103 protein-coding genes, 1 tRNA gene and 1 pseudogene (2 of these 105 only partly in view) are annotated in these 111,468 nt (G+C 72.0%); 52 read left to right on the forward strand and 53 right to left on the reverse strand.

Features of this window, described 5'->3' with window-relative positions; all coding sequences use genetic code 11:
* The 3 genes in view from ACT01A_RS23265 to ACT01A_RS23275 are tightly spaced (at most 9 nt apart) and all read left to right on the forward strand, a layout consistent with a single transcriptional unit that may run on beyond the window.
* Window positions 1-56, forward strand: partial view of a limonene-1,2-epoxide hydrolase family protein gene (locus ACT01A_RS23265; RefSeq protein WP_445149491.1) — the 3' portion only. The gene continues 370 nt to the left of window position 1, outside the view; the window shows 56 of its 426 coding nt (coding positions 371-426); its start codon lies beyond the left edge, outside the window; the stop codon is at window positions 54-56.
* Window positions 57-65: 9 nt separating this feature from the next.
* A complete protein-coding gene (locus ACT01A_RS23270; RefSeq protein ID WP_445149492.1) occupies window positions 66-1,028 on the forward strand; it encodes an NAD-dependent epimerase/dehydratase family protein in 963 nt (320 codons plus the stop codon).
* 4 nt (window positions 1,029-1,032) lie between these two features.
* Window positions 1,033-1,644 (forward strand): class I SAM-dependent methyltransferase, encoded by a 612-nt coding sequence (locus ACT01A_RS23275; RefSeq protein ID WP_445149493.1) that lies wholly within the window; start codon window positions 1,033-1,035, stop codon window positions 1,642-1,644.
* Between the two features lie 53 nt (window positions 1,645-1,697).
* Here the strand turns inward: ACT01A_RS23275 and ACT01A_RS23280 are convergent, their stop codons facing one another.
* The gene (locus tag ACT01A_RS23280) at window positions 1,698-2,117 is read right to left on the reverse strand and encodes a hypothetical protein (protein WP_445149494.1); all 420 of its coding nucleotides are present in this window, start codon (window positions 2,115-2,117) and stop codon (window positions 1,698-1,700) included.
* Window positions 2,118-2,179: 62 nt separating this feature from the next.
* On the opposite strand from ACT01A_RS23280, the gene ACT01A_RS23285 reads away from it, so the two are divergent.
* From ACT01A_RS23285 to ACT01A_RS23295, 3 genes are all read left to right on the forward strand, one after another.
* The gene (locus tag ACT01A_RS23285; protein WP_445149495.1) at window positions 2,180-2,335 is read left to right on the forward strand and encodes a hypothetical protein; all 156 of its coding nucleotides are present in this window, start codon (window positions 2,180-2,182) and stop codon (window positions 2,333-2,335) included.
* A 5-nt stretch (window positions 2,336-2,340) separates the two neighbouring features.
* On the forward strand, window positions 2,341-3,003 hold the full coding sequence (locus ACT01A_RS23290; RefSeq protein WP_445149496.1) for a class I SAM-dependent methyltransferase: 663 nt from the start codon (window positions 2,341-2,343) through the stop codon (window positions 3,001-3,003).
* A 90-nt stretch (window positions 3,004-3,093) separates the two neighbouring features.
* Complete coding sequence (locus ACT01A_RS23295; protein WP_445149497.1) at window positions 3,094-4,569, forward strand: DHA2 family efflux MFS transporter permease subunit; 1,476 nt, start codon at window positions 3,094-3,096, stop codon at window positions 4,567-4,569.
* Here the strand turns inward: ACT01A_RS23295 and ACT01A_RS23300 are convergent.
* Window positions 4,566-4,895, reverse strand: coding sequence for a hypothetical protein (locus tag ACT01A_RS23300; protein WP_445149498.1), 330 nt, complete (start codon window positions 4,893-4,895; stop codon window positions 4,566-4,568). The two genes, ACT01A_RS23295 and ACT01A_RS23300, sit on opposite strands and share 4 nt — an antisense overlap.
* Window positions 4,896-5,025: 130 nt before the next feature.
* Here ACT01A_RS23300 and ACT01A_RS23305 point away from each other — a divergent pair, with 130 nt between their 5' ends.
* From ACT01A_RS23305 to ACT01A_RS23315, 3 genes are read left to right on the forward strand one after another with little or no spacing between them, the layout of a single operon-like run.
* Window positions 5,026-6,156: an FAD-dependent oxidoreductase gene (locus ACT01A_RS23305; RefSeq protein WP_445149499.1), complete on the forward strand. Its 1,131-nt coding sequence runs from the start codon at window positions 5,026-5,028 to the stop codon at window positions 6,154-6,156.
* Between the two features lie 40 nt (window positions 6,157-6,196).
* The gene (locus tag ACT01A_RS23310) at window positions 6,197-7,348 is read left to right on the forward strand and encodes a hypothetical protein (protein ID WP_445149500.1); all 1,152 of its coding nucleotides are present in this window, start codon (window positions 6,197-6,199) and stop codon (window positions 7,346-7,348) included.
* Window positions 7,345-8,874, forward strand: coding sequence for a phytoene desaturase family protein (locus ACT01A_RS23315; protein WP_445149501.1), 1,530 nt, complete (start codon window positions 7,345-7,347; stop codon window positions 8,872-8,874). The genes ACT01A_RS23310 and ACT01A_RS23315 overlap by 4 nt, the downstream gene beginning before the upstream one ends.
* A gap of 81 nt (window positions 8,875-8,955) precedes the next feature.
* Here the strand turns inward: ACT01A_RS23315 and ACT01A_RS23320 are convergent, their stop codons facing one another.
* Window positions 8,956-9,489 carry an HNH endonuclease gene (locus tag ACT01A_RS23320; RefSeq protein WP_445149502.1) on the reverse strand — a complete coding sequence of 178 codons (534 nt, stop codon included), beginning with the start codon at window positions 9,487-9,489 and terminating at the stop codon, window positions 8,956-8,958.
* Window positions 9,490-9,698: 209 nt separating this feature from the next.
* Between ACT01A_RS23320 and ACT01A_RS23325 the strand changes: the two genes are divergently transcribed.
* Both ACT01A_RS23325 and ACT01A_RS23330 read left to right on the forward strand, forming a co-directional pair.
* Window positions 9,699-10,640 carry a hypothetical protein gene (locus ACT01A_RS23325; protein ID WP_445149503.1) on the forward strand — a complete coding sequence of 314 codons (942 nt, stop codon included), beginning with the start codon at window positions 9,699-9,701 and terminating at the stop codon, window positions 10,638-10,640.
* Window positions 10,641-10,647: 7 nt separating this feature from the next.
* A complete protein-coding gene (locus ACT01A_RS23330; RefSeq protein WP_445149504.1) occupies window positions 10,648-11,295 on the forward strand; it encodes an HAD hydrolase-like protein in 648 nt (215 codons plus the stop codon).
* A 9-nt stretch (window positions 11,296-11,304) separates the two neighbouring features.
* Here ACT01A_RS23330 and ACT01A_RS23335 read toward each other — a convergent pair whose 3' ends face one another.
* Window positions 11,305-12,222: a DUF892 family protein gene (locus ACT01A_RS23335; RefSeq protein WP_445149505.1), complete on the reverse strand. Its 918-nt coding sequence runs from the start codon at window positions 12,220-12,222 to the stop codon at window positions 11,305-11,307.
* A gap of 80 nt (window positions 12,223-12,302) precedes the next feature.
* On the opposite strand from ACT01A_RS23335, the gene ACT01A_RS23340 reads away from it, so the two are divergent.
* A tRNA-His gene (locus tag ACT01A_RS23340) sits at window positions 12,303-12,375 on the forward strand.
* 719 nt (window positions 12,376-13,094) lie between these two features.
* On the opposite strand, the gene ACT01A_RS23345 is transcribed toward ACT01A_RS23340, so the two are convergent.
* From ACT01A_RS23345 to ACT01A_RS23355, 3 genes are all read right to left on the reverse strand, one after another.
* Entirely contained in the window at window positions 13,095-13,733 is a 639-nt protein-coding gene (locus tag ACT01A_RS23345; RefSeq protein ID WP_445149506.1) for a hypothetical protein, read from the reverse strand.
* A 1,589-nt stretch (window positions 13,734-15,322) separates the two neighbouring features.
* Window positions 15,323-15,508, reverse strand: coding sequence for a hypothetical protein (locus ACT01A_RS23350; RefSeq protein ID WP_445149507.1), 186 nt, complete (start codon window positions 15,506-15,508; stop codon window positions 15,323-15,325).
* Between the two features lie 50 nt (window positions 15,509-15,558).
* Complete coding sequence (locus tag ACT01A_RS23355) at window positions 15,559-16,269, reverse strand: hypothetical protein (protein ID WP_445149508.1); 711 nt, start codon at window positions 16,267-16,269, stop codon at window positions 15,559-15,561.
* A gap of 645 nt (window positions 16,270-16,914) precedes the next feature.
* Between ACT01A_RS23355 and ACT01A_RS23360 the strand changes: the two genes are divergently transcribed.
* From ACT01A_RS23360 to ACT01A_RS23375, 4 genes are all read left to right on the forward strand, one after another.
* The gene (locus ACT01A_RS23360; protein WP_445149509.1) at window positions 16,915-17,916 is read left to right on the forward strand and encodes a DNA-methyltransferase; all 1,002 of its coding nucleotides are present in this window, start codon (window positions 16,915-16,917) and stop codon (window positions 17,914-17,916) included.
* Between the two features lie 246 nt (window positions 17,917-18,162).
* Entirely contained in the window at window positions 18,163-20,607 is a 2,445-nt protein-coding gene (locus ACT01A_RS23365; protein WP_445149510.1) for a hypothetical protein, read from the forward strand.
* Entirely contained in the window at window positions 20,604-21,551 is a 948-nt protein-coding gene (locus tag ACT01A_RS23370; protein WP_445149511.1) for a hypothetical protein, read from the forward strand. The genes ACT01A_RS23365 and ACT01A_RS23370 overlap by 4 nt, the downstream gene beginning before the upstream one ends.
* Window positions 21,548-23,143 (forward strand): SIR2 family protein, encoded by a 1,596-nt coding sequence (locus ACT01A_RS23375; RefSeq protein ID WP_445149512.1) that lies wholly within the window; start codon window positions 21,548-21,550, stop codon window positions 23,141-23,143. The genes ACT01A_RS23370 and ACT01A_RS23375 overlap by 4 nt, the downstream gene beginning before the upstream one ends.
* On the opposite strand, the gene ACT01A_RS23380 is transcribed toward ACT01A_RS23375, so the two are convergent.
* Window positions 23,130-23,345, reverse strand: coding sequence for a hypothetical protein (locus ACT01A_RS23380; protein ID WP_445149513.1), 216 nt, complete (start codon window positions 23,343-23,345; stop codon window positions 23,130-23,132). The two genes, ACT01A_RS23375 and ACT01A_RS23380, sit on opposite strands and share 14 nt — an antisense overlap.
* Window positions 23,346-23,785: 440 nt before the next feature.
* Here ACT01A_RS23380 and ACT01A_RS23385 point away from each other — a divergent pair, with 440 nt between their 5' ends.
* The 4 genes from ACT01A_RS23385 (at window position 23,786) to ACT01A_RS23400 (ending at window position 25,975) form a co-directional block, all read left to right on the forward strand.
* The gene (locus ACT01A_RS23385) at window positions 23,786-24,139 is read left to right on the forward strand and encodes a hypothetical protein (protein ID WP_445149514.1); all 354 of its coding nucleotides are present in this window, start codon (window positions 23,786-23,788) and stop codon (window positions 24,137-24,139) included.
* 17 nt (window positions 24,140-24,156) lie between these two features.
* A complete protein-coding gene (locus ACT01A_RS23390; RefSeq protein ID WP_445149515.1) occupies window positions 24,157-24,510 on the forward strand; it encodes a winged helix-turn-helix domain-containing protein in 354 nt (117 codons plus the stop codon).
* Window positions 24,510-25,028, forward strand: a complete 519-nt coding sequence (locus ACT01A_RS23395; protein ID WP_445149516.1) for a hypothetical protein — start codon at window positions 24,510-24,512, stop codon at window positions 25,026-25,028. Before ACT01A_RS23390 ends, ACT01A_RS23395 begins: the two co-directional genes overlap by 1 nt.
* Before the next feature lie 296 nt (window positions 25,029-25,324).
* Complete coding sequence (locus tag ACT01A_RS23400; protein WP_445149517.1) at window positions 25,325-25,975, forward strand: PHP domain-containing protein; 651 nt, start codon at window positions 25,325-25,327, stop codon at window positions 25,973-25,975.
* Between the two features lie 66 nt (window positions 25,976-26,041).
* On the opposite strand, the gene ACT01A_RS23405 is transcribed toward ACT01A_RS23400, so the two are convergent.
* From ACT01A_RS23405 to ACT01A_RS23445, 9 genes are all read right to left on the reverse strand, one after another.
* On the reverse strand, window positions 26,042-26,644 hold the full coding sequence (locus ACT01A_RS23405) for a hypothetical protein (RefSeq protein ID WP_445149518.1): 603 nt from the start codon (window positions 26,642-26,644) through the stop codon (window positions 26,042-26,044).
* A 578-nt stretch (window positions 26,645-27,222) separates the two neighbouring features.
* Window positions 27,223-27,783 carry a hypothetical protein gene (locus ACT01A_RS23410; protein WP_445149519.1) on the reverse strand — a complete coding sequence of 187 codons (561 nt, stop codon included), beginning with the start codon at window positions 27,781-27,783 and terminating at the stop codon, window positions 27,223-27,225.
* The gene (locus ACT01A_RS23415; protein WP_445149520.1) at window positions 27,780-29,621 is read right to left on the reverse strand and encodes a PASTA domain-containing protein; all 1,842 of its coding nucleotides are present in this window, start codon (window positions 29,619-29,621) and stop codon (window positions 27,780-27,782) included. Before ACT01A_RS23415 ends, ACT01A_RS23410 begins: the two co-directional genes overlap by 4 nt.
* A gap of 127 nt (window positions 29,622-29,748) precedes the next feature.
* Window positions 29,749-29,883, reverse strand: coding sequence for a hypothetical protein (locus ACT01A_RS23420; protein ID WP_445149521.1), 135 nt, complete (start codon window positions 29,881-29,883; stop codon window positions 29,749-29,751).
* Between the two features lie 257 nt (window positions 29,884-30,140).
* A complete protein-coding gene (locus ACT01A_RS23425) occupies window positions 30,141-30,506 on the reverse strand; it encodes an STAS domain-containing protein (protein WP_445149522.1) in 366 nt (121 codons plus the stop codon).
* Window positions 30,507-31,958, reverse strand: a complete 1,452-nt coding sequence (gene kaiC / locus ACT01A_RS23430) for a circadian clock protein KaiC (protein ID WP_445149523.1) — start codon at window positions 31,956-31,958, stop codon at window positions 30,507-30,509.
* Window positions 31,959-31,960: 2 nt separating this feature from the next.
* A complete protein-coding gene (locus ACT01A_RS23435) occupies window positions 31,961-32,233 on the reverse strand; it encodes a circadian clock KaiB family protein (protein ID WP_445149524.1) in 273 nt (90 codons plus the stop codon).
* Window positions 32,234-32,485: 252 nt separating this feature from the next.
* A complete protein-coding gene (locus tag ACT01A_RS23440; RefSeq protein WP_445149525.1) occupies window positions 32,486-33,349 on the reverse strand; it encodes an N-acyl homoserine lactonase family protein in 864 nt (287 codons plus the stop codon).
* Window positions 33,346-34,008 (reverse strand): TetR/AcrR family transcriptional regulator, encoded by a 663-nt coding sequence (locus tag ACT01A_RS23445; RefSeq protein WP_445149526.1) that lies wholly within the window; start codon window positions 34,006-34,008, stop codon window positions 33,346-33,348. Before ACT01A_RS23445 ends, ACT01A_RS23440 begins: the two co-directional genes overlap by 4 nt.
* A gap of 107 nt (window positions 34,009-34,115) precedes the next feature.
* Between ACT01A_RS23445 and ACT01A_RS23450 the strand changes: the two genes are divergently transcribed.
* Entirely contained in the window at window positions 34,116-36,314 is a 2,199-nt protein-coding gene (locus tag ACT01A_RS23450; protein ID WP_445149527.1) for a diguanylate cyclase domain-containing protein, read from the forward strand.
* Here the strand turns inward: ACT01A_RS23450 and uvrA are convergent.
* From uvrA to ACT01A_RS23465, 3 genes are all read right to left on the reverse strand, one after another.
* A complete protein-coding gene (gene uvrA / locus ACT01A_RS23455; protein ID WP_445149528.1) occupies window positions 36,275-38,800 on the reverse strand; it encodes an excinuclease ABC subunit UvrA in 2,526 nt (841 codons plus the stop codon). The two genes, ACT01A_RS23450 and uvrA, sit on opposite strands and share 40 nt — an antisense overlap.
* Window positions 38,801-38,830: 30 nt before the next feature.
* On the reverse strand, window positions 38,831-39,142 hold the full coding sequence (locus tag ACT01A_RS23460; protein WP_445149529.1) for a putative quinol monooxygenase: 312 nt from the start codon (window positions 39,140-39,142) through the stop codon (window positions 38,831-38,833).
* A gap of 87 nt (window positions 39,143-39,229) precedes the next feature.
* On the reverse strand, window positions 39,230-40,669 hold the full coding sequence (locus tag ACT01A_RS23465) for an MFS transporter (RefSeq protein WP_445149530.1): 1,440 nt from the start codon (window positions 40,667-40,669) through the stop codon (window positions 39,230-39,232).
* An 81-nt stretch (window positions 40,670-40,750) separates the two neighbouring features.
* On the opposite strand from ACT01A_RS23465, the gene ACT01A_RS23470 reads away from it, so the two are divergent.
* Window positions 40,751-41,446, forward strand: a complete 696-nt coding sequence (locus ACT01A_RS23470) for a TetR/AcrR family transcriptional regulator (protein WP_445149531.1) — start codon at window positions 40,751-40,753, stop codon at window positions 41,444-41,446.
* Between the two features lie 93 nt (window positions 41,447-41,539).
* Here the strand turns inward: ACT01A_RS23470 and ACT01A_RS23475 are convergent, their stop codons facing one another.
* Together ACT01A_RS23475 and ACT01A_RS23480 are read right to left on the reverse strand one after the other, a co-directional pair.
* The gene (locus tag ACT01A_RS23475) at window positions 41,540-42,706 is read right to left on the reverse strand and encodes a glutathione-independent formaldehyde dehydrogenase (RefSeq protein WP_445149532.1); all 1,167 of its coding nucleotides are present in this window, start codon (window positions 42,704-42,706) and stop codon (window positions 41,540-41,542) included.
* A complete protein-coding gene (locus ACT01A_RS23480; RefSeq protein WP_445149533.1) occupies window positions 42,703-43,284 on the reverse strand; it encodes a type 1 glutamine amidotransferase domain-containing protein in 582 nt (193 codons plus the stop codon). The genes ACT01A_RS23475 and ACT01A_RS23480 overlap by 4 nt, the downstream gene beginning before the upstream one ends.
* 162 nt (window positions 43,285-43,446) lie before the next feature.
* Here ACT01A_RS23480 and ACT01A_RS23485 point away from each other — a divergent pair, with 162 nt between their 5' ends.
* Entirely contained in the window at window positions 43,447-44,529 is a 1,083-nt protein-coding gene (locus ACT01A_RS23485; protein ID WP_445149534.1) for a hypothetical protein, read from the forward strand.
* A 14-nt stretch (window positions 44,530-44,543) separates the two neighbouring features.
* Here ACT01A_RS23485 and ACT01A_RS23490 read toward each other — a convergent pair whose 3' ends face one another.
* The gene (locus ACT01A_RS23490; RefSeq protein ID WP_445149535.1) at window positions 44,544-45,071 is read right to left on the reverse strand and encodes a hypothetical protein; all 528 of its coding nucleotides are present in this window, start codon (window positions 45,069-45,071) and stop codon (window positions 44,544-44,546) included.
* Between the two features lie 75 nt (window positions 45,072-45,146).
* On the opposite strand from ACT01A_RS23490, the gene ACT01A_RS23495 reads away from it, so the two are divergent.
* Complete coding sequence (locus ACT01A_RS23495; RefSeq protein ID WP_445149536.1) at window positions 45,147-46,565, forward strand: NAD-dependent succinate-semialdehyde dehydrogenase; 1,419 nt, start codon at window positions 45,147-45,149, stop codon at window positions 46,563-46,565.
* On the opposite strand, the gene ACT01A_RS23500 is transcribed toward ACT01A_RS23495, so the two are convergent.
* From ACT01A_RS23500 to ACT01A_RS23520, 5 genes are all read right to left on the reverse strand, one after another.
* Window positions 46,566-47,414: an aldo/keto reductase gene (locus ACT01A_RS23500; RefSeq protein ID WP_445149537.1), complete on the reverse strand. Its 849-nt coding sequence runs from the start codon at window positions 47,412-47,414 to the stop codon at window positions 46,566-46,568.
* Window positions 47,415-47,416: 2 nt separating this feature from the next.
* Window positions 47,417-48,046, reverse strand: coding sequence for an HdeD family acid-resistance protein (locus tag ACT01A_RS23505; protein WP_445149538.1), 630 nt, complete (start codon window positions 48,044-48,046; stop codon window positions 47,417-47,419).
* Window positions 48,043-48,612 (reverse strand): YceI family protein, encoded by a 570-nt coding sequence (locus ACT01A_RS23510; RefSeq protein WP_445149539.1) that lies wholly within the window; start codon window positions 48,610-48,612, stop codon window positions 48,043-48,045. Before ACT01A_RS23510 ends, ACT01A_RS23505 begins: the two co-directional genes overlap by 4 nt.
* Window positions 48,613-48,687: 75 nt before the next feature.
* Window positions 48,688-49,572 carry a mechanosensitive ion channel domain-containing protein gene (locus tag ACT01A_RS23515; protein WP_445149540.1) on the reverse strand — a complete coding sequence of 295 codons (885 nt, stop codon included), beginning with the start codon at window positions 49,570-49,572 and terminating at the stop codon, window positions 48,688-48,690.
* 10 nt (window positions 49,573-49,582) lie between these two features.
* On the reverse strand, window positions 49,583-50,284 hold the full coding sequence (locus ACT01A_RS23520) for a metallophosphoesterase (protein ID WP_445149541.1): 702 nt from the start codon (window positions 50,282-50,284) through the stop codon (window positions 49,583-49,585).
* Window positions 50,285-50,361: 77 nt separating this feature from the next.
* Here ACT01A_RS23520 and ACT01A_RS23525 point away from each other — a divergent pair, with 77 nt between their 5' ends.
* Window positions 50,362-51,135 carry a DUF2267 domain-containing protein gene (locus tag ACT01A_RS23525; RefSeq protein ID WP_445149542.1) on the forward strand — a complete coding sequence of 258 codons (774 nt, stop codon included), beginning with the start codon at window positions 50,362-50,364 and terminating at the stop codon, window positions 51,133-51,135.
* An 18-nt stretch (window positions 51,136-51,153) separates the two neighbouring features.
* Here ACT01A_RS23525 and zwf read toward each other — a convergent pair whose 3' ends face one another.
* On the reverse strand, window positions 51,154-52,629 hold the full coding sequence (gene zwf / locus ACT01A_RS23530; protein ID WP_445149543.1) for a glucose-6-phosphate dehydrogenase: 1,476 nt from the start codon (window positions 52,627-52,629) through the stop codon (window positions 51,154-51,156).
* Between the two features lie 42 nt (window positions 52,630-52,671).
* Here zwf and ACT01A_RS23535 point away from each other — a divergent pair, with 42 nt between their 5' ends.
* Window positions 52,672-53,478 (forward strand): hypothetical protein, encoded by an 807-nt coding sequence (locus ACT01A_RS23535; RefSeq protein WP_445149544.1) that lies wholly within the window; start codon window positions 52,672-52,674, stop codon window positions 53,476-53,478.
* Here ACT01A_RS23535 and clpB read toward each other — a convergent pair whose 3' ends face one another.
* Genes clpB through dnaK form a run of 5 tightly spaced genes read right to left on the reverse strand, consistent with a single transcriptional unit; the run spans window position 53,479 to window position 59,820 of the window.
* The gene (gene clpB / locus ACT01A_RS23540) at window positions 53,479-56,148 is read right to left on the reverse strand and encodes an ATP-dependent chaperone ClpB (protein ID WP_445149545.1); all 2,670 of its coding nucleotides are present in this window, start codon (window positions 56,146-56,148) and stop codon (window positions 53,479-53,481) included. It lies immediately after the preceding gene.
* 4 nt (window positions 56,149-56,152) lie between these two features.
* Window positions 56,153-56,437, reverse strand: a complete 285-nt coding sequence (locus ACT01A_RS23545; RefSeq protein ID WP_445149546.1) for a chaperone modulator CbpM — start codon at window positions 56,435-56,437, stop codon at window positions 56,153-56,155.
* The gene (locus ACT01A_RS23550; protein ID WP_445149547.1) at window positions 56,434-57,432 is read right to left on the reverse strand and encodes a DnaJ C-terminal domain-containing protein; all 999 of its coding nucleotides are present in this window, start codon (window positions 57,430-57,432) and stop codon (window positions 56,434-56,436) included. Before ACT01A_RS23550 ends, ACT01A_RS23545 begins: the two co-directional genes overlap by 4 nt.
* Window positions 57,432-57,914: a nucleotide exchange factor GrpE gene (locus ACT01A_RS23555; protein ID WP_445149548.1), complete on the reverse strand. Its 483-nt coding sequence runs from the start codon at window positions 57,912-57,914 to the stop codon at window positions 57,432-57,434. The genes ACT01A_RS23550 and ACT01A_RS23555 overlap by 1 nt, the downstream gene beginning before the upstream one ends.
* Window positions 57,907-59,820 (reverse strand): molecular chaperone DnaK, encoded by a 1,914-nt coding sequence (gene dnaK, locus ACT01A_RS23560; RefSeq protein ID WP_445149549.1) that lies wholly within the window; start codon window positions 59,818-59,820, stop codon window positions 57,907-57,909. The genes ACT01A_RS23555 and dnaK overlap by 8 nt, the downstream gene beginning before the upstream one ends.
* Window positions 59,821-59,949: 129 nt before the next feature.
* Between dnaK and ACT01A_RS23565 the strand changes: the two genes are divergently transcribed.
* From ACT01A_RS23565 to ACT01A_RS23585, 5 genes are read left to right on the forward strand one after another with little or no spacing between them, the layout of a single operon-like run.
* A complete protein-coding gene (locus ACT01A_RS23565) occupies window positions 59,950-60,489 on the forward strand; it encodes an Hsp20/alpha crystallin family protein (protein ID WP_445149550.1) in 540 nt (179 codons plus the stop codon).
* Window positions 60,490-60,498: 9 nt separating this feature from the next.
* Window positions 60,499-60,957 carry a thioredoxin gene (gene trxA / locus ACT01A_RS23570; RefSeq protein WP_445149551.1) on the forward strand — a complete coding sequence of 153 codons (459 nt, stop codon included), beginning with the start codon at window positions 60,499-60,501 and terminating at the stop codon, window positions 60,955-60,957.
* Window positions 60,900-61,901 carry an ornithine carbamoyltransferase gene (locus tag ACT01A_RS23575; RefSeq protein WP_445149552.1) on the forward strand — a complete coding sequence of 334 codons (1,002 nt, stop codon included), beginning with the start codon at window positions 60,900-60,902 and terminating at the stop codon, window positions 61,899-61,901. The genes trxA and ACT01A_RS23575 overlap by 58 nt, the downstream gene beginning before the upstream one ends.
* Entirely contained in the window at window positions 61,901-62,674 is a 774-nt protein-coding gene (locus ACT01A_RS23580; protein WP_445149553.1) for a sigma 54 modulation/S30EA ribosomal C-terminal domain-containing protein, read from the forward strand. Before ACT01A_RS23575 ends, ACT01A_RS23580 begins: the two co-directional genes overlap by 1 nt.
* Before the next feature lie 7 nt (window positions 62,675-62,681).
* Window positions 62,682-63,884 (forward strand): cation:proton antiporter, encoded by a 1,203-nt coding sequence (locus ACT01A_RS23585; protein WP_445149554.1) that lies wholly within the window; start codon window positions 62,682-62,684, stop codon window positions 63,882-63,884.
* Here ACT01A_RS23585 and ACT01A_RS23590 read toward each other — a convergent pair.
* On the reverse strand, window positions 63,854-64,465 hold the full coding sequence (locus ACT01A_RS23590) for a hypothetical protein (RefSeq protein WP_445149555.1): 612 nt from the start codon (window positions 64,463-64,465) through the stop codon (window positions 63,854-63,856). The two genes, ACT01A_RS23585 and ACT01A_RS23590, sit on opposite strands and share 31 nt — an antisense overlap.
* 40 nt (window positions 64,466-64,505) lie before the next feature.
* On the opposite strand from ACT01A_RS23590, the gene ACT01A_RS23595 reads away from it, so the two are divergent.
* A complete protein-coding gene (locus ACT01A_RS23595) occupies window positions 64,506-64,766 on the forward strand; it encodes a UBP-type zinc finger domain-containing protein (protein ID WP_445149556.1) in 261 nt (86 codons plus the stop codon).
* Between the two features lie 16 nt (window positions 64,767-64,782).
* On the opposite strand, the gene ACT01A_RS23600 is transcribed toward ACT01A_RS23595, so the two are convergent.
* The 4 genes from ACT01A_RS23600 to ACT01A_RS23615 all read right to left on the reverse strand — a co-directional run bounded on the left by ACT01A_RS23600 (window position 64,783) and on the right by ACT01A_RS23615 (window position 69,888).
* On the reverse strand, window positions 64,783-66,438 hold the full coding sequence (locus ACT01A_RS23600) for an FAD-dependent oxidoreductase (protein WP_445149557.1): 1,656 nt from the start codon (window positions 66,436-66,438) through the stop codon (window positions 64,783-64,785).
* Between the two features lie 73 nt (window positions 66,439-66,511).
* Window positions 66,512-67,306, reverse strand: a complete 795-nt coding sequence (locus ACT01A_RS23605; RefSeq protein WP_445149558.1) for a sigma-70 family RNA polymerase sigma factor — start codon at window positions 67,304-67,306, stop codon at window positions 66,512-66,514.
* A gap of 169 nt (window positions 67,307-67,475) precedes the next feature.
* Window positions 67,476-68,843 carry a hydantoinase/oxoprolinase N-terminal domain-containing protein gene (locus ACT01A_RS23610; RefSeq protein WP_445149559.1) on the reverse strand — a complete coding sequence of 456 codons (1,368 nt, stop codon included), beginning with the start codon at window positions 68,841-68,843 and terminating at the stop codon, window positions 67,476-67,478.
* Window positions 68,830-69,888: a DUF917 domain-containing protein gene (locus tag ACT01A_RS23615; RefSeq protein ID WP_445149560.1), complete on the reverse strand. Its 1,059-nt coding sequence runs from the start codon at window positions 69,886-69,888 to the stop codon at window positions 68,830-68,832. The genes ACT01A_RS23610 and ACT01A_RS23615 overlap by 14 nt, the downstream gene beginning before the upstream one ends.
* A gap of 6 nt (window positions 69,889-69,894) precedes the next feature.
* Between ACT01A_RS23615 and ACT01A_RS23620 the strand changes: the two genes are divergently transcribed.
* From ACT01A_RS23620 to ACT01A_RS23630, 3 genes are read left to right on the forward strand one after another with little or no spacing between them, the layout of a single operon-like run.
* Window positions 69,895-71,397: a PucR family transcriptional regulator gene (locus tag ACT01A_RS23620; RefSeq protein WP_445149561.1), complete on the forward strand. Its 1,503-nt coding sequence runs from the start codon at window positions 69,895-69,897 to the stop codon at window positions 71,395-71,397.
* A 57-nt stretch (window positions 71,398-71,454) separates the two neighbouring features.
* Window positions 71,455-71,805, forward strand: a complete 351-nt coding sequence (locus ACT01A_RS23625) for a PRC-barrel domain-containing protein (protein ID WP_445149562.1) — start codon at window positions 71,455-71,457, stop codon at window positions 71,803-71,805.
* A 7-nt stretch (window positions 71,806-71,812) separates the two neighbouring features.
* The gene (locus ACT01A_RS23630) at window positions 71,813-72,241 is read left to right on the forward strand and encodes a hypothetical protein (RefSeq protein ID WP_445149563.1); all 429 of its coding nucleotides are present in this window, start codon (window positions 71,813-71,815) and stop codon (window positions 72,239-72,241) included.
* Here the strand turns inward: ACT01A_RS23630 and ACT01A_RS23635 are convergent.
* From ACT01A_RS23635 to ACT01A_RS23675, 9 genes are all read right to left on the reverse strand, one after another.
* Window positions 72,184-74,427, reverse strand: a complete 2,244-nt coding sequence (locus tag ACT01A_RS23635) for an EAL domain-containing protein (RefSeq protein WP_445149564.1) — start codon at window positions 74,425-74,427, stop codon at window positions 72,184-72,186. The two genes, ACT01A_RS23630 and ACT01A_RS23635, sit on opposite strands and share 58 nt — an antisense overlap.
* Before the next feature lie 60 nt (window positions 74,428-74,487).
* Window positions 74,488-75,591 (reverse strand): LuxR C-terminal-related transcriptional regulator, encoded by a 1,104-nt coding sequence (locus ACT01A_RS23640; RefSeq protein WP_445149565.1) that lies wholly within the window; start codon window positions 75,589-75,591, stop codon window positions 74,488-74,490.
* 111 nt (window positions 75,592-75,702) lie between these two features.
* Window positions 75,703-76,095, reverse strand: a complete 393-nt coding sequence (locus ACT01A_RS23645; protein WP_445149566.1) for an arsenate reductase ArsC — start codon at window positions 76,093-76,095, stop codon at window positions 75,703-75,705.
* On the reverse strand, window positions 76,095-76,772 hold the full coding sequence (locus tag ACT01A_RS23650; RefSeq protein ID WP_445152859.1) for an aquaporin: 678 nt from the start codon (window positions 76,770-76,772) through the stop codon (window positions 76,095-76,097). Before ACT01A_RS23650 ends, ACT01A_RS23645 begins: the two co-directional genes overlap by 1 nt.
* Window positions 76,773-76,813: 41 nt before the next feature.
* Entirely contained in the window at window positions 76,814-77,584 is a 771-nt protein-coding gene (gene arsM, locus ACT01A_RS23655) for an arsenite methyltransferase (protein ID WP_445149567.1), read from the reverse strand.
* Window positions 77,566-77,823 carry an ArsR/SmtB family transcription factor gene (locus ACT01A_RS23660; protein WP_445152860.1) on the reverse strand — a complete coding sequence of 86 codons (258 nt, stop codon included), beginning with the start codon at window positions 77,821-77,823 and terminating at the stop codon, window positions 77,566-77,568. Before ACT01A_RS23660 ends, arsM begins: the two co-directional genes overlap by 19 nt.
* Before the next feature lie 216 nt (window positions 77,824-78,039).
* Entirely contained in the window at window positions 78,040-78,243 is a 204-nt protein-coding gene (locus ACT01A_RS23665) for a hypothetical protein (RefSeq protein WP_445152877.1), read from the reverse strand.
* 49 nt (window positions 78,244-78,292) lie between these two features.
* Window positions 78,293-79,489 (reverse strand): fatty acid desaturase family protein, encoded by a 1,197-nt coding sequence (locus ACT01A_RS23670; protein WP_445149568.1) that lies wholly within the window; start codon window positions 79,487-79,489, stop codon window positions 78,293-78,295.
* A gap of 11 nt (window positions 79,490-79,500) precedes the next feature.
* On the reverse strand, window positions 79,501-80,604 hold the full coding sequence (locus ACT01A_RS23675; protein WP_445149569.1) for a ferredoxin reductase: 1,104 nt from the start codon (window positions 80,602-80,604) through the stop codon (window positions 79,501-79,503).
* 83 nt (window positions 80,605-80,687) lie between these two features.
* Between ACT01A_RS23675 and ACT01A_RS23680 the strand changes: the two genes are divergently transcribed.
* Window positions 80,688-81,905, forward strand: coding sequence for a PucR family transcriptional regulator (locus ACT01A_RS23680; RefSeq protein ID WP_445149570.1), 1,218 nt, complete (start codon window positions 80,688-80,690; stop codon window positions 81,903-81,905).
* A gap of 20 nt (window positions 81,906-81,925) precedes the next feature.
* Window positions 81,926-82,531: a hypothetical protein gene (locus tag ACT01A_RS23685; protein ID WP_445149571.1), complete on the forward strand. Its 606-nt coding sequence runs from the start codon at window positions 81,926-81,928 to the stop codon at window positions 82,529-82,531.
* 11 nt (window positions 82,532-82,542) lie between these two features.
* On the opposite strand, the gene ACT01A_RS23690 is transcribed toward ACT01A_RS23685, so the two are convergent.
* Window positions 82,543-82,917 carry a VOC family protein gene (locus tag ACT01A_RS23690; protein ID WP_445149572.1) on the reverse strand — a complete coding sequence of 125 codons (375 nt, stop codon included), beginning with the start codon at window positions 82,915-82,917 and terminating at the stop codon, window positions 82,543-82,545.
* 125 nt (window positions 82,918-83,042) lie between these two features.
* Between ACT01A_RS23690 and ACT01A_RS23695 the strand changes: the two genes are divergently transcribed.
* The 5 genes and pseudogenes from ACT01A_RS23695 to ACT01A_RS23715 all read left to right on the forward strand — a co-directional run bounded on the left by ACT01A_RS23695 (window position 83,043) and on the right by ACT01A_RS23715 (window position 97,616).
* Window positions 83,043-90,389 carry an Ig-like domain-containing protein gene (locus tag ACT01A_RS23695; protein ID WP_445149573.1) on the forward strand — a complete coding sequence of 2,449 codons (7,347 nt, stop codon included), beginning with the start codon at window positions 83,043-83,045 and terminating at the stop codon, window positions 90,387-90,389.
* Between the two features lie 47 nt (window positions 90,390-90,436).
* On the forward strand, window positions 90,437-91,951 hold the full coding sequence (locus tag ACT01A_RS23700; RefSeq protein ID WP_445149574.1) for a calcium-binding protein: 1,515 nt from the start codon (window positions 90,437-90,439) through the stop codon (window positions 91,949-91,951).
* 34 nt (window positions 91,952-91,985) lie between these two features.
* Window positions 91,986-94,727, forward strand: a complete 2,742-nt coding sequence (locus tag ACT01A_RS23705) for an AAA family ATPase (RefSeq protein ID WP_445149575.1) — start codon at window positions 91,986-91,988, stop codon at window positions 94,725-94,727.
* A 60-nt stretch (window positions 94,728-94,787) separates the two neighbouring features.
* Window positions 94,788-96,143, forward strand: a complete 1,356-nt coding sequence (locus ACT01A_RS23710; RefSeq protein WP_445149576.1) for a hypothetical protein — start codon at window positions 94,788-94,790, stop codon at window positions 96,141-96,143.
* A gap of 83 nt (window positions 96,144-96,226) precedes the next feature.
* Window positions 96,227-97,616 (forward strand): annotated as a pseudogene (locus ACT01A_RS23715) (glutamate decarboxylase).
* Between the two features lie 13 nt (window positions 97,617-97,629).
* Here the strand turns inward: ACT01A_RS23715 and ACT01A_RS23720 are convergent.
* The gene (locus ACT01A_RS23720; protein ID WP_445149577.1) at window positions 97,630-97,785 is read right to left on the reverse strand and encodes a hypothetical protein; all 156 of its coding nucleotides are present in this window, start codon (window positions 97,783-97,785) and stop codon (window positions 97,630-97,632) included.
* A 208-nt stretch (window positions 97,786-97,993) separates the two neighbouring features.
* On the opposite strand from ACT01A_RS23720, the gene ACT01A_RS23725 reads away from it, so the two are divergent.
* The 3 genes from ACT01A_RS23725 to ACT01A_RS23735 all read left to right on the forward strand — a co-directional run bounded on the left by ACT01A_RS23725 (window position 97,994) and on the right by ACT01A_RS23735 (window position 100,299).
* The gene (locus ACT01A_RS23725; RefSeq protein WP_445149578.1) at window positions 97,994-99,505 is read left to right on the forward strand and encodes a sigma-70 family RNA polymerase sigma factor; all 1,512 of its coding nucleotides are present in this window, start codon (window positions 97,994-97,996) and stop codon (window positions 99,503-99,505) included.
* 174 nt (window positions 99,506-99,679) lie between these two features.
* Window positions 99,680-99,898 carry a DUF6458 family protein gene (locus tag ACT01A_RS23730; RefSeq protein WP_445149579.1) on the forward strand — a complete coding sequence of 73 codons (219 nt, stop codon included), beginning with the start codon at window positions 99,680-99,682 and terminating at the stop codon, window positions 99,896-99,898.
* Window positions 99,895-100,299: a response regulator transcription factor gene (locus ACT01A_RS23735; RefSeq protein ID WP_445149580.1), complete on the forward strand. Its 405-nt coding sequence runs from the start codon at window positions 99,895-99,897 to the stop codon at window positions 100,297-100,299. Before ACT01A_RS23730 ends, ACT01A_RS23735 begins: the two co-directional genes overlap by 4 nt.
* An 18-nt stretch (window positions 100,300-100,317) precedes the next feature.
* Here ACT01A_RS23735 and ACT01A_RS23740 read toward each other — a convergent pair whose 3' ends face one another.
* Complete coding sequence (locus ACT01A_RS23740) at window positions 100,318-101,058, reverse strand: hypothetical protein (protein WP_445149581.1); 741 nt, start codon at window positions 101,056-101,058, stop codon at window positions 100,318-100,320.
* A gap of 103 nt (window positions 101,059-101,161) precedes the next feature.
* Between ACT01A_RS23740 and ACT01A_RS23745 the strand changes: the two genes are divergently transcribed.
* The gene (locus ACT01A_RS23745; protein ID WP_445149582.1) at window positions 101,162-101,815 is read left to right on the forward strand and encodes a class I SAM-dependent methyltransferase; all 654 of its coding nucleotides are present in this window, start codon (window positions 101,162-101,164) and stop codon (window positions 101,813-101,815) included.
* On the opposite strand, the gene ACT01A_RS23750 is transcribed toward ACT01A_RS23745, so the two are convergent.
* Window positions 101,794-102,486: a helix-turn-helix domain-containing protein gene (locus ACT01A_RS23750; RefSeq protein WP_445149583.1), complete on the reverse strand. Its 693-nt coding sequence runs from the start codon at window positions 102,484-102,486 to the stop codon at window positions 101,794-101,796. The genes ACT01A_RS23745 and ACT01A_RS23750 overlap by 22 nt on opposite strands.
* A 121-nt stretch (window positions 102,487-102,607) precedes the next feature.
* Between ACT01A_RS23750 and ACT01A_RS23755 the strand changes: the two genes are divergently transcribed.
* Together ACT01A_RS23755 and ACT01A_RS23760 are read left to right on the forward strand one after the other, a co-directional pair.
* On the forward strand, window positions 102,608-104,113 hold the full coding sequence (locus ACT01A_RS23755) for a hypothetical protein (protein ID WP_445149584.1): 1,506 nt from the start codon (window positions 102,608-102,610) through the stop codon (window positions 104,111-104,113).
* Window positions 104,110-104,454 (forward strand): hypothetical protein, encoded by a 345-nt coding sequence (locus tag ACT01A_RS23760; protein WP_445149585.1) that lies wholly within the window; start codon window positions 104,110-104,112, stop codon window positions 104,452-104,454. The genes ACT01A_RS23755 and ACT01A_RS23760 overlap by 4 nt, the downstream gene beginning before the upstream one ends.
* A 12-nt stretch (window positions 104,455-104,466) precedes the next feature.
* On the opposite strand, the gene ACT01A_RS23765 is transcribed toward ACT01A_RS23760, so the two are convergent.
* Window positions 104,467-105,621, reverse strand: a complete 1,155-nt coding sequence (locus ACT01A_RS23765; protein ID WP_445149586.1) for a BTAD domain-containing putative transcriptional regulator — start codon at window positions 105,619-105,621, stop codon at window positions 104,467-104,469.
* Between the two features lie 398 nt (window positions 105,622-106,019).
* On the opposite strand from ACT01A_RS23765, the gene ACT01A_RS23770 reads away from it, so the two are divergent.
* The 4 genes in view from ACT01A_RS23770 to ACT01A_RS23785 are tightly spaced (each overlapping or abutting the next) and all read left to right on the forward strand, a layout consistent with a single transcriptional unit that may run on beyond the window.
* Window positions 106,020-106,520: a sigma-70 family RNA polymerase sigma factor gene (locus tag ACT01A_RS23770; RefSeq protein ID WP_445149587.1), complete on the forward strand. Its 501-nt coding sequence runs from the start codon at window positions 106,020-106,022 to the stop codon at window positions 106,518-106,520.
* Window positions 106,517-109,711 (forward strand): Agd3-related carbohydrate-binding protein, encoded by a 3,195-nt coding sequence (locus ACT01A_RS23775; RefSeq protein ID WP_445149588.1) that lies wholly within the window; start codon window positions 106,517-106,519, stop codon window positions 109,709-109,711. The genes ACT01A_RS23770 and ACT01A_RS23775 overlap by 4 nt, the downstream gene beginning before the upstream one ends.
* Window positions 109,708-110,112, forward strand: a complete 405-nt coding sequence (locus ACT01A_RS23780) for a hypothetical protein (protein ID WP_445149589.1) — start codon at window positions 109,708-109,710, stop codon at window positions 110,110-110,112. The genes ACT01A_RS23775 and ACT01A_RS23780 overlap by 4 nt, the downstream gene beginning before the upstream one ends.
* On the forward strand, window positions 110,112-111,468 hold the 5' portion of the coding sequence (locus ACT01A_RS23785; protein ID WP_445149590.1) for a DUF3492 domain-containing protein. 224 nt of this gene lie beyond the right edge of the window; 1,357 of the gene's 1,581 nt are visible here — the first part of the coding sequence; the start codon lies at window positions 110,112-110,114; its stop codon lies off the right edge, out of view. The genes ACT01A_RS23780 and ACT01A_RS23785 overlap by 1 nt, the downstream gene beginning before the upstream one ends.

Here is a 111,468-nt window from a genome sequence, read left to right on the forward strand (position 1 = left end):
GCGCGGCCGCGATCGCGCTGCCGTCGCTCAACCGCGCCTGGCCACCGCGGCGGTAGCCTCGCGCCATGCGGATCCTCGTCACCGGGAGTTCGGGCCACCTCGGCGAGGCGCTGATGCGGACGTTGCCGGACGCGGTCGGGCTCGACGTGTTGGAGGGCGAGTTCACGACCATCGTCGGCGACGTCGCCGATCGTGAGGTCGTGCGGGCGGCGATGAAGGGGGTGGACGCGGTAGTGCACGCGGCGACGCTGCACAAGCCACACGTCGGGTCGCACACGCGGCAGGACTTCGTCGACACCAACGTCACAGGCACGCTGAACCTGCTCGAGGAGGCCGTGGCGGCCGGCGTGTCGCGGTTTGTGTTCACGTCGACGACGAGCGCGTTCGGACGGGCGTTGACGCCGGGGGATCGTCAGCCGGCGGCGTGGATCACCGAGGACGTCGTGCCGATCCCGCGCAACGTGTACGGGGTGACCAAGACCTCGGCGGAAGGGCTCTGCGAGCTGGTCGCGCGCGACCACGGGCTGCCGGTGCTGATCCTGCGGACGTCGCGCTTCTTCCCAGAGGCCGACGACCGCGACGAGGTTCGCAATGCCTATGACGACACCAACCTGAAGGTCAACGAGCTGCTCTACCGGCGGGTGGATCTCCAGGACGCGGTCGATGCGCATCTGCTTGCTCTTGACCGTGCGCCCGAGCTCGGCTTCGACCGCTTCATCATCTCGGCGACGACGCCGTTCGCACGCGCGGACGCCGACGAGCTGCAGCGCGACGCGCCCGCGGTGGTCGCGCGGTACGTGCCGGAGCATGTCGAGGTGTATGAGAACCGCGGCTGGCGGATGCTGCCGAAGATCGAGCGCGTGTACGACAACGCCCGCGCGCGGGAGCGGCTCGGCTGGGCGCCGCGCTGGGACTTCGCCTACGCGGTCGAGCAGGTGGCCAACGGCGCTGAGCCCCGCAGCGATCTGCACCGCGCGGTCGGCGCGAAGGGCTACCACGCGCAGCCGACCGGGATCTACACGCGATGACGCCGTGAGCGCGACCTGCGAGCACCCGCTCTTCGCCCGCGCCTGGACGTCGGTCCTGGGTCGCAACGCGATGGGGTGGAGCGACCGCGCCGACCTGGTCGACGGCCTCCACGGGCGCGTGCTGGAGGTCGGCGCGGGCGACGGCCTGAACTTCGAGCACTACGGCGACGGTGTGACCGAGGTCGTCGCCGTCGAGCCCGAGCCGCACCTGCGCGCGGCGGCCGTCGCGCGCGACATCCAGCGGATCACGGTCGTCGAGGGCGTCGCCGAGACGCTGCCGCTCGAAGATGCCAGCGTCGACGCCGTCGTCGCCTGCCTCGTGCTCTGCACGGTCGGCTCGCAGGCCGCCGCGCTGGCCGAGATCGCCCGCGTCCTGCGCCCCGGCGGCGAGCTGCGCTTCTACGAGCACGTCGCGGCGACCGGCACGCTCGGCCGCGCCACCCAGCGCGCGCTCGACGGCTCCGGCCTCTGGCCGCGCTTGGCCGGCGGCTGCCACCTGACGCGCGACACCGAGTCCGCGATCCGCGCCGCGGGCTTCACGCTGCCCGACGGCGACCTGCGCCACTTCCGCGTGAGCCTCGTCCCGCACGTCGCGGGCCGGGCGCTCAGGGCGTGAGCGCGAGATCCGGGTCGCCTAATGGTTGTATGCCAACCATTAGGCGACCCGGATCACCGGTGGTCGAGCGTTGTCGGGTCGAAGAGGCGCAGGACCTCGTAGGCCGGGGCGGACGGAGGCGCGGGCGCCGCGCGCCGCGGCCGGCGCATCCGCGGGCGGCGCGGCGTGTGGAAGAGCGCGATGCGGTCGGGGTCGTCGAGCCACTCCAGGTGCTCGATCTCGGTCGGCGCGAAGCTGCGCGTCGGCAGGTCGCGGCGCCAGGCGACGGCGTCGTCCAGCCGCTCCGCGCGAGCCGTGAACGCCGCGGTCGCCTCCGCGTCCAGGACGCGGTCCTCGCGGTACCAGCGCATCGGCGCGCGCCAGCCGTGCGGGTTGGGGGAGAGCGCGTCGGGGGCGCCGAGCAGGGTGACGATCAGCGTGTCGGTCCACGCCCGCTGGCGCTTGAGATCTGAGGCGCGGATCAACCGGTCCACGCCGACAGAGGCTAGGCCGTGCCGCGTGCGTTCCGTGATCGCACGGCGATACGGTGCCGACCATGACGACGTCCGAGCACCCGCTCTGCCCGACCTGCGGCCTACCGACCAACGAGGGCCTGGCCGACGGCGCCACGGTGTACGAGTGCGCCAATGAGGCGTGCCCGGAGTTCGGACAGGTTGTCGCGCGCGCAGACGACCTGAACAAGGACGACTAGACGCCATGGCCGAGCGCGACGAGGCCGCCTTCGAGCGCCTTTCCGCCGACCGCCTCGCCGCCGACGCGCTGGCCGCGGGCGACCCGACCGGCTGGTTCGAGCCGCTCTACGCCAACGCGGACGCGGCAGGTGCCGCACCGCCGTGGCACATCGACGAGGCGCGGCCGCTGCTCGTGGACTGGGCGACCGAGCAGGACCTCCGCGGTGACGGCAAGACCGCCGCGGTCGTCGGCGCCGGCCTCGGCTCCGATGCGGAGTACCTGGCCGACCTCGGCTTCGACACGCTCGGCTTCGACGTCTCGCCGACCGCGGTGCGCCTGGCCAACGAGCGCTCCACGCACGCCAACGCGCGCTATGAGGTCGGCGACCTCTTCGCTCTGCCGCCGCAGTGGCGGGGCGCCTTCGACCTCGTCGTCGAGATCTGGACGGTCCAAGCGCTCCCGCTCGACGTCCGCGCCGCGTCCATCGAAGCGATCACCTCGCTGGTGAAGCCCGGCGGCCGGCTGTTGGCCATCGCCTGGGCTCGAACCGATGAGGACGCGCCCCTCCGAGCCGATCCGCCCTGGCCGCTGACCCGCACCGAATTCGACCTCTTTGGTGCGCCACCACTGAAAACGGTCAAGATCCATCCCGTCGAGGATTTCCTCCGCGGGGAGTTCGCCCGCTGACGGCACCGATGAGTTCGATGTCGAAGCCTCGTCCTTAGCTACGACCTCTCCCTGAATCCCCCCGAACCTTCCCGAGGAGCGACCGAGACGATGACCGACACACCGACACCCACCACCCTCGACGACCGCAGCCGCTGGATCGCCCTGGTGGTGCTGTGCGTGGGCATGTTGATGATCGTGCTCGACACGACGGTCGTCAACGTCGCGCTGCCGACGATCCAGGAGGACCTCGGGTTCTCCGCCTCCGGCCTGGCGTGGGTCGTCAACGCCTACCTGATCGCGTTCGGCGGCCTGTTGCTGCTCGCGGGGCGCTTGGGCGACCTGATCTCGCGCCGTGACATGTTCCTCAGCGGCCTCGCCGTCTTCACGCTGTCCTCGATCGTCTGCGGCATCGCGACCTCGCAGGAGATGCTCGTCACCGCGCGCTTTATCCAGGGCGTCGGCGGCGCGATGACCTCCGCCGTGATCCTCGGGATGATCGTGACGATGTTCCCGCCCGGAGCCGAGCAGGCCAAGGCGATCGGCGTGTTCGCGTTCGTCGCGAGCGCCGGCGGCTCGATCGGGTTGCTGGCCGGCGGCGTGCTGACCGACGCCATCAACTGGCATTGGATCTTCTTCATCAACGTGCCGATCGGCGTCGTCACCGCCGTCCTGGCCACGCGCCTGCTGCCGCGCGACAAGGGCGCCGGTCTCTCCGCGGGCGCCGACGTCCTCGGCGCGGTCCTGATCACCGGCGCGCTGATGCTGTTGGTCTACACCTTGGTCAAGCCGGCGGCCGACAAGGGCTGGGGCGCCACCGAGACGCTGGCGCTCGGCGCGATCGCCATCGCGATGATCGGCGCGTTCATCGCCCGCGAGGCGACGGCCGCCACGCCGCTGGTGCCGCTGCGGATCTTCAAGTCCCGCAACATCTCCGGGGCCAACGCGATCCAGGTCCTAAGCGTCGCCGGCATGTTCGGCATGTTCTTCATGGGCACGCTCTACCTCGAGCGCGTCCTGAAGTACGACGCGATGCAGATCGGCCTGTCGTTCCTGCCCGCGACGCTGCTGATGGGCGGCCTCTCGCTCGGCTACACGGACAAGCTGATCATGCGCTTCGGCGCGCGCAACGTGCTGGTCCCGGGCCTCGTCCTGGTCTGCTCGGCGCTGGCCTGGTTCACCCAGATCTCCGCCGACGGCACCTACCTCGTGGACATCCTCCCGGCGATGGCGCTGTTCGGGATCGGCGGCGGCACCGCGTTCCCGGCGCTGATGACGCTGGCGATGGCGGGCGTCGAGCCCCAGGACGCGGGCCTGGCGTCCGGCCTGGTCAACACGACCGCCCAGGTCGGCGGCGCGGTCGGCCTCGCGGTCCTGGCGACGCTCAGCTCGACCCGCTCGGACAAGCTCACCGCCCAGGGCAAGCCGCTGGCCGAGGCGCTCACCGGCGGCTACCAGCTCGCGTTCGTCGTCGGCCTCGCCCTGGCCTTCGCCGCGCTGCTGGTGGCGGTGTTCGTGATCAAGCCTGTCCCGGCGCAGGCCCACGGGCACGCGCCCGAGACCGACGCCGAAGCGGTTCCGGCCTAGGCGCCGCTCAGCAGCCCGCGGTCGATCGCGTGGCCGGCCGGGGCAGCCGCCGGACGAGTGGCGGCGACCGGGACGGCCACCGGCGCGGCCGCGGGTGCGGGGGCGACCACGACGTGCTGTTCGCCGGCGATGTACTCCTCGCTGCCCATCAAGTCCATGATGTAGCGGCAGAGCAGGCCGGCCAGGACGATGATCAAGGCCATGAACAAGCCCATGACGGCGAGGCTCGACGTGGTCAGCATCCACACCTCGACCAGCACCGTGCCGTAGAGGATCGCGTTGACGGCGGCGATGAACGCGCCGGGGGACTTGTCGATGAAGTTCATGCCTAGATGGTCGTCGCGCGGAGGCGATCCGACGACGGGAGCGGGCCGCACAGAACGTCCGTAGAAGACCGCAGTCTGCGAGCGGGACCCTGCTGTCGACAGGTGCCCGTGCGAGGACGAACCTGTATGTATGCCTTCCACCGACCCGCTCCACATCGTCGTCGCGGGTGGCGGCGTCGCCGCCGTCGAGACGGTCCTGGCCCTTCACGAGCTCGCGGGCGAGCGCGTCAAGATCACGCTCGTGGCGCCGCAGCCGGACTTCGAGGTCCGCGCGCTGCGTACCGCTGAGCCGTTTGCCGCCGACCACGTCCGGCGCCGCTCGCTGGCCGACCTGGCGCGCGACACGGGCGCTGAGCTCGTCGCCAGCACGGTCACGAGCGTCGACCCCGAGCGCCGCGCCGTTCGCCTCGCGACCGGCCGCGCGCTGCACTACGACGCGCTCGTGCTCGCGCTCGGCGCGCGCCCCCGGCCCGCGTTCGCGCGCGCCCTGACCTTCGCCGGCGACGAGCCCGCGACCGCGTTCGGCGGCCTGCTCGCGGACCTGGAGGAGGGCTGGACGCGGTCGGTCGCGTTCGTCGTCCCGCCCGGCGCGACCTGGCCGCTGCCGCTCTACGAGCTGGCGTTGCAGACCGCCAACGACGTCCGCGGGATGGGCGCCGACGTGTCGCTGCGGATCGTCACGCCCGAAAGCGCGCCGTTGGCGATCTTCGGCGCTGAGGCCTCGGCCGCGGTGCAGACGCTGCTGGACGAGGCCGGGGTCGGGTTCATCGGCGACACCTACGTGTCGGCCGACGAACGCGGCCGCCTGCTCGACGCGCCGTTGGGCCTGCCGCTCGGCGACGAGCGCACGGTCGCGTTGCCCGTTATGGAGGGCCCGGCGCTCCCGGGCGTGCCGTCCGACGGCGCGGGCTTCTTCGCGGTCGACGAGCACGGCGCCGTGCGCGGCGTCACCGACGTGTACGCGGCGGGCGACGGCACGACCTTCCCCATCAAGCAGGGTGGCCTGGCCTGCCAGCAGGCGGACGCGATCGCCGCGGTGCTCGCGCAGCGCGCGGGCGCCGAAGTCGACGCCACGCCGTTCAAGCCCGTCCTGCGCGGCCGGCTGATGACCGGCTTCAAGGCCTCGCACCAGCTCGACGGCCATCCCCGGCCGGTCCTGTGGTCGGCCGAGCGCAAGGTCGACGGCAAGTACCTGTCGGCCTGGCTGGGCGACAACGGTGAGAAGCGTGACGCATGCACACTCGCCATCCCGCTCGGGTAGCGCGACAATGTCAGAACCCCACACGAAAGGACCCCTTTCGATGAACCCCCAGACCGATCCCTCCATCCACGACGAGGAGCTCCTAGAGCACGTCGACGATGCGCAGGAGGTCGAGGCGCAGCAGCGCGAGGTCCCGCGCTCCGGGCCGTTGCGCTTCGCGCGCATGACCGGCTCGTCGATCGCGGGGCGCGACGCCGCCCCCTGGGTCACGGACTTCCTCAACGCCGCCTATTACCGTCGCGCGGTGGACGAGCGCGACGTCGACGACCTGCGCCTCGCGTTCAGCGTCCTGACGACCTACTGGTACAACAAGGACACGCACCGGCGGCTGCACGTCAGCGACCTGCCGGCGTTCCACAAGGCCTTCGGCGCCGAGCGCTTCAACACCGACCAGTCCGCGCGCGGGACACTCTCGCGCGCGCAGCTGGAGGACGGCGCGGCGAAGCTGATCGGCGACTGGTTCCCGGCGGCGTACGCGGATGACGCGCGCCGCGCGTACGGGATCGCGTTTGAGACCGTCGAGGATCGCAATGCCTATAACCCCGAGCGTCGCCGCGTTCTGGCCAAGCTCGGCGAGCTGACGCCCGAGAGCGCGCCGCTGGAGGAGCAGACCTGGCACACCTACCCGCCGGTGGCGATGCCGTCGGCCGAGGCGGTCATCGGCGCGCTGACCAAGCCCGAGACGTGGCCGGACTACGCCTCGGAGATCGGGCGCTTCACGCCGCTGCGCGAGGGCGGGCTGGACGGGCAGACGTTCGAGATCGAGGTCGCCGCGGGCACCGACTCCGGCCGCCCGATCTTCACCCGCGGGTACGTGACGATCACCACGCTGGTGACGCCCGACGACCCGGAGGCGCTGGCCGCCTACTTCGCCGCGCTAGAGGACGGCCTGGCCAAGTACGGTGACAACGAGCCGCGCGCGGTGCCCGAGGAGGGCACGCCGCTGGTCGGCTTCGATCTCACCACGCACCAGGGCCACTTCATGGGCAACGGCCACAACCGGCTGTTGTTGTACACAATGCCGGACGGGACGGCGTGGGTGAAGGCCGCGGGCACGTGGGACCCGATGCCGTGGCACATCGACAAGGCCTACAGGATCGCCGGGCGCGAGGCCCAGCACGCGTTCTGGGGCCAGGGCGAGATCGAGCGCCTCAGCCTGCTGCACCAGCTCGCAAAGCAGATCGCCTCGTGAGCGCCGCCGCACGCACCGACGCCGTCGTCATCGGCAGCGGGCCGAATGGGCTCGCCGCCGCCATCCGCCTGGCCGAGGCCGGGCGGGAGGTCGTCGTGCTGGAGGCGGCGGACGCGCCGGGCGGCGCGGTGCGCACCGAGGAGCTGACGCTGCCGGGCTTCCACCACGACACGTTCTCCTCGGTCTACCCGGCCGGAGTGGCGTCGCCGGTGTTCGGCCGGATGCCGCTGGATCGCTTCGGCCTGGAGTGGGTGCATCCGCAGGCCTGTTACGGCACGCCGCTGCCCAACGGCGACGCGGCGATGTTGTACCGGTCGATGGACGACACGGTGGCGTCGCTGAACGCCCTGCACGCGGGCGACGGCGACGCGTGGCGCGACTTCGCGACGCCGTTCCTGGACTCGTGGGACGCGTTGCGGGCGACGATGCTCGCGGGCTTCCCGCCGGTCGGGGGCTCGTTGCGGCTGCTCGGCAGCGCCGGGCCGCTCGGGACGCTGAAGTTCGCGCGGCTGCTGCCGGAGTCCTCGGTCGGGCTGGCCAAGCGGCTCTTCGACGGCGGCGCGGCGCGCGCCTGGCTGTACGGCGCGGCGATGCACGGCGACACGCCGCCGCAGAAGCCCGGCGGCGCGATCGCGGCGTCGTACCTGAACTGGATGGGCCACGCGGTCGGCTGGCCGTCGCCGCGCGGGGGCGCGGGCCGGCTGTCGGGCGCGTTGGTGGGGTACTTGGAGTCGCTGGGCGGCGTGGTCCGCACGGGCGCGCGCGTGGTCGGCGTGACCAGCGCCGGCGGCCGCGCGACGGGCGTGACGATCGAGGGCGGCGAGCGGGTCGCGGCGGACATCGTGATCGCCGACGTGATGCCCAACGCGCTGGCGTCGCTGGCGGGCGACGCGTTGTCAGGGTGGTACCGGTCGATGCTCAAGCGCTTCGTCTACGGGCCCTCGACGCTGAAGGTCGACTGGGCGCTGGACGGCCCGATCCCGTGGGAGAACGAGGCCGTTCGCGGCGCCGGGACCGTGCACGTCGGCGGGCCCGAGGACGAGCTGCTGAACACGATCGAGACGTCCGGGCACGGGCTGCCGGAGCGGCCGTTCCTGCTGCTGGGTCAGCAGACGATCGCTGACCCGACACGCGCGCCGGAGGGCAAGCACACCGCGTGGGCCTACACGCATGGGCCGGCCAATGGCGTGGACTGGGATGACGCCGCGACCGCGCGCCACGTCGAGCGCGTCGAGGCCCAGGTCGAGCGCTACGCGCCCGGGTTCCGGGATCGGATCCTCGCGCGGCACGTCTTGTCGCCGTCGGACCTGGAGGCCAGGAACCCCAACTTGATCGCCGGCGACGTCGGCGGCGGGTCATACATGTTGCGCCAGGTGATCTTCCGGCCGGTGCCGTCGATCTCGCCCTACCGGACGCCGCTGAAGGGCCTGTTCATCGGCAGCGCGGCGGCGTTCCCGGGCGGTGCGGTGCACGGCGTGCCGGGCGATGCGGCAGCGGGCGCGGCCTTGCGTCGGGGGCCGTTCTAGGCGACTTCGGCGGCGGGAGCGCAGGTGAGTCGCCTTAGGCGTCTGGACTCCTCTTAAGCGTCCGTCAGGGGGTGCGACGGTCTAGCCGACCGTCGCGCCCTTGCGCTGGTTGCACGGGGCGCAGAGGACCTGGAGGTTGTCGGCGGTCGTGGCGCCGCCGAGCGCGATCGGGATGATGTGGTCGAACTGGAGCTCGAAGCGCTCGCCGCACTCAACGCAGGCGCCGCCGTCGCGCTCCCAGACGGTGCGGCGCAGGTCGCGAGGGAGGGGATCGCGCCGTTGTTCTTGTGGTTGCTCTTGCTGCTGGAGCGCCTGGTGGGCGCGGTCGAGGCGGCGCCGGGCGCGGGCGCGGCGCTCGTGGACGAGGGCGAAGACGTCGTCGGCGTCGAGGTCGTCGTCGGTCCAGAAGAAGCGGTCTAGGCACCACCAGTAGGTGCGGCCGTGAGAGGTCTCCAAAACGGGGACAGCCGTCTGTTGCTGTCGCTGCTGGAGGTCGGCGTGCTCGGCCGGGCGCAGGCCGCGAGCGGCGGAGTGGCGGCCGGCGGAGAACGTCAGGCGGCGGAAGAGCCAGCGGCCGTGGACGGTGAAATGGGCGTTGGAGGCTTCGCGGAGCATCGTTGAGCGGGGACAACCTAGGAGGCGTGGCGGACAGGATGCACGGACGCTTGCGCTCAAGCGACGTGTCCGCGCCGACCTTGTGGCCATGCGCGCCTTGATGTCGGCCGTCGCGATGGTGCTCGTTCTTCCAGCGACCCCGCGCGCTTCTCTGCCGCGCTCTATCGCGCGCTCGTCGCTGCGTCCCGAGTCGTTAGGGTGCGGCGCGCATGCCGTCCCTTCGCGTCACGCATCTCGCCGCGCTCGCCATCGGGGTCCTCGCGGCGCTCGGGGCGTGCGGCGGGGGAGAGGCGCCGGCGACGACGACCGCCACCGCACCCGCGCGCACCACAGCCGTGCCGAAGTCCAAGGCGTCAGCGCCCGCGCTCTGCGGGCAGCTGCGCGTCCGGGTCGCTGGGCGCGTGAGCGCGGACGAGGCGACCGAGTTGTCCGGGTTGGTCTTGAGCCCCACGCAGAAGGGCGTGCTTTGGGCGCACAACGACTCCGGCGATCGCGCGCGGCTGTTCGCGCTGCGGACCGACGGGTCGCTGATCGCCTCGCTCGACGTCCCGGGCGCCGACGCGGTCGATTGGGAGGACATCGCGGTCGGGACCGACGACACGTTGTTGATCGCCGACATCGGCGACAACGGCAAAGTGCGGACGTCGATCGACGTCTGGCGCGTGCCCGAGCCGCGCCTGGCCGACGGCCCGCCGGCCACCGCCGGCGCAACCCGGTTGACCTACACCTACCCGGACGGCGCGCATGACGCCGAGACGCTCTTGGCCGATCGCAAGACCGGTGAGGTGGTCGTCGTCACCAAGCAGGTCGACGGTCGCGCGGGCGTCTACGCGGGGTCGGTGAGCGCCGGCGGCGCGCTGCGGCACGTGGCGACGTTGCGCCTCGGCCTCGGCGGCCTGGCGACGGCGGGCGACGTCAGCGCGGATGGTCGCGTCGTCGCGATCCGGACCTACACCGCGTTGTACGTGTGGTCGCGTCGCGCGGGCGCGTCGATCGCCTCGACGCTGAAGCGCGCGCCGTGCGTGGGGAGCGCGCCGCTCGTCCGCGAGGGGCAGGGCGAGTCGCTGGCGCTCGCGCGCGACGGCCGGTCGTTCTACACCGTTCCCGAAGGCGCGAACGCCGCGTTGCGCCAGTACACCACGAAGAAGTGAGCTCTTGATGGACTTGAGCGGCGCCGACGCCGTCCTGTTCGACCTCGACGGCGTGCTCGTGGACTCGCGCACCGCATTTGTCCGGTCGATCAACGCGGCCTTGGACGAGCACGGCCTGCCGGAGCGGAAGGCCGACGAGCTGTTGGAGTACTTGGGTCCGCCGCTGCACCGGACGATGGCGCTCTTCGCACGCGACGAGGAGCAAGCCGACGCGCTGGTGGTCAGCTACCGAGCGAGATATAGGCGAACGATGGCGCAGGAGAGCGAGGTGTTCGCCGGCATCCCCGAGACGCTGGCGGCGCTGGCCGAGACGCTGCCGCTGGTCGTGGCGACGTCCAAGGCCCAGGCGTTGGCCGAGCCGTTGCTGGAGCAGCTCGGGTTGCGCGATCGCTTCGCCGCGGTGCACGGCCCGCGGCTACAGGCGCGCGACGAGTCCAAGTCGCTGACGATCGCCCGCGCGCTGGAGGGCCTGCCGCACGCGCGGCGGCCGGTGATGATCGGCGACCGCAAGTTCGACGTCCTCGGCGCGCGCTCGCACGACATGCCCTGCGTGGGCGTGCTGTGGGGGATCGGCAGCGAGCGCGAGCTGCGCGAGGCCGGCGCGGCGGCGCTGGTCCACGAGCCCCGCGAGCTCGTGGACCTGCTGACCGACTGAACTGAGGACCTAGGACTTCTTCGCGCGCGTGGAGCGCGTGGAGGAGGCGCGCGACGTCGTCGTCTTGCGCGCCGCCGGCTTCTTGGCGGCGGCCGTCCCGCCGCTGGCCTTGCGCGTCGTGGACGTGCCGCTCGCCTTCTTGGCGGCGGTGCTGCGCGAGCGCGTGCTGCTCGAGGCCGCGCCGCTGGTCGCCTTCTTGGCCGCCGCGCTTGTGCTGCGCGAGCGTGTGCTGCTCGACGCCGCGGCGCCGGTGGTCTTCTTCGCGGCCGTGCTCCGCGTCGACGACGAGGTGCTCGCCTTCCGCGTCCGGGTCGTCCCGCTGCTCGACGCCGACGCCGCCGGGGCTGCGGCCGCTGCGGGCTTGCGCTCCTTGGCCGGCACGTCCTCGCGCACGACCTGCTTGGCCAGCTGCGGGATCAGCTTCTGGAGGAACGTCGCCATCCGCTCCTCTTGGCGACGGAACTCCTTGGCGAGCTTGGCGGTGTCACGGTCATACAGCGCGTTGGCGAGCTCCTCGATCGCGAGGTAGTTCGCGATCTCCTCGAACTCGTTCTGCAACTCGGTCTTGGCGTTCTTCAGGAGCTTCTCGGCCTCGCCGGTGCCGCGGATCGCGTGCAGCGGACCCTGAGCGAGCGCGACGCCCTTCTTCGCCGCCGCGGTCACCTTCGCGGCCGCCTCCGACGCGGCGTCCGGACCCGGCAGCGAGACCGCCTCGGCCTTGCCGCCAAGCGCCTTGATCCGGCGCTCCAGCCCCTTGGCCTGGGCAGAGGTCTCCTTGAGGTGCTCGCTCAGCCGCTTCTTGTACGCGTCGCGCGACGTCATCGAGATATGCGCCTTCAGCGCGGTCTCGAGCTCCTTCTCCTTGCCATACGCCTCGTTGAGGTACTGGATCAACTTTGCTTCTCGGGTGCTCGGCTCGCCGGGCATGGGTATGGCTCCTCCTCGGGAAATCGACTCCCCGTCGCCTTTCCCGCCACGCCCGTGGTCTACACTGCTCTTCTGACCTGGTGGGCGTAGCTCAGTTGGTAGAGCTCCTGGTTGTGGTCCAGGTGGTCGCGGGTTCGAGTCCCGTCGCTCACCCTCCTCGAGAAGCCCCGCATGTCGCGGGGTTTCTTCGTTTTCGGGGCGGAGCCAGGATCGCCGCGGGAGCGGGGCTGGTTCAGGCACTAGTGCCTTTATTCGCCGACATCGCTGTCGGTGGGTGCCGATTTCGCGCGCATCGGCGGTTGTCCCCGGCGGGCGCAGACGCTCCGTCCGGTGCTTGGGGACAGCGCCCGCACCCAGTCGTTGGCGGCGGTGCAGCCCTCGCCTCAGGTTTCTCGGCGCTCCGGGGTGGTGGGCGATGAGGTAATCCGTCAAAGACGACCCTGCCAGCGGGCCGGCCCCGGGCCGGGCATCTGCCGGACGATGCCGTGGCGAAACCTCACCACAGCTGATGCCGGGTCGCTGCCGGACAATGCTGGTGTGTGATCAGCGTCGCTCTCCCGTTGCGACTCCTGTCAGGGCCGGTGGCGTCGCCGTGCTCGGATCGGCCAGGGGTCGTCGTCGCGAATGCCCGCCGCGATCCGTCGGCGGGGGACGGGCTTGAAGCGACGATGGCGACCTCACTCCTGTCGCTTCTTGGAGCGCTGCGCCATGGCCAAGCCGCCACGGTCGACCCTGGTCGATGACGTTCTTGATGGCCTCGGACGGCGAGCCTGACGGCGGGTGCGGGCGGCCTGGCGGCCCACCTGGAGCGGGTGGGCCGCCGATTGGGGCCGTGCCGCGTGATCGCGGCTAGTGCTTCGCGCGATTGGCGGTTATGCAGTGCGAAGGATGTCCGGGCCGTTTCCGCCGTTGGACGTCAGCGTGAGGGTTGTCGCGGAGATGTGCGCGATGTCGTTGTTACCAATAGCGCAACCAGAGCCAGTTATGCGCAGGCTCGACGAAGTCGCGCGGATCGCCGTGTCGGCGCTGCCGGCGTTGTTGGTGTAGGTCCCAGGCGCCGTGCCCTCGATGTGGCAGATCTTCGCCCCCGAGGCTCCGAGAGTCACGCCGCAAGTCACATCTGCGGTTCCGGTCGTAGTGGTAGTGAGGGTCGGCTGCGCCGTCGCAGTCAGCACATACGAGCAGGTGACCTCCGTGCTCTGGCCGGCGACGGTACAGCCCTGGTAAGTGGCCGTGCCCGTGACGCCGCTGTAGGTCACGCCCGCGAACGAGCCCGCGGTGTACGTACCCGTGACCGTCAAGCCCGGGCAAACCTGGATGCTAGTCGCCGACAGCGTCGCCTGGCCGCCCGTGGCGGTGAATGTCCCTGTGCCGGCGATGTGCCATGTGACCGCGCTGGCCGTTCCGGCCATCGCAGCGACAACGGCTGCCACCGACGTCATGAGGACGACGAGGCGGGAGATCCTGCTCATGGTGATCACCTTGATCCTGGTCTTGGTGTCGCGGTGCACCGCACCGCAGGACAACTGGCGCGCCGTGGCGCTAGGACCCTCGCTACGAGATCAGGTGATCGCTCTCCATCGCCGACCGACCGGCCTCACCGCCCGCACGCCCTTTCCGGCGACGGGACCGGCGGCTTGCGAACCAGCGACGATGACACAGCACGCCCTCACCGCCAGCCAGAGCCAGACCGGCAAGACCTGCCCGTCGGCCGCCACAGCGCCGGCACCGAACACCGTTCCCCCGCAAACGAGCGCTGAGCACCACTCATCAGCCAACCGGCAGGTCACCACACCCAGATCACCCTCAGTCCTGCCCCACCGGCACACACACCTAGCCCGGCTCGCAGCCATCACTCGCGCCCCAAGACCCACAGCCCGGCGACGGCGACCAAGCCCAACAAAGTCACTGGATCGCTCTGGACAGCAATCACCCGACGCTCGCCCACGGTCTCACGCGGCCCGGCCGGGGCTACGAGCCCGAACTCACCGTCATGGGCACGCCGGCCCGCACGTCGCCGATCTCCTCTTCTTAATCATGTTGACCGCTGATCGGGTCCCACGAAGGCATTGCTCTTGGTCTCGTGCTCGGAACCTAGGCCATCTCCGTCCGAAGAGGCGATCGGGCCAGTCTCGGGTGGATCTCAACGCGGACCCAGGTCGCGGCGCTGGCTGTCACGCGCTCGGGCACGCGAATTCCAAGAGTGCCTGACCGTGCAGAATCGGCCCGAATCCGCGGGAACGTCAACCGGCGCCGACCGCGGCGAGACCGTCGAAAGCCCTGCAAATAGCGAGGTCCGCCCGGATAGAGCTGGTGCTTGTGGTCCAGGTGGTCGCGGGTTCGAGTCCCGTCGCTCACCCTCGTCGAGAAGCCCCGCATTTGGCGGGGTTTTCTCGTTTTCAGGGGCGAGGCCGAACCGCCGTGATTCGGGGTCTGAAAAGGCACTAGTGCCTTTGTTTGGCGATATTGCCGTTGATGGGTGGCGATTCGCGCGCGTTGGGTCGCTGTCGGCGTCGTTTGCAGGCGCGCCGTCCCGGTGCCTGGTGGGCAGCGCCACGTGCCCCGGTCGTCGGGCGGTCGTGCAGGCCTCGCTTCAGCTTCTGGGCGCTGCAGCGCACGGTCCGTCGCTGCGGAGAACTCCATGGACGACACGAATCGCACTAGGGCGGCGCCTGGTGCTTGCCCATAGACGGCCATGAACACCAAGAACAACAATGGTTCGAGGCGTAGAACCGGCCGGCGGGAGTGGGGTGCGCGCGACTCGGTGTACTTGTACAAGTTGGTCGTGGCAACGAAGTGTCCCCGGAAACGGCTGGCAGCTGGGCGGTCTCTACAGCGTCTTGACGACGCTCCCCTTCGAAGGTGGTGGCTACCCGGTCTTGACCGAGATCGACGGCGACGCCCCGGCACTGAACATCAGATACAGCAGCAGATCGCCGCGGCATTGGTCCGAGCAGCGCCAAGCCGGTAGGGGTCTGCGCGATCCGTCCGCTACGACCAACAAGTTGCGTGGCTCGAGCGGCTGCTCAGCCTCGTGAGACAGGTTGCACGCTGGCGGCCGCGTGACACGGCGGTGACCTCATGGCCGACGTCCAGGAGGTCACTCGATCTGGACGAGAAACTTCCTGGAAATCAGCGTTTTCTCCTCGCCCCCGACCTCCTGGGTGCGATGCAGACGAGCTGCGCCGTAAAAGTGGGCTATTTCCAGCGCCTTCGCCGAGGCTTCGTTCGCGGTGTCGGCCTCGGACGCCGGCCGATACGGGGCGATTCCGGGGGATCCAGGCACTGCTGGCATTCCAGTGCCTGACCGATCGGTCCTCCGCCACTGGCGGACGTTCAGATGCGAAAAGGGCGGGAAGGGTTTCCGGCGTTCAGGCGCTGGGCGTCCCAATCGCACTGGGGGTTGACGTGAGAGCAGGCGTCACAGCCGGAAAAGGCAATGGGCTCGCCCTCGATGGCATCGGGGGACACGGCTTTCGGACGGCCCCACGAGGCGTTTGACCCGTTGCGAAAACGCACGAAAAGCTTGTCCATCGTGACGTGGAGGACGTAGCCTCGGCGATCGTTCACTCGGACCCGGTCTCCGACCCAGATTCCAGGACTGTCGATGGCCCGCCACAAGGCGAAGAACGCGGGCAGGACGATGGGGACCGCTACCGCTGCAAGGGCGGCGGTGCAGGCGGCGAGCGCTGCTCCATCGATATCGGGAACCGCCGCCGCGATGATCGCCGTCAGACCGACGACGACCGCGAAGCAGACGGCGATGTGCGCGACTGCGCGATGGCCATGCCAACCGCGGGTGACCTGCTCCCAGCGGGGTTGCTGCGACGTCCGGCACGGCGGCTCGGTCACGACCCCGTCGACTTGCGGCCGGATCCAGTACCAGTCGACGAGGCTGGAGGCGAACACGCAGAACCACAGCGCCATGAACGCAAAGAGCACCCACCGGATCGCCCGGCCTGCCTCGAGGGGCAGCGCGGGGACCGTTTTGGCCAGTACAGCGGACGCGACGCCGGCACCCGTGATCGTCGCGAGCTGGCGCGTCACGTGGTGGTCGCTCCCGCGGCGCCATGGCGACCGCTTCGCGCTCGCCAGCTGACGCGCGTAGCAATGATTCAGCCATGCCCACCAAAGGACGATCAGGACTAGCGGAAGCAGCACGCCAAGTGCTGTGCCGGACAGGCCGATCGCAGCGAGCGATAAAGCCAAGGCCGCCGCCTGAAGCCACATCCATGTTCGAGGGTTCACGAGCCGGGGTGGGGGCCGCAGAGGTGTCTATGCCGCTTAAGACGACCGGTCGATAGGCAACCTTATGTGGTTTACCCATGACTTAGCAAACCTCCGACATTCCAGGATTTGGCTCAGCTGCGGCGATCAGGCCGTTGCAGTGGTCTAAGACGACTACCGAGCGCCTGCGCCCCGGCCAGCTCGACGACCTCGTCATGACCCACATGCGCAAGCTCGCCGAGCCCGCCGGACCCCGCGCTCGGCCGCTCGACCGGCGCCGTGGTCAACTGCATGAAGCGCCGCCCCAAGGCCGGCGACCTCAAGCAGGTCAACGACAAGCCGCTGCGCTACCAGCACAGCGCTGTCTGAGATCCGGGACTGCCGTCGCTGGCGAGTCGCTCGACCAGTTCTGGCGACCGGGCAGGATTCATGCGGATCGATGCGAATTCAAAGGGGTCTCGGCCAATGAGCCGCGCCCGCGGCCGCCGTGACCACTCCCTTGTGACATCGCTCATCGTCCAAGAATCCCCCGCGGCACCGTTGGATCCGGGCTACGAAGTGATCTGCGCCGACGCGCTCGACGGGCTGGAGTCGCTGCCCTCCCAGAGTGCCGATCTGCTTGTCACCTCACCCCCGTACTGGGGCCTGCGCACGTACGGGCTCGATCACAACGACGAGATTCTCGATGAGTACCGCACCGAAACCGACAAACCCGAAATCCCTCCCGGATATGAGTGGTACCGCCGACGCGGAGGAGTGTTGGGCCTAGAGCCCTACCCTGAGTGGTACGTCAGTCACCTCGCCGACATCTTGGATGCAGCTTGGGACGTGCTCAAGCCCGGCGGCAGCATGTGGCTGAACCTCGGCGACACCTACTTCGCCCGCTGGTCAAGCATCCGTAGTGAAGGTCGCCAAGGTCTGGCCGGCGACAGCCGGCTGCGACGCCGCACACCCTCGGGCGGCATCCGCCATGACAAGCAGCTGCTGCTCTTGCCGTCGCGATGCGCGATCGAGCTACAAAGCCGCGGATGGATTTTGCGCAATGACGTGATATGGTCAAAACCCGATATCGGTCCGCGCCCAGAAACCGACCGGCTGCGTCTAGCTCACGAGCACCTTTTCCACTTCGTCAAGCGTCGCCCCTCGCGTCGACCGGCCTACTACTACGACCTAAGTGGGGCCGAGCCCGGCGCACGTGACGTCGTGCAAGTGCCTACCAGCCTCGGCGGAGACGGACACAGCGCAACGTTCCCGCCTCAGCTGATCCGTCCACGAATCGCGACATCTTGCCCGCCCGGAGGCACGGTGCTGGATCCGTTCTGCGGGACAGGCACCGCCTTAGTGGTCGCCCTTGAGCTAGAACGCGCGGCGATCGGCATCGAGCTCAGCCGCGAATACGCCAAGCTCGCACGCCGCAAACTTGCCAGCGCGTCGGCGCGCCAGGCGTCGACCGGCCGCGTGGCCTGACCTCCCCGAGCTGGCCAAGGGTGGGGATAACCGGGACCCCACAAGGCTGCACCGTAAAACGGACTTAGCGCTTAGTATCCACCTCGATGTCTATGTCTGCCGACTTCCCTCGCTCGGAGCTCTTGGACCACATCGTGCAAAGTCCAGTGGGGAGGCGGTTACTGGACGGGTTGCTCCAAGACGAGGCTCCAGTCGAACTCGCAATTGAGCTGTTCGTCGTGGCTGACACCCAGGGCTCCTCCTCTCATGAAGATTGAGTGTCGAGTTGTCGATGGTCAACTGCCGCTGGTGGCAGAGATCGGGCTCGAGAATGCCGTCACGCGCCTGGAAGGTGATAACGGCATCGGAAAGACCATCACGTCTGAAGTTCTGACCATCTGCTGTGGCCAACAGCCTCTGCGCGGTGATCGTCAACGAGCGCGGTGGACGTCGTTGCGTGATTTACTCGGATCGGTCGAGATCACGATCACTCAGCTGGCCGGTGGGCAGTCGGTGGCGTGGAGGTTCGACTCTCGCACGTGGCCCCAAGACCTCGCGACCGCGCGAGATGTCACCGACGAGTGGTTCACGGGGATCTCGATCGACGGACATTCCGCGTCGCTTAGCGACGTCCGGCAATTGGTTAGCGCCTATCGCTTGGCCGGTAACGAGGGTCTGGTCGAGACGCTGGTCGAGGAATGCGAGCAGGCGGCCCAGCAGGCCGACGTGTTCCGCGATGCAACCGAAGCACGCCGGAGTCTTTTGGGCGCCGAGATCGGGAAGCTCCGCCGCCTACTGAACAGCGTAAACGTCGACCAACTCGGCGAGCTGATGCACCGGGACGTCGAGCTCAAGCTCGAGCTTCAAGAGCAACAACAACAAGATAGGACGCTGGTTGATCAGCTCAAGCTCGCCGACGCCGCTCTGGCGGCTGCAGCGCGGCTGCGTGATCTGACCAGCGATGCCGACATTCAGGCCGAGATCGACTCCATCGTCCAGAGACGCTCGGACGTGCGCTCTGAACGCGACAAGCTGCAAGAGAAGGTGGATGAGCTCGTCGTCGAAGGCTCACGCCAAGAGGAAGCCAGAGAGAAGCTTGAGCGAAGCGAGCAGTCTGTCAAGCGAGCAACGACACAACTAACCAATGCGGCTGGAAGGCTGGGTCGCAGCTTGCAGAGCGCCGGGCTCCAAGGCGCTGAGGACATCGATCCGGAGCGTCAATCTGTTCGTGACGAGCTCGAACGGGCTCGTCGAGCACGTCGTGATATCTCGCTGGCCGAACCGCTCATAGAGCTCGGTACAAGACTCCTGGACCACCTCGAAGACGCAAGCGGGCAGGGCCTGGGCGATGAAACCATCGCAATCGATGCCGACGCCGAAACCCGTGAGCTGACTGTCCGTCGCCTAGCCGACGACGTGGACCGCCGCCGCGAGCAACTCGCCGTAACGCCCGACGACCCGGCGCTCGAGGAAATTAGCCAACGTGTCACAGAACTCGACCAACGACTGCAACAGCTCAACGAAGCCCGGAGCCTGGCCGAGAAGCGCAATACCGCTGCTACCCGCCTGCAAACCGCTCGCGAGCGCCATCAAAAGGTCAGCGAGGAACTGGATCCCGCGGCGGCCGAGCGCCTTCGGCAGACGCGCGAGCAGCTCAGCGCCTACGACGACGAGCTCGCCAAGCTCATGCAACGTCAGACGCTGCTTGAACAACAGCAAGCAGACTTGGAGTCCGGACCGCCGATCGAAAGCGTGCGGGCTGAGCTTGGCGCCGCGTTAGCGTCCCTGAGTACCACCACGGGTGAACTTGAGCGCTTACATCTGCAGCTTTCGCGTACGCGAAGTGGCCATCAAGCGCAGCTCGAAACTACCCGCGAGCAGGTCGCCGCCGTCCGGCGCGAGCGTTCGAAGCTATTGCGCGAGCTCGAGAGGCTCATCGCCGACTTGTGGGATAACGACGTCGTCGACAGTCTCGCCGCGCGGCTGCCCGAGCTACGGCCTGAATCCAACGCCGAGACCGGCGAGCAGCTGCGCCGGCTAGCCCGCCTCGACCAGCTAGTTCAACGCGTCGAAGACGAGATCGACGTCTTCGAGAACCAAGTGATCGCCATCCCTGACTTGCTGCGCGGGCTCGGCGGCCAAGTCCGTGGCCGTCTCACGGGACGTACGGACGCCAGCGCAACGGCAGCGCGCGATCGCGACCCCTATCTCGATATCGCAAAGTTGTGGCTATCGCGTATCGCTGAAGGGTGGTTCGCCGTTGACACGGTGCGCGAGCAGCTACTTGGACCCGACGCCGCGACGGTCACCGTCGACATCGACGATCGCCAAGTCACGGCCGTTGATGCCGACGGGCAGATCGTCGCGCAACGAAACCTCGACAGCTACTCCAGCGGCGAGCAGGCGTTCGCGTTTACCCGAGCCCGCCTCGCACTTATCGACCACCAAGCCAGCCAGCCGGGACGTCAGCGCCTAGTCATCCTCGATGAGTTCGGCGCGTTCGTCGCTCAGAACCTTCGCGCCCCACTCAACGAGTTCCTGGCTGACTGGACAGGGCAACACCCCAGGGATCGGATCTTGATGATCTTGCCCGCTTCTGAGGACTATGGCGCCCTAGTTCATGAAACGATCGGCCAGCTTCATGACCGCTACACCGAGCGGCTACGACAACTCGATGAGCGCCGCTACTTCCTGGAGAGTTGGTCCGAATGAGCGACCACGCTGACCTAGACGCTCTCAAGGACACCTTTGGCGTCTCGCCCAACATCACACGTCAGCGCGCGCAGTCGCTCAGCAGCGCTCTGCGGACTCTGTGGCAGGCTGCTTTTGGCCAGCTACCAGGGGAGCTTGCCAGCGACCTCGAGCTTGCCCGCAAACACTTCTTCGACCCGGTTGCTCAGGGCAAGCGTCTGCGCGAGATGGTGACGGCAATTGATGCCTCCCGCGGCGATGAAGTCCCAGCTGAGCTTGCGCTTGAGATTTCGGCCAGGCAGACGCTTATCACTCCCGAAGGCCGCGCGATGATCGCCGTGCTCGACGAGGCACTGACTGCCGAACCGTTTTCCGTCCTGTCAGGGCGGCCGGCTTACCACGAGCATGTCCTGTATCGGTGCTACCGCGACTGGGGTCGTCACCGCCTACGGCAAGTCATCGACCTGCTCGGCGATGACAACCTTCGAACTCTCGCCGTCGGGGTGTTGATCGCTCTGTTGGTCAATCGCTCCAACAGTATGCAGCGAGCGCTGCCGCGCTGGAAAGAAGCCAGCGAGCGCACCGCATTTGACCAGGCCTTCTTTGCTGCCGTTTACGCGTTTGCCGACCGCATCGATCAGCGTCGGCGCGCTCCAGGTAAAGAACGTTTGGTCGGCGGCTGGACACTGCACGAAGTCGTCCGTCGCCGACCCGGCGCCCTCGAACTGAACGACAACGAGGTCTACGTCAAGCCGGGGCGGGAAGAGGATCTGATCTCGCTGGCCGCATCTGCACTCGCGCGAAGCAGCGACCCGACGACCGTCGGCGACGCGTTCGACGCACTCGTCGACACCCTGCGCAAAGAGGCACCGATCCTTGCTCGCTACAACGCCTACTACGAGCGCGACTATGACACCAAGCAGCTTCGGGACCGCCTGCTTGAGAGCGTCGCTAACGTGCGATGACCGCTGCCGACCCTTTCCTACTCGCGCTGAGCGAGATGGTGGTCGACCGCGTCAATGAACCCCTGACCATCCACTCCGCCGCCGTCCAAGACACCCTTGGCGAACGCGAGCATCTGCTCGCCGGCCTCGTCTCGTCACGAGCCGGAGTACTCATCGACGCAAACGATCCCGTCTTTCAGATGCCGCTCGTGTGCGCCGAAAAGCCCGAGCTGAAGATCCTGCTTCGCTCGTTGATCAAGCCCGGGGACTTTGGTCCGGGTGCTGACGTGCAACTCGAGCACCAACACGGCGCAGTTGACGCCAAGCTCCGTCTCGGCGACACGATCGGTACACCCGGCAGCGCGCACGCGCAGGCGCTCGCACTCCTGCGGGCGTTGTTTGACGACCGCCTCCACGCCACGGAATTCGCGGTCATCACCTACTCCGAGTTCGAGATGAGGCACCCGCTGCGCAAGGCATGCCTGCGCTACCTGATGTCGATCGCGCCGGCGTTTACTAACTTGCGCACGCTGCTGATCTTCGCTCAGACCGACAAAGCAGACATATCCGTGCACTGCCAGTTCCGGCGAGGGATCCGGTTCTACATCTCGCGTGATGGGCTTCAGCGACGGAACCCGTCCGAGATGCTCGACGCCGACGCACAAGCTTTCGCACTGACGGCGCGCGAGCAGGCCGCGGTGCTCTTTCTCGGTGCCGGATTCAGCGCCTCATCGCGCATGCCTCTGGGCAACACCCTGCGCGATAGCGCCCTCACTGACCTCCTCGGCCGACCCTCGGAGCACATGACCAACGCGCAGCGCGGTCGCGCACTGCGGCGCGCCTTTTCCGGACGCGGTGTCCTGACCAGCGAAGAGGAAGATCCGGCTGTCTCCGATGACCAACTCGGCGCGACCCTGACGCTCGAGAAGGTCATACGCATGCACCGAGCGCACGGCGGACCTGCGATCCCGCGAGTGCTCGGCGAGTTCAAGCAAAGTCACGACAGCAAGCTGGCCAACGGTTACCGGGGCCGAGCCGTCACCGATCTTCAAGCTATCGCTGAACGGGGCGGCCATCGGCTCGTGGTCATCACCGTCAATTTCGACGAGCTGCTCGAACACGACAGCGATGCCTTCGACGTCGCCGTTACTGACGCCGACTTCCGGCGCATAGCCAAACGGCTGCCAGCCTACCTCGACGGCACCGACAACGACCCCCGCGTCCCGTACCTCAAGCTGCACGGCACGATCACCAAGACCAGCACCTGCATCATCTCTGACGCCGACACCATGACCGGCCTGCCGCACGCCAAGGAGACCGCGGTGCTGACCCTGCTGCGCCACCAGGTTGCTCCGCGGATCCCATGGTTCTTCGTCGGCGCCAGTATGCGCGACTACGACCTCGAAGGTCTCTACAAAGGATCGACATACATCGAGACCGTCGAGGAGCACTGGGTAGCGCCTTTGCCCGAAGCATCGATTTATGAGTTCGCCAACAGGCGCGAAGTCGTCTGGGGCCACGACGTGCAGCGTCGGCTGGTCACTGAAACAGCCGACGTGTTCTTTGCGCGCTTACGCCGCCTACTCGAAGCCCAGCCGGCTAATAGCCCATAGCCGCCGCGGATTCGTCACTGATCGCCATCCGGCTGGCGCACACCGCGTTGATCTCGTGCTTCCCAGATGGCGTCGCGGCCGAGGCGGTCCAGCGCCGCGCCACGCGCCACGCGGTTGGCGGCTCGATAGGCGGCGAACGTTCGAGTCCCTGCTGGGCCATCCGGCGCAGCTCGCTGGTGAAGAACTCGAGGCCGCGGCGCACACTGGCACGGATCCCGCGCCCGCATGTGCCGAGCGCCGAATCGCCGCTAATCCCCGACGAATCAGTCACATATCGCGGAATAAAGGCACTGGTGCCTGAAACGGAGCGGAACTCGGGGCCGATTCGGCCCCACCCCTAAACGACGAAACCCCCGCTCACGCAGGGGTTCCGTTCACATGGAGCTAGGGGGACTCGAACCCCCGACCTCCTGGGTGCGATGCAGAAGCGCTGCGCGACAGAAGTACCCGATTTGCAGGGGCTTCAGTGGTACTCCGTTCAGGGCCTCGGTCCCGGATAGCGGGCGATTAGTGGCGATTCCGGAGGATCCAGGCACTGGCGACGTTCCAGTGCCTGGCCGTAGGGCTGCCACATCGGCGAAGTGCGTGGGACGACACCTATCGGCCGTACGTCGGACTGCTGCACTGGCTGCTCACGCCGACATGCCGGTGACGATCGCGCCGCCTCCGCCGAGCGTCACGCTGCTCGAGGTGGCGGACCCGCCGTTCGTGCTCCCAGTCACCGTCGCCGATCCCGTCGAGGCCGTCTGCGTGCTGCTGCTCGAGACCGACGTTGATCGACGTCGTCGTCGACAACGACGTAATCGTGCTTCGCAGGTCACCCGCTCGCTAGCGGCGAGTCGCCGTCAAGCACGCGGAGAGCTGGTCTGGCATCGGCTACGGCGACAACGCCAGCGTTGGTGGTACCGGCGATTCGGCGCACGTCGGTTTGGCCTCGGCTTGACTCAGGAATCGCTGAGCTACAGAATCCCAGATATGCTCATCGTGCAAATTTGAAAGGACCGACGAACGTAGTGGCCTCGCCGGACGGCAAGCTGTTCGTAGCTCTCGGAGATGGGACGAGTCGTGATCTGTTGCGGATCATGGCGCGTGAGCGCGTGCCGCTGTCGCAGGCCGCGCTCGGCTCTCTGGTGGGCGCCAACGCGAGCACGATCAGCCGCCGGATGGCGGATCTGGAGGATCTCGGGCTGGTCGCGCGGAAGTCGTCGCACGCCCCGTACCAACTGAAGTTCCCAGGCGAGACGCGAGCCGTTCTCAAGGCCGTCAATTGCCTCGCCACGGCGGTCCTGCGGCGTGATCTCGATGAGCTGGCGATCCAACTCGACGAGCTGGGCGACACGAAGGATCGCACCGGGGACGGGACCTGATGGCTGGCACCTTCGAGGGAAAGCGCCTGTCATGGATCGGAACGGGAGCGACGATCGCGGCTGTCGCGTTCACGGTGCGGCCGGTTCATGCCTCCACCCCCGTGTTCTGGTCAGTGTTCTTGCTCGGTTGCGCGCTCACGATGCTCGGTGTCATCCCACGGCGTCGGCCCGCCGAACTGAGCGCCGGGCACGCAGTAGCCCGACGCAATCTCGCCGCTGAGTGCCTGCGCGTCGCTGGCGCGCTCCGACGCTTCGGCGATGAGCAGGAGCGATTGCGGCCGCGAGCGCTCTTCGCCCCGAGCGCGGAGCGGCTCGCGCGCTGGCGTGAGGAGACCGACAGCCGATACCACAAGGAATACCGCGCATGGTGCTTGCGCGTCTTCGACGACGCCGCCGAGGCCGGTGTGGTGTCGAGCGCCGGCCGTAGCCTGGTCGAGACTCCGAGTGCCGGGCAGCTGCCGGAACTCCGAGACCTGTTCCGCGAAGCGGCGGAGCAGCTCGACAGGAGAAGTCCTTGACCGGGGCCTGTTCCTTGATGAGCTGCACGGTCGCGGGGTAGCGAAGCTCCCGCACGCCGTTCCGTAAGGAACAGCCATATGTATCGTCGGATAGCCGTGTCGTTGAGGCCAGACGTCCGTGCTGCTCCGCCTGTCCCACCGGGAAGGTCGTCTGAGCGCGTGCGGACGGGAAAGAAAACGCGGCCGGTTGCGCGGTTGCCGTATCTGCGGGTTATCGCGCGTAGTGCCCGAGGGTCGACAGAACAGTCGCCGCGCGCACGCGCGCGCGAGACCGCCTGCGGTGGGGGCACCCCTACATGATCGTCAACTACCTGGACGTCGCGATGGCCGACCACAGCGCGACCCACGGCTTCGGCAACGACGTCTCGCCGGACGCGCTGAAGCGCCAGATCGAGCTGGTCCGCAGCGTCAACGAGCAGCTCGACGGCATCGAGGTGCTCGTCGGGACCGAGACCAACATCCTGCCCGACGGGTCACCCGACTACGACGATGAGTTGTTGGAGCAGTTGGACTGGGTGGTCGGCAGCGTGCACACCTCGTTCGGGATGTCGTCCGCCGAGATGACCAAGCGGATCGTCACCGCCATGGAGCACCCCTGGATCGACTGCATCGGCCACCTCACCGGCCGCAAGATCGAGAAGCGCAAGCCCTATGAGTTGGACGTCCGCGCCGTCTTCGAGGCCGCCGCCCGCACCGGAACCATGGTGGAGATCAACTCCGCGCCCGACCGCCGCGACCTCCACGACGTCCACGCCCGCGCCGCCGCCTCCCTCGGCGTGACCATCATCATCAACACCGACGCCCACGGCGTCAGCACCCAGCACAACTCGATCTGGGGGATCGCCACGGCCCGCCGCGCGGGCTTCGAGGCCAAGGACATCGCCAACGCGCTGCCGTGGAAGGACTTCAAGGGGCTGGGCAAGCACGGGGCGGCGCAGCGCGCGTAGGCCGTGGCGCGGCCGCGCCTCGCCGCAGAGGCGAGGCGCGCCGACGTCTAGACCACTTCCGGTCAGCTAAGCATGGCGGGTGATGACAGGGCTGCCGGCCGCGCTAGTGACCGGGATCGTCTGCTCGGACAGATGGGCTCCGCCGTTGCCGAGAAGGCAGGAATCGCCGTCGACCACCAGGCCCGAGGAGCCAGTGGTCAAAGTGATCCGGCCAGCGGTCGCCCCTTGCGGATTGATGTAGCTGAAGGGCGTCGTGCCCTCGACGTGGCAAAGCTTCGTGGCGGGCGAGTTCGTGAGCCGGATGTCGCAAGTGATGTCGACGCTTCCGGTCGTCACCGCCGGCGCGCCCGCGCTCCATGCGGAACCAGTGAGCGTGAACCCGCAGTGGGCGAACGTGGCCTGACCCGCAAGGAGGCACGGGCTGAACGTGATAGTGCCTGGCATGCGGTAGACCGTGCCGGTGGAGTCCGCTGCCGCCGTGCCGGTCGCAGTCGAAGCTGAGCAGGTGAAGTTGTTGGCACCGACCGAGAGGGTTCCCGGGCCTCCCGTGGCGTGGAACGTCGTGCTGCCGGTGTTAGTCCAAGTCACCGCGCCTGCGGTCGACGACACCACCGTGAACAGCGACGTGAGGGCCGTGGCAAGCACGACGAAGCGTGCGATCCTGCTCATGGTGTACTCCTTCAACCTCGTGGGCGCGGCGCCGCGGGGCGTCGCCTGGAACTAGGCGCGTCGTGCGCTGGGACCATCACAACAAGGCTGCTCTGCCGACCGTCCACCGCAGAGGGAGTGCGACCGCTCACGCTTCGTGAGCCATGACCATCACACTCCCAAGAGGGCCTCCGATCCAGAGCCAGGGTCGCAGAACATGCCGGACGTCAAGGGCGGTGTCCCTCGCCCGTTGGGTCAAGCGTGGTGAAGGACTCCGGTCTGATGATGTCGGTTACGGTCGGGGTGCCTGTGACGCTGGTGACGGTGGATGGCTTCCGGCGTGTGGCCCTCTCACAAGCCCAAGGCGCAATGCCGTGAGCGGTCGCGCCTCGTCCGAGGGCGAGGCGGGACGTCGGTGCACCGACGGCGTCGAGATCCTTCCGAGGCAGGAGGCAGACCTCGTGGCCTTGGGGCGTCGCCGGTGACGCCTGACGCCGGCCTCGCTTGGCGGTCTCCGTAAATCCGCGTTATCGGGCGCGCTGCCCGAGCCGCGATCCGGCCCACGGGCCAACAGGCTGCCTTCGTGCGCTGCTGCCGGCCTAGTAGACGCCGAGCTCACGGATGTGTTGGGGGATCTTGTCGAAGTCCCACTCCCAATCGCCATTGGCGTCAGCGGTGAAGACGGAGGTGTCGATCAGCTCGGTCCAGAGCTTGACCAGCTCGCCGATCGAGGGCAGGACGGGTTCGGGGTCGTCGACGTCTTCTTGCATGTAGATCGGTACGGGTTCGTGGATGGCTACGTTGCAGGCGAACCAGAGCCTGGGCACGTCGGAGACGGGGGCCAGCCAGCGGTCGGCGCCGTAGACGTCGCGATCGGTGTCCTTCGTCTCTGCATAGAAGGCGAGCGTCTCTTCGAGGCCGATCAGGACGCGCCGAGGCATGATGTCGGCCTTCGGCGGGCGGGTGCCCTCGAGGTAGCCGTTGTGCCATCGCCACCAGCGCCGGGCCTCTTCGGGGAGGTCGAGGCTGTGGGGTTGCAGGAGCGCGTCGATCTCGGCGTCGCTGAGCCCTGGCGCCCAGTTGCGGGTGATCGCGGCGTTGGCCGACGTCAGCGCTCGGGTGAACTCGTCCAGGACCTGATCGTCGAGAAGCTGGGTCACGGGTCGGGGTCCTCGGTCGGGTCGGGCGTGTTGTCGGTGGGCACGACCTTGTTGCAGACACCGGTGCTCTTGATGTGGCTGCTGAAGGGCAAGGGCATCACGATGAAGGCCGACGCGAGGGTAGGGGCGATGTCGGTCGGGGGCTGCTTGACGATGCCGCAGCCGTGAAACCACATTTTCTCTCCTGCGCTGTTCTCGCTGAAGAACTGGTTGATCACCTTGGCTTGGAGGGTTTGCTCTTCCCTCGGGGCCCAGCGGATGCTCGACTCAAGACCGGGAAAGCTGAGCGTTCCATTGTGTGCCTGCAGTGTGGACCAGAACGGGTATTCGTCGCAGCTGGCCGTGGACGGCTTGCGTTCGTCGGTCAGGCAGCCAGGGGCGGGCTCGCCGAGGTTGCCGTACCAGTTGTTGCGGTTGAGGCCCTTGGACACGCGCGCGTTGAGCACCACCCAGGCCGGGTTGCGCAGCAGGCCCTGCAGAGCGTTACGTGCCGGGGTCTCCTGGTCATTGCCCATGACCAGCATCGGCAGGGCGAGGCACTCGCTGGCCGGGCGCCCCGCCGCGTTCATGTCCTCACTGCAGGTTCTGGCCAGTGTGCGCTTGTTGGAGTCGTTGACCGTGGTTGGGTTCTGGGTCTCCAGCGTGTCGGCCAGCGACAGCTGGGTGGTGGTCATGGTCGGCATCGGGTCGGGGTTGACGTAGAGGCGGATCGCTCGCGGCGCGGCGATCTCGATGCCTTCGTGCGGATAGGTGGCGGTGACCTTCCCGGCAGGGGTCTCCATCACGGCCTGGTCGGCGCTCAGGGTCTGGGTGGTGATGTCTCCGACGAAGCCCGCGTCGCGGAAGAGCTGGGTGCAGGCTGTGGCGGTCATGCCCGTACAGTCGGGGGTGGTGGGGTAGCGATCCTTGGGGTTCTTGCAAGGGCCGCCGAGGGCGGCGCACAGAAAGTCGGGGATCACTTTGTAATCCGGATCGTCGGAGGCCAGCATCGCTCGCAGACGCTCCTCGATCTCCTCGAGCGTCAGCGAGTTCGCGTTGGCGAACGTGGAGGTGTCGGGGAAGTTCATCGACTCCACGCCGGGTTGGGACTGGAAGGCGTAACGCAGGTCGTACTTGATCCCGTGAGCGTGAACGGTGCCGGCGTAGCCGTCGCAGCGGTTCCAGTGCCACGTGTACTCGATGAAGTGCGCCGGGACGGTCATCGGGCTGCCGAAGGGCTGGCAGTTGAATGAGCCGCCGGGCGTCGTGGGGGTGATCGTCGTCCACTGGATCGCCCACAGGCTCGGGTTCCAGAAGATCCACCCAACGGGGATCGGATCGGGATTGTCAAAGCCCGAGTACAGAAACGGGCTGGTGTCGCCGCCATCGGAGAAGCGCAGGCTGACGCCGCCGTCGATGACCTGCTTGGGGATGCTTACGAACAACGCGCGCTTAATAGGTCCGTAGACCCCGATCTTCCAGACGTAGTAGTTCGCGACCGTCAAGGCTCCGACAGCGCCGCCCGCGAGGAAGTCGCTTGCGTTAACGAGGCTCCATACGCGCTTGAGCCCGGCGAATGTGCCAGGGCTGGCGTCGATGAACGACTTGACGACACCGGGACGCACCGGATCCTGGTCTACGGTCGCCGGTCGCTCATAGTCGGCCTTCAGGTCTCTGCACGCTGGGCCGCAGTCGGCGACGTTCGTGCCGCTCTGATCGGCGTAGAACTGAGCCACGCCCTCGATGTTGTCCTCGACGACCTCAGGGAGCTGCGCGGTCTGCGCCGGCGCCACGTCAACAACCACGAAACTCGCCGCACACGCCAATGCGACCAGCGACAGCAACCAGACCTTGCCCATCAGTTCCCCTGAACAATCTGTACTTTGAACAACCAGGCCTCGGCCTAGTGGTGCGCGATCCCACATCGCTCAGGGGAAACTACATCCTCATCTGGCTGCGCTCAAGGCATCTGGGTTGGGCGTGCCTTCAGTCGATGAAGCGCGTGTGGCCGATGATCGTCGTGGCCGAAAGCCTCCCGGTCGCCGAGCCGCTCTGGGCGCACATCGAGGCGATACATCCGGACGCGTTCTCGAACCCGCGCATCGCGCCGCTGAGCATCATCGACAGCCATGAGCTCGAGCTGTTGCTGGCATCGGTCGAGGAAGGCCACTCGTTGCCCGACCTCTTAGGGCAGGAGACCGGCTCCCCGTGGCACGTGCTGCCCTTCCGCCGGTGGATCCACGACAACTTCCCTGATGACGCCGAACGCGGACGGCGTCCGCGGCTCGTCGATCAGGCATGGACCGACGCCCGGCAGAAGCCATTGGCTGTACCCGTCCCCGGAGCTCGGCGTCGGGCTGCGCGCCCGGCCTCTTCGACTAGGTCTGGCGCGGCGGGAGAGCGTCGAGCGCCTCGTCCCGGCTCTCGGCGACGTAGAGCATCCCGCCGGTCGCGGTGATCTGGAGGATCGTGCGGACGTACTGCTGCTCGGTGATCACGGCGAGGCCGGCTCCGTCGCGGGGGTGGAGGCTGCCGGCGCTGCGTACGAGGGCGTCGAGGACCTTGGAGTTGAGCATCTGTGGGCCGCGCAGGTCGATGACGAGGCGGTTGACGCCTTGCGCGAGCAGGTCGCTGAGCAAGGTGCGGACGTGCTCGCCCGCACTCGTGCCGGCGTCGGGGTGCAGGGTGATGACGGCGGTGTGGTCGTCGATGTGCTCGACGTCGTGTCGCTTGACCCCTTCCACCTAGTGGACCTCGGGCAGGACGTTCCAGTTGCGCAGGTCCAGCCGCTCCCCGATCCGCATGCCGGCGTCGTCGATCGTGAAGCCGCGGATGTCCTTGTCGTGGTCGGAGCCGCGGACCTTGAGGACGTTGATCGCGCGGCCGACGCGGCCGTGGTCGGCGACGTACTGCATGACGACGATCGCGTCGGCGACGGTGGACATGTGCAGGCCGCCGCTGAGGTCGGAGCCGTCGTCGGAGGTCGCGGTCATCAACCCCAACAACGAGCTGGCCTTGATGTGGAAGCTCAACCCCATCAGGTACTCGCGGAAGCTCTTCATGCTCGCGACGCGGTGCAGCGCCGAGAGGCTGTCGATGGCGATCCGGTCGGGTTTGAAGTCCGCCATCTCGGTCTTGAGGTGCAGGAGGTGATCCTCCAGCGACGCCGCCTCCGGGGCCTGGGCGACGATCCGCAGCTTCTCCTCGGCCTCGAGGCGCTCGAAGTCCAGACCCCACGACTCGGCGTTGCGGACCAGTTGATCGCGGGACTCCTCAAAGGAGAACAGCAGGCCGCGGTCCTCCCGCTCGATGCCGCCGACGACGAACTGGGTGGCCAGCAGCGACTTGCCGACGCCGGTCGGTCCTGAGGCGAGGATCAGCGACCGGGCGAGGAAGCCGCCGTGGGTCATGGCGTCGAGCTCGGCGATGCCGGAGGGCAGTCGGTCGTGCGAGGAGGCGTAGCCGAAGTTCAGGACTTCCTGGGGCACGACGATCATGCCGCGGCCGGCCTTGATGGTGAACAGGTGCTCGCCCTTGAGGTGCGAGCCGCCGCGCAGCTTGAGGACCTCCAGGGTGCGGCGGCGCTTTTCGTCGGCCAGGACGTTGCGCAGGATCAGGACGTTGTCGGCGACGAACTCCTCGAAGCCGAAGCGCGAGATCGGGCCGAAGTCGTCGGGGCGCTCGGCCGTCATCACCGTCGTGACGTCGAGGTCCTGGAGTCCGGCGGCGATCTGCAGCAGCGCCCGCCGGGCGATCTGCATGTTGCCGAACTGGTCGATCAGCGAGCCGGTGGAGTCGATCGCAACGCGCCGCGCGCCCGCCTCCTCAACGGCGTGACGGACGCGCGCGACCAAGGACGACAAGTCGTACTCGCCGGCCACGACCAACTCGTCGGAGAGATCAGGCGAGGCGTCGACGAACGCCCACTTCCCCTCGTCCTGCCAGCCTTCGATGTCCCAGCCGAAGGAGCGGAAGTTCCGGGCGATCTCCTGAGGGCGCTCCTCGAAGGTGACGAACACGCCGGGCTCGTCGCCGTCGACGATTCCGGCGACCAAGAACTGGACGGCGAGCAGGGTCTTGCCGCTGCCGGCGGTGCCGGAGACCAGCGTCACGCGGCCGCTCGGCAGGCCGCCGCCCGTGACCGGATCTAGGCCTTCGATGCCCGACGTGGCGCGGGCGACTTCGACGGCATCCATGCTCATTCGGCTCCAAGCCCCAGACCCCAGAGGACCCGGTCGAGGTCGGACAGGTCACCCACGACGCGCCGCACGGGCTCGGGCGCGAGGCGCACCAGCATCGGCGTGGCGATGATGCGCTCGGCCTCGGCGACCTCGGGATGCTCGCCGAGATCGACGACCTCGACGGTGACCTCGCCCGGCAACGCCGCGCGCAACCGCTCGATCGCGGCCACCGCGCGGTCTGACGACAAGGTGCCGCTAACGACGTAGAGCTTGAGGGAGATGGCGCTCATCAGAAGGCGGCGAGGGCCGGGGAGTCCCTTGCGCGAAAAGGGGAATGTCCGAGGGCCGCACGGTCCAAACGCGACGCGGCGCATAGCGCCAGCCTCACAGGCCGCGACGGCCTCGGCAGCCTTGCGCGTCGCCTGGTTGAACAGCGCGAGGTAGGCCGTAGCGCTCGAAGAGCTCCTCGACCTTGGGCGCGATCTCCTGGTAGCTAGTACGGGGACCGAGCCGATGGACACGCCATTACTGCCGCGTGAGACCTAGGCCAGGCGCGTGGGCGGGGTGGCGAGCGCGTGCCAGGCCGAAGGGTCGTGGCTGGGGACGACGAGCGCCTCGGGATGCTCGTGGCGGAAGGCGCGCAGCTCAGTCAGCGTTCGGCGAGACGCGTGGTCGTCGTCGGTGATCATCGGGAGGGCGAGCTGGTCGATGGCGGTGAGGGTGTAGGCGGCGTCGCCGGCGATCAGCACGGGCGGCCGGTCGGTGACGGTGAGCAGGACCGAAAGATGGCCCGGCGTGTGGCCGGGGGTCGAGATCAAGCGGATCGTCCCGTCGCCGAGCAGGTCGATGGTCTTGGCGAACGGCCCGTGGGGGAGGCCGTCGCGATCGAGGTCCACCAACCGCATCCGCGACGCGGGCGGGAGGTGGCGGGCGACGTAGCCGCGCGCCGCGGCGAACCGGCGCCGGGTGGCCGCCCATTCGCGCCGGTCGCAGGTGAAGGTCGCCTGTGGCAGCAGGCGCATGCCGCTCGTGTGGTCGACGTGCAGGTGGGTCATGACCACGTGGGCGACGCCGGCGGGATCGACGCCGAGCTCTCGGAGCTGGGCGTCGAACGCGGGCGCCTCGGGCCGCAGGCCCGCGAAGAGCAGCCGCATGGGGAACCCGAAGTCGGCGGCCGGATCGGCGAGGGCGGCGGGATGCAGGCCCGTGTCGATCAGGATCGTCCCGGCGGTGGGGTGGCCGACGACGAACGCCAGGCACGGGCTGAGCAGCGCGTCGGGGCCGACCCGCAGGCCGGCGCGCAGCCGCGCCAGCCTTCCGCCCGGCGCCCGGTAGACGTAGCCATGTGGCGTCGGCAGCCGCGCGGTGAGCAGGACGTCCAGCGTGACGGTGGGCCGCGGGGTCATGGGGTCGGGCCCTCCTGAGGGGCGTCTACGGCTGGTGGCGGGCCGGTGAGCATCAGCCGGTAGAGCGCCTCGACGAACTTGCCGTAGAGGCGCGCGGGGATCGCGTCGGGGTCGGCCAGGCGCGCCAGCGTGAGGCCGACCCCGAGCTCGCGCAGCACGGCGGCGAGCTCCTTCGCGGGGAGCGGCAGCTGCGCGCCGGCCTGCGCGGCGTCGGCGACGAGGACCCGCTCGGTCTCCTGCCGCACGAGCGCCTGGCGCTCGGCGAAGGCCTTCAACAACGCAGGACGCCGCAAGGCGTGGGCGAAGAACTCCATCGTGACCACCAAGAACGCCGGGTCCTGATCCTGGCGGGCCATCCACTGGTCGGCCAGCGCCCGCGCGCGCGCCGCCGGGTCCGGCTCCGGGCCGTCCTCGATCACGCTCATCTCGGCGACCCGGGTCTCCGCGAAGGACTCGAAGACCGCCAGGAACAGCTCGTCCTTGCCGCCGAAGTGGCCGTAGATCGCCCCCGTGGTAAACCCGGCGGTGGCCGCGATCTGCTGCAGCGACGCGCCGTGGAACCCCTCTTCGGCGAACACCGTCGCGGCGGAGCGGACGAGCTCGCGGCGTGTCTCGGCCTTGCGCTCGACGTGGCGAGGAGAGGTGCGACCGGAGCCCATAACGCCGATACTACATATAACGTCATTACATGACTTGTGGTTCGAGCGCGGTCATCCGGGCGCGGCGCAATTGCGGCCACCGGGCGTGGCGGCCGACCTAACTGCGTATGGGTAGTGATGCCAAGGACATCGCCGGCGTCGTCATCGCCGACGCGACGAAGGCCGGGTTCCCGTTGACGTACGTGAGCCCAGGGTTCGAGCAGCTGACCGGCCATCGCGCCGAGGACATCGTCGGTCGCAGCTGCGCCGTCCTGCAGGGTCCGGAGACCGATCCGCGGTCGGTCGCGCTGCTGCGCGAGGCGTTGGCCGCCGGGCGCGACGCCTACGTCACGATGGTCAACTACCGGGCCGACGGCACGCCGTTCTGGAACGAGGTCGCCCTTGCGCCGCAACGCGACGCTGACGGCCGGCTCGTCCAGTACCTCGGCGTCCAGAAGGACGTCACCGACCGGATCGAGTCCGCGGCGCGGATCCACCAGCTCGCCTACTTCGACACGCTCACCGACCTGGCCAACCGCGCCTCGCTGCACGCCGAGCTACAGGCGGCGCTGCGGCGCGCTCGCGCCGAGAGCACCGAGCTGGCGCTGCTGTTCGTCGACCTCGACGACTTCAAGCGCATCAACGACAGCCACGGCCACCTGGCCGGCGACGCGCTGCTGCGCGCCGTGGCGCACCGGCTCCGCTCCGTGGTGCGGCCGCAAGACCTGCTGGCGCGACCGGGCGGCGACGAGTTCACGCTGCTGATCCGCGATGTCGCAGCCGACGTCGCCGGGGTCGCGACCGACCTCGCCGCGCGCGTCATCACCGCGCTGCACGAGCCGCTGGACGTCGACGGCGTGCCGTTGGAGGTGCGAGCCAGCGTGGGCGTCTCGACGTTCCCGCGCGACGCCGTCACCGCCGAGGACCTCCTGCGCCACGCCGACGCGGCGATGTACGTCGCCAAGGCCGGCGGCAAGGATCGCTTCCACGTGCACCACTCGCGCGTCAGGGACGAGCGCGGCAAGGTCGACGACGACTTCGATCCGGCCGCCGCGGCCGGCGAGCTCGAGCGCATCATCGCCGAGCGCGACCTCACCGCCGTCTTCCAGCCGATCGTCGAGATCGTCAGCGGCGACGTGGTGGCCTACGAGGCGCTCGCGCGCGGGCCCGAGGGGTCGCCGCTGCAGCGCCCGGACCGGCTCTTCGCCGCGGCCACGGCCGCCGGCCGGATCGCCGAACTCGACTGGCTGTGCCGTGCGGTCGCCGTCCAGGCGGCGTTCGACGCGCGGCTCGGCCGGACCGCCACGTTGTTCCTCAACTGCGAGCCGCTGGCGATCGGGACGCCGTGCCCGGAGGAGCACCGCGCCGTCTGGGAGCGCGCCGAGCGCGAGCTCGACCTCGTCCTGGAGATCACCGAGCGGGCGGTGACCGACCGCCCGGCCGAGCTGGTCCGCACGATCGGCGAGCACCGCGCCAACGGCCGGGGGATCGCACTCGACGACCTCGGCGCCGACGTCCGCTCGCTGGCGCTGCTGCCCCTCGTCGCCCCGGACGTCATCAAGCTCGACCTCAGCCTCGTCCAGGACCGACCCTCGACCGACCAGGCCGCGATCGTCAGCGCGGTGGCCCATGAGCACGAGCGCAGCGGCGCGCAGATCCTGGCGGAGGGCATCGAGAACGAGCAGCACCTCGCCGTCGCCCGGACGCTCGGCGCGACGCTGGGCCAGGGCTGGCACTGGGGGCGCCCCGGCCCGCTGCGACCGCGCTGCGGATCCAACACCCTGGCGCGTCGCGCGCACGGCGCGCGGCGCACGGGCCAGACGCCCTTCGAGGTCGTCACCGCGGAGCGGGCGACGGCCCAGGCGACCAAGAGCCTGCTGCTGCCGATGAGCCATCACCTCGAGCACCGCGCGCTGCGGATCGGCGAGGGCGCGGTGATCCTCTCCGCCTTCCAGGACGTCAAGCACTTCACGCCCAAGACCGTGCGCCGCTACGAAACGCTGGCCCGCGGCGCGAGCCTCGTCGCCGCGCTCGGCGTCGGCCTGGGGGAGGAGCCCGTGGCGGGCGTGCGCGGCGCGCAAATCGATGCCGGGGATCCGCTGGCCGGCGAGTGGAGCGTCGTCGTGCTCGGCCCGCACTTCGCCGGCGCGCTCGTGGCTAAGGACCTCGGAGACGACGGGCCAGACCAGGAGCGGCGCTTCGACTTCGCCATCGTCTATGACCGCGGTCTGGTCATCGCCGCGGCCCAGACGCTGCTATCGCGCATCGCGCCGACGGTCGAAGCGGCTCAGCGCGCGGAGGCGGTCGGCAGCCGCTCGGCCAGGTAGGGCGCCGTCCGGCTGCGCTTGGACCGCGCGACCTTTTCGGGTGGGCCGGTCGCGACGATCTCGCCGCCCTGGTCCCCGGCCCCGGGGCCGAGGTCGATGATCCAGTCGGCGTCGGCGATGACGTCGAGGTGGTGCTCTACGACCACGACGGTGTTGCCGGCGTCGACGAGCCGGTGCAGCTGGGCCAGCAGCAGCTCGACGTCGCTGGGGTGCAGCCCGGTCGTCGGCTCGTCGAGCAGGTAGAGCGAGTGACCGCGACGGCCGCGCTGCAGCTCGGTCGCGAGCTTGATGCGCTGCGCCTCGCCGCCGGACAGCTCGGTGGCCGGCTGGCCGAGCCGCAGGTAGCCCAGCCCGACCTCGCGCAGCGTCTGAAGGCTGCGCGTCGCGCTCGGCAGGTCGGCGAGGAACTCGGCCGCCTCGTCGACGGTCATGCCGAGCACGTCGGCGATCGATCGGCCGCGCACGCGGATCTCGAGCGTCTCGGGCTCGTAGCGCGCGCCGTGGCACGTCGGGCAGGGCGCGTACGTGCCAGGCAGGAACAGCAGCTCAACCGCCACAAATCCCTCACCGTTGCACGTCTCACAGCGTCCGCCGGGGACGTTGAACGAGAACCGCCCGGGCGCGTAGCCGCGGCGCTGGGCCTCGTCGGTCGAGGCGAACAGCTTGCGCACCGCGTCGAACATCCCCGTGTAGGTGGCGAGGTTGGAGCGCGGGGTGCGGCCGATCGGCTTCTGGTCGACGCTGACCAGCCGGTCGAACGCCTCGAGCCCGAGCGCGTGCACGCCGGCGGCGGCCCCTTGCGCGCGGTCCTCGATCTCGACGTCCGCGTCGTCCTCGGCGCCCGGCTCGTGGCCGAGCCAGTCGCCCACGACGCCCGCGAGCACCTGGGTGACGAGCGTCGACTTGCCCGACCCCGACACGCCGGTCACCGCGGTCAGGGCGCCGAGCGGGAACTCGGCTTCGACGTCGTGGAGGTTGTGCCGCGTCACGTGGTGCAGGCACAGCCACGACGAGGGCTCGCGCCGCTCGCGGTGCAGCGCGATGCCCGGCCCGAACAGGTAGCGCCCGGTGACCGACTCCTCGACGTCCTGCAGGCCGTCGACCGGTCCGCTGTAGAGCACGCGACCGCCGTGCTCCCCGGCCCCCGGGCCGACGTCGACGACCCAGTCCGCGCGCCGGACGACGTCCATGTCGTGCTCGACGACGAACAGCGAGTTGCCCGCGGCCTTGAGCTGGTCGAGCACCGTCATGAGCGGCTCGGCGTCGGCGGGGTGCAGGCCGGCCGACGGCTCGTCGAGCACGTAGACGACGCCGAACAGCCCCGAGCGCAGCTGGGTCGCCAGGCGCAGGCGCTGCAGCTCGCCCGGCGACAGCGTGGTCGTCGTCCGGTCCAGGCTCAGGTAGCCGAGCCCCAGGTCGGCGAGCACCGCGATCCGCGCGCACAGGTCGGCGGCGATCATCTTCGCCACCTCGGTGGCCTCGCCCGAGTCCGGCGACAGGTAGGCGGCGCCGGGGTCCTCCAGCTCGGCGGTCGGCCGCAGCACCTCCGTCAGCTCGGTCAGCGGCATCCGGACCAGCTCGGCGATCGTGCGCCCCGCGAACGTCACCGCCAGCGCCTCGGGCCGCAGGCCGGTCCCGTCGCAGACCGGGCAGGGGACGGTCTCGACGAACCGCAGCGCGCGCTGGCGCATGGCGGCGCTCTGCGAGTTGGCAAGCGTGTGCATGACGTGGCGCTCGGCGCTGGAGAACGTGCCGTTGTAGGTGTAGTCGGCGTCGGTCGGGTGCTCGTCGGGGTCGATGAACACCGTGGGCTGCTCGTCGGTGAAGAGGATCCAGTCGCGGTCGCGCTTGGGCAGGCGGCGCCACGGCTTGTCGATGTCGAACCCGAGCACGACGAGGATGTCGCGCAGGTTCTGGCCCTGCCACGCGCCCGGCCAGGCGGCCACCGCGCGCTCACGGATGCTGAGCGATGGGTCGGGCACGAGCGTCTGCTCGGTGACCCGGTGGATCTTCCCCAGCCCGTGGCACTCCGGGCACGCGCCGACCGCCGTGTTGGGCGAGAACCAGTCCGAGTCCATGACCTCGGTCGCCCCAGGCGGGTAGCGGCCGGCGCGCGAGAACAGCATCCGCAGGAGGTTGGAGAGCGTCGTGACCGTGCCGACCGAGGAGCGCGAGCTCGTCCCGCCGCGGCGCTGCTGCAACGCGACGGCTGGCGGGAGCCCCTCGATGTCGTCGACCTTCGGCGCGCCGGTCTGCTGCAGCAGCCGCCGCGCGTACGGCGCGACCGACTCGAAGTAGCGCCGCTGGGCCTCCGCGTAGATCGTCCCGAAGGCCAGCGAGGACTTGCCCGACCCCGACACGCCCGTGAACACCGCCAGCGCGTTGCGCGGGACCGCCACGTCGACGTCGCGCAGGTTGTTCTCGCGCGCGCCCCGGACGCGGACGCAGTGGTCCGGGGCGTGCGGGTCGGCGCCGTTCGTGCTCACGGGGTTGTAGCTGCCCTCCCGATCGCGCCTCTATGCCGACGCGACGTCGAGCTTGCTGGCCAGGACGTCGGCGCGCTCGATCGTGGGCTCGCTCGCCAGCAGCTGCGGCGCGTTCTCCATCAGGCCGGCCGCCACCTTGCCCGAGAGATGGGCCTCGCGCGCCGCGTCGTCGGGGAACGCGTCGAAGATGGCAAACGACGACGGGCCGAAGCGGACCGCGAACCACAGCGGCGTGCCGTCCTCGGCGTCGACCGCGTCCAGGGCGCCGCGCAGGAAGGACTCGACCTCCTCCTCACGACCGGCCTTCGCCTCCAGGCGCACGAACAGTGCTCGGGTGATCATGCGTATGGAGTACGACGGTGGCGTGCGCGGGCAAGCGGAAGGGCCCGCGGTCGCGGGCCCTTCGCGTTCGTCGACGCATGAGAGCCGTCAGGCCGCGGCCAGGGCCCGCGCCCGCCTCCGGCGAGCGGTGCCGGGCAGGGCGATCGCCGTCGTGAGGGCGGCCGCGGCGGCGATGCCCGCGCAGACGAGCAGCGCGCTGCGGAACCCGTCGGTCAGGGCGGCGGCGTCTGCGGTGCCGTGGGTGCCGGCGGTCGCGACGGCGGTGGCGACGGCGAGGCCGAGGGCGCCGCCGATCTGCTGGGTCATGTTGATCAGGCCGCCCGCCGTGCCGTGGTTGGCCTCGGCGACGCCGCTGGCCGAGGCGACGGTGAGCGCCACGAACGCCAGCGCCAGGCCCGCGCCGATGACGACGCTCGGGCCGAGGACCTCGGTCAGGTAGCCGCCCTCGGCGGTGATCTGCGCCAGCCAGGCGATGCCGCCCGCGAAGAGGACGAGCCCGGCCAGCAGGATGGGCTTGACGCCGAAGCGCTGGACCAGCGGGCCGGCCGCGCCGGCGAGGCCGATCAGGACGACGCCGAGCGGGACCTGCGCGAGCCCCGCCTCGATGGCGCTGTAGCCCTGGACCTGCTGCTGGTAGAGCGTCAGGACGAAGAACATCCCGACCATCGCCGCCGACATCAGGACCATCGCGAGGTTCGCGCCGCGGACCGAGCCGAGGCGGAGCATCGCCGGCGGGACCAGCGGCGAGCGCGTGCGGGACTCGACGCCGGCGAACAGCGCCAGGAGGGCGCTCGCGGCGGCGAGCAGGCCGAGCGTCTGGGCCGAGCCCCAGCCGGCCTCGCCGGCCTGGGTGATGGCGTAGAGCGCCGCCACCAGGCCGCCGCTGACCAGCAGGGCGCCGGGGACGTCGGTCGAGCGGTCGGTGGTCTCGGCGCGCGACTCGTCGATCAGCCGCGGCGCGAGCAGGGCGGCGGCCAGCACGACGGGCACGTTGATGAAGAAGACCCACTCCCAGCCCAGGCCGCTGGTGAGGACGCCGCCGAGGATGAGCCCGACGACGGTGCCCGAGCCCGCGACCGCCGCCCAGATGCCCAGCGCCTTGTTGCGCTCGGAGCCTTCGGCGAAGAGCGTCGTGACCAGCGCGCGGGCGGCGGGGGCGAGCGCCGCGGCGCCGGCGCCCTGCAGCGCGCGGAAGGCGATCAGGCTCTCGATCGACGTCGACAGGCCGCCGGCCAGCGACGCGATGCCGAAGACCGCGAGGCCGCCGACGAACAGCCGGCGGCGGCCGAAGAGGTCGGCGAGCCGGCCGCCGAGGAGCAGCAGGCCGCCGAAGGCCAGGATGTAGGCGGTGACGACCCAGGACAGGCTGCTGGTCGACGCGTGCAGCGAGCGACCGATCGAGGGCAGCGCGATGTTGACGATCGTGGCGTCGAGGATCACGACGAAGTCGGCGAGCGCCAGGATGGAGAGCGCCTTCCAGCGGCGGGGATCCGGGGTGCGTGGGGATGTGGTGGTGACGTGCTTCATGATGGTCTCCTAGTTGAGTTAGAGGGTTATAACTCTACGAGGTATCGGTTGTCAAGTTTGAGATCCATTACGATGTGACGCATGCCCGATCCCGACGTCGTCCCCCGCCGCGAGCGCCTCCGGGCCGAGGCGCTGGCCGACATCCGCCGCCACGGCTACGAGCAGATCGCCGCGGGCGGGCCGGCGGCGCTCTCGCTCAACGGGATCGCCAAGGCGATGGGGATGTCGGGCCCGGCGCTGTACCGCTACTTCGCCTCGCGCGACGAGCTGTTGGCGACGCTCGTGACCGAGAGCTTCGAGGACCTCGCCCAGACGCTGGAGGCCGCGGCATCCGCCGCGACCGGCTCCGCCGCGGAGCGGTTGCGCGCGGCCGTCGTCGCCTATCGCACGTGGGGCCGGACGAGCCCGGAGCGCTACCGCCTCGTGTTCGGCTCGACCTACGGCTCGGGCGAGCTGGACCCCGAGCGCATCATCCCCGCGGCGGCCCGCTCGATGGCCGTCCTGCTCGCCGGGCTCGCCGAGCTCGACCCGGACGCGCCCGGGCCCACGGTGCAGCCGCCGGCGCTGCGCCGCGAGATCCAGCGCTGGGGCAAGGTCCGCGCCGGCGACCAGGTCCGCGACCCCGGCGTCCTCCTGCTCGGCCTGCTCGCCTGGTCGCGGATCCACGGCATCGTGAGCCTGGAGATCGAGGGGTTCTACGAGCAGGTCGGCGTCGATCCCGGTCTCCTCTTCGACGCCGAGGTCGAGCACCTGATGGCGCAACGCGCGCAGCGCTGAGCGAGCCGGCCCGCGCGGCCGCGCGAAGGCCCCGCCGTGGCGGGGCCTTCGTCGTGGCCGGGGGAGAGGGAAGGGACCCGAGCGCGGATCCGGCTAGGCGTGGGCGTGGGCCCCGTTGTGCCCGGGCTTGAGCAGGACCTTCGTCCAGCCGTCGTCGCGGCGGTCGAAGTGCTCGTAGGCGTCGGGCGCCTCATCGAGGCCGAGGCGGTGCGAGACGATGAACGACGGCTGCGCCCGGTCGGCGTGGATGAGGTTGCGCAGGTGGCGGTTGTAGCGCTTGACCGGGCACTGGCCGGTGCCGATCTTCTGACCCTTGAACCACATCATCCCGAAGTCGAAGACGATCTTGCCCTCCTTCTCGAAGTCGTCCGGGCTGCCGGGGTCCTCGGGGACGTAGACGCCGACCACGCCGATGCCGCCGGTGAACCGCACCGATTGAACGAGCTTGTTGAGCGTGTCGTTGGGATGCTCGTGGCCCTGCGGGTCGTGCGCCTGGTAACCGACGCACTCGCAGCCACGGTGCGCGCCGAGGCCGTCCGTCTCTTCCAGCACGCGCTCGACCGGGTCCTCCTTGGAGTCGTCGATCGCGACGCAGCCGATCGACTCGGCCAGGCGCAGCCGGTCGGGATGCCGGTCGACGACCATGACCTTGCAGGCGCCCTTGATCGTCGCCGAGTAGGCCGCCATCAGGCCGACCGGCCCGCCGCCGTAGATGACGATCGACTCCCCGGACTGCAGGCCGGCCATCTCGGTGGCGTGCCAGCCCGTCGGGAAGATGTCGGCGACCATGACGTAGTCGTCCTGCTTGTCCTCGGCGTCCTCGGGCAGCCGCAACGCGTTGAAGTCGGCCCACGGAACGCGCAGCATCTCGGCCTGCCCGCCCTGCCACGGCCCCATGTCGGCGAACCCGTAGGCGGCGCCGGCCATGTTCTCACCGGGCTGCGCGGTCAGGCAGTAGTTCGTCAGTCCGCGATTGCAGTTCGCGCAGAACCCGCACGCCACGTTGAACGGCAGGCACACCCAGTCGCCGACCTGCAGGCGCCCGACGCCCTTGCCGACCTCGACGACCTGGCCGAGGTTCTCGTGGCCGAAGACCCGCCCCTGCTCGAAGTCGGTGCGACCCTCGTACATGTGCAGGTCCGACCCGCAGATGTTGGTGGTCGTGATCTTGACCAGCGCGTCCGTCGGCTGCTCGATGCGCGGGTCGTCGACCTGCTTGACCGACACGTCGCGCGGCCCGTCATAGACGACGGCCTTCATGACGCGGCCGCTTCGACGGTGCGGTTTGCGTGGCGCCCCTCGGCGAACTCCTCGACGATCTTCGCGCAAAACGCGGGCAGGTCGTCGGGGCTGCGGCTGGTCACGAGCCCGTCGTCGACGACGACCTCCTGGTCCAGGACGGTGGCGCCCGCGTTGCGCAGGTCGGTGCGTACGCTGGGCCAGGACGTGAGCTGGCGCCCGGCCACGACGCCGGCCTCGACCAGCGTCCACGGCCCGTGACAGATCGACCCGATCGGCTTGCCGCTCTCGAAGAACTCCCGGACGAAGCCGACCGCGTCGTCGTCCATGCGCAGCTTGTCGGGGTTCACCGTGCCGCCGGGCAGCAGCAGCGCGTCGTAGTCGTCGACCGACGCGTCGGACACCAGGCCGTCCACGGAGAACGTGCCGGCCTCCTCGAGGTCGTGGTCGCGCGCCGCGATCTCGCCCTCGTGGAGCGACAGCAGCTCGACCTCCGCGCCGGCGTCGGTCACCGCGCCGCGCGGCTGCTCGAGCTCGACGCGCTCCACGCCGTCCGTCGCCAGGATCGCCACCTTCTTGCCGCTCAGCTGGCCGGCCATCGTCCTGCTCCCTTCGTCGTCGGATCGCGATCCGTGGTCGTGGGCCGCGAGGTCGAACTGAGTGGTAGGCCGCTGGAGAGCGTCGGCACGGGTGGGCGCTCGAACGTGTCCTGCGCCATACGCTCCACGATCCGGTGGTGCGCACGCGCGTATGGTGGGGCCATGAGCCGCGGCATCCTGATCGGCGTGGTCGCGGCGCACGACGACCGCGCCCACGCCGAGCAGCTCGCCGAGGATCTTCCGCGGGCGCTGAGCGAGCACGTCGACCGCGCGACGGACTGGCGCACGGAGGTGTGCGAGACCGAGCCCGCGGACGCCTCGGCGAAGCCGTCGGAACTCACGGAGACGGTGCGGCGTCACCTGCTGGATCGCGGCTGGCAGATGGGCATCGGGCTGACGACGCTCCCGCTGCGCGTCGACGGGCGGCCGGTCGCGACGACGGCGAGTGCCACCCACGGTGTCGGCCTCGTGAGCATTCCCGCGCTCGGAGCGGTCGGCGTCGAGGAGCGGTTGCTGGAGGCGGCGGTCGAGCTCGTGGGCGGGCTGCTCGGCGAGGGCGCGGACGACGGCACCGACGCCGGGCGCGACGAGCGGCTCAGCGCCCGCAGCGCCGAGCTGGCCGCCGAGATCCCCGTCAAGCAGGGCACACGGCACGGCTCGCTGCGCTTCACCCAGCTGGCGGTGAGCAACAACCTGCGTCTGCTCACCGGCATGATCCGGGCCAATCGCCCGGGGCGGGTGATGGGCCGCCTGTCGCGGTCGGCGACCGCCGCCCTGGGCACCGGGGCCTACGCGTTGAGCTCGTCTGGCATCTGGACGATCGCGCACGCGAGCTCTTGGCCACGGCTGGTGGCGGTCAGCGCGTTGTCCATGTTGATGATCTTGGCGTCGCTGGTCGTCGCGCACGGCCTGTGGGAGCGCAGCGACGACGACGCGGCCCGCGAGCGCGTCGTGCTGTTCAACGTCGTGACGATCACGACCCTGGCCATCGGCATCGCGGCGCTCTACCTCGCGCTGGTTCTCATCCTGGCGCTCGCGGCCACGGTCACGATCCCGCCCGCCGCCTTCCACGAGCAGGTCTCCGCGTCGGCGAACGTCGGCGAGTACGCGCGGCTCGCGTGGTTCGCGGCGTCGGTGGCGACGGTGGGAGGCGCGCTGGGCTCGCTCGTCGAGAGCGACCAGGCGGTGCGCGACGCGGCCTACCGCCGGCGCGGCGGGCGGCAGGAGAGCTCGGAAGACGACTGAGCCGCTGCTCTGGGTCACGCCGGCGCCGCGCCGGACGGCGGTGGCCCCGTGACGGGCCGGGTGCGCTCACGCCTGACGGTCGTCGCGCGACGGGCGCCGACGAGGACCACGAGCGCGCCGAGCGTGATGACCACGCCGCCGACGACGGCCAGCAGCGGGCCGCCGTCGACGAAGGTCCGCGCTTGCACGGCGGTGCTCGTGCGGATGCCGAGGTCGGGCGTGTCGAAGCAGCGGTACAACGCGTAGGCCGTGACGCCGAGGCCGATCAGGCCGGCGACGGCGCTCGGCCAGCGCGGGCTCACCGTGTCCGGGATCACGAGCAGCACCATCGCGACCAAGCCGCCGGCGAGCAGCAGGGCGGCCGCGAGCGCGTCGTAGCTCCACAGGTCGACCGGGACCTCGAACACGAACGGGATGGGGCGCGTGTCGAAGACCACCTCGTGGTCGTACCAGGCGATCATGGTGGAGATGGCCACCGCGATTCCGCCGAGGAAGCCGAAGGCGCGGGCGAGCGGGTAGGTGTAGTCGTCGTAGGCAGGCATCGTGCCCCGGGTGATAGGCCGGTCCGCGCGGCCACAAGGCTCGACGCCGCGCCGCCGCGGCCTATCGCACCGGGCATGGGAACCGCAACAGACGCTGGTCACTACGCGACCACCAACCCCTACACCGGCGAGCGCGTGCGGGAGTACGACACGCTCGACGGCGAGCAGATCGATCGGGCGGTGCAGGCCGCCCACGAGGCGTTCGGCCGCTGGCGGCGCCGTCCCATCGGCGAGCGCGCCGCGATCGTCGGTCGTGCCGGCGAGCTGCTCGCCGAGCGCCGCGATCGCTTCGCGGCGCTCGTGACGCTGGAGATGGGCAAGCTCACCGACGGCGCGGGCGAGGAGACCGACTTATCGGCGAGGATCCTCCGGTACTACGGTGACGCGGGCCCGGCCTTCGCGGCGCCGCGCGCGATCGCCACCGATGCCGGCGACGCGGTGGTCCTGAGCGAGCCGCTAGGCGCGCTGCTCGGCATCGAGCCGTGGAACTACCCGCTCTACCAGGTGGTGCGGTTCGCCGCTCCCAACCTGGTGGCCGGCAACACGATCCTGCTCAAGCACGCCGGCAACTGCCCGCAGAACGCGCTGGCGCTGGAGGAGCTGTTTCGCGACGCCGGCGTGCCGGAGGGCGTCTACACCAACCTGTTCGTCGCGACCTCCGACGTCGAGCAGGTGATCGAGAGCCCGCTGGTGCAGGGCGTGGCGCTGACCGGCAGCGAACGCGCCGGCGCGGCGGTCGCCGAGATCGCCGGGCGCCATCTCAAGAAGGCCGTGCTCGAGCTGGGCGGCAGCGACCCGTTCATCGTGCTCGACGGCGTGCGCCTACAGCGCACGGTCGAGGCGGCCGTCCGCGGCCGGCTGGAGAACATGGGGCAGAGCTGCGTGGCGTCCAAGCGCTTCATCGTCCTGCCCGAGGTCCACGACGACTTCGTGGCGGGCATGCGCGACCGGTTCGCCGCGCTGAGGCCCGGCGATCCCGCCGATCCGGCCACGACGCTCGGCCCGCTGTCTTCCGAGCAGGCAGCCCACGCGCTGATGGAGCAGGTCGATGACGCGGTGGACAAGGGCGCGACGGTCGTCGTCGGCGGTGGGCGGCCCGAGCTCCCGGGCGCGTTCGTCGAGGCGACGATCCTCACCGGCGTCACGCCGGACATGCGCGCCTATCGCGAGGAGCTCTTCGGGCCGGTCGCGGTCGTTCACCGGGTAGCCGACGACGAGGCGGCGATCGCGCTGGCCAACGACTCCCCATACGGCCTCGGCGGCTCGGTCTTCGCGGAGGACCCGGACCGCGCGCGCCGCGTGGCGGATGGCCTCGACAGCGGCATGGTGTGGATCAACCACCCGACGGGGTCGCGGCCCGAGCTGCCGTTCGGCGGCATCAAGCGCTCCGGCTACGGGCGCGAGCTGTCGGACCTGGGGATGCGGGAGCTCATCAACCACAAGCTGGTCTGCGCCGTCACGCCCGACGCGCCGCTGGGCGGCTTCGGAGGCTAGTTACAGCACTTCGAGCGGGACCGGATGGGGCGGGGGCGGGAAGGCCGCGTCGAGCTCGACGACGTCGTCCTCGCGCAGCTCGACGCGCAGCGCGCCGCCGTTCTGGCGCACGTGCTCGGGCGTCCCGGCCTGGGGGATCGCACAGACGCCGGGGTGCGAGATGACCCAGGACAGCGCGATCTGCGTCGAGGAGGCGCGGTGGCGCCGGCCGATGCCCTCCAGCACCGGGTGGCCGGCCAGCCGGCCCTGCTCGATCGGCGAGTAGGCCATGATCGGCAGGCCGACGCGCTGGGCGGCCGGCAGCAGGTTCCACTCGATGCCGCGGCGTGTCAGGTTGTAGAGGATCTGGTCGGTCTCGACGCCGCTTGCGCCGGGGATCGCCGTCAACGCGTTCATGTCGCCGACGTCGAAGTTGCTGACGCCCCAGTGGCGGATGCGCCCGCTGCGCTTGAGCTCCTCGAACGCGGAGACCGTCTCCTCCAGCGGGACGTCGCCCGGCCAGTGCAAGAGGTACATGTCGAGCCGGTCGGTGCCCAGGCGGCGCAGGCTCGCGTCGCAGGCGGCGAGCGTCCCGTCGTAGGTCGCGTGGGTGGGCATCACCTTGCTGACCAGGAAGACGTCGTCGCGGCGGCCGGCGATCGCCCGGCCGACGAGCCGCTCGCTTGCGCCGTCGCCGTAGAGCTCGGCGGTGTCGATCAGGGTCATCCCGAGGTCCAGGCCGGTGCGCAGGGTGTCCAGCTCGACCTCCGGCGGATGGCGGCCCTCGGCCAGGTGCCAGGTGCCCATGCCCAGGACGGGGATCGTCTCGCCGGACGGGAGGTCGACGGAGCGCATCATGAGGACGGACATGGTCAGTGGCCCAGGCGCCTGGTCAAAAACGCGGCGACGAGCGCGCCGGTGCCCCACCAGAGCATGTAGAAGCCGACGAGCAGCCCGATCGCCCACGCCGCCGAGCTCGGCAGGTTCACGGCGATCAGGAGCCCGAGGATCAGCGACAGCACGCCGTTGACGACGGTCAAGGCCACGCCGCCGGCGTGCCGGTGCTGCCAGGCCGACCACAGCGACAGGAGGCCGGTCCCGAAGAACCAGACCGCCAGCAGGAAGGTCAGCGTGATCGTCCCGCTCAGCGGCAGCACGACGAGGTAGAAGCCGATCAGCAACGCGAGCACCGCGTCGACCATCCGCCAGGCCTTGGCCGACCGCGGCGCCGGGCCGCGGATCGCCTGCACCGCCCCCAGGACGCCCCAGAACATCAGCAGCCAGCCGATGAACAGCGTCATCGTCACCGACGCCGCGATCGGGACGACGATCGCGACGACGCCGGTGATCGTCGCGACGATCCCGACGGCGATCAGCCACCGGCGTGCGCGCTTGACCTCTGTCGGCGGGAGCGCGGCGAGGAACGCCTGCAGCGACATCGGGCCCGCGCCCGCCGGGCCGCGATCGGGGCTCGAGAAGCCGCCGGCCAGCGAGCCGCTCATGACGCTCGCACCGCCGAGACGTCGATCAGGATCCTGACCTCTTCGCCGACCAGGACGCCGCCTTTGGCCAGCGGCTGCTGCCAGCTGAGCCCGAAGTCCCTGCGGTCGACCTTCCCACGCACGCGGATGCCGACCCGCTCGGCGCCCCACGGGTCCTCGCCGGCGCCCTCCACCGACGCCTCCATCGTCACCGGCCGGGTGACGCCCTTGATCGTGAGGTCGCCGGTCACGCGGTAGTCCGGGCCGCCGAGCGGCTCGACGCGCGTCGACGTGTAGGTGATCTCCGGGTAGTGCTCGGCGTCGAAGAAGTCCGGGCCCCTGAGGTGCTCGTCGCGGTCGGGGCTGCCGGTGTCGATGCTCGCCACCTGGACCGCCCCGCGCACGCGCGAGTTGGCGGGATCGTCCTCGGCCGCCTGCAGCGTGCCGTCGAACTCCCGGAACTGGCCGCGGACGGTGGAGATCATCATGTGCTTGACCTCGAAGGCGACGCTGGAGTGCGCGGGGTCGACGACCCACGTCCCCGCAGGCACGCGGACCATCCCCTGCTCGGTCATCAGCTGGGTCATGCGAGTGAACCTCCGTCGTGGTGGTTGCGATCCAGTGCATGAGGTAGGCCGTCCGCGAGGCGCCAGAAGTGCGGCTCAGGACGACGCCGTCGAGCGCGCGGCGAGCGGGGAGATGGCGTCCAGCACCTCGCCGGCCAGCTCCGGGCCGTCGCTCGACCGCGCGGGCGTGGCGCCGATCCGGACGACGACCTCGTCGCCGTCGAGCTCCTCGAGCGTCACGTTCGGCGAACCGCGCAGCGGCGTCTGCAGCGACTGCTCTAGGCGCCTCTGGATGTCGGCGGGCGTGGCGCCCGGCTTCAGCCGCGCCCGCAGGTCGATGCCGGCGGGCTCGCGCAGCGGCGCCACCGCGACGTTCAGCACGACCGAGTTGGGGATCATGATCAGGTCGGTCCTCTGCGCGAGGATGGTGTACAACAACCCGAACGAGCTGACGACGCCCTCCACGGACCCGGCCAGCCCGCCGCCCTGCATCCGGACGCGGTCACCGACCTGGAACGGCCGCGCGCTCACGAGGACCGTCCCGGCGATCAGGTTGCCGAGCGTCTGCTGCGCGGCGAGGCCGAAGACGACCGCGGTGAAGGCGCCCGAGAGCGCGACCGTCTGCGGGTCCAACTGCGCGATCCGCAGCGCGAGGACGACCGCGGTCACCATCGTGCCCAGGCGGATCAGGAAGCCGGCGGTTCCCGCGGTCGCCGCCTCCAGGTGGCGGAAGAGGACCGGTCCGAACGAGCGGCCGACGTCGCGGGCGACCTGCCAGCCCAGCGCGACGAGCGCGATGGCCGTGATCACGCGCACGACGGTGTCCCACTGGCGGCCGACCAGCTCGATCCGGTAGTGGTAGACGAGCAGGACCGCGGCGACGGCGGGGGCCAGGACGAGCAGCTGGATCCGCGCGCGCTTGACCGCCTCGCGGCTCAGCTGGCGGGCGATCCCCGCCTCGAGGCGCGAAGGGCTGCGCATGTCGCGGCGGTCACACGACTTCGGCGAGGACCCGGGTCTCGGCCTCGCGCGCGTGGAGGTCGGCGATGGCGAACCGGCCGTCGGCGATGCTGCCGGGCGCCACGACGAGCGTCCGGCCGATCAGCTCCGTCGTGGGCTCGCCGCCGCAGACCACGAGCCGCGCGCGATGGGTCGCGACGAGCTCGGCGACGACCTCGCTGCCGGGAACGCCGCGGCCCTTGTGGGCGGGCGGGGTGGCGAACAGCAGCACGAGCTGCTGCCCGCCGAGCTCGTCGAGGATCCGCAGGCGGTGCTCGGCCTCCCAGCGCGGGTAGCGCAGCGCGGCGACTTCCTCGCGGGCGGCGTCGGGGTCGTCGTCGATCGTCCCGCCGAGGCCCGCGAAGATCACGTGGCCGTCGGGCGCCCACGCCGCGGTGCCATGGACGCCGTGGACCGTCGGGTGCACGATCTCCACGTCGTGGGCCTCACGCAGGTAGTCCGCCACCGGCGCGTCGCCGGGGCCGGGCACCCAGAACGTGGGCAGCCCGCCGGCGCCGAGCGCGCGGAACAGCGCGCGGTGGCCGGCGCGGCTCCCGTCGACGGTGAGGTCGCCTACGAGCGCGACGGCGTCGGCGCGATGGTCGGCTGCCGTGTGCAGCACGCGCTCGACGGCGTCGACGTGGCCGCGCGGCTCGGCGAGGCAGAGGATCCGGTTCAGGTTGTGCGTGGACATCGCTCCTTGCCCTAGGCCGCCGTCGCCGGCGGTCAACTCGCTTGGCGGGACGCCCGCGCGGCCTACGGGCGTTGCCGATGGACGACCTGGCTTTCATCGACCTGGTGGCTACAGAGACACACCTCGCGCGCGAGGACGCCGAGCGCGCGGTCCACGCGACGCTGCAGACGCTCGGCGAGCGCATCGACCGCGGGCTGGCGCGCCGGCTCGCCGCCTCGTTGCCACCCGCGATCGCGCCGTGGATCGCCACGACGACGCCCGCCGAGGGCTTCGACGCCGACGCGTTCGCCGAGCGTGTCGCACGTCGCGCCGGACTCGACGACGCGGTCGCCCGCCGCGCGGCGTCCGCCGTGCTTGACGCGGTCGCCCGCGCGGTCTCGCAAGAGGAGTGGGAGGACCTGGTCGCCGAGCTGCCCGCCGGCTACGCGCCGTTGATGCCGCGCGGGCGCTGGGTCGACGTCGCCGACCTGGAGGAGCTGCTGCGGCTGGTCGCCGAGTCGACCGGGCTGGACCGCGCGGGCGCCCGTCTCGCCCTCGAGGCGACGCTCGAGACGCTGGCCGAGCGGATCGACGGCGGCGAGGTGGACGACCTGATCGAGCGCCTGCCGCCGGAGCTGCACCCGGCGCTGCGTCGCGGCCGTGAGGCCTCCGGCGGCCGGGCGACGCGGATGCCGCTGGAGACCTTCGTGCGCCGGGCCGCGCAGCGCGAGGGGATCAGGAGCCTGCAGGAGGCGGCGCGCCATCTGCGCGCGGTCTTCGGTGCGCTGCGCGCGACGCTCGGCGACGAGCTGCTCGACGTCAAGGCCCAGCTGCCCGAGGACTACGTCCGCGCGCTGGCCCTCGCGCCCTGAGCTGAGCGCGACGCACGGTCAGATCCGCCGCCACTCGTGGCCGGGGCGCAGCACGCGCGCCGCCGCGTCCGGCCCCTGCGACCCGGCCGCGTAGCGGGCCAGCGGCGCGCCGTCGTCTGCCCACGCCTCCAAGACGGGATCGCAGATCCGCCACTGCGCCTCGACCTCGTCGTGGCGCGGGAAGAGCAGCGGGTCGCCGCGCAGGACGTCGAGCACGAGCCGCTCGTAGGCCTCCGGCGACTGCGAGGGGAACTCGGCGCCGTAGAGGTACTGCATCAGCACCGGCCGAACCCGCATCGCCCGGGTCGCGCCGGGGACCTTGGCGGCGAGCGTCAGCGACACGCCCTCGTCGGGCTGGATCTCCAACACGAGGTGATTGGGTTGAACGCCGATCGAGCCCTGCGCGGCGAACGCGAGGTGCGGCACCGCCTTGAGCGTCACGACGACCTCGGTCGCCTGGCGGGGCATGCGCTTGCCCGTGCGCAGGTAGAAGGGGACGCCGGCCCAGCGCCAGCTGTCGACCTCCAGCCGCAGCGCCGCGTAGGTCTCGGTCTGCGATCCGGGCGCGACGCCCTCCTCCTCGCGGTAGCCCCGCACCGGCTCGCCGCCGACCACGCCGGCGTCGTACTGGCCGCGGACCGCCGCGGACGGCGACGGCGGCGTGATCGCCTGCAGCACCTTGGCCTTCTCGTTGCGCGCCTCGTCGGCGGTGAAGTGCACCGGCGGCTCCATCGCCACCAGCGAGAGCAGCTGCAGCAGGTGGTTCTGGACGATGTCGCGCAGCGCGCCGACGCGGTCGTAGTAGCCCGCGCGCGTCCCGATCCCGAGCTCCTCGGCCGCGGTGATCTGGACGTGCTCGACGAAGTTGCGGTTCCAGACCGGTTCAAAGAGCTGGTTGGCGAAGCGCAGCGCCAGCAGGTTCTGGACGGTCTCCTTGCCGAGGTAGTGGTCGATGCGGAAGACCTGGCGCTCGTCGAAGACCGCGAGGATCCGGCGGTCGAGCTCGCGCGCGTCCTCGAGGCTGGAGCCGAACGGCTTCTCGACCGCCAGCCGCGCGTCGGCGCCCGCGGCGCGGTGCAGGCCGTGGGCGCCCAGCGCCTCGACGATCGGGCAGAAGAACGCCGGAGCGGTGGAGAGGTAGAAGCAGCGGTCCAGCGACGCGCCGTGCCGGTCGTCGAGCTCGCGCAATCGCCGACCCAGCTCCGCGTAGGTGATTGGGTCGGAGAAGTCGCCGTCGAGGTAGCGCAGGTCCTCGATCAGCGCGCGCAGCAGCGCGGGGTCGGGCGAGCGGCGCGCGCCCACGCGGATCGCCTCGGCCGCCAGGTCCTGGAACCCGGCGTCCCCGAGCGGCTCGCGCGCCACGCCGACGACGTACAGGCGAGCGGGCAGCGAGCCGTCGTGGGCGAGGTCGTAGACGGCCGGCAGCAGCTTGCGCCGCGCGAGGTCGCCCGTCGCGCCGAAGACGACGAGGACCGCGGCCGGGACGGAGGACATCGGTCCCTTGCAGTAGGACGGGCATGGCCTAAGACCAGGGGCGTGATCGTCCACCTCGTCACCGACCGGCCGCTCGAGGACGACGACGGCGAGGGGACCGACCTCGTCCGGCGCCTGGCGCTCGCCTTCCCCCGCGTGGCCATCGAGGTCTGCGCCGTTCCCGCGGGCGACACGCTGGCGGCGGGGTTCTGCGTCGCGCAGCTCGCGTGCGCCGGCGGGCCGGACCGGCGGCTGGTCGCGTGCTGGGTCGGGGATGACCCGGCCGCCGTCGCGCCCGGGCCGTGGCCTGAAGGCGCCGGCGCGCGCCTGTGCGTCGGGCGCGGCGCCGGCGGCACGCTGATCGTCGGCCCCAACGCCGGCTGGTGCTGGTCGCTGGCGCTGCCCGACCTGCGCGGGCTGTGCTTCCTCGACGTGGCGCCCGCGGGCCGCGACACGTGGGGCGGGACGCTGGCCACGGCGGTCGCGCACGCGCACTGCTGCCACCCGCACGTGCTCGCGGGCGTCGTCGACCGCGAGCACGTGCCCGCCCCGCCGGTGGCCGCCGTCGCCCACGTCGACCGCCACGGGACGCTCAAGACCACCATCATCGGCCTGCCCGCGCGGCTCGGGCAGACCGTGGACGTGCGGATCGGCGCGATCGCCGCTCCCGCGCTGGTCAGCGATGACGGCACCGCTGAGCCGCGGCCGTCCGAGGGCGAGCTGCTGCTGGCGCCCGCGACGTCGCAGTGGCCCGCCGCGGCGGACCTCGGCCCGCCGCGCTACGCGGAGCTGCGCGCGGTCGGCGGCAGCGCCGCCGACCGCTTCGCGCGCCCGCCGACCGGCACGCCGATCGCGGTCACCGACGCCTGATCACGCCGCGGCGCCGACCGGCCGTGCGCCGTCGTCGCGCGACGTCGGCTCGCGGTCGTCGGGGTTGGCCCACGTGACGAGCAGCTCGCCGTCGTCGACGTCGAGCCGGATCGTCGCCCCGTCGCGGATGTCACCGGCCAGCAGCGCCCGTGCGATGCGCGTCTCGACGTCGCGCTGGATGTAGCGGCGCAGCGGCCGGGCGCCGTAGACGGGGTCATAGCCCTGCTCGGCGATGTGGCGGCGGGCGGCGTCGCTGAGCTCCAGCGCCATCCGGCGGTCGGCCAGACGCCGGCGGACCGCGTCGATCTGCAGCTCGGTGATGTGCTCGATCTCATCCAGCGTCAACGGCTTGAACAACACGATGTCGTCCACGCGGTTGAGGAACTCGGGCCGGAAGTGGCCGCGCAGCTCGCCCATCACGCGCTCGCGCGCCTCCTCGGCGATCTCGCCCTCCTGGGTCATCCCGTCGAGCAGGTGCATCGAGCCGATGTTGGAGGTCATGATCACGACCGTGTTCTGGAAGTTGACCGTGCGGCCCTGCGCGTCGGTCAGCCGGCCGTCGTCGAGGATCGCCAACAGCGTGTTGAACACGTCGGGGTGGGCCTTCTCGATCTCGTCGAACAGCACCACCGAGTAGGGCTTGCGGCGCACCGCCTCGGTCAGCTGGCCGCCCTCCTCAAAGCCGACGTAGCCGGGAGGCGCGCCCATCAGGCGGCTGACCGTGTGGCGCTCTTGGTACTCGGACATGTCGAGCCGGACCATGCTGTCCTCGGAGTCGAACAGCGTCTGCGCCAACGCGCGCGACAGCTCGGTCTTGCCGACGCCGGTCGGCCCGAGGAAGAGGAACGAGCCGATCGGGCGGCGCGGGTCCTTGATCCCCGACCGCGCGCGGATGACCGCGTCGGCGACGAGCCGGACCGCCTCGTCCTGGCCGATGACGCGTTCGTGCAGGACCTCGTCGAGGCGCAGCAGCTTCTCGCGCTCGCCCTCGACCAGGCGTGCGATCGGGATGCCCGTCCAGCGCGCGACGACCTCGGCGATCTCCTCGTCGGTCACCTCCTCGCGCAGCAGGCGGGTGCCGGCGCCCCCTTGCTTGTCCTCCAGCCGCTCCTCCTCGGCGCGCAGCCGCTGCTCGAGCTGGGGCAGCTTGCCGTGGCGCAGCTCGGCCGCGCGGTTGAGGTCATAGGCGCGCTCGGCCTCGTCGATCTGGCGGCGCACCTCCTCGAGCTCGGCCCGCAGCGCCTGGAGCTTCTTGATGGCGTTGCGCTCGGCCTCCCATTGCGCGGTCATCGCGTCGGCCTGCGCGCGCAGGTCGGCGAGCTCCTTGCGCAGCGCCTCCAGGCGCTCCTGGCTGGCCGGGTCGGTCTCCTTGGTGAGCGCGGCCTCCTCGATCTCCAGCCGCACCGCGCGGCGGGTGATCTGGTCGAGCTCCTGGGGCATCGAGTCGATCTCGGTGCGGATCACCGCGCAGGCCTCGTCGACCAAGTCGATGGCCTTGTCGGGCAGGAAGCGGTCGGTGATGTAGCGGTGGCTGAGCGTCGCGGCGGCGACCAGCGCGGCGTCCTGGATGCGCACGCCGTGGTGGACCTCGAAGCGCTCGCGCAGCCCGCGCAGGATCGAGATCGTGTCGGGCACCGAGGGCTCGTCGACGACCACCGGCTGGAAGCGGCGCTCCAGCGCGGCGTCCTTCTCGATGTGCTTGCGGTACTCGTCGAGCGTCGTCGCGCCGATGCAGTGCAGCTCGCCGCGGGCGAGCATCGGCTTGAGCATGTTGCCGGCGTCCATCGACCCTTCGCCGCCGCCGGCCCCGACCACCATGTGCAGCTCATCGATGAACAGCAGGATGCGTCCCTCGGCGGCCTTGATCTCGGTCAGCACGGCCTGCAGGCGCTCCTCGAACTCGCCGCGGTACTTCGCGCCGGCCAGCAGCGACGAGAGGTCGAGCGAGAACACCGTGCGGTCGCGCAGGCCCTCGGGGACGTCGCCGCGGACGACGCGCTGGGCGAGCCCTTCGACGATCGCGGTCTTGCCGACGCCGGGGTCGCCGACGAGCACCGGGTTGTTCTTGGTCTTGCGCGAGAGGATCTGGATGACGCGGCGGATCTCCTCGTCACGGCCGATGACCGGGTCCATGCGGCCCAGGCGCGCCTCGGCGACGAGGTCGCGGCCGTACTTCTCCAGCGCCTCGTAGGAGGACTCGGGCGTCGCGCTGGTCACGCGCTGGCTGCCGCGGACCTCGGTCAGCACCGACAGGAAGCGGTCGCGGTCGACGCCGTGCTGCGCCAGCAGCCGGCCGGCGCCGGTGCGCGAGCCGTCGGCGACCATCGCCAGCAGCAGGTGCTCGACCGAGACGTAGTCGTCCTTCAGCCGCGAAGCCTCCTGCTGGGCGTCGTCGAGCAGCAGGCCGAGCGCGCGCGAGATGGACGCCTGGCCGCCGCCGGCGCCGCTGACGCGGGGCCGGCGCTCCAGCTCCTGCTCGACTGCGGCGCGCAGCACGCCGACGTCGACGTCGGTCCGCGCCAACAGCCGCGGCACGAGCCCGTCGGGCTGGTCGAGCAGCGCCAGGAGCAGGTGCTCGACGTCGACCTCGGTGTGCCCATAGCGCAGCGCCTTGGTCTGGGCGTCGTGCAGGGCCTCCTGGGACTTCTGGGTCAGGCGTTCGGGATCCATCAGGTCACCTCGGACGGGAGCGGTCGAGTTGCGCTTGGAGGTCGTCGATGCGCGCCAGCAGCTCGCACGCCAGCACGGCGCCGGCGTAGTCGAGGCCCAGGTCGCGGCGCAGGCGCGCGGCCCGCGCCAGCAGCGCCGGCGCGGCGGGAGAGTAGGTGGGGCGGACGAGGCCGAGCCGCACGAGCCGGCGTACGACGGCGGGGTGCAGGCCGGACTCGCGGGCGAGCCGGTCGATCGCGCGATCCTGCGTGACGGCCGTGGCGCGGACCTCGAGGACGGTCATGGTCATGCCGCCGCGCTCCGCGGGTCGAACCCCTCCGAGACCTCGGCGAGGTTCTGATAGGCCTTCTTCTCGTCGCGCTTGAGCTTCTTCTGCACGACGATCTTCACGATGGCGTACAAGTCGCCCTGCTCTCCGCGCGGGCCGGGCATGCCCTGGCCGGCGAGCCGCAGGCGGCGGCCGCTGGACGAGCCGCCCGGGACCTTGACCGTCGCGTCGCCGTCGAGCGTGGGGACCGGGACCTTGGCGCCGAGCGCCGCCTCCCAGGGCGCCACCGGCAGGTCGACCTCGAGGTCGCGGCCGTCGAGACGAAAGCGCGGGTGCGGTTGCAGCCGGACGCGCAGGAAGAGATCGCCGCTGGGCCCGCCCCCGACGCCTGGGGCGCCCTGGCCCGCGAGCCGGATGCGCTGGCCGTCGCGCACGCCGGGCGGGATCGTGACCTCGTAGTCGCGGCCGTCGTCGAGCGTGAAGCGGCGCTTGCCGCCGCGTGCGGCCTCTTCCAGCGTCAGCTCGATCGTCGCCTCGTGGTCGCTGCCGCGCAGCGAGAACCCGTCCTCGCCGTCGCTGCGCCGCTGCCGGCGGCGGCCGCCACGGGAGGGGCCGCGGCCGCCGCCGAACAGGCTCTCGAAGAAGTCGCTGAAGTCGGCGTCGCCGCCGGTGCCGAAGTCGAAGCGGACGTCGCCGCCGCCGAAGTCATCGCCCCGCCCGCCCGCGCCGCCCGGCCCGCCGCCACCGCCGCCACCGCGGAACCCCTCGGCGCTGGTGACGTCCTGGCCCGCGCGCCAGTTCGGCCCGAGCCGGTCGTACTGCGCGCGCTTCTCGGCATCGCGCAGCACCTCGTAGGCCTCGGAGATCTCGCTGAAGCGCTCCGAGGCGTCGGGATCCTTGTTGACGTCGGGGTGGTTCTCGCGCGCGAGGCGCCGGTAGGCGCCGCGGATCTCGTCGGCGCTCGCGCCGCGCGGCACGCCGAGCACCTCGTAGTAGTCGCGGTAGCCGACGGCCATCACTCGGCGCCGTCGTCGCGGGGCCGCTGCGCCACCGCCACCAGCGCGGGGCGCAGCACGCGGTCGCCGCGCACGTAGCCGGGCCGGATCACCTCGACCACGGTGCGGTCGGGCACGTCGCCCGCCGGCCGGACGGCGACGGCCTCGTGGCGCTCGGGATCGAACGCGTCGCCGACCTCGCCGACACGCTCGACGCCCTGGCGAGCGAGCGTGGACTCGATCTGGTCGCGCACGGCCCGCAGCCCGTCGCTGACGGCGCCCTCGCCGTCTATGGCGAGGGCGCGGCCGACGCTGTCGGCGACCTCCAGCCAGTTGCCGATCAGCGCGTCGGTCCGCTCGGCGACCAGCCGGTCGACGTCCTTGGCGGTGCGTTTGCGGTAGTTGTCCAGGTCGGCCCGCGCGCGCTTGAACCGGTCGTCCAAGCGCGCGACCTCGGCCTCGAGCTCCGCGGTCCGGGGCGGATGCTCTTGCTGCTCACTCACGGGTGAACTCCGCGTCGACGACCTCGTCGTCCTCGGCCGCCGCCGCGCCACCGTCGCCGTTGCCCCCGCCGTTGCCCCCGCCGTTGCCGCCGCCGGTCGGCGCGGGCTGCTGCGCCGAGGCCGGCAGCGCGTGGACGAGCTGCTGGAGGTCGGCGATCATCGGCCGCACGCGGTCCAGCCCGGCCTGCTCGGAGATCGCCTGGCGCGCGTCGGCGACGAGCTGCTCGGCCCGCGCCTTCTCGTTGACGGGCAGCCGGTCGCCCAGCTCGGAGACGAGCTGCTCGACGCGGTAGGCGAGCGAGTCGAGCTCGTTGCGCGCGTCGATCTCCTCGCGGCGTCGGCGATCCTCCTCGGAGTGCTGCTGAGCTTCGCTGACCATGCGCTCGACGTCGGACGGGTCGAGGTTCGCGCTCTCAGAGATCGTGACCGTCTGCTCCTTGCCGCTGGACACATCCTTGGCCGACACGTTGAGGATGCCGTTGGCGTCGAGGTCGAACGTGACCTCGATCTGCGGCACGCCGCGCGGTGCCGGCGGGATGCCCTCCAGGCGGAAGCGGGCGAGCTGGCGGTTGTCGGCGGCGAGCTCGCGCTCGCCTTGCAGCACGACGACGTCGACCGCGGTCTGGTTGTCCTCGGCGGTGCTGAACGTCTCGGTCCGCCGCGCCGGGATCGTCGTGTTGCGCTCGATGACCTTGGTCATCACGCCGCCCATGGTCTCCAGCCCGAGCGACAGCGGCGTGACGTCGAGCAGGACGACGTCCTCGACCTCGCCCTTGAGCACGCCCGCCTGGATCGCCGCGCCGAGCGCCACGACCTCGTCGGGGTTGACCGTCATGTTGGGGTCCTTGCCGCCGGTCAGCCGGCGCACGAGGTCCTGGACGGCCGGGATCCGCGTCGAGCCGCCGACCAGGATCACCTCGTCGATGTCGTCGGCGCTCAGCTTCGCGTCGCTCAGCGCCTGCTCGACCGGGCCACGCGTGCGCTCGATCAACTCCTTGGTCAACTGCTCGAACTGCGCGCGCGTGACCGTCATGTTGAGGTGCTTGGGCCCGGACGCGTCGGCGGTGATGAACGGCAGGTTGACCTGCGCCTGGGTCGAGGACGACAGCTCGACCTTCGCGCGCTCGGCGCCCTCGTAGAGGCGCTGCAGCGCCTGCGGGTCGGTGCGCAGGTCGATGCCCTGGTCCTTCTTGAACTCGTCGGCCAGCCAGTCGACGATGCGCTTGTCGAAGTCGTCGCCGCCGAGGTGGCCGTCGCCGCTGGTGGAGCGGACCTCCACGACGCCGTCGCCGACGTCGAGGATCGACACGTCGAAGGTGCCGCCACCGAGGTCGAAGACCAGCACGGTCTCCGAGCCCTTCTTGTCCAGGCCGTATGCCAGCGCGGCCGCGGTCGGCTCGTTGATGATGCGCAGGACCTCGAGACCGGCGATCTTGCCGGCGTCCTTGGTCGCCTGACGCTGGGCGTCGTTGAAGTACGCCGGGACGGTGATGACCGCCTCGGTGACCTTCTCGCCGAGGAACTTCGCGGCGTCATCGGCCAGCTTGCGGAGGATCAGCGCCGAGATCTCCTCGGGCGCGTACTCCTTGCCGCGGACCTCGAACCGGACCGCGTCGTTGGGGCCCTTGACCACCTTGTAGGAGACGATCTTGCTCTCCTCGGAGACCTCGTCCCACTTGCGCCCGACGAAGCGCTTGGCCGAGTAGATGGTGGCCTCGGGGTTGAGGATCGCCTGGCGCTTGGCGACCTGCCCGACGAGCCGCTGCCCGTCGTCGGTGAACGCCACCACGGACGGGGTCGTCCGCGCGCCCTCGGCGTTCGGGACGACCTCCGCGTGCCCGCCTTCCATGGTCGCGGCCACGACGGAGTTGGTGGTGCCCAGGTCGATGCCGACGGCCTTGGCCATCGTCGCTCCTCCTCGTTCGCTGGCAGGTCCTCGTTTCATGCCTTCACCTAGGGCGGCGGATGGGCTTGGCAAGGGCGGGCCGCGGCCTAGGAGCCGGGGCACCGGCAACGACGCTTGAAGGAGAACCCCATGGCCGTGCTCGTACGACGCCACAACGGCGGGCGCAACCCGCAGCGCATGCAGCCCGTGCAGCGCTACCAGCCGTTCCGCGAGCTGGAGGAGATCCAGCAGCAGACCGCCCAGCTGCTGGAGCAGATGATGGGCGTGCCGCCCGAGGTCGTGCGCCCGTGGATCCCCGACGTCGACATCGAGGAGACCGACGACGCCTGGATCCTGGAGGCCGAGCTGCCCGGTGCGCGCGCCGAGGACGTGCACGTCGAGGTCGACGAGGGCGAGCTGACGATCCGCGGCGCGATCGCCGAGCGCGAGCGCCAGGGCATCCTGCGCCGTCGCACCCGCCGCGTCGGCGAGTTCGAGTACACGGTGACGCTGCCCGGCCTGAGCGGCGACGTCGAGCCCGACGCGCGCCTGCACCACGGCGTGCTCGAGGTCCGCGTGCCCAAGCCCGAGCAGGCCAAGCCCCGCCAGGTCCAGATCCGCGAGGGCGACACCGGTGAGGCGAGCGACAGCGGCACCGGCAGCGGCAGCGGCAGCGGCTCGGGGAGCTGACCGCCGGCCATGCCCGCCACGGCCGTCGTCGTCTGCCCGCACTGCGGGCGCAAGAACCGCATCGCGCCGCGCGCCGAGGGCATCCCGCGCTGTGGGAACTGCCACAACGCGCTGCCGTGGGTGGTCGACGCGACGCCGGCCACCTTCGACGAGGAGACGCGGGCCTCGATCCCGGTGCTCGTCGACTTCTGGGCGCCGTGGTGCGGGCCGTGCCGGATGGTCTCGCCGGCGGTGGAGCGGCTTGGGGTCGAGCTGGCCGGGCGCCTGAAGGTGGTCAAGCTGAACACCGACGAGGCGCCCGAGATCGCCGGGCGCTTCGACGTCCAGGGCATCCCGCTGCTGGTCCTGCTGCGCGACGGCGCCGAGGTCGACCGGCGCGTCGGCGCCCACCCCGAGGAGGCGCTGCGCGCGTGGCTGACGCCGCGGGTCGGCAGCGCGCCGGCACCGGCGTCGTCGGCCACCGCATGAGCGCTCCGGTGATGATCGACTGGCCGTCCGACCTCCTGCGGGCGACCGACCTGACGCGGGTCGCGCTCGACGAGCTGCTCGGCCTCGCCGGGCGGATGAAGGCCGAGCCCGCCGGGTGGACCGGCGCGCTGGCCGGCGCGGCGCTGGCCTGCTTGTACGAGGTCCCCACGACCCGCGCCGGCCTCTCGGCGCAGGTGGCGGCGCACCGGCTCGGGATGGAGCCGGTCACGACGCGCCCCCAGGACCTCGACCCTGAGGAGGAGCCGCTGGAGGACGTCGCGCGGATCCTGTCGGGATGGAGCGCGGCGATCCTCGTCCGCGACCTGCCCGACCGCGACCTCGCGCGGCTTGCCGGCGCCGCGACCGTCCCGGTGGTCAACGCGCGCTCGCCCGAGCACCATCCGTGCCAGGCGCTGACCGACGTCTTCACCATGCGCGAGCACTTCGGCGAGCTCGACGGCCGCGTGCTCGCCTACGTCGGTCCGGCTAGCAACGCTGCGCGGTCGCTGATGGCGATCGGCGCGTTGGCCGGCATGACCGTGCGCGTCGCCGCGCCGTCTGAGAGCCGCCCCGCGCCCGAGGACGTCACCGCGGCCGCGCTCATGGGCGAGCTGCACGGCGGCCAGGTCGAGCTCGTCGACGATCCGCAGCAGGCCGTGACCGGCGCCGACGCGATCGTCACCGGCCCGTGGCCACGGCCCGCCGACCCGGCACAGCGCCGACGCCTGCACGACCTGCTGGTGCCCTACCGCGTGACGCCGCCGCTGGTCAAGCGCGCGTCCGCGCAGGCGATCGTTCTGCACCACCTGCCCGTCCACCGCGGCGAGGAGATCCGGGCGGCGGTGATCGACGACCGCCAGACCGTCGTCTGGCGCCAGGCCGCCAATCGCGTGCCGGTCGAGCAGGCCATCGTGTACGCCTTGAGCGGCGGGGGAGAGGGCTGATGGACGTCGAGGTTCGCGCACCGGACGTGCCCCCGCGGCTCGTCGAGCAGATCCGCCGGCGCGCCGCCGGCCTCGAGCGGCTCGTCGACGACCCGCCGCCGGAGGTCCGCCTGACCGTCCGGCCGGGACCGGCGCGCTCCGGCCCGCACGCGCGGCGGCCGTTCGTCGCCGACGCCAGCGCGCCCGACCACGGCCGCGTCCTCGCCGCCCACGCGCTCGGGCCGACCGCGATCTCCGCGGCGTCGGCGGCCCTGGAGCGCCTGCGCCGCCAGCTGCGCCGCGCGCGCGACAGCGAGGTCGCGCTGCGCGACGAGCCCCGCGTGATCGCCCGCGGGATCGCCGACCTGCGCCGCCTGGAGCCCCAGCGCCCCGACCTCCCGCACAAGCCGCCCGAGGAGCGCCGGATCGTCCACCGCCGCACCTACTCCGAGGAGCCGGAGTCGACGCTCTCGGCGATCGCCGACCTGCTCGACGACGACCAGGAGTTCCGGCTGTTCGTCCACGTGGCCACCCGCGAGGACGTCGTCGTGCACTGGCGCGACGACGGACGCGTCGGCCTGCTGCACCCGCAGGGCAGCGCGCTGGCCGGCGAAGGGCCGCCGGTCGTGCCGGAGCCCAGCCGGTACTCGCAGCCGCTGTCGCTGGCGACCGCGCGCGCCGAGATGGACGTGCTCGCCCACCGGTTCCTGTACTTCATCGACGCTGACGACGGACGCGGCAAGGTGCTGTACCTGCGCTACGACGGCGACTACGGGCTCGTCGAGCCGGGCTGATCGCGGCGTGCACGACGCGGCGCCGGTCTACCTCCAGCTCGGTGCCGCCGTGCTCGCGCTGGGCCTGGGCGCGCGCGTCGCCGCGCGCCTCAGCGTCTCCCCGATCCCGCTTTACCTGATCGCCGGCCTGGCGATCGGCGCCTTCGACGTGCCGGCGCTCGACGGCGAGGTGGTGCGCTTCGCCGCGGGGTTCGGCGTGATCCTCTTGCTGTTCCTCATCGGTCTGGAGTACAGCGCGGAGGAGCTGACCATGCACCTGCTCCGCCATCGCCGAGCCGGCGTCCTGGACGTGGTGCTCAACGTGCCGCCGGGGATCGTCGTCGGCCTGCTGCTGGGGTGGGATCCGGTGGCGGCCGTGGTGCTCGGCGGCGTGGGGTGGGCGTCGTCGTCGGGCATGGTCGTCAAGGCGCTGGGCGACCTCGGGCGCCTGCGCTGCCCCGAGACGCCGGCGGTCGTCTCGGTGCTGGTGACCGAGGACCTGGCGATGGCGGTGTTCCTGCCGCTGGTCGCGACGCTGCTGGTCGGAGGCGGCGTGGCGGCGAGCCTGGGCTCGGTCGGGATCGCCATCGTCGCGATCGCCGCCGCGCTGCTCGGCGCGTCGCGCTTCGGCGACCGGCTCGGGCGGCTGCTCGCCCACCACTCCGAGGAGGTCGTGCTGCTGTCGGTGCTCGGCCTCGTCCTGCTGGCCGCCGGCGTGGCCGAGACGCTGCAGGTCGGCGCGGCGATCGGCGCGTTCCTGGCGGGGATCGCGCTGTCGGGCGAGGTGGCGACGCGGACCGCGCCGCTGCTCGCGCCGATCCGCGACTTCAACGCCGCGCTGTTCTTCCTGTTCTTCGGCCTGCAGGTCGACACGGGCCGGCTGGCGTCGGTCGCCCTGCCGGTCGCCGCGCTGGTCGTCGTGACGGTGCTCACCAAGTCGGTGACCGGCTGGCGCGCCGCGGCGCTGACCGGCGTCGGGCCGGAGGGACGGGCGCGCGCCGCGGCCGCGCTGCTGCCGCACGGCGACGTCGCGGTGGTCCTCGCCGGGTTGGCCGCGACCGCGGGCATCGAGCCCGACCTGGCGCCGGTCGCGGCCGCCTACGTGCTGGTGATGGCGATCGCCGGAGCGCTGCTGATGCGCTGGCCGAACGCGCTGCTGCGCGGCGCCGCGCTGCTGGGGCGGGGCGAGCCGCCGCCGTCTCAGCGCGCGGCGACCGCGGGGCGGACGTGACGGCGGCCGCCGACGTGCTGCTCGTGGTCGTCGGTCACGACGTCGGCCAGCGCGCTGCGCCAGCCGAGCATGTCGCCGGGGCCGGGGTCGAGGACCTGCTTGGCGGCCAGGAGGTCGGCGCCGGGCATCAGCGCGGCGACGTGGCGGACGACCTGTCCCGCAGGTTCGCGCCGCACGCTGCTGAAGATGTAGGCGTCGACGTCGCCGGTGGAGCGGTGGAGGGCGTCGGCGGCCGTGGGGTCGACGCACCAGACGACGTGCGCGCCGCGCGCCCGCAGCGCCTCGGCGGCGAGCGCCGCGGCCGCGTCGAAGACGATGACCAGGTCGTCCGCGCGCACGAGCTGCTGGGCGAGGTCGCGCAGCCACGCGTCGACGTCGAGCGCCGCGGCGTCCAGGCCTCCGCCGGCGCGCAATCGCTCCTGCAGCGCGCGTGCGTCACCGCGGCCGCGCGGGGAGGCGGACGCGCACCAGACGTGGCGTTCGCCGAGCTGGTCGGCGGCGCGCGCGCCGGCCCAGGATCGGATCCGGGACGCGCGGGAGGAGGTCGGAGGGTCGAAGCGCTCGATCGTCAGGCGGGGCATCGCCCTGGGAGCTAGGACGGCGCGACCTACTGACAAGGACATGGCCATCTTCTGCCGTCACCTGACGATGATCCGCCCCGTCGGCCCGCGCACGCCGCAGGGCTGCGAGGAGTGCCTGCGCATCGGATCGCCGTGGGTGCACCTGCGCCTCTGCCTGACCTGCGGCCACGTCGGCTGCTGCGACTCCTCGCCGATGCGCCACGCGCGGGCCCACGCGCTGACGATCGAGCACCCGATCGTCCGCTCGCTCGAGCCCGGCGAGGACTGGCGCTGGTGCTACGTCGACGAGACGTTCGTGTAGGACTCGGGTCGAGGGGTCAGCGCAGCGTGCCGAGGTGCTCGTGCACCAGGCGCACGGCCATCGACCCCTCGCCGACCGCGGAGGCCACGCGCTTGATCGAGCCGCTGCGTACGTCGCCGACGGCGAGCACGCCCGGCCGGTTGGTCTCCAGCAGCAGCGCGTGCCGGCCCTCCTGCTCGCACTCGGCGCCGGTGACGACGTAGCCGCCGTCGTCGAGCGCGACGACGCCGCGCAGCCAGTCGGTGTGCGGCTCGGCGCCGATGAACACGAACAGGGCCTGCGCGTCGAGGCGGTCGCGGGCGCCGGTGTGCCGGTCCTCGACGACGACGGCCTCCAAGCGGTCCTCGCCGAGCAGCTCGCGCACCTCGCTGTGACGGCGGATACCGACGTTGGGCAGGCCGCGGATGCGGTCGGCCAGGTAGCGCGACATGTTGACCTCGAGGTCGTCCTCGCGCAGCACGAGCTCGACCTGGGTGGCGTGGCGGGCCAGGAACGTCGTCGCCTGCCCGGCCGAGTTGCCGCCGCCGACGACCACGACCGGCGCGCCCGCGCACCACTGCGCCTCCATCTGCGTCGCCGCGTAGTACACGCTGTTGGCCTCGAAGTCCTCCAGGCGTGGCACCGGGAGCTTGCGGTAGCGCGCGCCGGTGGCGATCACCACCGAACGCGTCTCGAGCGCCTGGCCCGACTCCAGCCGGATCACGTAGTGGCCGTCGGAGCGGTCCAGCGCGACCGCCGTGGCGGGCACGGCCAGCCGCGCGCCGAACTTCCGCGCCTGGATCGTCGCGCGCTCGGCCAGCTCGGCCCCCGACAGGCCGGCGGGGAAGCCGAGGTAGTTCTCGATCCGCGACGACGTCGCGGCCTGGCCGCCGGTCGCGACGGCGTCCAGCGCGACGGTGGCCAGGCCCTCCGAGGCGCCGTAGACGGCAGCCGCCAGCCCGGCCGGTCCCGCGCCGACGACGACGAGGTCGCAGACCTCGACGGCCCCGGAGAGGTCGGGCAGCCCGATGGCGTGGGCCAGCGCGTCGGGCGTCGGATTGCGCAGGACCTCTCCGTGCCAGAGGACGACCGGCGTCTCCTGGGGCGAGACGCCGAGCCGTCGCAGGAGATCCTCGGCCGACGCGTCCTCCTCGAGGTCGATCCAGCGGTGCGGCACGCGGTTGCGCGCGCAGAGGTCGCGCAGCTCGCGCGCCTGCGGCGAGTAGCGGGAGCCGACGATCTTCAGGCCGGCGCCGAGGCCGATGAGGATCTCGCGGCGGATCAGGTAGGCGCGCAGGATCAGGTCGCCCAGCGCGCTGTCACGGGTCGCCAGCTCGTGCAGCCGGTCGACCGGGACCTCCAGGACGCTGCCCGCCTGATGGACCACCGCGGTGAAGAACGCGGCCTGCCCGGTGAGCATCCCCAGCTCGCCGAGGAAGCGGCGCGGGCCGTGGACGGCGATCAGCCGCTGGTCGTCGCCTTCGCCTTGGACGATCGCCACCTCGCCCTCCAGGACGACGATGAAGTCATAGTCCTCGTCGCCCTCGCGGAACAGGACGTCGCCCGTCGTCGTCGGTCGCTTGCGCCCCACTGGCTCCAGGCGCGCGAGCTGCTCGTCGTCGAGCCGCGGGTAGGCGCCGTCGTGGTCGGGCGTCTCGGGCAGCGGGGTCGCGGAGTCGGCGCGCGCGCTCATGTCCGTCGTGCGGTAGACCGGTCGCCGTCCGCGACAAGGGCGGCGGGACGAGCAGCTCCGGTTCGCGCGTCGCTCAGGCCGCCCAGTCGCAGGTCTCGCGGAGCTTCTCCAGGGCGCCCTGCTCGATCTGGCGCACGCGTTCGGCGCTGACGCCCAGCTGCGCGGCGATCGCGCGCAGCGTTCGTGGTTCGCCGTGCAGGCCGTAGTGCTCGGCCAGGATGTTGCGCTCGCGCACGGTGAGCAGGCCGAGAGGCTCACCGAGCCGATCGGCCGCGTCGCGCGACGGGATCCGCTCGAACGGGTCCTGCGCCGTGGGGTCGCTGAGCATCTCGCCCAGCGCGCTTCCCGTGCCGCTGTCGGCGAGGACCGGCTCGTCCAGGCCGCGCGGCGAGCGCTCGGCGGCGAGCAGGAGGCCGAGGTGCTCGGGCCCGAGGCCGGCCGCGGTCCCCAGCTCGGCGGCCGACGGCGAGCGGCCCTCGTCTTGGGAGAAGCGGCGCTCGGCGGCGCGGATCCGCGCCAGCTGACGCAGCGCACGGTCTGACAGCACGACCGGCCAGGTCAGCTCGGCGACCAGTTGCTGCATCGCCTGGCGGACCCAGAACGAGGCATAGGCCCAAAACGGCGTCTCACGCTCGAGGTCGTAGCGATCGACCGCGCGCAGAAGCCCGACCACGCCCTCCTGCATCAGCTCGGCGTGGTTGACCCCGCGGGCCCCGTGGTAGCGGTGGGCGACGGAGCCGATCAGCGGCATGTAGGCCTCGACGAGCTCGGTGCGCCGGGGGCTGTCGTGGGCCTGGGCGGCCCGCAGCAGCGCCGGCTCGTCCGGTCGGCCTGCGCGATGACGGGGCGTCTCGGAGATCGTGGTCATGGAGACGACGATGCCCGCCCCGGAGGGTGCCGCCGTCGTCGTCGGCGTCGGTCTGCGCCCGGTTCTCTGTGAGGGGTGCACAGCTCTCGCCGCGGAGGTCAGGCAATCGGTGTTCCCCGGCTGACCGGCGATCGCCGCAGGAGGATCCAGGCTGGCCTGGGCATCGCGCCTAGATGCACGGTCCCTCCGCGCGTGCGCGGATGCGCAGCGCGGGCGCGACGAGGTAGCCGAGCGGCATCTGCTCGACCTCGACGACGTGCACCCGCTCCGGGTCGGCGCCGGCGTGGATCGCCGCGCGCCGGGCCCGGGCGATCGCCGCCTCGGCCCCCTGGCCCTCGTGCTCGCAGAAGACCTCGACCTGCCCGGCGACGGACGCGCGTGCCGCGCCGATCGCCCCGGCGACGCCGGCGTCGGCCGGGACGACGACGTCGATGCCCTCCATGTCGGCCAGGCCGGCCGCGACGTCCTGCGCGCCGGTGCCGATCGCCACGACCGTGGCCTGACCGCGCAGGACGCCGGAGCGGTCGAGCGCGTCGCGCAGCGCGGCCGGGCGAGCGGCGCCCGGCGCGGCGCCGCCGGCCAGCCGCAGGACCTGCGGGCGCCGCATGGTCGTCCGGACGCCCGCCGTCTCGGTGATGTCGTCGGGCTCCTCGCGCAGCACGCCGCCGGCCAAGACGCCGATGTCGGTGCGGACGCCGTCGTCGTCGGCGACCACGCCGTCGGCGACGCCGCTCATCCACATCGCGCCGTTCATCGCCAGCGCGGGCCCGTTCCCGAGCATCCGGCCCGGGTAGCGCGCCGCGTGCTCCAGGACCATCGCCGAGCCGTCGTTCTGGGTGAGGAACGGCTCGGCCCTGATCCCGCGCTCCTCGAGCACGGCCAGCAGCGCCGCGGCCAGCACCCGCGCGGGGCCGACGAGCGCCGCGTTGAGCGCCGTGGCGTTCTCGCGCTCCAGCAGGCCGAGCGAGCCTATCTCGTGCCCCAGCGAGACCGGCACGGCGGGCCCGAGCTCGCGGTGGACGAGCTCGGCGACGGCGAGCTCGTCGTCGGCCGCGATCGGCGAGAAGACGCCGACGACCGCGACGGCCTCGGCGAGGTCCGAGACGGCGTCGAGGAACCGCAGGACGGCCTCGACGTCCAGCGGCGTCGCGCTGCGGCCGTCGTACTCGGCGCCGCCGTCGACGATCGTCGCGCCGGCCGAGATCGCGCCCCGCAGCGCGGCGGGCCACGTCCACAGCGGCGGGACGGCGCCGGTCAGCGGGCCGCCGGCCCGGATCACCGCGACGCGCGTCAGGCCGCGCCGCTCGCGCAGCGCGGTGGCGACCCAGTCGCTGCCCAGCGTCACGCGCGTGGCCGCCGGCAGCGGCCGCCCGAGGTCGTCGGCCAGCGCGTCGAGCGCGCCGGCGCAGCCCGTGCACGGCGACGCGGTGGACGGGCGGCGCGCGCTCGCGCACCGCCGGCCGTGCGCGTCGAGCAGGACGGCCTCGACGCCGGTGGTGGCGGACAGCAACCCGGCGATCGCCTCAACCGGGGCCATCGCGCGCCTCGCCGCCGGGGATCTCGCCCGCGTCCAGCGCGAAGCCGGCCCGGGCGGCCAGCGCCCGGCCGCCGGGAGTGTGCCAGATCGGCGCGGCCTCGAGCACGAGCAGGCGGACGGCCTGACCGTCGCGCAGCCGCTCGACCAGCAGTGGCGTCCCCGACTCCGCGTCGACCAGCGCGAGCGCGTCGGGCGCGGCGGCGCGCGCCTCGCCGTCCTCCAGCGCGAGCAGGATCTCGCTCTGGGCCTCCAGCCGGATCCGCCGCGCCCCGCCGTCGAGCGTCGCCGAGATGCTGATCGCGCCGCCCGCGACGCGGCGCTCGACCTCGCCGATGCGCCCCTCGGCCAGCACGCGGCCGAGGCCGTCGGGGTCGGCGCCGCGCGCGACCGCGCCCGAGATCGAGCCGAGGATCGCGCACCGCTGCGCGTCGCGCACGGTCAGGCAGGCGACGGCCAGCGCGCAGACGCCGCCCATGCTCGCGGCGATCCGGCGCGCGAGCCGCTCGGCCCATGCGTCGTCGGCGGCGTCCAGCACCACCGTGTTGCCGCGGCCGTCGGTCAGGATCGCGGGCGTCGCGCGGACGCCGCCCAGGCCGGTGGCCATCTGCGTCAGCGACGGGAACGTGCCGCCCATCGCGTCGGCGTCCAGCAGCGGCAGCCCGAGCCGGGCCGCCCAGGTCGCGCAGACGAGGCCGTTGCCGCCGCCGATCGAGTACGGCATCAGCGCGACGACCGCGTCGCCGAACCGCGCCTGCGCCGCCATCTGCAGCGCGCGGCCCTCGTCCCCGCTGAGGAGGCGCTCGGCCGCCGGTGAGCCCAGGAGCCCGCAGGGCATCACGAGCCCGTGCGGCGGCAGGTCGCCCGGGTCCACGACGTCGACCGGGCCGTGCTCGGCGACGGCGCGCCGCGCCATCGTCAGCGGGACGAACGTGTCCCCGCCGCCCCCGGCGCCGAGCAGCCCGCAACCGCGGGCGAGGTCGCGCAGGGTGCGGTCCTCCAGGCGCATCGAAAGGTTCTCCTTGATGGGCGGCTCTGCGCGTAGCATAGGCGCGTGGCCTCGCTCGATCAGCTCGTCGGGTCACCGACGGTCGGCTCCTCGCTGAGCTGCCTCGCCATCGGTGAGGGAACGAGATCGGTCGCGAACGTCGCGCTGATGGAGGACGTGTCCGACCTGGAACGGGCCCCCCGGGACGCGATCGTCCTGCTGACCCGCGCCGCGTCGGCGCTGGCGGGGAGCTATCGGCTCGACGTCGCGCTGCGGATCGCGGCGAGCGCCGGCGTCACCGCGCTGGTCCTCTGCGGACCGGCCGTCGACGACGTGACCCCGACCGCCGGCCCGCTGGCCGACCGTCTCGGCGTCGGGCTGTTCGGGGCCGCCGCCGGGGTCGACATGGCGGTGCTCGCGGTCGCGATCGGCCGCGAGCTGAGCGGCGACGCCGATGCGGCGCTGCTGCGCGCGCACACCGCGATGCGCGCGATCCACGCCCACCCGTCCGACGGTGCGCCGGAGGCGATCGCCGAGCGCGCGGGCGCCGCGCTGGGCGTCCCGATTCGGCTGGTCACGCGGCGGCCGTCCGCGGGCATGATGGCTGCCGTGCGCGGCCACGGCCAGCCCGAGGCGTGGCTGACCGCCGAGCGGCAGGAGGGCGATCTCGGCCTGGCGCTGGAGCTCACGCTGAGCATCGCGTCGGCGTGGACGTGGCAGGCGCTCGAGCGCTCGCGGCTCGCCGCCAGCCTGCCGCTGCAGTCGCGCGGGGCGATCCTCGCGGAGCTGCTCGTCGCGCCACCGGTCGCCCACGACGCGATCGCCCACCGCGCTCGCGCGCTCGGCGTCCCCATCGACGGCTGGCACGTGGCGGCCCGCCTGGACTTCGAGGAGCTCGCCGACGACGAGCGGCACGACCCGATCGCCGCCGACCATGCGCGCCAGCGGCTGGCGGCGTCCGCGGTCCACGCCCTGCGCGAGGCCGACGCCGAGTGGCACACCTGCCGCTCCGGCGCGGGCGCGATCCTGCTGCGCAGCAGTGCGGGCGACCCGGGCGCGGCGGGGGTCACCGGCGTCGCCCGCGCCGTCGAGCGCGCGTTGGCGACACGGCGCGACGCGCTGCCGATCACGCTCGTGCACTGCGGCGTGGGCGGCGCGTACCAGGGCCCGAGCGGCCTGCTGGCCTCCGCCGCGGAGGCCAAGGCGGCCGTCGCGGTCGCGCGGACCTCCAAGCGCCCCTGGACCGTCGTGGCGTTCGACCGCGCGGGTCTGCGCCGCGGGCTGGTCGAGTGGTACACCTCGGACACGGCGCGCGACGCGGTCGCGACGGTGCTGGCGCCGTTGGTCGAGCTCGGCGGGCCACGCGCCGACCGGCTGATCCGGACGCTGCACGTCTACCTCGACCAGCAGTGCTCGCTGACCCGGACCGCCGAGGTCCTCGACCTGCATCGCAACACCGTCTCCTACCGCGTCAATCAGATCTTCGCGCTGTTGGACGTCGACGTCGAGAACCCCGACGACCGCCTTCTCCTACAACTCGCCTGCCGCGGGCGCGATCTGGCGACCTGACCGTCTGCGCGATCTTGCGCTTGCCCGCGCGCGTCTGGGCCTAGTTCCACGGAGACCATGGACCTCGGGCCGCGCATCGCCTTCCCCGCCCTAGCCGAGGGCACCCCCGTTTATGACCCCGGCGGTCGCCGCGTCGGCGTCGTCGACGAGGTCCTGATCGAGCCGCCGGGCGGCATCTTCGAGGGCGTGGTCGTCCACACCCTGCCGCTCCCGGGCCGCCACCTCCACGCGCCGCCCGACCAGATCGCCGAGATCCACCGGGGCGGCGTGCTGCTGTCGGTCGGCGCCGACGAGCTGCCCGAAGAGGTGGGCTGGCGGCACCGCGATCGCGACCGGACCCCATCGCCTGAGCCTCCGCTCCAGCGCTTCGCGCGCCGCGTGCTGGACCGCCTCGGCGGGCGTAGCTGAGGAAGCCATGGAGATCGAGATCGGCGACCACCCTGACCGGCTGCCCTCCGCGCAGTGCATCCGCTTCGCGGCGGGCCGGGCGCGGCAGGCGCCGGCGGGCGTGGGCGCTTTCGTCACGGAGAGCCGGGTCGCCGGCGACCGCCACGAGTGGACCGTGGCGATCAGCGACGGCCACGTCTGGTCCTACATCTACGTCTGGGGCGCGGGCCTCAGCCGCTGGACCCACGTCAACCCAACGCTCGTCGCCCGTGCCGTGGAGGCGGCCGTGCCGCGCCGTGTCCCGCCGGGGGACCGGATCGGCGGCTTGCGCCGACGCGGCCCCGTGCGGGTCACCCCGGCGTCCCTGGGCATCACCGGGCAGGCGCGAGGAGACGGGCCTCAGCCGGCGCCGAGCACGTCCGCGACCGGCGCTGGCCGGGCGATCGCGAAGCCTTGAGCGCAGTCGACGCCGAGTTCGCGGAGCAGGTCCATCGTCGCGGCGTCCTCGACGCCCTCGGCGACGGTCCGCTGCCCAAAGCCGCGGGCCAGCGAGACGACCGCGCGCACGACCTCCTGGCTGGCGGTGCTCTCGGTGAGGTCGCGGACGAACTCGATGTCGATCTTGAGGTCGTCGATTGGCAGGCGCTTGATGTAGATGAACCCGCCGTAGCCGGTCCCGAAGTCGTCGAGCGCCACGCGACAGCCCAGCGCGCGCAGCCGCGTGATGAACCACTCGGCCGCGGCCGAGTCCTGGACGAGTGCGGTCTCGGTGATCTCGAAGGCCAACAGCGCGGGATCGGCGCCGGTGCGGCGCAGCTCGGCGCCGATGACGTTCAGGAGGTCGGGGTTGCCCAGCGAATGCGCCGAGAGGTTCAGCTCCACCGGGTGACCGCGCGCGGCATGGCCGATCCCTTGCCGGGCGACCCACTGGTCGATCTCGCCGATGAGGCCGAAGCGCTCCGCGGTCGGGAGGAACTGGCCCGGCGCGAGCAGCGTCCCGTCCTCGTCGCGCAGCCGGATCAGCAGCTCGTGCTGGACCGTCGCGCCGCTGGCGAGATCCACGATCGGCTGGGCGTGCAGCTCGAACCGGTCTTCGGCCAGCGCGGCGCGCAGGCGCCCGATCCACGAGATCCGTTCGAGCTGGCGCTCCAGCTCGCGCTCGCGCGCCTTGCGCTCGGTGATGTCCTTGAAGACGACGACGGTGCCCCGCACGCCGTCGGCCGTCTCGAACGGCGCCGCGGTCACCTCGACGGGCAGCTCGGTCTCGTCGCGGCGGGCGAAGTCGTGCTCGTCGCTGCGAACGGCGGTGCCGTCGAGCCGCGGACCGCCCACGATGTCGTGCATGACCTCGCCCTCCAGCTCGAACGAGCGCCAGCCCAGCAGCTCCTCGCCCGCGCGGTTGAGGTACATCAGCCGGCCCTCGACGTCGAGCGTGTAGAGGCCCTCGCCCATGTTGTCGGTGATGGCGCGCTGGTAGTCGGAGGCGGCGCGAAGCTGCCGCTCGGTCTCGATCTGGGCCGAGATGTCGACGCAGACGCCGACGATGCCGGCCAGCGTGCCGTCGAGGTCGTGGAACAGGGCGGCACGGATGTAGCCGGGGAAGGTCGAGCCGTCACGGCGCGAGACCGCCAGCTCGCCCTCCCACTGCCCGGCGCGGCGGATCTCGTCCAGGACGCCGGCCACCGAGCCCGGCTCGCCCGCCACCGTGGTCAGCTCGGCGATCGGACGGCCGATGGCCTCCTCGGGCTCCCAGCCCAGGGCGCTCTGCGCGCCGCGGTTCCAGTGCGTGATGACGCCGTCGAGGTCGGTGGCGACGACCGTGACGTCGACCGCGTCGAGCAGGTGCGCCTGCAGGTGGATCTCCGCCTGCGCGCGGCAGCGCTCGGTGACGTCCTGCATTGTGCCGCGGACGCCGTAGCGCTCGTCGCGCTCGTCGCTGAGCGCCTCGATGCGCATCTCGGCGATCCGCAGCGCGTCGCCGCGGCGGTAGCGGTGCACCAGCTCGCGCGGCTTGCCGTCGGCGCGGGTCGCGTCGGCGACCTCGAACAGGCGTTGGCCGTCGGGGTCGGCCAGCCGCGTTCGCGCCTCGGCGATGGCCTGCGGATCCTGGTGGGGTGGAAGGCCCAGGAGGCGGAACAGCTCTTCCGACCACCGCGCCTCGCCGGTCCGGTAGTCGACCTCGAAGCTGCCGATGTCGGCCATGCGCTGCGCCTGGCGCAGGCGCGCCTCGGCGGCGCGCAGGCGCTCGCGCTCGCAGTGCTCGCCGGTCGTGTCGCGCAGAACGGCGGCGAAGCCCGCGACGCCGCCCCCGGCGGTGACGATCGCGGAGGACGTGACGCTGGCCGGGAAGCGCGCGCCGTCGCGGCGCTGGAACGTCAGCTCCCAGCGCGCCGAGCGCTCGGCCATCGACGCGGCGAACATCTCGGTGATGCGGGCGACCTGGTCCTCGGGCCACCACGGGTAGGGCGGCTCGAGGCCCAGGATCTCGCCGCGGTCGTGGCCCATCATGGTGCACAACGCGTCGTTGACCTCGACGATCCGCCCCTGGCCGTCGGACAGCACGAGGCCGTCGGGCAGTGCGCGCATCAGCGCCTCGGCGTGCGACCCGTGCCCGGGCGCGAGCTCCTGGCCCGTGAACGTCATCCCTCACAGGATCGGCGCGACCGGCCGCGGTGCTCTATCGGGCGATCGGCGGATCTTGCGTCACTCGATGAGGCCCGCGCGCAGCGCGTAGGCGACCGCTCCTGCGCGGTCGCCGACCCCGAGCTTCTCGTAGATGTGCTCGAAGTGCGTCTTGATCGTCGACGGGCTCACGAAGAGCTGCCGAGCGATCTCCGGCCCGGAGCGTCCCTCGGCCGCGAGCCGCAGCACCTCCAGCTCGCGGGGTGAGAGCGTGCGATCGGTGAGCTGCGCTCGTCGGCGCGACAGGAACGCGCCGACGTCGCGCCCGATGACGCCGAGCGTGCGCTCCAGGCTCGGCGTCCCGGCCCGGCGATCGGTGCTGTAGAAGGTCAGCACGGCGAGCGGCCCGTCGTCGGTCAGGGCGGGCACGGCGACGCCGGAGACCAGCCCGAGCGCGCGCGCCGCGTCAGGCCGGCCGAAGCAGGGATCGGCCGTCATCTCGGCGACCACGACGGGGCGGCCGTGCTCCCACGCGCGGCCCGGTGCGCCCTCACCCGCAGCGAACTCCATCGCCCGGGTGGCGAGCTCGAACGGCGTGGGATCGGTGGCGCTCACCGTTCCTGGGGACGTCCAGAACGCGCGGCAGACCAGCCGCCCGCGGAGCTCGTCCCAGGTCCAGAGCGCGCCGTGCCGGTAGTCCAGCGCCTCCCCGAGGCGGGTGAGGAGGCCCATCATCCCGTCGTCGAAGGTGTCCCAGTCGCGCAGCGCGACCGAGACGGCGTGATGCGCCTGGAGCTCGCGCTCGGTCAGACGCAGCTCGGTCACGTCCTGGGCGGCGCCGATCCAGCGCACCGGCCGGCCCGTGCGGTCGCGCTCGATGCGGCCGATCGCGCGCAGCTCGCGGACGACCCCGTCGGGGCGGACCACGCGGTAGGCGATCTCGATGCCCTCCGGCGGGAAGCTGTCGGGGCGCTGCACCACCGACTCCAACAGCGCCGCCACGTACCCGCGGTCGGGCTCGGGCACCGAGCGGAGCACCAGCTCGGGACCGGCCGGCACCGACTGCGGCTCGAGGCCCTGGATCCGGTACATCTCATCCGACCACGTCGCCTCGCGCGTGATCAGGTCCCACGACCAGCCACCGATCGAGGCGAGCTGCTCCACGTCGGCCAGCAGCGTCTCCATGACTGAGCGATGGTCCGATTGCGACATTGGCACGGGACGCTAGCGGGCAACAGCAGCCCGGCCGTCGGCGATCTTCCGGCGTCGGACGGCGTCCGATCGCAACGCGTCCGGCTAGAGCGCAGTGAGCAGGTCGCTCACGCGGCGGGCGATCTCGTCGCGGGTGGCGCGGATCTCGTCGATCGGGCGGCCCTTGGGGTCGGTGAGGTCCCAGTCGATGTAGCGCTTGCCGGGGATGTAGGGGCAGGCGTCGCCGCAACCCATCGTGACGACGACGTCGGCCTGCTCGGCCAGCTCGCGGGTCAGGCGCACGGGGCGGACGTCGGTGAGGTCGACGCCGACCTCGCGCATGACCTCGACGACCTCGGGGTGGACGTGGCCGGCGGGGTCGGCGACGCTGCCGGCGCTCAAGGCATGGTGATTGCCTTGGGCGGCCTGTTCGAAGAGGGCGCGGCTCATCTGGGAGCGTCCGGCGTTGTGCAGGCAGACGAACAACACGGTGGACATCAGGTGGTCGCCTTGACGGGTTCGGGGTGGGGGAGGACGACGTCGGCGGCGGCCTGCGGGGTGACGCCGGGGTACAGCGTGCGGATCAACGCGATCGCCAGGACGCCGGCGGCGAGCTGCGCGACGACGTAGGCCGGCGCCGAGGCGGGGGCGATGCCGGCGAAGCTGTCGGAGAACATCCGCCCGACGGTGATCGCGGGGTTGGCGAAGCTGGTGCTGCTGGTGAACCAGTAGGCGGCGCCGATGTAGGCGCCGACCGCCGCGGGGGCGGTCGCCGCGCGGCCGGTGCGCGCGAGCGAGAAGACCACCAACAACAATCCCACTGTGGCCACGACCTCGGCCAGCAGGTGCGCACCGCTGGCGCGGTGCGTGGTGGCGATGCTCACGGCCGCCTCGGCGAACATCGCGTTGGCCAGCGCCGCGCCCGCGACGCACCCGACGACCTGCGCGGGGATGTAGGCCAACGCGTCGCGGCGCGAGATCCCGCCGAACGCGGCGTCCACCAGCGACACCACCGGGTTGAAGTGCGCGCCGGAGATCGGCCCGAACATGAGGATCACCGCGTACAGGCCGGCGGCGGTCGCCGCAGCGTTCTCCAGCAGCTGGAGCCCGGTGTCCTCGGGGGAGAGGCGCGCGGCGGCGATCCCCGAGCCGACGACGACCGCGGCCAGAAGCATGGACCCCAAGAACTCGGCCAGGAGGCGGCGACGCAGGTCGGTCACGCACCGGCCTTGCGGGCGCGCACGATCGCCGAGGCGGCGTGCGTGTGGACGCGGTGGGTCTCGCGGATCTCGATGTCGGCCAGCCCGGCGGCGGTCAGGGCGTCCTCGAACTCCCGGCGGGTCAGCGCTCCGGCGATGCAGCCTGTCCATTGCGCCATGTCGGCGCGGGTCGCGTCGTCCATGCCCTCGTCGGCGATGACGTCGGAGACGGCGAACCGGCCACCGGGCTTGAGGACCCGCGCGACCTCACGCAGCACCCGCGGCTTGTCGCCCGAGAGGTTGATGACGCAGTTGGAGATCACGACGTCGACCGACGCGTCGGGCAGCGGGATCTCCTCGATGTGCCCCTTGACGAACTCGACATTGGTCGCGCCGGCCTGCTCGGCGTTGGCGCGCGCCAGCGCGAGCATCTCGTCGGTCATGTCCAACCCAATGGCCTTGCCCGTCGCGCCGACGCGCCGAGCCGAGATCAGGACGTCAGCGCCAGCGCCCGAGCCCAGGTCGAGCACGGTCTCGCCAGGGTGCAGGTCGGCCACCGCGGTCGGAACGCCGCAGCCCAGCGAGGCGCCGAGCGCGTCGGCGGTTGCGCCTTCGACCTCGGCGCCCGCGTAGACGGCGTTGCCGAAGACCTCGGTGCCGGAGGCGTCGGTCAAAGACACCGACGAGCAGCACCCGGCGCCGTCCGCGGTCGCGCGGGCGGCCGCGGCGTAGCGCTCGCGCACCGCCTCACGGACGTCGTCGGTCGGTGTCATCGGTGCGTCAGCCATGCGATCAGCTCCTCGGTCGAGCCCGGCAACATGTAGTAGTAGGCCCACAGCCCGCGGCGCTCGCTGCCGACGACGCCCGCGGCGACCAGCACCTTCAAGTGCTTGGACAACGCCGGCTGCGACATGTCGAACAACGGCAGCAGCTCGCACTGGCAGACCGCCTCGGGCGCCGCCTTGCGCAGCGTGTCGACGATCCGCAGCCGGGTCGGGTCGGCGAGCGCCTTGACCGTCGCGGCCAGCGCGACCGCCGCGTCGGGGGAGAGGTCGGGCTCAACGGGCGCCTCGCAGCACCCGCCGGCCTGGCGCTCACGAGGGCTGAGAACGGGCAATGCGGTGCTCACAGATCGCACCGTAACAAAACCAGATGGTTATGAGCAAGCCTTTTGGTTATGCGTAGGCCGGCGACGTCCTCAGCCGCCGAGATCCCTCGGCTCTGCCGGCAGCCGCGCGCCCGGCTACTTCGTGCCGTGCGTGGTGATCTTGCCTTCGGTCTCGTCCTCGGTGTTGGACATGCGGCTCGGGCCTTCGCCTACACCGGGTGCTTCGGCGCGCTCGGCGCCCTGAGGGTGCTGGCTGATCCCGCTGCCTCGGCGCGAGTAGATCCCATACGCCGAGGCGAGCAGAACGACCACGACGACGACCAGCACGATTGCGACCATGATCATGATGTTCCCGAAACGGCTCAGCGCGTAAGCCTGGGTTCCCCGCTCAGGCCGCGATGGGCTCCCGCTCGGCGGTGGCGGTGGCGGTGGCGGTGGCTCCGGTGGCCGCGGCGCGGATCCGCGCGAGCGGGGCGACGACCGCCTCGGCGGCCTTGCGCGGGGTCTGGTTGGGCAGCGCGAGGCGGAAGACCTTCTTCCACGCCGAGGCGACCTGCTTGGGCAGCGGGCCGCTGGTGTAGGTCAAGCCGTAGCGCTCGAAGAGCTCCTCGACCTTGGGCGCGATCTCCTGGTAGCGGTTGCTGGGGAGATCGGGGAAGAGGTGGTGCTCGATCTGGAAGGAGAGGTTGCCGGTCATGAGGTGCATGAACGGGCTGCCGGTGATGTTGGCCGAGCCGAGCATCTGGCGCAGGTACCACTCGCCGCGCGTCTCGCCGTCGATCGAGGTCTTCTCGAAGGTCTCGACGCCCTCGGGGAAGTGCCCGCACATGATCACGGAGTGCGTCCAGAGGTTGCGCACGAGGTTGGCGGTGACGTTCGCGCCGAGCGTGGTGAGCGCGGACGGGCCGGACAGCAGCGGGTGGACGACGTAGTCGCGGGTCGCCTGACGGCGGATCTTGCGCAGCACGCTCTTGGTCTGGGTGGCGAGCTCGCCGGTGTCCTTGCGCCCCTTGAGGGCCTTGCCGACCTCGAGGTCGTAGGCCGCGATGCCGTACTCGAAGAAGCACGCGTTGATGAAGTTCCACAGCGGCTGGGCGATGTAGAACAACTGCCAGGGCTGATCCTCGTCGACGCGCATGATCCCGTAGCCGAGGTCGTTGTCGCGGCCGATCACGTTGGTGTAGGTGTGGTGCAGCTCGTTGTGGGAGTGCTTCCAGAGCTCGGCGGGCGAGGCGTTGTCCCACTCCCAGGTGGTGGAGTGGATCTTGGGGTCGCGCATCCAGTCCCACTGGCCGTGCATGACGTTGTGGCCGATCTCCATGTTCTCCAGGATCTTGGAGACGGAGAGCCCGGCGGTCCCGGCCAGCCACGCGGGCGGGAACAGCGAGACGAGCAGCGCCGCGCGGCTGGCGAGCTCCAGCCCGCGCTGGGTCCGGATGATCCCGCGGATGTACTCCGCGTCGCGCTCGCCGCGGCTGGCGAGGACCTGGTCGCGGATCGCGTCGAGCTCGCGGCCGAGGTTCTCGATGTCCTCCGCGCTCAGGTGCGCGGTGGGGTCCTCGGGCTTCTTCTGCATGGCGGTCATGGTCGTTCCTCTCAGAGTTCGATCTCGCAGGGGCCGGCGGCGGCCGACACGCAGGTCTGGACGAGCACGGGGCGGCCGGGGCCGCTGTCGGGGGAGGCGGTCGTGAGGTCCCCGTTGCGCAGGTCGCGCACGGCGCCTTCGCGCAGCGGCGCGACGCAGCCGAAGCAGATGCCCATGCGACAGCCCGAGGGCATCAGGACGCCGGCGCTCTCGCCCGCGTCGAGCAGCGACGTCGCGCCGCCGGCCTCGACCGCGACCTCGCTGGTGGTGAAGGTCACGGTGCCGCCGTCGCCGGTGGCCATGACGGTGGGCCGGAAGCGCTCGGTGTGCAGGCGTTCGGAGATCCCCCGCTCGGCCCAGCGGCGCTCGAGCGCGTCGAGCATCCCGGCGGGTCCGCAGGCCCACGTCTCGCGCTCGTCGAGGTCGCCGACCAGGCCGGCGAGCGCGTCGGCGTCGAGCATGCCGTCGGCGTCGGTGTGGCGCTCGACGAGCGTGATGTGCCCGCGCGCCGCCAGCATCCGCAGCTCGCCGCCGAAGATGACGTCCGCGGCGGTCGGCGCCGAGTGCACGACGACGAGGTCGCCGAGGTCGTCGAGCGCGTTGCGCAGCATCCCCATCACCGGCGTGACGCCGCTGCCGGCGGTGACGAACAAGACCTTCTCGGGGCGCGGGTCGGGCAGCACGAACTCGCCGCAGGCCTGGTCGAGGTGGACGAGCATCCCGACCCGTGCGCGGCGCACGACGTGGGTGCTCACCACGCCCTCGGGGATCGCCTTGACGGTGATCGCGATGCAGCCGTCGGGCCGGTCGACCGGGGAGGTCAGCGAGTACGCGCGCCATTGGCGCACGCCGTCGACGTCGAGGCCGATCCGGATGTACTGACCGGGGACGTGTCCCGCCCAGCCGCGCCCGGGTCGGATCACCAAGGTCACGGCGTCGCGGGTCTCGGGGTGGACCGCGACGATCCGGCCCCGCAGGTCGGCGCCGGCGCGCAGCGGGCTGACGAGGTCGAGGTAGTCGGCCGGGAGCAGCGGCGTGGTCATCAGCCCCACGAGGTCGATCGCGCGGTCGCGCAGGCGGGATGCGACGTGGCGCGTGGGGAGCGCGGCGGGCATGGGTTGAAGGTACCCGCCATCACAGATAACTTCTTATCCATGGAACGTGAGCGTTCGGGCAAAATCTGTTCTAAGCGAACAAGATGAGTGGAGCTGCCGCGGTCCATGGCGCGTCCCGGCTCGCCCTCGATCTCGAGATCGGGTCGCGCCTGCGCGGGCGGCTGCCGGCGGTGGCCGAGCAGACGGTGCTGGCCGTGGTCGCCGAGGTCCCCGGCTACGCCGGCGCGTTCAGCGGCGAGCTCCGGACCAACATCGAGCGCGGCGTGCAGATGGCGCTGCGCGGGTTCGTCCGCCTGGCCGAGAACGCCCGCGACGGCGACCCGCGGATCCCGCTGCAGCCCGCGCTCGAAGGCGCTTATGAGCTCGGGCGCGGCGAGGCGCGCGACGGGCGCACCATGGACGCGCTGCTCGGCGCCTACCGGGTGGGCGCCCGCGTCGCGTGGCGCGAGCTCTCCGCCGTGCTCGTCGCCGAGGGCCTGCCCGCGGGCGCGGTCGCGCAGTTCGCCGAGCTGGTCTTCGCCTACATCGACGAGCTGTCGGCGGCCAGCGCCGCAGGGCATGCCGACGAGCACGCCACGACCGGCCGGGTGCGCGAGCTCTACCTCGAGCAGCTTGGGCAGCGGCTGCTCGAAGGCGCGTCGCACGACGTCCTGGTCGAGGCGGCCGAGCGGGCCGGATGGGACCCGCCCGAGACGCTGACCGCCGTGCTCCTACGCGAGGCCCAGGTCGGCCCGATCCTCTCCACGCTCGACGCGCGGACGCTTAGGCTGCACGGCGACCTCATGGGCGCCGAGGAGACCGCGATCCTGTTGGTGCCCGACGCCGCGGGAGCCCACCGGGCGACGCTGCTGCGGGCGCTGAAGGGGCGCGATGCGGTCGTCGGCCCGGCACGGCCCTGGACCGCCGTTGCCGCCTCAGCGCAGCGCGCCGGCCGCGCCCGGGAGCTGATCCAGGCCGCTGACGACGAGGCTGTGGACACCGAGGCCCATCTAGCGACCTTGCTGATCGGGTCCGACGCCGAGACGCTCGCCGACCTGCGTCGCCGGGTCCTCGAACCGCTGTCCGAGCTCCGTCCGAGCGCCGCGGAGCGCCTGGAGCAGACGCTCCGCTCGTGGCTCCTGCACCAGGGACGCCGCGACGACGTCGCCGCCGACCTCACCGTGCACGCCCAGACCGTCCGCTACCGGATGACGCAGCTGCGCGACCTGTACGGCGACCGGCTGCACGATCCGGCGACGGTGTTCGAGCTCGTGATCGCCCTCGGAGCCCCGGCGGCGGGTGACGGCTCGCGCCTGCCGTGACCAGCCTAGGATCGCTGGACATGGTCGATCCGAACCAGCACGACGTCTTCCTCATGCGCCAGAAGCTCACGGCGATGGTCAACCGCTATGAGTTCTTCCTGCCCGGCGCCGACGGGCAGCCGGGCGAGTTGGTGGCCTTCGTGGAGCAGGCGCGGTTCAAGTTCAAGGAGGACATCCGGTTCTACACCGACGACTCCAAGGCCGTGGAGATCCTGCGGATCAAGGCGCGCCAGCGGTTTGACCCGCGCGCCCGCTACGACATCACCGACGCCGACGACCGCAAGGTCGGCGAGATCCAGAAGCTGTTCAAGCAGAGCTTGCTGCGCTCGACCTACGCGCTGTACGGACCGGACGGCACCGAGCTGTGCAAGGCCACCGAAGCCAGCGGCGGCATCGCGATCCTGCGCCGGGTCGGCGCGCAGATCCCCTACGTCGGCGACTTCTTCCCGATCCCCTACAACTTCCACTTCGTCCGCGACGGCGAGGTGCTGGCCACCGACGTCCGCGAGAAGTGGAAGCTGCGCGACAGCTACACCATCGACTGCACCGGCGATCCCGGACACCAGCTGGACCGGCGGCTCGTGCTGGCGGCGGCGGTCGGGATGGACGCGCTACAGGCGCGCTGAGGCTCGGACGATCAGCCGCGCGGCACGTGGCGGCCGTGGAGCATCAGCGGGTTGCCGTCGGGATCGCTGAAGAAGGCCATGTGGCAGACGCCGGTGTCGAAGGTGTCGCCGAAGAAGGTGACGCCCTTCTCCTCTAGTTGGGTGCGCATGGCGGCGACGTCGTCGGTGTGCAGCGCGATCGCGTTGGTGTTGGCGTTGAACTCGCGGCCGGCGGTCGTCGGATCCCAGATGCTGAGCGTGGTGTCGCCGAGGTCGAACTCGCTGAACTCCTTGTCGACGGTGTGGGGCGACTCGACCAGGCCGAGGGTGTCGCGGTAGAAGGTGGCGGCGCGACCGTAGTCCTGGGTGGGGATGGGCACGAAGTCGATGCGGGTGATGGAGGCCATGCGCTCACGCTATGGGGCGTTGCGGTCAGCTCTTGTCCGCAGTCGAGCGACGACGCGGGACCCGGCCCGAGGGCGTTGGGGAGTTCCCCGATGTGCGTCGCGGCTGGCGTCCACACGATGGTTGGATGCTGTCCTTCTCCTGTCCTTCGGGGCTGCGCGTCGTCCGTCTCTCGTCGCTGCTCGCGGTGCTCCTGGCCCTCGCTGCGGTGTCGATCGTGGTGCTGCCCGCGAGCGCGCAAGCGCGCTCGTTCGTCGTCGACGACGCGGGCGACGAGAGCGACCGCGACGTCTCCGACGGCAACTGCGAGACCTCAGAGCACGTCTGCACGCTGCGTGCGGCGATCCAGCAGGCCAACCGCGAGGAGGATCGCGACACGATCACCTTCGACCTCCCCGACGGCGCGGTCATCCGGCCCGAGGTCCGCGGTCTGGACACGATCCGCGAGCCGCTGACGATCGATGGCTCCGGCGGCGACGGGCGACCCGGCGTCGAGATCGACGGCAGCGCGTTGCAGGCGCCGGGCCCGCAGGCCGGCGAGGGCTGGTTCGTCGTGCGACCCCACGGCCTCTACGTCGCCGACGCCGAGGACGTCGTGATCCGCGGGATGATCGTCAACCGCACCACCGGTGCCGGGATCGCGGTGACGCGCGGCACCGACGTGCGCATCGAGAACAACTGGCTCGGGCTGGATCGCACCGGCACCCAGGACGCGGGCTACTTCACCACCATCAACGCCGATCCGGCGGGCGTGCTCGTCGAGGGCGGCAAGCGCGTGACGATCGGCGGGCCGCTGGCCGGGCAGGGCAACGTCGTCTCCGGCACCGAGCGCGGCGTGGTCGTCGTCCAGGGCGCGCTGCAGACGAGCATCGAGGGCAACCTCGTCGGCCTCAGCGCCGACGGCCGCGAGCCGATCCGCAACGACCGCGACGGCATCATCGTCCAGCACGGCCTCGTCGGCGACGCGCCGCGCGAGACCGAGATCATCAACAACGTCGTCTCGTCGACGGGCCGGCCGTCGGTGCCCGAGCTGTCGGGCGTGGCGACGGGCATCCGCGTCGACGGCGCGATCGACACGACGATCGTAGGTAATTGGGTGGGCTACGACCGCACGCACGAGCACGTCGCCGGGACCGCGGGCGGCACGCTGGGCGTCGACGGCACGGGGATCCGCGTCGACGACGCACGGCGCACGACGATCGGCGGCCGCGGCGCCCTGGCCAACCACGTGGCCGCGTCGGCCGCGGACGCGATCCTCGTCATGGGCACGGGGCTGGACGACACGCGGGTGCAGGGCAACGTCGTCGGCCTCGACGCCGAAGGCCGCGACACGGTCGACGCAGAGCTCGAGGACACCACCAACGCGGGCAACGGCATTCGCGTCAGCGCCGAGGACGCGGCGCGCGACGTGCTCGTCGGCGGCGACGGGCTCGGCGAGGGCAACGTCGTCGCCGGCAGCCGCAAGCAGTTCGGGATCCTGGTCGAAGGCCCGCTCGTCTCGCCACGGATCGCCGGCAACGCGCTCGGCACGTCGATCCTCGAGCCCTACCCGATCCCGGACGAGCTCGGCGGCATCCTCCTCGACGCGTCCGACGCGGGCCGCCCCAGCGCCCCGCTGATCACCGGCAACCGCATCGTCGCCGAGCCGATCGGCATCCGCGTGGAGCGCGCCGACAACGCGCGCGTGCACGGCAACCGCATCGGCCTGCTCGCCGACGGCGCCGCGATGGGCACGGGCTACGGCGTCGCGGTCCTCGACGCGCCGGGCACCGAGGTCGGTGGGGCGTTCCCCGAGGACGCCAACACGATCGTCGCCAGCCGCAAGGCCGGCGTCGTGGTCAACGACGCGCGCGCGACCGGCACCAAGATCTTCAACAACGACGTTGGCCGCACGTCGCTGCCGAGCACCGCGACGCCCGAGGAGCTCGGGAACGCGATCGGCATCGCGGTCGGCGAGGCCGGCGGCCGTCCGGCGCCGACGGACGTGACCGTCGGCGGCGCGACGCTCTCCACGGCCAACCGGATCGCCAACGGCGGGGTCGGCGTCCTGGTCCGCAACCTCGCGCGCAAGACGACCGTGGCGGGCAACGTGATCGGGCTCGACGGCAGCGAGCCGGCCGCGCCGGAGACCGGGATCGAGGTCTCGCGCGGGCCCGAGACGCAGGTCGGCCTCCCGGGGCGCCCGAACGTCATCGTGGGCGCGACGTCTGACGCGATCCGGATCACGGGCGCGGCCGCCGGGCGGCGCGTGCAAGGCAATCGCATTGGCTTGCGTCCGGCGCCGAGCACGGACGCGCTTGGCAACGACGGCAACGCGATCCGCTTGGAAGGGGCGTCCGACGTGGTCGTCGGCTATGGCCTCGACGACGACATCGAGCCGGACTGCGCCGGCACCAGCTGCAACGAGATCGCCGCCTCGGGCTCCGCAGCGATCGCGGTCGTCGGCGAGGGCGTCCACAACACGATCCGCGGCAACCGCGTGGGCGCTTCCGCGCAGCTCGCCGTCGACCTGGGCGGCAACGAGGCCGACGGCGTCGACCGGCTCGACGCGCGCGACGCCGACGGCGGCGCCAACCGCAGGATGAACGCGCCGGCGGCCCTGCAGGTCGTGCGTAGCGGCCGTCAGGGCAGCATGCTCGTGACCGGCCTCGTGGAGTCGGCGACGCCGCGCGAGGTCACCGTCGACGTCTACCGCCAGCCGATGCGCGCCGGCCGCTCGAACGCCGGCCGCGGCGCCACCTACGTCACGACCGTGCACCCTGACGCCCACGGGTCCTTCGTCGCGCCCGCCGACGCCGGGTATGCCGGCAAGGACATCCTGTACACGGCGATCGCCACCGACGCGGACGGCAACTCGTCGGAGTTCGGTCAGGGCTGCGGCGCGGTGGACGTGACCCTTGGCAGCGACGACGACAGCGACGGGATCTGCGACGAGTGGGAGCAGTGGGGCCTGGACGTCGACCTCGACAACAAGCCGGACTTCGACTTCCCCGACGCGCGGACCTCGCAGCGCGACGCCTACGTCGAGGTCGACGCGATGGAAGGCGCGCACGTGCGCCCGTCGCGGACCGCCCTGACGACGGTCCAGCGGGCGCTCTCCGCGGGCCCCGACGGCGGCGTCGTCCTGCACTTCCTGACCGGCGACGGCGATCGCGACCACGTCGACGAGGACGTCCCCGCCAGCCAGGACCCGCTCGTCGTCGGCTCGCGCAAGCCGGGCGCGCTGGACGACTACGACGACTACCGCTGGGGCGACGACGCCGACGGCGTCTGCTCCGGGCGCTTCGGCACCGCCGCCGACCGCGATGACGAGGACGGCAAGTGCTGGGCGCGCCTGGCGGCGCGCGGCCTCGTGGTCCGTTATGCGCTGGCGGCGCAGGAGCTCGCGCCGCCGCGCAACGGCGGCACGACGCTCGGCCAGGCCGCCTTCGGCCGCGGCTTTGCCGAAGCGATCGGCGGCCAGACCGACAGCTGGGGGTGGACGCACGCCTACGGCCGCCCGGGCTGCGCCAGCGGTTCGACCTGTCGCGAGATGGCGCGGTCGTGGACGTTCACGCACGAGCTCGGCCACGCCTTCGGCCTGCACCACAGCGGCGCGGACGACGAGCCGGTCTACGACCCGGCGCACCTCAGCGTCATGTCCTACATGTACGACCAGCCGCTGCTCGGGCTGCCGCTCGACTACGGGCGCGGCGACGGCCCGGCGGTCGTCGACGAGCAGCACGTCGACGAGCAGCACGGCTTCGCGATCCCGGCCTCGGCGACCGCGCGCGGCTGGAAGGTCGCGACCACCTCTCTGGTCGATCCGTTCGAGCGCGGGAACCCGTCCGACTACACCTGCGACGTCGTCCTGCTCGGCTCCGGCGAGGCGCACGACTTCGACCTCAACAACAAGAACGAGCCGGACATCCCCCACGGGCTCAACGACCAGGGCTCTGACGACCGCTGCCGCGATCCCGACACCCAGCGCGACCACTCGACCGGCGACTACGACGAGTGGGGCCACCTGGAGCTGTCGGTCCTGGTCGCCGAGCGCGGCTGGCGGTCGAGCGGCCTGCGCGCCGCGGCCGACCCGGAGCCGGCGCCCGAACCCGGGCACGAGCCGCTGCGCGCCGACCTCGACGGCGACGGCATCTCCGCGGGCGACGTCTGCCCGACGGTCGCCGATCGCGGCCAGGCCGACGCCGACCACGACGGCGTCGGCGACGCGTGCGCCCGGCCCGAGATCATCGGTGCCAGCGACCTGGCCGTGAAGGTGAGCGGTCCTGCGCGGTTGCGGGCCGGCGAGCGCGACGCGCTGAAGCTGACGCTGACCAACGACTGGCCGCTGGCGGCCGGCAGCGCGACCGTCGCGCTGACCCTGCCGGCCGGGCTCGTCCTGGACGGCACGCCGGACGGCGATGGCGACTGGGACGCGGCGACGGCGCGCTGGACGGTCGACGGCGTCGGCGTGCGCGGGGATCGGCACCTGACCGTCCCCGTCCGCGCCGCAAACGGCGACGCCTCCGCGGTGCAGCGGGAGGCCATCGCGGAGGTCGTCGCAGCGGCCGACGCGGACGTCGACTCGCGCGCCGGTGACGGCGTCCCCGGCGAGGACGACTGGGCCGCGCATCCGATCGAGCTGCTGCCCGGCGACGCGGTGCAGCGCGAGCTGTCGGTCGCCGACGCGGCCACGGCCGAGGGCACGAAGGTCGCGCGCCGGCTGCGGTTCGCGATCACGCTCGACCACGAGTCGGTCGGCACCGTGCGCCTGCGCGCCCGGACCCGGCCGGACGGCGCGAGCTCGCCCGAGGACTTCGACGCCGTCGACGTGCCGGTGCGCTTCGCGCCCGGCGAGGTCCGCCGGGTCGTCGAGGTCCCGGTGCGCCCCGACGCCCAGCGGGAGGACGACGAGGACCTGGAGCTCGTGCTCTCCGACGTCGAGGGCGCGGGCGTGGCCCGCGGCACCGCGCGCGGCACGATCCGCGACGACGACCAGCCGCTGGTCGCCGGCGACCTCTCCGCGCTGACCTGCATCGGTCCCTACAGCGACGCCAAGGCCTGCGGCATCGAGGGTCCGGGACTGCGCGGGTCCAAGTTGATGTTGATGGTTGGCGAGCGCGACCTGTACGTCAGCGACCGCGAGCAGCTGCTGCACCTGCACCGCGATCCGGCGACCGAGGCGATCCGGCCGGTCCGCTGCTGGGCGGTGTTCATCAAGGAGCGCGAGTGCGAGCGCCTCACGATGCCGCCGCGCGAGGGCGAGGACACCGGGCCGGCACTGCGCGACGCCGAGACGCGGCGGATGGCCGCCTCCGCCGACGGGCGCCTCGTCGCGCTGTCCTCCTCGCACGGCGGCAGCACCGGAGAGGACCCGCGCGTCCAGCTGCTGATCCGCGACCCGGACACGGGCGACCTGCGCTACACCGGCTGCGTCGTGCCCAAGTCCGCCGTCGGCTGCTTGTACGCCTTGGTCGGCTACCCCGACGCGGTCCACGTCTCGCCCGACGGGCGCTTCGTCTACCTCGTCGCCGGGCTGCAAGTGCGGCGGATCGCCGTGGGCGAGGACGGCCGGCCGACGGCGGTGACCGTGCAGCGCTTCGACGGCGGCGAGGAGGGCCATGAGCCCGAGCAGGGCACCTCGACCTCGGCGCTGGCGCCGGACGGCCGCACGCTCCTGATCCGCACGCAGGACCGGCTGACGGTGCTGGAGCGCGACCCGGAGACCGGCGCGGTGTCGATCGTGCGCGGCGTGGACCTGCCTGGCTTTGGCGCGGTCACGATCGCGCCGGACGGCACGCGCGCCTACGCGTTCAGCGACGAGCGGCGCCTCCTGCGCCAGTACGCCTACCCAGCGCTGACCGACGAGGGCTGCGTCCAGGAGCGCGGCGCGGCGCCGGACGCCGGCTGCGCCTCGCGGCCCGCGCTGCTGCGCGGCATCGGCGAGCTGGCCGCGACCGCGGACGGCCGCGAGGTCTACGGGGCGGTCAGCGGCGGCGGCGCGATCGTGGTGCACCGCGACCGCGATGGCGCCCTGACGGGCGGCCGCTGCATCGACCCAGAGGACGCGACAGACTCGTGCGACGACTCCGGTGAGCCCGGCGGGCCGCGCGACGGTGTCATCCTGCCGACCACCGACGGCCGCGTCGTCTTCACGCTCGACGGCCACGTCGTCAACCAGCTCGTGCGCATCCAGCCGCCGGCGCCCGACGGCAACCGCGCGCCGGTGTGCGCGCCCGCCAACGTCCACGGGCGGCCGGACCGCCCGCTGCCGGTGCCGCTGCGCTGCGCGGACTTCGACGGCGATCCCGTCACGGTCCGGCTGACGAGCGACCCGGCGCACGGCGCGTTCGACCCGCTCGGCGCGGGGGAGACGACCGCGACCTACCGTCCCGAGCGCGGGTTCCGCGGCGCCGACGGCGCCACGTTCCGCGGCAGCGACGGCCGTGCCGAGTCGGCCGAGACGCGCATCGACCTCGCCGTCGGCAACCGCGCGCCGGTCTGCGCGCCGTCGACCCAGTTCGCGCACAGCACGCGCGGCGCCAGCGGGATCTCGGTCCTGTGCGAAGACGCCGACGGCGACCCGCTCACGCTGACGGTCGTCGACGGCCCGCAGCACGGCACGCTCGGCGCGTTTGACCGGTTCGTGATGCCCTACACGCCGCAGGCCGGCTACCGCGGGCCGGACCACATCACGGTCCGCGCGAGCGACTCCTATGACAACTCCGAGCCGGTGACGATCACGATCGACGTCGGGGACCCGGCGCCGCGCTGTCAGTCGGTCGCGGGGATGGCGCTGGGTGCGAAGGAGACCGCCAAGGCCACCGTGTCGTGCTCGGATCCCGACGGCGGGCAGGTCTCCGTCGCCCTGGAGTCGGGCGTGCCGTTCGCGAAGGCCGCGTTGAAGGACGGCACGCTGACCGTCACCGCGGCCGAGCAGGCGGGCAGCGGCAAGCTGGTCGTCGCCGCGCGCGACGACGGCGGGCAGGTCGCGCGGCTGGAGATCCCGGTCTCGGTGACCGTCGCGCCCCCGCCCGAGCCGAGCGACCCGACGTGTGCCAACAACTGCCAACCGAGCCCCGGCGGCACGATCACCATCACCTTCTTCTGCGACGGCAAGTCGGTCTCGCAGGCCAAGTACCACGCGTGCCGCGGGCAGGCCGTGATGATCGTGTGCAGCTCCCCGGCGGCGTGTCGGACCACGACGAGCGGCGGCATCGCCACCGCGAAGGCCAAGGCCAAGGTGAAGATCCTGCCGTCGGTCAAGGGCAAGCGCCTCGCGCAGGTGCAGAGCTCGGTCAAGGCCGGCAAGAAGGGTCGCTTGCAGCTCAAGCTGACCAAGGAAGGACGCCGGCAGCTGGCCCGCAAGCGCAAGCTGCGCGTCGCGATCGTGATCGACGTCCGGCAGCTCGACGGCCGCAGCTCACGTGTGCGCAAGGTGATCACGATCCGCGCGCCGAAGCCGAAGGTGAAAGCGAAGACGAAGACCCGTTAGGGACCTCCCCGATGAGCTCGGGGAGGGGGTGGCGCACCATCGTCGGCATGACCCGAGCTCCTCATTCCCTGCGCCGCCTGCTCCCCCTCGTGGGCGCGCTCACCGTCCTGTTGCCCGTCGCGTCGGCCTCCGCCGGGACGGTGACGCGGGAGGGCGACGTGCTCGTCTTCCGCGCCGCGCCCGGCGAGGCCAACGACCTGTTCGTCAACGACGAGAGCCCCGAGATCGCGTTCAGCGACGCCGAGGCGTACCCGATCACGATCGCCGCCGGGGCCGGATGCACGGTCGGCGTGCCCGCGAGCATCGTGCGTTGTACGCCGGCGGGCGCGATCCGCGTCGAGCTGGGCGACGGCGACGACGTCCTGCGCGAGGGCTACGGCTGGCCCGCGACCCGGCCGGTCACCGCCGACGGCGGTCCGGGCAACGACCGGCTCAGCGGCGAGGCCGCGGTCGACGTCCTCACCGGTGGCGACGGCGACGACGTGCTCAAGGGCTCCGGCGGCGACGACCACCTGCTCGGCGGCGCCGGTCGCGACGAGCTCGACGGCGGCGCCGGGCGCGACGAGGTCCGCGGCGGCGACGGCGACGACGCGCTGGCCGGCGACCCCGGCTCCTCGATGGCGCCCGACGTCCTGGACGGCGGCCCAGGGCGTGACACGCTAAGCGAGTACGAGTACAGCGACGGCGGCTCCTCGCAGCGCGCGGTCCGCGTGACGCTCGACGCGGGCGGCGCCGACGACGGCCGGCCGGGGGAGGGCGATGAGGTCGCCGGCATCGAGGTCGTCCACCTGCTCGTCGCCGCCGAGCTGGTCGCCGGCCCGTTCGGCGCCGACCTGAAGGTCTTCCACACCGGCGCCACGCCGTCGCGGCTGACCGGCGGCCCGGGCGCCGACGTCCTGACCGGCTACGACTACGACGACACGATCTCCGGCGGCGCCGGGGACGACCTGCTGATCGGCGCCTACGGGCATGACACGATCACCGGCGGTCCGGGCAAGGACACCATCAACGCCGACGCCGTCGACGGCTGCAACTTCCTGGAGTGCCGCCCGATCTACGGCAACGACACGATCGACGTGCGCGACGGCGAGGTCGACACGGTCGCCTGCGGACCGGGCACCGACCGCGTCGTCGCCGACGCCGCCGACGTGACCGCGCCCGACTGCGAGACCGTCGAGCGCCCGGCCACCACGACGCCGGGCGGCAAGCAGCCGACGACGACGCCCGGGACGTCAGCGAGCAAGGTGAAGGTCTCGGTGCCGGTCGCGTTCACGGCCCGGACGCTGAAGGCCAAGCGCGGGCGCACGCTGAAGGTCACCGTGCCCGGGCGCGGCAAGGTCACGCTGACGCTGGCTCGCGGCGCGAAGGGCAGCGGCGGCACCGCCGCCACCGGCAGCGCGAGCGCGAAGGCGGCCGGCACGATCTCCGTTCGCCTGGCCGCCCGCACGTCCGCCCAGCGCCGCCGCGTGCGCAAGGGCACCTACCGGCTGACGGTCCGCTTCACGCCCGCGACCAAGGGCGCGAGCGCCGCGAAGGTGGTGAAGACCATCAAGGTGCGATGAGGCAGGGCCGCGCCTTGAAATACCATCTCCATCGGTGGACGGGCTTCAGGGGCGCGATGGCGAGCTGCGGCGGATCGAGCAGCTCCTCGATGGGGCGGGCAACGGCGACGGCGGCGCGCTGCTGCTGCTCGGCGACGCGGGCATCGGCAAGTCGACGCTCGTGCGGGCGGCGCAGGACCACGCCGCCGAGCGCGGCCTGCGCGTGCTGCGGGCCCGCGCGGTGGAGGCCGAGCGCGAGCTGCCGTTCGCGGGCCTGGCCGAGCTGCTCGCGCCGGTCGACGCGCCCACCGCGATCCTGGGCGGCATCGGGGATGGCGACGGCGACCGTGCGCCCCGCCAGCCCTTGGCCGCCGCGATCGAGCTGCTGCGCCTCCTGGAGGCGCTGGCCGCCGAGGGCCCGCTCCTGGTCCTGGTCGACGACGTCCAGTGGCTGGACGGCGTGTCGCTGGACGCGCTGTTCTTCGCCGCCCGGCGCCTGGACTCCGAGCGCGTCGCGGTGCTCTTCGCGGCCCGCCCGGAGCCCGACCGCGGCCTGTTCGCGCGTGGCGTCGAGGTCCTGGAGCTGGAGGGCCTGACGGACGAGGTCGCCGACACCCTGATCGAGCAGGACGTCGCGCCCGAAGCGCGCCGCGCGGTCGTCGCGGCCGCCGACGGCAACCCGCTGGCGCTCGTTGAGCTGGCCCGCTCGCTGACGCCCGAGGAACGCGCTGGCGCCGCGGCGATCCCGGCCCCGATCCGCCCCGGCGGCGCGATCGAGCGCGTCTACCTCGCCCAGCTCGACGCGCTGGACGACGACACCCGGCGCGCGCTGCTGATCCCCGCCGCCGAGGAGCGCCTCACGCTCGACCGCCTCCACGCCGCGCTCGACGCGCTCGGCATCGACCGCCGCGCGCTCGATGGCGCCCAGCGCGCCGACGTCCTGCGCGACGAGGCCGGGCTCGTGCGCTTCCGCCATCCGCTGCTGCGCAGCGTCGCCTACCACCGCGCCGCGTCCGCCGACCGCGTGGCGGTCCACCGCGTCCTCGCGAGCCAGCTCGGCGACCGCGACTTCAACCGGCGGGCCTGGCACCTGGCGGCCGCCGCGACCGGGCCGGACGAGACCGCGGCCATCGCGCTGGAGGCCGCGGCCGAGGATGCCTGGGGGCGCGGCGCGCTGGTCGAGGGCGCCGACGCGTTCGCGCGCGCCGCCGAGCTGACGCCGCCTGAGGACCCAGACGCCCGGGCGCGGCGCACGCTGTCCGCCGCGCGGCTGCTGGCGGTCGCCGATCAGCCCCAGCGAGCGTTGACGATCGCTGAGCGAGAGCTGACCGCCGCGGCGCCGCGCGATCCGGTGACCTACGCGGCGCTTCAGCACGTCCGCGGATCGATCACGATGCGCACCGGCGACCTCGACGGCGGCGCCCGGATCCTCGTCGAGGAGGCCGAGCGCGTGGCCGCCGCCGACCCCGCGCGCGCGGCCCAGATGCTGCTGGACGCCAACCTGCGCCACCGCGTCGTCGGCGACTACGCGGCGATGGTCCGCCTCGCCCGCCGGACCCGCGTGCTGGCGGCCAAGGTCGACCCGCCGCTGGCCGCGCTCGGCGAGCTGACCGAGGCCATCGCCTTGGTCAACCGCGGCGACGGCGCCGAGGCCGACGCGATGATCGCCCGCCACGAGGACGTCCTGCTCGACCCGCTCGCGGTCCGCTTCGGCCTCGAGGTGCTCGGCTCGCCCGCGCACGCCTCGATCTGGCTGGAGCGCTTTGACCGCGCCGAGCGGATCCTGTCGACGCTGATCGACCGCGCGCGCCGCCGTTCGGCCGTGACCGCGCTCGTCTACCCGCTGGCCGCTCGCGCGCAGCTCAACCTCCGCCGCGGCCGGCTGCGTCCGGCGCACGCTGACGGCGAGGAGTCCGTCCGGCTCGCGTTCGAGACGCGTCAGTACGGGCTGGTCGGCTTTGCGACCGCGATGCTCTGCGAGGTCGAGGCGACGCTCGGGCTGGAAGACGCCTGCCGCGAGCACGCCGCCGCCACGATCGGGATCTGCGACGCGATCGGCGGCGACGCGATGGGGCTGTGGGGTCGCGCGGCGCTCGGCCGTCTGGAGCTCACGCTCGGGCGCCCCGAAGCGGCGGTCCCGCCCCTGGAGGCGTGCGCGCGACTGGCCGACCGCGTCGGCCTGGTCGAGCCCAACACCGTGCAGTGGGCGGCCGACCTGATCGAGGCGCTGGCCCGCACCGGTCGCGCCGACGAGGCGCGCGAGCACCTGCCGCGGCTGGAGCACGGCTGCGGGACCGGCTGGGCGCGGGGCGCGCGGCAGCGGTCGCTGGCGCTGCTGGCCGACGGCGACGAGGGCGACGAGCTCCTGGAGGCCTCGATCGCGACCTTCGAGGGCTGCGGCGCGCGGTTCGAGGCGGCGCGGTCGCGGCTGGCGCTCGGCGAGCGGTGGCGCCGCTCGCGACGGCGACGCGACTCGCGCGCGCCGCTGACCGCCGCGCTCAGCGCGTTCGAGGCGGCCGGCGCCGCGCCGTGGGCGGCCCGCGCCCAGGACGAGCTGCGGGCGGGCGGCCAGGGCACGACGGCGACGCCGGAGGCTGAGGCGTGGGACGAGCTGACACCGCACGAGCTGCGCGTGGCGCTCCTGGTCGCCGAGGGCCGGACGAACCCGGAGGTGGCGACGCAGCTGTTCGTCACGCGCAAGACCGTCGAGCACCACCTGTCGCAGGTCTACCGCAAGCTCGGGATTCGCTCGCGGACCGAGCTGGCGCGGCTGCTGGCGTCCGAGACCAGCGGCTAGGTCCGGCCGTTGGGGAGGTCCCCGATGCCGTCGGGGAGGCCGCCGTCCAGCATCGTCGGCATGTTCCGCACCCCGCTCCCCATCGTCGCCGCGACGGTCCTGGTGTCCGCCGCGCTCGGCTCGGCTGCCGCTTTTGCCGGCGCCGCCGAGATCACCTACATCGACCAGAACAACGTCTACGTCGAGAACCTCGACGGCAGCGCCCGCCACGCGCTCTCCACCGACGGCACGCCCGCCCGGCCCTACGTCCTGCCGACCGCCGACGAGCAGGGCAGCCTCGCCGCCTTCCAGGCCAACGCTGAGACCGGCCAGCAGGAGATCGTCTACTGGACCTACGGCACCGGCACGCCCCAGCGCCACCGGATGCCGCGCACGCCCGGCGACCAGACGACCTCGCCGCCGACCAGCGCGCGGATGCAGCCCGACGGCGCCACCGCGATCCTCGGCTACACGTTCCTGTCCTTCGGCGATCCCAACCAGCCGCGCCACGGCCGCACCAACCCCAACAGCCCGGGTCTAGCTGACGCGCAGACCTCGATCGACTACACCGACCTGACCTGGTTCCGGGAGAAGCCGGTCGTCGCCCGGCCCGAGGGCAACATCTACTGGACCGGCGCCTCCAAGGTCATGCTGACGCCCAACACGCCGGGCATGAAGCTGACGTTCGCCGAGATCTCGGCCGACGGCACCCGCGTGCTGGTCCGCATGCGCCTGGCCGACGGCACCCAGCAGCTCGGGCTGTTCGCCTATGAGAACGACCTGCCGCCCTACGGTGACGTCACCTCTGGTTGTGCGCTGCCGATCGGCGCCGGCTTCGCCTACGGCGCGCTGAGCCGGGACGGGAAGTCGGTCGCGTGGGACGACGCCGCCGGCGTCCACGTCGCCCAGGCCGACCCGTACCAGTTCGACGCCGACTCGAACTGCGTGCTCGCCGGCTCGCGGACGGTGTCGAGCACCGCGCGGATGCCCTCGTTCTCTGAGGCGACGACGACCGCGCCGGCGCCCGCGCCCGGCGGCGGTGGCGGGACCACACCGCCCGGCGGCGGTGGCGGTGGCGGCACGATCACCACGCCGGGCGGGTCGACCGGGACGCCGCAGAAGCCCGGCGGCCCGGACAGCACCACGACCAAGACCTTCAAGATCACGCTGCCGTCGTCGTTGAAGGCCATCAGCTTGCGTCGCGGCCTGTCGCTGAAGGCCACCACCCCGGGAGCCGGCCGGCTGACGATCACGCTCAAGCGCGGGTCGCGCACGCTCGCCAGCGGCACCGCCACGGTGCGCGGCGCAGGATCGGTCAAGGTCCGCCTCACGTCTAAGCGCGGCGCCAGGCTCGCCGGTCGCGCCACGCTCGCCGCCACCTTCACGCCCAAGGGCGGCAAGGCCACCCGCAAGACGGCGACGGTGCAGGTCCGGTAGCGCGGATCGTGCTGGTCGCCCTGGCTGGATGTGCGCGCTGTGGCGGAGCACACTGCGTGGCACCCCAAGCCAGGAGAAGCGCCATGCCCCTGCACCACGCCTCGTTCGACGCCGACGACCAGCTCGCCATCCGGCCGCAGCTCGCGCCGCTGGGCGAGCCGTCGTCGGTCCCCAAGCACCGGCTGCCCGACGCAGAGCTCTCACACGAGGCGGCCTACCAGCTCGTCCACGACGAGCTGCTGCTGGACGGTCAGGCGCGATTGAACCTCGCCACGTTCGTGACGACGTGGATGGAGCCGCAGGCGCGCGTGCTCATCGACGAGTGCCTGGACAAGAACATGATCGACAAGGACGAGTACCCGCAGACCGCGGAGCTCGAGCGGCGCTGCGTGTCGATGCTCGCCGCGCTGTGGGGCGCCGAAGAGGCCGACGGTCAGGCGACGGGCTGCTCGACGACCGGCTCCAGCGAGGCGTGCATGCTCGGCGGCCTGGCGCTGAAGTGGCGCTGGCGCGAGCGCCGCCGCGCGGCGGGCAAGTCCACCGACAAGCCGAACCTCGTGATGGGCGCCAACGTCCAGGTCTGCTGGGAGAAGTTCTGCCGCTACTGGGACGTCGAGCCGCGGCTGGTCGACGTCAGCGAGGCGGCGACCCACCTGACCCCCGAGGGCGCCGTCGCGCACTGCGACGAGAACACGATCGGCGTCGTCGCGATCCTCGGCTCGACCTTCGACGGCACCTACGAGCCGGTGGCCGGGATCGCCGCGGCGCTCGACGCGCTGGCGGCTGGCGGCGGCCCCGACGTCCCGATGCACGTCGACGCCGCCAGCGGCGGCTTCATCGCGCCATTCCTCGACCCCGATGTGGTCTGGGACTTCCGCCTGCCGCGCGTGCAGTCGATCAACGCCTCGGGCCACAAGTACGGGTTGGTCTACCCGGGCGTGGGCTGGGCGGTGTGGCGCGACAAGGCGGCGTTGCCCGAGGACCTGATCTTCGACGTCGACTACCTCGGTGGCTCGATGCCGACCTTCGCGCTGAACTTCTCGCGCGGCGGCGCCCAGGTCGCCGCGCAGTACTACAACCTGGTCCGCCTCGGCCACGAGGGCTATCGACGTGTACAACAAGCCTCACGCGACACCGCGCTCCGGCTGGCCGAGCAGATCGCCGGCCTGGAGCCCTATCGGCTGATCTCCGACGGCAGCGAGCTGCCGGTCGTCGCCTTCGCGCTCCAGGACGGCCGACTTCGACGTGTACGACATCTCCGAGGCGCTGCGCGTGCGCGGGTGGATCGTGCCCGCCTATCCGATGCCGCCGGCGATCGAGCACCTCGACGTGCTGCGGATCGTCGTGCGCAACGGCTTCTCGCCCGATCTCGCCGACCTGCTGCTCGAAGACCTCGGCCACAAGACCGCGCTGGCCGTCGAGCACGGCGGGGCGCCCTCGCGCCACCCGCGGCACGCGTCGTTTCACCACTGACGCCGGCGGGGGGTCACCAATAGTGGCGGCGACCGGCTACGGCGCGGTCCGTTGCGCCGAGGACCCAGAGCACCGCGCCGATGATGATGAGCACGACGCCGATGGTCCAGAGGATGCCGATGCCGAGCGCGAAGCCGAGCAACAGGAGAATCAAGCCGAGGATGATCATGTGGGACCTCTTGGGTGGGGTGGTGGTGGCACCAAAACGGTGCGGCCCGGCAGTACCCGTCGTGCGGGGCGGACAGCAAAGATTTCGACGGGCGGACGCGACGTGGAAGTCGCACCTGACCTTCGTCGGCCGAGCGCGTTGTTAGGTGTCGTGTGCGCGACGCCCGCTTCCTTGTTTGCCGACCGGCTCCTCAAGGGATCACGACTGCGTGAGGATCCCGGACGCGGAGGAGCTGTGGCGACGATTCGGCGCCGGGGACGGGTCGGCGTTCACGCAGCTCTACAGCGATCACCACCGCGACGTGGTCCGGTACTGCCGGTCGCTGCTGCGCGACGAGCAGGACGCGCAGGACGCCGCCCAAGGCACCTGGACCGCGATCTGGACGAGGCCTGACGCTGCTCGGCGGGACGTCCCGCTGCGGCCGTGGCTGTTCCGCGTGGCGCACAACGAGTCCGTCACCATCATCCGCCGGCGCCGCCCGCACGATCCGCTGAGCGATCTCGATCTGCCTGCGCTCGACGACGTCGCCAGCGACGTCGAGCTCCGCGACCGCCTGGCGACGCTGCGCGCCGATCTGGTCGACCTTCCCGAACGCCAGCGCGTCGCGCTGCTGTCGCGCGAGCTGGGTGGCCTCGGCCACGCGGAGATCGCCGAGGCGCTGGGCATCTCGGTCGGGGCCGCTAAACAGACGATCTACGAGGCGCGCCGCGCGCTGGTCGAGGCCGAGAGCGGTCGGTCGATGGCGTGCGACGCGGTGCAGCGCGCGATCTCCGATGGCGACGGGCGGGTGCGTCGTGGCCGCCGCGTGGGCGCGCACCTGCGTGCCTGCGAGAGCTGCCGGACGTTCGCCGACGCGGTCGGTCGGCGACGGCGCGAGCTCCGTCTGCTGTTCCCGGCGCCCGCGGCGCTGAGCCTCTTGGCGCGGATCGCGGCGGGCATGGGCGCCGGCGGAGCCGGCGGGACCGTCGTGGCCACCAGCGGCTCGGTTGCGACCAAGCTGGCGGCGACCGCTGCGGTGATCGCCGTCGCAGGCACCGGCGTTCAGCACGAGCTGGCCGACCCCGGTCGCGCCGACGCCAAAGGCCCGGCGGCGCCGCACGCCGTGGCCGTGGCCGTGGCCGCGGCGCCGGCGCGGACCGCGTCGCCCTCGCGGCTGGTCCTCGCAACCGCCCGGACGACCGCACCGCCGGGCTCCGCGCGGCAGCGTCCGGCCCCGGGCACGCCGTCCTCGGCGGCTTCGTCCAAGCCGCCAAGAGCCGCGGGTCGTCACCGCCCTCCGGCAGGCGCGGTTCCGGTCACCGCTCCGGTCGAGGTCCCGGTCGCCGCGCAGCCGGTTTCGGCGAGGCCTGACCACGGTGCTAGCGGGCCGGCCCGGGCCGACAAGACGAAGGCCAAGACGCCGCCGGGACAGGCCAAGAAGGTGGACGGTGCGAAGCCGCCCGGTCAGGCTAAGAAGGTGGACGGCGCGAAGCCGCCCGGTCAGGCCAAGAAGGCGGACGGGGCGCAGCCACCCGGCCAGGCCAAGAAGACCGAGGCCGCGGAGCCGCCGGGCCAGGCCAAGAAGACGGACGAGGCGAAGCCGCCCGGTCAGGCCAAGAAGACCGACGCCGCCGCGGCGTCGCCGCCGACCTCGCCTCCGGCCTCCGATGGCGCCGCCGCGCCCTCCGACATGCCGCCTGGCCACGCCAAGGCCGCTCCACCCGGGCACGGCAAGCCGTAGCGCGCGCGGGCCCGGCGGCCGTCGCCCAGTGCCTACATCAACGCCCTGGGGATGGGAAGGTCAGGTCCTATCTCGCAAGAGTGCTCGTACGTCCAGGACGCGCCTGTCGGCATGCCCCCATGGGTACATCCGCCGCCAGCACTTCTTGTCGTTCATCTCGGATCGAGGCAACCCATGGGCATTGGCACATCCATCTTTCTCATCGCGTTCGGAGCGATCCTGCGCTTCGCCGTCTCGGTGCACGCCTCCGGGTTCAGCATCCACACCATTGGCGTGATCCTCATGGTCGTCGGCGTCGTTGGCTTGTTGATCAGCCTGCTGTGGATGACCATCTGGGCCGATCGCGCCGCCGGCCGGCGCACCGTCGTCACCCGCGAGCGCGACGTCTATTGATCGAAGCGCGCATTCGTCGACGGACGGCGGCCGCCTCTATGAGCGCGTCATGCGTGCGGGTGGTGATTGTTGACGACTATCTGCCATTGCGGCAGCTCCTGCGGGAGGTCCTCGTCGCTCGCGGCTGCTCGATCGTCGGCGAGGCGAGCGACGGTGACGAGGCGATCGAGGTGGTGCTCTCGACGGTCCCGGACATCGTCGTCATGGACGCGCACATGCCGCGCGTCGGTGGCGTCGAGGCCACGCGGGCGATTCGCGACCGCAACGCCGACATCGAAGTCGTGATCTTCACCGCCTCCGACAGCCCGTTGCTGACCCGTGAGGCATACGAGGCGGGTGCCACCCACGTGTTCCCTAAGACGACCCTCGGCTCGCTCGTCGACCACGTCGCCGCCTCATAGTCCAGCGCGGACTCGCCGTCACTCGCCGGAGGGCTTGCCGGCCACCGCGTCGCTGAGCCGATCGAGGATCGGGTCCCAGCGGGCGTCGAAGGCCGTCGCGCGTTCGGCGGCCCGCGCGCGGCGTTGCGGGGAGTAGCGCCAGGTCGCCCAGCGGGAGGTCGGGCGAGCCAGGCGCAGCGCGCCGGCCCAGGCCAGGGGCGGTAGGAAGATCCCGAACAGCGCGAAGCGGAACTTGCCCTTCAGCACGCAGATGGTGACGAGCGCCAGGGTCACCGCGCCGGCGGCGAGCGCGCCGATGCGCACACCCAGCTCGGCACTGCCCATGTCGTTGACGCCGAAGGGCGCGGCGCCGACGAGCGTGAAGCCCAGGCAGCCGAAGGCGAGGCTGACCATCTCCACCGAGACGCGGCCCTCGTCGGTCCAGTACACGTCCTGAAGGCGCAGGATCAGCGCGAACTCGTCGAGGACCAGCGACGTGCCGGTGCCGACCGCGATCGCCGCGATCGCCGCGGCCGCGCTCCCAGAGGACGAGCCGACCGCGACGAAGGCGCCGGAGATCAGCAGGACGATCCCGGGAACCGCGTGGTGGACGTGCGTCCCGCCCGCGGAGATGTTGTCGTGGAACGGGCCGCGGCCGGCGCGGATCGCCCGGGTGATGCCGCGCGTGGTCAGGAAGGTGATGACGAACGCGGCGAAGCACAGCAGCAGCGAGAGCTTGCCGGGGTCGATGATGTCGCGCTGCCACCAGTCCTGGACCATGCGCGCAACCTACGGGTCTAGGCGCAGATGTGGCCAAGCGGGTGCGGCTCTGGGGAGCGGTTCGTTCAAGACGGCAGGCGCGCGGTCGGCGAACCTTGCCGGCATGACCGAGCGAGCATTCACCCCCGCCCTTGGCCGCGTCGCGCCGGTGCGGTTTTACGACGCCGTCGCTGCGCTGGTGCGGGAGCGGTTGTGGCGGGCGCTGGTGGTTGGGTATGTCGCGCCCGCGCCGGGCGGCACGGTCGTCGACGTGGGCTGCGGGACCGGCTCGCTGGCGCTGCTGCTGGCGCGGGTGCAGCCGCAGGCGCGGATCGTCGGCGTCGATCCGGATCCCGACGTCCTGGCCGTGGCGCGGCGCAAGGCCGCCGACGCGGGCGTCGCGCTCGACTGGCGGGTGGGCATGGGCGACGCGCTGGAGGAGATCGTCGGTGCTGGGTCGGCCGACGTGGTCGTCTCCAGCCTGGTGCTGCACCAGTGTCCGATGGCGATGAAGCGAGCCGTGCTGGCGGCGATGCACGCGGTGCTGGCGCCGGAAGGGCGGCTGGTGATCGCCGACTACGGGTGGCAGCGGACGCGGGCGATGCGCCTGGCCTTCCGCATCGTGCAGCTCGCCGACGGGCGCGACAACACGCAGCCCAACGCGGACGGCGTGCTGCCCGGGCTGATCTCGGAGGCGGGGTTCTGCGACGTGCGAGAGGTCGAGGTCGTGCCGACGATCACCGGCTCGATCTCGGTCTACGTCGCGCGGCGTGGCTGACCGCGCAGTGCTGGCAGTGCGACGGTCGGTGTCAACCCCATCATCTCGCGCATCCAGCGGGTCAGGTGCGCCTGGTCGGCGAACCCGCCGGTGATGGCGGCGTCGGCGATCGAGCGGCCGTCGCGCAGCGCTTCGGCCGCCACGCGCAACCGCACCCAGGCGCGCCAGCGCAGCAGCGGCATGCCGACCTGCGCGCGGGCCAGGGCGCGCAGGCGTTGGGGCGACAGGCCGACGCGGGCGGCGACGTCCGGCATCGTCGCCCCGGGCGCCGACACCGCGTCCATCGCCGTCACGATGCGGGGATCGAGCGCGCGCGACGGCCCCGCCGGTCGGAGCTCGGCCTCGGTCAGGTCGCGCAGTTCGGGCGCAGCGGTGACGCCGTCGCCATGGCGCTCGCGCAGCCGGTCGGCGAACGCGCAGTGCGGGTCGATGAAGAACGTCAACAGGTCCGTGCCTTCGAGCATCCGGTGGCGCGCCATCGGCGCGACTACGAGCGCCGTGTCGCGGTGGCATGTCCCGGAGGCGTCGACGACGGCGACCGCGCCGTGGACGGCGATGGCCACCTGGAACGCGGCGTGGCGATGGGCGGCGACGTCGATCGCCGGGCCGCGGTAGGCCGCGTAGCCCTCGCCGACGGCGAAGGCCGGCACGAGGGCATCGGCGGCGAGCATGCCGAGGACGGTACTTGGCTCATACCTAGGTACCAAACGAGTTTGAGGTTGCGCAAAGCCGTCATCGGTGACGCTGAACGTAAGGCAACGCAGAGCAACCGACATCCAGGAGAGGATGGCCATGCCCGACATCACCACCGCCGTGCAGCAGACGAGCTCGACCGCGGAGGCTGCCGTGGGGGCGGCGACCGCTGCGGCCGACGCGGCGGCACCCGCGCCGGTGACGGAGGTGGCGAGCGCCCCGGCGCCAAAGGTCGCCGAGGTCACCGCGACCGTGGACCACGCGGTCTCCGGCGCGACGGCGGGCACGCAGGAGGTCGCGAAGGCGGCGGCGCAGCCGGTGGCCGAGGCGGTGGCGCACACGCCCGCGGCGGTCAGCACGCCCACGCCATCGGCGGCACACGTCGCCGACAGTGCGACGCAGGCCGTGAAAGGCACGACGGAGGCGGTGAGTGGCGCGGCGGACAGCGCGACGCAGGCCGTGGGTGGTGCGAAGGAGGCCGTGGGTGGCGCGACGCAGGTTGTAAGTGGGGCGACGGATGGTGCGACGCAGGCGGTGGGCGGTGCGAAGCAGGCCGTGGGTGGCGCGACGCAGGTGGTGAGTGGCGCGGCGGACGGTGCGACGCAGGCCGTGGCGCCGACGGTCGGTGGGGCGAAGCAGGCGGTGAGCGAAGCGGCGGACAGCGCGACGCAGACGGTGACGTCAGTAGCCCATGCGCCGACGGCGGTTGGCGGGGCTGCGCCGTCGGCGGCGTCGGTCGTCGACGGTGCGACGCAGGCCGCTGCGCCGGTCGTCGGTGGCGCGACGCAGGCGGTCGGCAGGGTGGCGGACGGTGCGACGCAGGCCGTCGCGCCGGTGACCAGCGGGGCGGCGGAAGGTGCGACGCAGGCCGTCGCTTCGGTCGCGCACGCGCCGGCGGGTGCGGTTGAGGTCACGACGCGGGCGGTAGGTCCGGTCGTTGGCGAAATGCCGGGTGCGGATGCGATCGCGCTGCCGTCGGGCGGCGGCAGCGGCGCTCCGGCCGAGACGGTTGCGCATGTCCTGGCTCCGCCGCCGGCTCCCGGCGGTGGGCTGACCGCGGCCGTCGCGCCGGATCCGATGACGGTTGCCGTCTCCCAAGGGGCCGTGCCCACGCCGAGCGGTGCCGGCCATGCGGCGGGCGCCGCGGCGGTTGCGGCCGATCCGCGGCTGATCGCGGTCGCGGGCGTGAGCGCGTTGGCGGGGACGGCGTACGTCGCGGTTCGCGGCGCCGGGAGCGCGGCCGGTGGCGATCCGGGCGTGATCCTCAACAACGTGCGGTTGATCCCGTGCCTGGTCCGGCAGAGCGCAGGGGTCGTCGGCGCGAGCGCGAAGGCGGGCGTCGGCGTCGTGGACGCGAGCGTCATAAGGGTCGCGGGGACGGTCCGGCATGGCTTCGCGGGCCACGTCGTCGCGCCGCTTCGCGAGGGCTTCGGCAGCGCGACGGGCCTGGCCGGGGGAGAGCGACGCGGCGCCGGCGGTCGGGGTGGCGGCGTCGGGGACATGCTCCTCGTCCAGATCGGCCTCGCCATCGGCCTGCTCTACGCGGCGGCGTTGTCGGCCTGGCTGCTCGCCGGCTCCATGCGCCGCGGCGGAACGCGGGCATGAAGCGCCTGCTGACCATCGTCGTCGCGGCGCTCGCCGGGGCGGCGGGCATGGCGGTCGCCGCGCCCCGGGACGGGGCCGGGGCGCCCGCCGCGTCCGCGAAGCCCACGGTCCTCCACGTCGGCGATCGCGTGACGGTCGACGGCCAGCCGCTCGGCTGTCGCGTCGCCCGCCAGGGCGGCCACGTCGTCATGGACTGCCGCCGCGGAGGATCGCTCGCGGGCACATACGGAACGCTGCTCACCGCCCGGCGCGCGCGGGTGGTCCGGTTCCGTGACAACACGCTCGCCAAGGTCGTCTTCACCGCCGAGCACGGCGGCGGCGCGCGTACCTGCGACCCGTGAGCCGCGGCCGCGCTAGACGAGCTGCGACAGCGAGAAGTCCAGCCGCTCGTCGAACGTGGCGAGCATCCGCCGCCGCAGCGTCTCGTAGCGGCGCAGCGTCTCGCTGCGCCGACCGCGGCGCAGCAGCAGCGCGAACAGCTCGCGGTGGATGTCGATGTCGAACGGCTCGAGCTCGGTCAGCCGCACCAGCGTCGACGTGGCGCCGACCAGGTCGTCCCCGCGCGTCTCGATCTCCGCCAGCGTCCGCAGCGCGCCGGAGGCGAGGTCGTGGAGCCGATCGCGCTCGGCCAGCGCCCACTCCGCGTACGGCTCATCGGCGAGAAAATCTCCGCGGTACATGACGACGGCTTCGCGGAGCAGGTCGCGTGCGCGCGCGTCGTCCTCGCCCGCCAAGGCGCTGCCCTCGGAGACGAGCTGCTCGAAGACGTCCGCGTCGATCCACACGCGCGTCCCATCCAGCGCGTAGCCGCCCCGCGTCGAGATCACGAACGACGACGGCGGGTCGATCGCGCCGCCCGGCTCGAGCTGGTCGCGCAGCTCGTGGACGAAGTAGCGCACCCCGCGCGTGTCCGGCGAGGACTCGCGCGGCCACAGCCAGCCGATGATCTCGTCGGAGAAGACGCTGCGATGGCGCTCGGCGATCAGCAGCTTGAGGATGTGGCCCGCGCGGTTGTTGACCCAGCGGCCGTCGAGCGCCTCGTCGCCGTTCATCACGCAGGTGCGCCCGAGGACGAAGACCCGCAGCTGGGGCTGGCCAGTCCACACCGACGAGCCCGGGCGCTCCCGGGCCAGGTGGGTCGTCGCGCGCCGCAGCTCGGTGGCGACCAGCCCGCTGCCAGACGGCAGCGCCGTCACGGTCGCCGAGGCGACGTCGAACGCGGCCCCGGCCGGCAGGTCGACGCGCAGCGGCGGAAGCGGCGCGTCCTGGGCGCGGGCGAGCTTGTGGACGCAGAGCTCCTCGAGCCGCGTGCCCGGCGAATGACAGCCGAGGATGCCGCAGCCGAGCGGCGATCCCGTGCGCAGGTCCACCGCGGCGCCGAGCATCTGAGTCGCGGCGGGGTTGGCCGCGACGACGCGGCCGTCAGCGTCCTGCACGACGACCGCTGAGGGCGAGCACGCCAAGATCTCGGCGGCAAGCTGCGCGTCGCTGGAGGTGCTGCGATCCATCTGTTCATGTCGCTGACCTGGCACCCGTTCTCCACTCATTATGACGCTGGATGGATGGCTACCCAGGCAGAGACACACCACGATCACGACTTTTGCGCCATCTATGACCCTCACAGGAATCCTCAACGGGAAACTGGCCTTTTGGCGGGGTCCCCAACGATCTTTTAACAGTGATCCAAGGGTCGATCGGGCACCCGGTCCCTAAGGTCGCCAATCGAGTGTTCATGCCGGTTCAGGGACCGGCGACTGTGGTCTGAAGACCGAACGGATTCGGGGGGATGAGAATGTTGACGTCGTGCCGCACGCGGCCATCGCGTGCTGCTGCTGGACGCCGGGCCGGCGACGAGTGGCGCACGCGCCGTGTCGTAGGCGCCGCGCGCGCCGGGGACCGGGAGGCCATGGGCGAGCTGTACGTGTTGCACGCGCCCGCGGTGCACGCGCACGTGCTGCGCGTCGTCAAGGACGTCGATGACGCCGACGACCTCACCCAGCACGTCTTCGCTCGGCTGCTCACGAGCCTGGACCGCTACCGACCGGGCGAGGCGCCGTTCATCGTCTGGGTGCTGCGCGTCGCGCACAACGCCGCGATCGACCACGTTCGCAGAGCCCGCGCGCTGCCGCTCGAGGACGAGGAGCGCGTGCGCACGCGCGACGACGACGCCGCCGCGGAGCTGCGCAGCGCCCTGCACGCGGCGTTGGTCCTGCTGCCGCAAGGCCAGCGAGACGTCTTGCTGCTCACGCACCTCGTCGGCCTGACGCCGCCTGAGATCGCCGACGAGCTCGGCTGCAGCGTCCGCGCCGTCCACGGCCTGCACTACCGCGGGCGCGCCGCCCTGCGCGCCACGCTGACCGACGTCGGCCACGCGCCCGCCGTCACACGATTGGCGGTGTCGGCATGATCGCCCGCCGAGTCTTGATCGCCGCTGCGGCGCTGGCCGGCCTCGCCGTCCCGACGGCGGCGGTCCTGGCCGCCGCGCCGAACAGCCCCGCGCCGACCCAGCGGCTGGACGCCAAGGTGCTCCTGCTCTCCGCCGACGGCACCGAGCCCGGCTTCGCTGCCTGGAAGGCCGAGCTCACGCGCGAGGGCGTCCCGTTCGAGGCCGTCGTCGCCTACACGGGAGCGACGAAGACCGCCACGCTGACCGACGCGAAGCTGGCCGACTACGGCGTCCAGCACGCCAAGTACGACGCGGTGATCCTCGCGTCGGGCGACCTCGGCCATCAGGTCTCCAACCCCGGCGGGACGACCTCCTACCTATCAGCGCTGACCGATCCGGAGTGGGCAGCGCTGGCGAAGTTCGAGCAGACCTTCGGCGTCCGCCAGCTGAGCGACTACACCGCGCCGAGCCCCGCGCACGGCCTCGTCGCCTCCGGCGGCGCCAGCCAGGACGGCAAGACCGGCACGCTGACCGCGGCCGGAAAGGCCGCGTTCCCCTACCTCAAGGGCCCGTTACCTATTCCGGACGACGACCCGGACCTCGCCTCCAGCGAGGCGTTCGGCTACACGGGAACGCCCGTCGACCCGTCCACCTGGCAGTCGCTCGTCGACGCGCCCGGTGGCGGCTCCTACCTCGGCATCTACACGCACCCGAGCGACGGGCGCGAGGAGATGGTGATGACGGTGGCCGGCAACGAGAACCAGAGCCACGTCCAGCTGCTGCGCCACGGCATGCTCAACTGGGTCACGCGCGGCGTCTTCCTCGGCTTCCAACGCCATTACCTCGAACTGCAGATCGACGACCTCTTCCTCGGCGACGACGCCTGGGATCCCACGACCCACACGACCAACTACGACCCGGCCGCCGCCAGCCGCATGACCGCGAGCGACGTCGCCCGCGCGGTGCAGTGGTCCAGCGACCGCGGCGTGCGCCTGGACTTCGCCTTCAACGGCGGCGGCAGCGCGCTGTGGCAGGACCAGACTGGCGCCTCCAGCGACCCGCTGGTCACCGCCATCCAGGCCAACAAGGGCGCGTTCGGGTTCATCAACCACACCTACGAGCACCCCAACCTGGATTGCTCCTCGGCCGCCTTCATCGCCAAGCAGATCAACGACAACAAGGTCTGGGCGGCCGCGCACGGCCTGACGATCGACCCGACCGAGCTCGTCACCGGCGAGCACTCCGGGCTGGCCAACTCACGCCCGGGCAACCCCGGGACGATCGACCCGCCGTCGATCGACGACGTCGAGCCGACGACCGGGACGACGACGCCCGGGCCCACGCCCGGCGTGCCGACCGGGACCTATGACTACGCCCTCAGCGCCCGCTCGTCGGCGGGCGAGTCGACCGCGTCGACGTTCACCGGCGTCGCGGTCGGGGCGGCCGGCACGACCGGCAACACCGTCGACGTGTCGTTCAACGCGGTCTGCCACGCGATCAGCTACCAGCTCTACCGCCGCACGGCGAGCACCGGGGCCTGGAGCCTCATCGGCACGCTCGCGCGGCCCGGCACGGCCGCCACCGACGACGGGACCGACCCGGTGGTGTTGACGATCACCGACGACCAGGCCACCGGGACCGCCGGCACGCCGCCGGCGGCCAACGGCGCGGCGCTCGCTCCGTACCCGCAGAACCCCAACTACCTGACCGGCGTGACGGGTGCCGGCGTCCGCTTCATCGCCACCGACGCGTCCAAGACCTACCCGCAGGACCCGGCCAACGTCGCCGGGCCGCAGTGGGGCCTGGCCGCCACGTTCACGGAGGGCACGCCGCCCGCGAGCTTCCGCGCCGTTCCGCGTTATCCGAGCAACGTGTACTACAACGTCTCGCGCCAGGGCCAGCAGCTCGACGAGTACAACTGGATCTACGTGCTGCCCGCCAACGGCGGCGGCTGCGTCCCGATCGAGGGCGTCACGACCTGCCGGACCACGCTTGCGACGTGGGACGAGTACGTGCGCAGCGAGAACACCATCATGTTCCGCCACTTGATGGGCAACGATCCGCGGCCGCACTACATGCACCAGAGCAACCTGGCCGACTACATCCCGTCGTTGCCGGAGACCGACCCGGGGCAGGGCGGCGTCCTCTACCCGGTCGTCGACGGGCTGCTGGGCCGCTATGACGCGGCGATCAACCGCGCCAAGGCCCCGCTCGTGCAGCTGACCAGCGCGCAGGTCGCCGACACGCTCGCCCGCCAGGAGACGTGGGCGGCGCACTTGGCCGCCGGTGACGTCACGGCCTGGCTGCAGGACGGGCAGCTGCACGTCAAGAACGCGTCGAGCGGGGCGGTCGAGGTGCCGCTCACCGGCACGACCGCCGGCGACCTCTACGCCGGTCAGCGCTCGGGGTGGAAGACGATCGCGGCGGGTGCCGAGGTGGTCCTCGCGCCCGACGAGCCGGCCAACACGGCTGCGCCCGTCCTCGACGGGACGCCGCGCGCGGGCGAGAAGCTGACCGCGAGCACCGGCCGCTGGACCGGCACGGCGCCGATCACCTACACCTACCAGTGGCAGCGCTGCGACGCCGCAGGCGACGCCTGCCGGAACGTGGCGGGCGCCACCGGGTCCTCCTATGACGTCGGCGCCGTGGACGTCGGCGCGCGGCTGCGCGTCGTCGTCTCGGCCGGCAACTGGATCGCCTCGGTCAGCCAGGCGCCCTCGGCGGGCACCGCCACGGTCGCCAAGGCACCGGAGGACGCCAAGGCGAAGGACGACGGCGGCGGCAGTGGCGCAGGTGGCGGCGGCCGCCCCGTCTCCGGCCAAGGCCAGGACGGCAAGAAGCCCTCGTCGTCCGCCGTCGCGCTGACGCTGACCAAGGTCACGATGAGCCCCCGGCGCTTCGCGCTCGCTCACCGCGTCCGGCCGCGCGGCACGCGCCTGGACGGCTCGCGTGTGTCGTGGCGCCTGAACAAGGCGGCGACGGTGAAGCTCGTCGTCCAGCGCCAGGTCGGTGCCAAGGGCCACAAGCGCTGGATCACGGTCGGCACGATCCGCCGCGCGGCAGCCAAGGGCAACGGTGTCCTGCGGTTCACCGGGCGCTTCAAGGGCAAGCCGCTGGCCCCGCGCGCCTACCGGCTGACGCTCACCGCGACCGCCGGACGCCAGAAGGCCGGTCCGAAGCGCGTTGCCTTCCGGGTGGTGGTGGGCCGATGAGCGGCGAGGTCGTCAACCGCCGGCCCGACGACGGGTCCGACGAGCCGCGCCGGCGGTTCCGCCGCCGCTCCGATCAGGCACAGGCGCAGGAGGCGCCCGGCGACATGGGCGACGCCTACGCCGAGCTCCTGCTCCTGCGCGAGGAGAACGCCCGGCTCAAGGCGGCCCAGCACCAGCGCGCCGACGTCAGCCGGCTGATCGGGCGCGCGCGGTCGCTGACCAACGCCGAGCTCGACCACGACAGCCTCAGCGACGACGCCGAGCAACTGCTGGTCGAAGGCCTGTTGATCCGCGAGGCGCTCATGGAGATCTGCCAGGAGATCGAACGCTCGATGGTGGCCTTCGAAGGCAAGTTGAATGCCTTGGCCGAGCTCGGGCCCGACCGGCGCAGGGCCGGCTGATGTCGACCACCTGGCCGACGCAGGCCGAGCTGCGCGAAGAGCTGCGGTCCGCCGAGGCGCGCGACCTGCGGCCGTCGGTGGACGGCGGGACGATCGCCGCGCCTGCCGTACGACGTCGGATCCTGCTGGTCACGGAGGGGACCTACCCCTATGTGATGGGCGGCGTCAGCTCGTGGTGCGACCTGTTGGTCAACAGCCTCACGGAGTTCGACTGGCAGGTCATGCCGATCGTCGCCCCGCAGGGCCGGCCGCCGACGTTCGCGCTGCCGTCCCACGCCACCGAGATCGGGCCCGTGGAGGTCTGGTCGGAGGAGATCCCCAAGACCGACCACGGCGCGCGCGGCGACCGCCGTTCCGGCGAGCTGCTCCCGGCGATGCTCGTGCGCAACCTGATCGGCTGGGAGGGCAGCACCGACGCGGTCGTCGCCGCCTGGGTGTGGTGCCGCCGGCATCCCGGCAGCGTCCGGCGGGCGTTCCGCTCAGCGCGCGGCTGGGAGGCGTTCTTGGAGGCCTTGGGCGAGGTGCTCGACGAGCGGATCCCGGAGGCCGGGACGCCGCCGGCGCTCGACCTCGTCGAGGCGGCCACGCTCTACCAGACGCTCTATTGGATCGCGCGGACCGCCGCGGCGCCGACGCCGCCGTCCGACGTCCTGCACGTGACCGCCGCGGGCTGGGCGGCGATCCCCGCGGTCGTGCACAAGGCCCTGCACGGGACGCCGATGGTCTTGACCGAGCACGGCGTCTACGTGCGCGAGGCCTACCTGGCGGCCGCGCGCAACGGCGACTCGCCGGGCAGCCGCTTCGCGGCCACGCGGCTGGCGCGCGGGCTGGCGCGAACGGCCTACGCCAACGCCGACGTCGTCTCGCCGGTCACCGACGCCAACGCCTACTGGGAGCTCGGCCTCGGGTTGGACCCCAACAAGATCCTCGTGCTCTACAACGGGCTGCGGCCGCCGGCCGAGCCGTCGCCGGCGCCCGGCACGCAGACGGTCGTCTCGGTTGGGCGGATCGACCCGCTCAAGGACATGCACACGATGCTGCGCGTCGCCGCCCGGACGCTCACCCACCTGCCGTCCGCCCGGTTCCTGCACTACGGGCCGGTCCCGCGCGGGGAGGAGGCCTACCACCGATCCTGCCTGGAGCTGCACGCGCGCCTCGGGCTGGGCGAGCGCTTCACGTTCATGGGGCCGACCGCGGACCCGACCGGCGTGGTGCGCGACTGCGACGTGGTGCTCATGACGAGCATCTCCGAGGGGCTGCCGATGGCGATCCTCGAGGCCATGGGCCAGGCGCGGCCGGTGGTCTCGACCGGCGTCGGCGGCGTCCCGGAGGTCGTGCGCGGGTGCGGGATGGTGT

Source organism: Baekduia sp. Peel2402, from assembly GCF_052567285.1.

Excerpts from the sequence above, each read along its gene's own strand:
- ACT01A_RS23605 (WP_445149558.1), bottom strand. The coding sequence starts at position 67,306 with ATGACCACGATCTCCGAGACGCCCCGTCATCGCGCAGGCCGACCGGAC.
- ACT01A_RS23495 (WP_445149536.1), top strand. The coding sequence starts at position 45,147 with ATGGGAACCGCAACAGACGCTGGTCACTACGCGACCACCAACCCCTAC.
- ACT01A_RS23775 (WP_445149588.1), top strand. The coding sequence starts at position 106,517 with ATGATCGCCCGCCGAGTCTTGATCGCCGCTGCGGCGCTGGCCGGCCTC.
- ACT01A_RS23290 (WP_445149496.1), top strand. The coding sequence starts at position 2,341 with ATGGCCGAGCGCGACGAGGCCGCCTTCGAGCGCCTTTCCGCCGACCGC.
- ACT01A_RS23750 (WP_445149583.1), bottom strand. The coding sequence starts at position 102,486 with ATGCTCGCCGCCGATGCCCTCGTGCCGGCCTTCGCCGTCGGCGAGGGC.
- ACT01A_RS23420 (WP_445149521.1), bottom strand. The coding sequence starts at position 29,883 with ATGATGCTCAGCGGCGCGATGCGCGGGTTCGAGAACGCGTCCGGATGT.
- ACT01A_RS23665 (WP_445152877.1), bottom strand. The coding sequence starts at position 78,243 with ATGGTCGCAATCGTGCTGGTCGTCGTCGTGGTCGTTCTGCTCGCCTCG.
- ACT01A_RS23285 (WP_445149495.1), top strand. The coding sequence starts at position 2,180 with ATGACGACGTCCGAGCACCCGCTCTGCCCGACCTGCGGCCTACCGACC.
- ACT01A_RS23480 (WP_445149533.1), bottom strand. The coding sequence starts at position 43,284 with ATGGCCGGCCAGCTGAGCGGCAAGAAGGTGGCGATCCTGGCGACGGAC.
- ACT01A_RS23435 (WP_445149524.1), bottom strand. The coding sequence starts at position 32,233 with ATGAGCGCCATCTCCCTCAAGCTCTACGTCGTTAGCGGCACCTTGTCG.
- ACT01A_RS23635 (WP_445149564.1), bottom strand. The coding sequence starts at position 74,427 with ATGACGTTCACGGGCCAGGAGCTCGCGCCCGGGCACGGGTCGCACGCC.
- ACT01A_RS23745 (WP_445149582.1), top strand. The coding sequence starts at position 101,162 with ATGACCGAGCGAGCATTCACCCCCGCCCTTGGCCGCGTCGCGCCGGTG.
- ACT01A_RS23680 (WP_445149570.1), top strand. The coding sequence starts at position 80,688 with ATGAGTGGAGCTGCCGCGGTCCATGGCGCGTCCCGGCTCGCCCTCGAT.
- ACT01A_RS23685 (WP_445149571.1), top strand. The coding sequence starts at position 81,926 with ATGGTCGATCCGAACCAGCACGACGTCTTCCTCATGCGCCAGAAGCTC.
- ACT01A_RS23330 (WP_445149504.1), top strand. The coding sequence starts at position 10,648 with ATGGACTTGAGCGGCGCCGACGCCGTCCTGTTCGACCTCGACGGCGTG.
- ACT01A_RS23415 (WP_445149520.1), bottom strand. The coding sequence starts at position 29,621 with ATGGGCAAGGTCTGGTTGCTGTCGCTGGTCGCATTGGCGTGTGCGGCG.
- zwf (WP_445149543.1), bottom strand. The coding sequence starts at position 52,629 with ATGTCCTCCGTCCCGGCCGCGGTCCTCGTCGTCTTCGGCGCGACGGGC.
- ACT01A_RS23370 (WP_445149511.1), top strand. The coding sequence starts at position 20,604 with ATGAGCGACCACGCTGACCTAGACGCTCTCAAGGACACCTTTGGCGTC.
- ACT01A_RS23465 (WP_445149530.1), bottom strand. The coding sequence starts at position 40,669 with ATGAAGCACGTCACCACCACATCCCCACGCACCCCGGATCCCCGCCGC.
- ACT01A_RS23295 (WP_445149497.1), top strand. The coding sequence starts at position 3,094 with ATGACCGACACACCGACACCCACCACCCTCGACGACCGCAGCCGCTGG.
- ACT01A_RS23710 (WP_445149576.1), top strand. The coding sequence starts at position 94,788 with ATGTTCCGCACCCCGCTCCCCATCGTCGCCGCGACGGTCCTGGTGTCC.
- ACT01A_RS23670 (WP_445149568.1), bottom strand. The coding sequence starts at position 79,489 with ATGACCGCCATGCAGAAGAAGCCCGAGGACCCCACCGCGCACCTGAGC.
- arsM (WP_445149567.1), bottom strand. The coding sequence starts at position 77,584 with ATGGCTGACGCACCGATGACACCGACCGACGACGTCCGTGAGGCGGTG.
- ACT01A_RS23580 (WP_445149553.1), top strand. The coding sequence starts at position 61,901 with ATGGACGTCGAGGTTCGCGCACCGGACGTGCCCCCGCGGCTCGTCGAG.
- ACT01A_RS23270 (WP_445149492.1), top strand. The coding sequence starts at position 66 with ATGCGGATCCTCGTCACCGGGAGTTCGGGCCACCTCGGCGAGGCGCTG.
- ACT01A_RS23690 (WP_445149572.1), bottom strand. The coding sequence starts at position 82,917 with ATGGCCTCCATCACCCGCATCGACTTCGTGCCCATCCCCACCCAGGAC.
- ACT01A_RS23640 (WP_445149565.1), bottom strand. The coding sequence starts at position 75,591 with ATGGAGACGCTGCTGGCCGACGTGGAGCAGCTCGCCTCGATCGGTGGC.
- ACT01A_RS23780 (WP_445149589.1), top strand. The coding sequence starts at position 109,708 with ATGAGCGGCGAGGTCGTCAACCGCCGGCCCGACGACGGGTCCGACGAG.
- ACT01A_RS23525 (WP_445149542.1), top strand. The coding sequence starts at position 50,362 with ATGGACGACCTGGCTTTCATCGACCTGGTGGCTACAGAGACACACCTC.
- ACT01A_RS23475 (WP_445149532.1), bottom strand. The coding sequence starts at position 42,706 with ATGAAGGCCGTCGTCTATGACGGGCCGCGCGACGTGTCGGTCAAGCAG.
- ACT01A_RS23695 (WP_445149573.1), top strand. The coding sequence starts at position 83,043 with ATGCTGTCCTTCTCCTGTCCTTCGGGGCTGCGCGTCGTCCGTCTCTCG.
- ACT01A_RS23615 (WP_445149560.1), bottom strand. The coding sequence starts at position 69,888 with ATGCTACGCGCAGAGCCGCCCATCAAGGAGAACCTTTCGATGCGCCTG.
- ACT01A_RS23720 (WP_445149577.1), bottom strand. The coding sequence starts at position 97,785 with ATGATCATCCTCGGCTTGATTCTCCTGTTGCTCGGCTTCGCGCTCGGC.
- ACT01A_RS23305 (WP_445149499.1), top strand. The coding sequence starts at position 5,026 with ATGCCTTCCACCGACCCGCTCCACATCGTCGTCGCGGGTGGCGGCGTC.
- ACT01A_RS23485 (WP_445149534.1), top strand. The coding sequence starts at position 43,447 with ATGAGCCGCGGCATCCTGATCGGCGTGGTCGCGGCGCACGACGACCGC.
- ACT01A_RS23545 (WP_445149546.1), bottom strand. The coding sequence starts at position 56,437 with ATGACCATGACCGTCCTCGAGGTCCGCGCCACGGCCGTCACGCAGGAT.
- ACT01A_RS23300 (WP_445149498.1), bottom strand. The coding sequence starts at position 4,895 with ATGAACTTCATCGACAAGTCCCCCGGCGCGTTCATCGCCGCCGTCAAC.
- clpB (WP_445149545.1), bottom strand. The coding sequence starts at position 56,148 with ATGGATCCCGAACGCCTGACCCAGAAGTCCCAGGAGGCCCTGCACGAC.
- ACT01A_RS23490 (WP_445149535.1), bottom strand. The coding sequence starts at position 45,071 with ATGCCTGCCTACGACGACTACACCTACCCGCTCGCCCGCGCCTTCGGC.
- ACT01A_RS23360 (WP_445149509.1), top strand. The coding sequence starts at position 16,915 with ATGAGCCGCGCCCGCGGCCGCCGTGACCACTCCCTTGTGACATCGCTC.
- trxA (WP_445149551.1), top strand. The coding sequence starts at position 60,499 with ATGCCCGCCACGGCCGTCGTCGTCTGCCCGCACTGCGGGCGCAAGAAC.
- ACT01A_RS23770 (WP_445149587.1), top strand. The coding sequence starts at position 106,020 with ATGGGCGAGCTGTACGTGTTGCACGCGCCCGCGGTGCACGCGCACGTG.
- ACT01A_RS23550 (WP_445149547.1), bottom strand. The coding sequence starts at position 57,432 with ATGGCCGTCGGCTACCGCGACTACTACGAGGTGCTCGGCGTGCCGCGC.
- ACT01A_RS23310 (WP_445149500.1), top strand. The coding sequence starts at position 6,197 with ATGAACCCCCAGACCGATCCCTCCATCCACGACGAGGAGCTCCTAGAG.
- ACT01A_RS23700 (WP_445149574.1), top strand. The coding sequence starts at position 90,437 with ATGACCCGAGCTCCTCATTCCCTGCGCCGCCTGCTCCCCCTCGTGGGC.
- ACT01A_RS23625 (WP_445149562.1), top strand. The coding sequence starts at position 71,455 with ATGGACCTCGGGCCGCGCATCGCCTTCCCCGCCCTAGCCGAGGGCACC.
- ACT01A_RS23765 (WP_445149586.1), bottom strand. The coding sequence starts at position 105,621 with ATGGATCGCAGCACCTCCAGCGACGCGCAGCTTGCCGCCGAGATCTTG.
- ACT01A_RS23385 (WP_445149514.1), top strand. The coding sequence starts at position 23,786 with ATGCCGGTGACGATCGCGCCGCCTCCGCCGAGCGTCACGCTGCTCGAG.
- ACT01A_RS23450 (WP_445149527.1), top strand. The coding sequence starts at position 34,116 with ATGGGTAGTGATGCCAAGGACATCGCCGGCGTCGTCATCGCCGACGCG.
- ACT01A_RS23515 (WP_445149540.1), bottom strand. The coding sequence starts at position 49,572 with ATGCGCAGCCCTTCGCGCCTCGAGGCGGGGATCGCCCGCCAGCTGAGC.
- ACT01A_RS23325 (WP_445149503.1), top strand. The coding sequence starts at position 9,699 with ATGCCGTCCCTTCGCGTCACGCATCTCGCCGCGCTCGCCATCGGGGTC.
- ACT01A_RS23400 (WP_445149517.1), top strand. The coding sequence starts at position 25,325 with ATGATCGTCAACTACCTGGACGTCGCGATGGCCGACCACAGCGCGACC.
- ACT01A_RS23335 (WP_445149505.1), bottom strand. The coding sequence starts at position 12,222 with ATGCCCGGCGAGCCGAGCACCCGAGAAGCAAAGTTGATCCAGTACCTC.
- ACT01A_RS23600 (WP_445149557.1), bottom strand. The coding sequence starts at position 66,438 with ATGAGCGCGCGCGCCGACTCCGCGACCCCGCTGCCCGAGACGCCCGAC.
- ACT01A_RS23755 (WP_445149584.1), top strand. The coding sequence starts at position 102,608 with ATGCCCGACATCACCACCGCCGTGCAGCAGACGAGCTCGACCGCGGAG.
- ACT01A_RS23730 (WP_445149579.1), top strand. The coding sequence starts at position 99,680 with ATGGGCATTGGCACATCCATCTTTCTCATCGCGTTCGGAGCGATCCTG.
- ACT01A_RS23595 (WP_445149556.1), top strand. The coding sequence starts at position 64,506 with ATGGCCATCTTCTGCCGTCACCTGACGATGATCCGCCCCGTCGGCCCG.
- ACT01A_RS23405 (WP_445149518.1), bottom strand. The coding sequence starts at position 26,644 with ATGAGCAGGATCGCACGCTTCGTCGTGCTTGCCACGGCCCTCACGTCG.
- ACT01A_RS23375 (WP_445149512.1), top strand. The coding sequence starts at position 21,548 with ATGACCGCTGCCGACCCTTTCCTACTCGCGCTGAGCGAGATGGTGGTC.
- ACT01A_RS23440 (WP_445149525.1), bottom strand. The coding sequence starts at position 33,349 with ATGACCCCGCGGCCCACCGTCACGCTGGACGTCCTGCTCACCGCGCGG.
- ACT01A_RS23510 (WP_445149539.1), bottom strand. The coding sequence starts at position 48,612 with ATGACCCAGCTGATGACCGAGCAGGGGATGGTCCGCGTGCCTGCGGGG.
- ACT01A_RS23675 (WP_445149569.1), bottom strand. The coding sequence starts at position 80,604 with ATGCCCGCCGCGCTCCCCACGCGCCACGTCGCATCCCGCCTGCGCGAC.
- ACT01A_RS23505 (WP_445149538.1), bottom strand. The coding sequence starts at position 48,046 with ATGAGCGGCTCGCTGGCCGGCGGCTTCTCGAGCCCCGATCGCGGCCCG.
- dnaK (WP_445149549.1), bottom strand. The coding sequence starts at position 59,820 with ATGGCCAAGGCCGTCGGCATCGACCTGGGCACCACCAACTCCGTCGTG.
- kaiC (WP_445149523.1), bottom strand. The coding sequence starts at position 31,958 with ATGGATGCCGTCGAAGTCGCCCGCGCCACGTCGGGCATCGAAGGCCTA.
- ACT01A_RS23760 (WP_445149585.1), top strand. The coding sequence starts at position 104,110 with ATGAAGCGCCTGCTGACCATCGTCGTCGCGGCGCTCGCCGGGGCGGCG.
- ACT01A_RS23445 (WP_445149526.1), bottom strand. The coding sequence starts at position 34,008 with ATGGGCTCCGGTCGCACCTCTCCTCGCCACGTCGAGCGCAAGGCCGAG.
- ACT01A_RS23630 (WP_445149563.1), top strand. The coding sequence starts at position 71,813 with ATGGAGATCGAGATCGGCGACCACCCTGACCGGCTGCCCTCCGCGCAG.
- ACT01A_RS23610 (WP_445149559.1), bottom strand. The coding sequence starts at position 68,843 with ATGGCCCCGGTTGAGGCGATCGCCGGGTTGCTGTCCGCCACCACCGGC.
- ACT01A_RS23460 (WP_445149529.1), bottom strand. The coding sequence starts at position 39,142 with ATGATCACCCGAGCACTGTTCGTGCGCCTGGAGGCGAAGGCCGGTCGT.
- ACT01A_RS23320 (WP_445149502.1), bottom strand. The coding sequence starts at position 9,489 with ATGCTCCGCGAAGCCTCCAACGCCCATTTCACCGTCCACGGCCGCTGG.
- ACT01A_RS23365 (WP_445149510.1), top strand. The coding sequence starts at position 18,163 with ATGAAGATTGAGTGTCGAGTTGTCGATGGTCAACTGCCGCTGGTGGCA.
- ACT01A_RS23500 (WP_445149537.1), bottom strand. The coding sequence starts at position 47,414 with ATGTCCGTCCTCATGATGCGCTCCGTCGACCTCCCGTCCGGCGAGACG.
- ACT01A_RS23650 (WP_445152859.1), bottom strand. The coding sequence starts at position 76,772 with ATGCTTCTGGCCGCGGTCGTCGTCGGCTCGGGGATCGCCGCCGCGCGC.
- ACT01A_RS23645 (WP_445149566.1), bottom strand. The coding sequence starts at position 76,095 with ATGTCCACCGTGTTGTTCGTCTGCCTGCACAACGCCGGACGCTCCCAG.
- ACT01A_RS23565 (WP_445149550.1), top strand. The coding sequence starts at position 59,950 with ATGGCCGTGCTCGTACGACGCCACAACGGCGGGCGCAACCCGCAGCGC.
- ACT01A_RS23470 (WP_445149531.1), top strand. The coding sequence starts at position 40,751 with ATGCCCGATCCCGACGTCGTCCCCCGCCGCGAGCGCCTCCGGGCCGAG.
- ACT01A_RS23395 (WP_445149516.1), top strand. The coding sequence starts at position 24,510 with ATGGCTGGCACCTTCGAGGGAAAGCGCCTGTCATGGATCGGAACGGGA.
- ACT01A_RS23740 (WP_445149581.1), bottom strand. The coding sequence starts at position 101,058 with ATGGTCCAGGACTGGTGGCAGCGCGACATCATCGACCCCGGCAAGCTC.
- ACT01A_RS23590 (WP_445149555.1), bottom strand. The coding sequence starts at position 64,465 with ATGCCCCGCCTGACGATCGAGCGCTTCGACCCTCCGACCTCCTCCCGC.
- ACT01A_RS23520 (WP_445149541.1), bottom strand. The coding sequence starts at position 50,284 with ATGTCCACGCACAACCTGAACCGGATCCTCTGCCTCGCCGAGCCGCGC.